At 70.7% G+C, this 114,514-nt stretch carries 99 protein-coding genes and 1 tRNA gene (1 of these 100 only partly in view); 49 read left to right on the forward strand and 51 right to left on the reverse strand.

Going from position 1 to position 114,514, the window contains the following annotated elements; genetic code table 11:
• Positions 1 to 86 precede the first annotated feature (86 nt).
• Complete coding sequence (locus ACFSVL_RS24530; protein WP_378307883.1) at positions 87 to 638, reverse strand: TetR/AcrR family transcriptional regulator; 552 nt, start codon at positions 636 to 638, stop codon at positions 87 to 89.
• 66 nt (positions 639 to 704) lie between these two features.
• Here ACFSVL_RS24530 and ACFSVL_RS24535 point away from each other — a divergent pair, with 66 nt between their 5' ends.
• The 3 genes from ACFSVL_RS24535 to ACFSVL_RS24545 are packed head-to-tail and all read left to right on the forward strand — an operon-like array spanning position 705 to position 3,200.
• Positions 705 to 1,466 (forward strand): ABC transporter ATP-binding protein, encoded by a 762-nt coding sequence (locus ACFSVL_RS24535; protein WP_378307884.1) that lies wholly within the window; start codon positions 705 to 707, stop codon positions 1,464 to 1,466.
• Between the two features lie 34 nt (positions 1,467 to 1,500).
• Positions 1,501 to 2,829, forward strand: a complete 1,329-nt coding sequence (locus ACFSVL_RS24540; RefSeq protein WP_378307885.1) for an FtsX-like permease family protein — start codon at positions 1,501 to 1,503, stop codon at positions 2,827 to 2,829.
• A 44-nt stretch (positions 2,830 to 2,873) separates the two neighbouring features.
• The gene (locus tag ACFSVL_RS24545; protein ID WP_378307886.1) at positions 2,874 to 3,200 is read left to right on the forward strand and encodes a putative quinol monooxygenase; all 327 of its coding nucleotides are present in this window, start codon (positions 2,874 to 2,876) and stop codon (positions 3,198 to 3,200) included.
• Between the two features lie 331 nt (positions 3,201 to 3,531).
• Here the strand turns inward: ACFSVL_RS24545 and ACFSVL_RS24550 are convergent, their stop codons facing one another.
• On the reverse strand, positions 3,532 to 4,554 hold the full coding sequence (locus ACFSVL_RS24550; protein WP_378307887.1) for a LacI family DNA-binding transcriptional regulator: 1,023 nt from the start codon (positions 4,552 to 4,554) through the stop codon (positions 3,532 to 3,534).
• A gap of 138 nt (positions 4,555 to 4,692) precedes the next feature.
• On the opposite strand from ACFSVL_RS24550, the gene ACFSVL_RS24555 reads away from it, so the two are divergent.
• From ACFSVL_RS24555 to ACFSVL_RS24570, 4 genes are all read left to right on the forward strand, one after another.
• Positions 4,693 to 6,027, forward strand: a complete 1,335-nt coding sequence (locus tag ACFSVL_RS24555) for an MFS transporter (RefSeq protein WP_378307888.1) — start codon at positions 4,693 to 4,695, stop codon at positions 6,025 to 6,027.
• Between the two features lie 26 nt (positions 6,028 to 6,053).
• Positions 6,054 to 8,111, forward strand: coding sequence for a hydantoinase/oxoprolinase family protein (locus tag ACFSVL_RS24560; protein ID WP_378307889.1), 2,058 nt, complete (start codon positions 6,054 to 6,056; stop codon positions 8,109 to 8,111).
• A complete protein-coding gene (locus ACFSVL_RS24565) occupies positions 8,108 to 9,697 on the forward strand; it encodes a hydantoinase B/oxoprolinase family protein (RefSeq protein WP_378307890.1) in 1,590 nt (529 codons plus the stop codon). The genes ACFSVL_RS24560 and ACFSVL_RS24565 overlap by 4 nt, the downstream gene beginning before the upstream one ends.
• Positions 9,698 to 9,791: 94 nt before the next feature.
• Positions 9,792 to 10,637 carry an alpha/beta fold hydrolase gene (locus ACFSVL_RS24570; RefSeq protein ID WP_378307891.1) on the forward strand — a complete coding sequence of 282 codons (846 nt, stop codon included), beginning with the start codon at positions 9,792 to 9,794 and terminating at the stop codon, positions 10,635 to 10,637.
• A 297-nt stretch (positions 10,638 to 10,934) separates the two neighbouring features.
• On the opposite strand, the gene ACFSVL_RS24575 is transcribed toward ACFSVL_RS24570, so the two are convergent.
• Positions 10,935 to 11,519 carry a TetR/AcrR family transcriptional regulator gene (locus ACFSVL_RS24575; protein ID WP_378307892.1) on the reverse strand — a complete coding sequence of 195 codons (585 nt, stop codon included), beginning with the start codon at positions 11,517 to 11,519 and terminating at the stop codon, positions 10,935 to 10,937.
• Positions 11,520 to 11,600: 81 nt separating this feature from the next.
• Between ACFSVL_RS24575 and ACFSVL_RS24580 the strand changes: the two genes are divergently transcribed.
• The 4 genes from ACFSVL_RS24580 (at position 11,601) to ACFSVL_RS24595 (ending at position 17,951) form a co-directional block, all read left to right on the forward strand.
• On the forward strand, positions 11,601 to 11,840 hold the full coding sequence (locus tag ACFSVL_RS24580; RefSeq protein ID WP_378307893.1) for a hypothetical protein: 240 nt from the start codon (positions 11,601 to 11,603) through the stop codon (positions 11,838 to 11,840).
• A 105-nt stretch (positions 11,841 to 11,945) separates the two neighbouring features.
• A complete protein-coding gene (locus ACFSVL_RS24585; protein ID WP_378307894.1) occupies positions 11,946 to 12,737 on the forward strand; it encodes a BPL-N domain-containing protein in 792 nt (263 codons plus the stop codon).
• A gap of 98 nt (positions 12,738 to 12,835) precedes the next feature.
• The gene (locus ACFSVL_RS24590) at positions 12,836 to 17,374 is read left to right on the forward strand and encodes a DUF7927 domain-containing protein (protein ID WP_378307895.1); all 4,539 of its coding nucleotides are present in this window, start codon (positions 12,836 to 12,838) and stop codon (positions 17,372 to 17,374) included.
• A 43-nt stretch (positions 17,375 to 17,417) separates the two neighbouring features.
• Entirely contained in the window at positions 17,418 to 17,951 is a 534-nt protein-coding gene (locus ACFSVL_RS24595) for an AAA family ATPase (protein WP_378307896.1), read from the forward strand.
• A gap of 7 nt (positions 17,952 to 17,958) precedes the next feature.
• On the opposite strand, the gene ACFSVL_RS24600 is transcribed toward ACFSVL_RS24595, so the two are convergent.
• From ACFSVL_RS24600 to ACFSVL_RS24615, 4 genes are all read right to left on the reverse strand, one after another.
• The gene (locus ACFSVL_RS24600; protein WP_378307897.1) at positions 17,959 to 18,546 is read right to left on the reverse strand and encodes a hypothetical protein; all 588 of its coding nucleotides are present in this window, start codon (positions 18,544 to 18,546) and stop codon (positions 17,959 to 17,961) included.
• Positions 18,547 to 18,640: 94 nt separating this feature from the next.
• Entirely contained in the window at positions 18,641 to 19,801 is a 1,161-nt protein-coding gene (locus ACFSVL_RS24605; RefSeq protein ID WP_378307898.1) for a sulfotransferase family protein, read from the reverse strand.
• Between the two features lie 10 nt (positions 19,802 to 19,811).
• Positions 19,812 to 20,609, reverse strand: a complete 798-nt coding sequence (locus ACFSVL_RS24610; protein WP_378307899.1) for an SDR family oxidoreductase — start codon at positions 20,607 to 20,609, stop codon at positions 19,812 to 19,814.
• A 4-nt stretch (positions 20,610 to 20,613) separates the two neighbouring features.
• On the reverse strand, positions 20,614 to 21,783 hold the full coding sequence (locus ACFSVL_RS24615; RefSeq protein WP_378307900.1) for a hypothetical protein: 1,170 nt from the start codon (positions 21,781 to 21,783) through the stop codon (positions 20,614 to 20,616).
• Between the two features lie 88 nt (positions 21,784 to 21,871).
• Between ACFSVL_RS24615 and ACFSVL_RS24620 the strand changes: the two genes are divergently transcribed.
• Complete coding sequence (locus ACFSVL_RS24620; RefSeq protein WP_378307901.1) at positions 21,872 to 22,759, forward strand: helix-turn-helix domain-containing protein; 888 nt, start codon at positions 21,872 to 21,874, stop codon at positions 22,757 to 22,759.
• A gap of 169 nt (positions 22,760 to 22,928) precedes the next feature.
• On the opposite strand, the gene ACFSVL_RS24625 is transcribed toward ACFSVL_RS24620, so the two are convergent.
• Positions 22,929 to 23,402, reverse strand: a complete 474-nt coding sequence (locus tag ACFSVL_RS24625; protein WP_378307902.1) for a nuclear transport factor 2 family protein — start codon at positions 23,400 to 23,402, stop codon at positions 22,929 to 22,931.
• A gap of 83 nt (positions 23,403 to 23,485) precedes the next feature.
• Here ACFSVL_RS24625 and cysD point away from each other — a divergent pair, with 83 nt between their 5' ends.
• Positions 23,486 to 24,403 carry a sulfate adenylyltransferase subunit CysD gene (gene cysD / locus ACFSVL_RS24630; RefSeq protein WP_378307903.1) on the forward strand — a complete coding sequence of 306 codons (918 nt, stop codon included), beginning with the start codon at positions 23,486 to 23,488 and terminating at the stop codon, positions 24,401 to 24,403.
• Complete coding sequence (gene cysC / locus ACFSVL_RS24635; RefSeq protein WP_378307904.1) at positions 24,403 to 26,241, forward strand: adenylyl-sulfate kinase; 1,839 nt, start codon at positions 24,403 to 24,405, stop codon at positions 26,239 to 26,241. The genes cysD and cysC overlap by 1 nt, the downstream gene beginning before the upstream one ends.
• Before the next feature lie 209 nt (positions 26,242 to 26,450).
• Here cysC and ACFSVL_RS24640 read toward each other — a convergent pair whose 3' ends face one another.
• The 3 genes from ACFSVL_RS24640 to ACFSVL_RS24650 all read right to left on the reverse strand — a co-directional run bounded on the left by ACFSVL_RS24640 (position 26,451) and on the right by ACFSVL_RS24650 (position 31,337).
• Positions 26,451 to 28,082, reverse strand: a complete 1,632-nt coding sequence (locus ACFSVL_RS24640; protein WP_378307905.1) for an ABC transporter substrate-binding protein — start codon at positions 28,080 to 28,082, stop codon at positions 26,451 to 26,453.
• Between the two features lie 25 nt (positions 28,083 to 28,107).
• A complete protein-coding gene (locus ACFSVL_RS24645) occupies positions 28,108 to 30,222 on the reverse strand; it encodes a hypothetical protein (RefSeq protein ID WP_378307906.1) in 2,115 nt (704 codons plus the stop codon).
• 116 nt (positions 30,223 to 30,338) lie between these two features.
• Entirely contained in the window at positions 30,339 to 31,337 is a 999-nt protein-coding gene (locus ACFSVL_RS24650; RefSeq protein WP_378307907.1) for an alpha/beta hydrolase family protein, read from the reverse strand.
• Between the two features lie 136 nt (positions 31,338 to 31,473).
• Here ACFSVL_RS24650 and ACFSVL_RS24655 point away from each other — a divergent pair, with 136 nt between their 5' ends.
• Together ACFSVL_RS24655 and ACFSVL_RS24660 are read left to right on the forward strand one after the other, a co-directional pair.
• Positions 31,474 to 32,100 (forward strand): GNAT family N-acetyltransferase, encoded by a 627-nt coding sequence (locus tag ACFSVL_RS24655; protein ID WP_378307908.1) that lies wholly within the window; start codon positions 31,474 to 31,476, stop codon positions 32,098 to 32,100.
• A complete protein-coding gene (locus ACFSVL_RS24660) occupies positions 32,097 to 32,972 on the forward strand; it encodes a PaaX family transcriptional regulator C-terminal domain-containing protein (protein ID WP_378307909.1) in 876 nt (291 codons plus the stop codon). The genes ACFSVL_RS24655 and ACFSVL_RS24660 overlap by 4 nt, the downstream gene beginning before the upstream one ends.
• Positions 32,973 to 32,983: 11 nt before the next feature.
• On the opposite strand, the gene ACFSVL_RS24665 is transcribed toward ACFSVL_RS24660, so the two are convergent.
• Positions 32,984 to 33,445 (reverse strand): YqeB family protein, encoded by a 462-nt coding sequence (locus ACFSVL_RS24665; protein WP_378307910.1) that lies wholly within the window; start codon positions 33,443 to 33,445, stop codon positions 32,984 to 32,986.
• Between the two features lie 277 nt (positions 33,446 to 33,722).
• Here ACFSVL_RS24665 and ACFSVL_RS24670 point away from each other — a divergent pair, with 277 nt between their 5' ends.
• Together ACFSVL_RS24670 and ACFSVL_RS24675 are read left to right on the forward strand one after the other, a co-directional pair.
• Entirely contained in the window at positions 33,723 to 39,419 is a 5,697-nt protein-coding gene (locus ACFSVL_RS24670; RefSeq protein ID WP_378307911.1) for an SDR family NAD(P)-dependent oxidoreductase, read from the forward strand.
• A complete protein-coding gene (locus ACFSVL_RS24675) occupies positions 39,416 to 40,624 on the forward strand; it encodes a cytochrome P450 (RefSeq protein ID WP_378307912.1) in 1,209 nt (402 codons plus the stop codon). The genes ACFSVL_RS24670 and ACFSVL_RS24675 overlap by 4 nt, the downstream gene beginning before the upstream one ends.
• Before the next feature lie 7 nt (positions 40,625 to 40,631).
• On the opposite strand, the gene ACFSVL_RS24680 is transcribed toward ACFSVL_RS24675, so the two are convergent.
• Entirely contained in the window at positions 40,632 to 40,928 is a 297-nt protein-coding gene (locus ACFSVL_RS24680) for a DUF6355 family natural product biosynthesis protein (RefSeq protein WP_378307913.1), read from the reverse strand.
• An 832-nt stretch (positions 40,929 to 41,760) separates the two neighbouring features.
• Here ACFSVL_RS24680 and ACFSVL_RS24685 point away from each other — a divergent pair.
• Entirely contained in the window at positions 41,761 to 45,567 is a 3,807-nt protein-coding gene (locus tag ACFSVL_RS24685) for an nSTAND1 domain-containing NTPase (RefSeq protein ID WP_378307914.1), read from the forward strand.
• On the opposite strand, the gene ACFSVL_RS24690 is transcribed toward ACFSVL_RS24685, so the two are convergent.
• The 4 genes from ACFSVL_RS24690 to ACFSVL_RS24705 form a co-directional block, all read right to left on the reverse strand.
• The gene (locus ACFSVL_RS24690) at positions 45,549 to 46,730 is read right to left on the reverse strand and encodes an alkyl sulfatase dimerization domain-containing protein (RefSeq protein WP_378307915.1); all 1,182 of its coding nucleotides are present in this window, start codon (positions 46,728 to 46,730) and stop codon (positions 45,549 to 45,551) included. The genes ACFSVL_RS24685 and ACFSVL_RS24690 overlap by 19 nt on opposite strands.
• Positions 46,730 to 48,064, reverse strand: coding sequence for an MFS transporter (locus ACFSVL_RS24695; RefSeq protein ID WP_378307916.1), 1,335 nt, complete (start codon positions 48,062 to 48,064; stop codon positions 46,730 to 46,732). Before ACFSVL_RS24695 ends, ACFSVL_RS24690 begins: the two co-directional genes overlap by 1 nt.
• 112 nt (positions 48,065 to 48,176) lie before the next feature.
• Positions 48,177 to 49,496: an alkyl sulfatase dimerization domain-containing protein gene (locus ACFSVL_RS24700; protein ID WP_378307917.1), complete on the reverse strand. Its 1,320-nt coding sequence runs from the start codon at positions 49,494 to 49,496 to the stop codon at positions 48,177 to 48,179.
• Positions 49,489 to 51,525 (reverse strand): acetate--CoA ligase family protein, encoded by a 2,037-nt coding sequence (locus tag ACFSVL_RS24705; protein WP_378307918.1) that lies wholly within the window; start codon positions 51,523 to 51,525, stop codon positions 49,489 to 49,491. Before ACFSVL_RS24705 ends, ACFSVL_RS24700 begins: the two co-directional genes overlap by 8 nt.
• Before the next feature lie 80 nt (positions 51,526 to 51,605).
• Between ACFSVL_RS24705 and ACFSVL_RS24710 the strand changes: the two genes are divergently transcribed.
• Positions 51,606 to 52,772, forward strand: coding sequence for a helix-turn-helix domain-containing protein (locus ACFSVL_RS24710; RefSeq protein WP_378307919.1), 1,167 nt, complete (start codon positions 51,606 to 51,608; stop codon positions 52,770 to 52,772).
• Here ACFSVL_RS24710 and ACFSVL_RS24715 read toward each other — a convergent pair whose 3' ends face one another.
• Genes ACFSVL_RS24715 through ACFSVL_RS24740 form a run of 6 tightly spaced genes read right to left on the reverse strand, consistent with a single transcriptional unit; the run spans position 52,773 to position 60,522 of the window.
• A complete protein-coding gene (locus ACFSVL_RS24715; protein WP_378307920.1) occupies positions 52,773 to 53,762 on the reverse strand; it encodes a hypothetical protein in 990 nt (329 codons plus the stop codon).
• 22 nt (positions 53,763 to 53,784) lie between these two features.
• On the reverse strand, positions 53,785 to 54,600 hold the full coding sequence (locus tag ACFSVL_RS24720) for a DUF3592 domain-containing protein (protein ID WP_378307921.1): 816 nt from the start codon (positions 54,598 to 54,600) through the stop codon (positions 53,785 to 53,787).
• Between the two features lie 9 nt (positions 54,601 to 54,609).
• Positions 54,610 to 55,137, reverse strand: coding sequence for a hypothetical protein (locus tag ACFSVL_RS24725; RefSeq protein ID WP_378307922.1), 528 nt, complete (start codon positions 55,135 to 55,137; stop codon positions 54,610 to 54,612).
• A 57-nt stretch (positions 55,138 to 55,194) separates the two neighbouring features.
• Positions 55,195 to 58,179, reverse strand: a complete 2,985-nt coding sequence (locus ACFSVL_RS24730) for a hypothetical protein (protein WP_378307923.1) — start codon at positions 58,177 to 58,179, stop codon at positions 55,195 to 55,197.
• Between the two features lies 1 nt (position 58,180).
• Entirely contained in the window at positions 58,181 to 59,218 is a 1,038-nt protein-coding gene (locus ACFSVL_RS24735) for a hypothetical protein (protein WP_378307924.1), read from the reverse strand.
• Positions 59,215 to 60,522, reverse strand: a complete 1,308-nt coding sequence (locus tag ACFSVL_RS24740) for a hypothetical protein (RefSeq protein ID WP_378307925.1) — start codon at positions 60,520 to 60,522, stop codon at positions 59,215 to 59,217. The genes ACFSVL_RS24735 and ACFSVL_RS24740 overlap by 4 nt, the downstream gene beginning before the upstream one ends.
• A gap of 140 nt (positions 60,523 to 60,662) precedes the next feature.
• Here ACFSVL_RS24740 and cynS point away from each other — a divergent pair, with 140 nt between their 5' ends.
• From cynS to ACFSVL_RS24755, 3 genes are all read left to right on the forward strand, one after another.
• Entirely contained in the window at positions 60,663 to 61,133 is a 471-nt protein-coding gene (cynS, locus tag ACFSVL_RS24745) for a cyanase (protein WP_378307926.1), read from the forward strand.
• Positions 61,134 to 61,212: 79 nt separating this feature from the next.
• Complete coding sequence (locus ACFSVL_RS24750; protein ID WP_378307927.1) at positions 61,213 to 62,436, forward strand: eCIS core domain-containing protein; 1,224 nt, start codon at positions 61,213 to 61,215, stop codon at positions 62,434 to 62,436.
• Positions 62,433 to 62,786 (forward strand): hypothetical protein, encoded by a 354-nt coding sequence (locus ACFSVL_RS24755; RefSeq protein WP_378307928.1) that lies wholly within the window; start codon positions 62,433 to 62,435, stop codon positions 62,784 to 62,786. The genes ACFSVL_RS24750 and ACFSVL_RS24755 overlap by 4 nt, the downstream gene beginning before the upstream one ends.
• Here ACFSVL_RS24755 and ACFSVL_RS24760 read toward each other — a convergent pair.
• On the reverse strand, positions 62,783 to 63,337 hold the full coding sequence (locus ACFSVL_RS24760; RefSeq protein WP_378307929.1) for a TetR/AcrR family transcriptional regulator: 555 nt from the start codon (positions 63,335 to 63,337) through the stop codon (positions 62,783 to 62,785). The genes ACFSVL_RS24755 and ACFSVL_RS24760 overlap by 4 nt on opposite strands.
• A gap of 101 nt (positions 63,338 to 63,438) precedes the next feature.
• Here ACFSVL_RS24760 and ACFSVL_RS24765 point away from each other — a divergent pair, with 101 nt between their 5' ends.
• Both ACFSVL_RS24765 and ACFSVL_RS24770 read left to right on the forward strand, forming a co-directional pair.
• A complete protein-coding gene (locus ACFSVL_RS24765) occupies positions 63,439 to 64,176 on the forward strand; it encodes an SDR family NAD(P)-dependent oxidoreductase (RefSeq protein WP_378307930.1) in 738 nt (245 codons plus the stop codon).
• A gap of 264 nt (positions 64,177 to 64,440) precedes the next feature.
• On the forward strand, positions 64,441 to 64,764 hold the full coding sequence (locus ACFSVL_RS24770; RefSeq protein WP_378307931.1) for a hypothetical protein: 324 nt from the start codon (positions 64,441 to 64,443) through the stop codon (positions 64,762 to 64,764).
• A gap of 8 nt (positions 64,765 to 64,772) precedes the next feature.
• Here ACFSVL_RS24770 and ACFSVL_RS24775 read toward each other — a convergent pair whose 3' ends face one another.
• The 5 genes from ACFSVL_RS24775 to ACFSVL_RS24795 all read right to left on the reverse strand — a co-directional run bounded on the left by ACFSVL_RS24775 (position 64,773) and on the right by ACFSVL_RS24795 (position 69,397).
• On the reverse strand, positions 64,773 to 65,873 hold the full coding sequence (locus ACFSVL_RS24775) for a flavin reductase family protein (protein ID WP_378307932.1): 1,101 nt from the start codon (positions 65,871 to 65,873) through the stop codon (positions 64,773 to 64,775).
• Between the two features lie 107 nt (positions 65,874 to 65,980).
• Positions 65,981 to 67,453, reverse strand: a complete 1,473-nt coding sequence (locus ACFSVL_RS24780) for an aldehyde dehydrogenase family protein (protein ID WP_378307933.1) — start codon at positions 67,451 to 67,453, stop codon at positions 65,981 to 65,983.
• Entirely contained in the window at positions 67,450 to 68,181 is a 732-nt protein-coding gene (locus tag ACFSVL_RS24785) for a gamma-glutamyl-gamma-aminobutyrate hydrolase family protein (RefSeq protein ID WP_378307934.1), read from the reverse strand. Before ACFSVL_RS24785 ends, ACFSVL_RS24780 begins: the two co-directional genes overlap by 4 nt.
• Positions 68,166 to 68,549, reverse strand: a complete 384-nt coding sequence (locus ACFSVL_RS24790) for a cupin domain-containing protein (protein ID WP_378307935.1) — start codon at positions 68,547 to 68,549, stop codon at positions 68,166 to 68,168. The genes ACFSVL_RS24785 and ACFSVL_RS24790 overlap by 16 nt, the downstream gene beginning before the upstream one ends.
• Complete coding sequence (locus tag ACFSVL_RS24795) at positions 68,549 to 69,397, reverse strand: fumarylacetoacetate hydrolase family protein (protein ID WP_378307936.1); 849 nt, start codon at positions 69,395 to 69,397, stop codon at positions 68,549 to 68,551. The genes ACFSVL_RS24790 and ACFSVL_RS24795 overlap by 1 nt, the downstream gene beginning before the upstream one ends.
• 108 nt (positions 69,398 to 69,505) lie before the next feature.
• Between ACFSVL_RS24795 and ACFSVL_RS24800 the strand changes: the two genes are divergently transcribed.
• Positions 69,506 to 70,075, forward strand: coding sequence for a helix-turn-helix domain-containing protein (locus tag ACFSVL_RS24800; protein WP_378307937.1), 570 nt, complete (start codon positions 69,506 to 69,508; stop codon positions 70,073 to 70,075).
• Positions 70,076 to 70,080: 5 nt separating this feature from the next.
• Here ACFSVL_RS24800 and ACFSVL_RS24805 read toward each other — a convergent pair whose 3' ends face one another.
• The 7 genes from ACFSVL_RS24805 to ACFSVL_RS24835 form a co-directional block, all read right to left on the reverse strand.
• On the reverse strand, positions 70,081 to 70,869 hold the full coding sequence (locus tag ACFSVL_RS24805; protein WP_378307938.1) for an LLM class flavin-dependent oxidoreductase: 789 nt from the start codon (positions 70,867 to 70,869) through the stop codon (positions 70,081 to 70,083).
• Between the two features lie 2 nt (positions 70,870 to 70,871).
• Positions 70,872 to 72,341: an APC family permease gene (locus tag ACFSVL_RS24810; protein ID WP_378307939.1), complete on the reverse strand. Its 1,470-nt coding sequence runs from the start codon at positions 72,339 to 72,341 to the stop codon at positions 70,872 to 70,874.
• A gap of 72 nt (positions 72,342 to 72,413) precedes the next feature.
• The gene (locus tag ACFSVL_RS24815; RefSeq protein WP_378307940.1) at positions 72,414 to 73,172 is read right to left on the reverse strand and encodes a VOC family protein; all 759 of its coding nucleotides are present in this window, start codon (positions 73,170 to 73,172) and stop codon (positions 72,414 to 72,416) included.
• A gap of 18 nt (positions 73,173 to 73,190) precedes the next feature.
• Positions 73,191 to 74,531, reverse strand: coding sequence for an acyl-CoA dehydrogenase family protein (locus tag ACFSVL_RS24820; RefSeq protein WP_378307941.1), 1,341 nt, complete (start codon positions 74,529 to 74,531; stop codon positions 73,191 to 73,193).
• Positions 74,532 to 74,644: 113 nt separating this feature from the next.
• On the reverse strand, positions 74,645 to 75,409 hold the full coding sequence (locus ACFSVL_RS24825; protein ID WP_378307942.1) for a VOC family protein: 765 nt from the start codon (positions 75,407 to 75,409) through the stop codon (positions 74,645 to 74,647).
• Complete coding sequence (locus tag ACFSVL_RS24830; protein WP_378307943.1) at positions 75,406 to 76,521, reverse strand: PucR family transcriptional regulator; 1,116 nt, start codon at positions 76,519 to 76,521, stop codon at positions 75,406 to 75,408. Before ACFSVL_RS24830 ends, ACFSVL_RS24825 begins: the two co-directional genes overlap by 4 nt.
• 19 nt (positions 76,522 to 76,540) lie before the next feature.
• A complete protein-coding gene (locus ACFSVL_RS24835) occupies positions 76,541 to 77,449 on the reverse strand; it encodes a VOC family protein (RefSeq protein WP_378307944.1) in 909 nt (302 codons plus the stop codon).
• Positions 77,450 to 77,536: 87 nt separating this feature from the next.
• Between ACFSVL_RS24835 and ACFSVL_RS24840 the strand changes: the two genes are divergently transcribed.
• Positions 77,537 to 78,832 carry a glutamine synthetase family protein gene (locus ACFSVL_RS24840; RefSeq protein ID WP_378307945.1) on the forward strand — a complete coding sequence of 432 codons (1,296 nt, stop codon included), beginning with the start codon at positions 77,537 to 77,539 and terminating at the stop codon, positions 78,830 to 78,832.
• 60 nt (positions 78,833 to 78,892) lie between these two features.
• Positions 78,893 to 79,747 carry an NAD(P)H-binding protein gene (locus tag ACFSVL_RS24845; RefSeq protein WP_378307946.1) on the forward strand — a complete coding sequence of 285 codons (855 nt, stop codon included), beginning with the start codon at positions 78,893 to 78,895 and terminating at the stop codon, positions 79,745 to 79,747.
• A 12-nt stretch (positions 79,748 to 79,759) separates the two neighbouring features.
• On the opposite strand, the gene ACFSVL_RS24850 is transcribed toward ACFSVL_RS24845, so the two are convergent.
• Entirely contained in the window at positions 79,760 to 80,575 is an 816-nt protein-coding gene (locus tag ACFSVL_RS24850; protein WP_378307947.1) for a hypothetical protein, read from the reverse strand.
• Positions 80,576 to 80,613: 38 nt separating this feature from the next.
• On the opposite strand from ACFSVL_RS24850, the gene ACFSVL_RS24855 reads away from it, so the two are divergent.
• Complete coding sequence (locus tag ACFSVL_RS24855; protein WP_378307948.1) at positions 80,614 to 81,480, forward strand: TIR domain-containing protein; 867 nt, start codon at positions 80,614 to 80,616, stop codon at positions 81,478 to 81,480.
• Between the two features lie 14 nt (positions 81,481 to 81,494).
• Here the strand turns inward: ACFSVL_RS24855 and ACFSVL_RS24860 are convergent, their stop codons facing one another.
• Together ACFSVL_RS24860 and ACFSVL_RS24865 are read right to left on the reverse strand one after the other, a co-directional pair.
• Positions 81,495 to 82,910, reverse strand: a complete 1,416-nt coding sequence (locus ACFSVL_RS24860) for a hypothetical protein (protein WP_378307949.1) — start codon at positions 82,908 to 82,910, stop codon at positions 81,495 to 81,497.
• 49 nt (positions 82,911 to 82,959) lie between these two features.
• Positions 82,960 to 83,424 carry a GbsR/MarR family transcriptional regulator gene (locus ACFSVL_RS24865; protein ID WP_378307950.1) on the reverse strand — a complete coding sequence of 155 codons (465 nt, stop codon included), beginning with the start codon at positions 83,422 to 83,424 and terminating at the stop codon, positions 82,960 to 82,962.
• 76 nt (positions 83,425 to 83,500) lie between these two features.
• Between ACFSVL_RS24865 and ACFSVL_RS24870 the strand changes: the two genes are divergently transcribed.
• The 8 genes from ACFSVL_RS24870 (at position 83,501) to murD (ending at position 91,362) form a co-directional block, all read left to right on the forward strand.
• Positions 83,501 to 83,920: a DUF6653 family protein gene (locus ACFSVL_RS24870; protein ID WP_378307951.1), complete on the forward strand. Its 420-nt coding sequence runs from the start codon at positions 83,501 to 83,503 to the stop codon at positions 83,918 to 83,920.
• Positions 83,917 to 85,176: a glycosyltransferase gene (locus tag ACFSVL_RS24875; RefSeq protein WP_378307952.1), complete on the forward strand. Its 1,260-nt coding sequence runs from the start codon at positions 83,917 to 83,919 to the stop codon at positions 85,174 to 85,176. The genes ACFSVL_RS24870 and ACFSVL_RS24875 overlap by 4 nt, the downstream gene beginning before the upstream one ends.
• 90 nt (positions 85,177 to 85,266) lie before the next feature.
• Positions 85,267 to 85,941: a response regulator gene (locus ACFSVL_RS24880; RefSeq protein WP_378307953.1), complete on the forward strand. Its 675-nt coding sequence runs from the start codon at positions 85,267 to 85,269 to the stop codon at positions 85,939 to 85,941.
• Positions 85,938 to 87,353: an ATP-binding protein gene (locus ACFSVL_RS24885; RefSeq protein ID WP_378307954.1), complete on the forward strand. Its 1,416-nt coding sequence runs from the start codon at positions 85,938 to 85,940 to the stop codon at positions 87,351 to 87,353. Before ACFSVL_RS24880 ends, ACFSVL_RS24885 begins: the two co-directional genes overlap by 4 nt.
• A complete protein-coding gene (locus tag ACFSVL_RS24890) occupies positions 87,350 to 87,829 on the forward strand; it encodes a hypothetical protein (protein ID WP_378307955.1) in 480 nt (159 codons plus the stop codon). The genes ACFSVL_RS24885 and ACFSVL_RS24890 overlap by 4 nt, the downstream gene beginning before the upstream one ends.
• A 148-nt stretch (positions 87,830 to 87,977) precedes the next feature.
• Positions 87,978 to 89,393, forward strand: coding sequence for a UDP-N-acetylmuramate--L-alanine ligase (murC, locus tag ACFSVL_RS24895; protein WP_378307956.1), 1,416 nt, complete (start codon positions 87,978 to 87,980; stop codon positions 89,391 to 89,393).
• Positions 89,390 to 89,974, forward strand: coding sequence for a hypothetical protein (locus ACFSVL_RS24900; RefSeq protein WP_378307957.1), 585 nt, complete (start codon positions 89,390 to 89,392; stop codon positions 89,972 to 89,974). Before murC ends, ACFSVL_RS24900 begins: the two co-directional genes overlap by 4 nt.
• The gene (murD, locus tag ACFSVL_RS24905) at positions 89,971 to 91,362 is read left to right on the forward strand and encodes a UDP-N-acetylmuramoyl-L-alanine--D-glutamate ligase (RefSeq protein ID WP_378307958.1); all 1,392 of its coding nucleotides are present in this window, start codon (positions 89,971 to 89,973) and stop codon (positions 91,360 to 91,362) included. Before ACFSVL_RS24900 ends, murD begins: the two co-directional genes overlap by 4 nt.
• Positions 91,363 to 91,588: 226 nt before the next feature.
• On the opposite strand, the gene ACFSVL_RS24910 is transcribed toward murD, so the two are convergent.
• On the reverse strand, positions 91,589 to 91,795 hold the full coding sequence (locus ACFSVL_RS24910) for a hypothetical protein (protein WP_378307959.1): 207 nt from the start codon (positions 91,793 to 91,795) through the stop codon (positions 91,589 to 91,591).
• Positions 91,796 to 92,155: 360 nt separating this feature from the next.
• On the opposite strand from ACFSVL_RS24910, the gene ACFSVL_RS24915 reads away from it, so the two are divergent.
• Positions 92,156 to 92,671, forward strand: coding sequence for a VanZ family protein (locus ACFSVL_RS24915; protein ID WP_378307960.1), 516 nt, complete (start codon positions 92,156 to 92,158; stop codon positions 92,669 to 92,671).
• Positions 92,672 to 93,002: 331 nt separating this feature from the next.
• Here the strand turns inward: ACFSVL_RS24915 and ACFSVL_RS24920 are convergent, their stop codons facing one another.
• The 3 genes from ACFSVL_RS24920 to ACFSVL_RS24930 all read right to left on the reverse strand — a co-directional run bounded on the left by ACFSVL_RS24920 (position 93,003) and on the right by ACFSVL_RS24930 (position 96,678).
• Entirely contained in the window at positions 93,003 to 94,397 is a 1,395-nt protein-coding gene (locus ACFSVL_RS24920; RefSeq protein ID WP_378307961.1) for a class-II fumarase/aspartase family protein, read from the reverse strand.
• On the reverse strand, positions 94,394 to 95,875 hold the full coding sequence (locus ACFSVL_RS24925) for an NAD-dependent succinate-semialdehyde dehydrogenase (RefSeq protein ID WP_378307962.1): 1,482 nt from the start codon (positions 95,873 to 95,875) through the stop codon (positions 94,394 to 94,396). Before ACFSVL_RS24925 ends, ACFSVL_RS24920 begins: the two co-directional genes overlap by 4 nt.
• Before the next feature lie 110 nt (positions 95,876 to 95,985).
• A complete protein-coding gene (locus ACFSVL_RS24930) occupies positions 95,986 to 96,678 on the reverse strand; it encodes a type 1 glutamine amidotransferase domain-containing protein (RefSeq protein ID WP_378307963.1) in 693 nt (230 codons plus the stop codon).
• Positions 96,679 to 96,865: 187 nt separating this feature from the next.
• Here ACFSVL_RS24930 and ACFSVL_RS24935 point away from each other — a divergent pair, with 187 nt between their 5' ends.
• Both ACFSVL_RS24935 and ACFSVL_RS24940 read left to right on the forward strand, forming a co-directional pair.
• The gene (locus tag ACFSVL_RS24935) at positions 96,866 to 97,753 is read left to right on the forward strand and encodes a helix-turn-helix domain-containing protein (protein WP_378307964.1); all 888 of its coding nucleotides are present in this window, start codon (positions 96,866 to 96,868) and stop codon (positions 97,751 to 97,753) included.
• A 309-nt stretch (positions 97,754 to 98,062) separates the two neighbouring features.
• The gene (locus ACFSVL_RS24940; RefSeq protein ID WP_378307965.1) at positions 98,063 to 98,902 is read left to right on the forward strand and encodes an SDR family oxidoreductase; all 840 of its coding nucleotides are present in this window, start codon (positions 98,063 to 98,065) and stop codon (positions 98,900 to 98,902) included.
• A gap of 388 nt (positions 98,903 to 99,290) precedes the next feature.
• On the opposite strand, the gene ACFSVL_RS24945 is transcribed toward ACFSVL_RS24940, so the two are convergent.
• A tRNA-Pro gene (locus ACFSVL_RS24945) sits at positions 99,291 to 99,364 on the reverse strand.
• Positions 99,365 to 99,551: 187 nt separating this feature from the next.
• Between ACFSVL_RS24945 and ACFSVL_RS24950 the strand changes: the two genes are divergently transcribed.
• On the forward strand, positions 99,552 to 100,121 hold the full coding sequence (locus tag ACFSVL_RS24950) for an RNA polymerase sigma factor (RefSeq protein WP_378307966.1): 570 nt from the start codon (positions 99,552 to 99,554) through the stop codon (positions 100,119 to 100,121).
• Positions 100,114 to 100,914 (forward strand): CU044_5270 family protein, encoded by an 801-nt coding sequence (locus ACFSVL_RS24955; protein WP_378307967.1) that lies wholly within the window; start codon positions 100,114 to 100,116, stop codon positions 100,912 to 100,914. Before ACFSVL_RS24950 ends, ACFSVL_RS24955 begins: the two co-directional genes overlap by 8 nt.
• Here the strand turns inward: ACFSVL_RS24955 and ACFSVL_RS24960 are convergent.
• Complete coding sequence (locus tag ACFSVL_RS24960) at positions 100,911 to 101,681, reverse strand: enoyl-CoA hydratase/isomerase family protein (RefSeq protein ID WP_378307968.1); 771 nt, start codon at positions 101,679 to 101,681, stop codon at positions 100,911 to 100,913. The genes ACFSVL_RS24955 and ACFSVL_RS24960 overlap by 4 nt on opposite strands.
• Complete coding sequence (locus ACFSVL_RS24965; protein ID WP_378307969.1) at positions 101,678 to 102,568, reverse strand: PaaX family transcriptional regulator; 891 nt, start codon at positions 102,566 to 102,568, stop codon at positions 101,678 to 101,680. Before ACFSVL_RS24965 ends, ACFSVL_RS24960 begins: the two co-directional genes overlap by 4 nt.
• A 121-nt stretch (positions 102,569 to 102,689) precedes the next feature.
• Here ACFSVL_RS24965 and ACFSVL_RS24970 point away from each other — a divergent pair, with 121 nt between their 5' ends.
• Together ACFSVL_RS24970 and ACFSVL_RS24975 are read left to right on the forward strand one after the other, a co-directional pair.
• Complete coding sequence (locus ACFSVL_RS24970; RefSeq protein ID WP_378307970.1) at positions 102,690 to 104,327, forward strand: ABC-F family ATP-binding cassette domain-containing protein; 1,638 nt, start codon at positions 102,690 to 102,692, stop codon at positions 104,325 to 104,327.
• Positions 104,328 to 104,367: 40 nt separating this feature from the next.
• Positions 104,368 to 105,099 (forward strand): class I SAM-dependent methyltransferase, encoded by a 732-nt coding sequence (locus tag ACFSVL_RS24975; protein ID WP_378307971.1) that lies wholly within the window; start codon positions 104,368 to 104,370, stop codon positions 105,097 to 105,099.
• Positions 105,100 to 105,128: 29 nt separating this feature from the next.
• On the opposite strand, the gene ACFSVL_RS24980 is transcribed toward ACFSVL_RS24975, so the two are convergent.
• Together ACFSVL_RS24980 and ACFSVL_RS24985 are read right to left on the reverse strand one after the other, a co-directional pair.
• The gene (locus ACFSVL_RS24980) at positions 105,129 to 105,518 is read right to left on the reverse strand and encodes a phosphotransferase-like protein (RefSeq protein WP_378307972.1); all 390 of its coding nucleotides are present in this window, start codon (positions 105,516 to 105,518) and stop codon (positions 105,129 to 105,131) included.
• Positions 105,519 to 105,600: 82 nt separating this feature from the next.
• Positions 105,601 to 106,548 carry a methionyl-tRNA formyltransferase gene (locus ACFSVL_RS24985; RefSeq protein WP_378307973.1) on the reverse strand — a complete coding sequence of 316 codons (948 nt, stop codon included), beginning with the start codon at positions 106,546 to 106,548 and terminating at the stop codon, positions 105,601 to 105,603.
• Positions 106,549 to 106,687: 139 nt separating this feature from the next.
• Between ACFSVL_RS24985 and ACFSVL_RS24990 the strand changes: the two genes are divergently transcribed.
• The gene (locus tag ACFSVL_RS24990; RefSeq protein ID WP_378307974.1) at positions 106,688 to 108,028 is read left to right on the forward strand and encodes a lysine N(6)-hydroxylase/L-ornithine N(5)-oxygenase family protein; all 1,341 of its coding nucleotides are present in this window, start codon (positions 106,688 to 106,690) and stop codon (positions 108,026 to 108,028) included.
• Positions 108,025 to 108,234, forward strand: a complete 210-nt coding sequence (locus tag ACFSVL_RS24995) for an MbtH family protein (protein ID WP_378307975.1) — start codon at positions 108,025 to 108,027, stop codon at positions 108,232 to 108,234. Before ACFSVL_RS24990 ends, ACFSVL_RS24995 begins: the two co-directional genes overlap by 4 nt.
• Before the next feature lie 64 nt (positions 108,235 to 108,298).
• Here the strand turns inward: ACFSVL_RS24995 and ACFSVL_RS25000 are convergent, their stop codons facing one another.
• The 3 genes from ACFSVL_RS25000 to ACFSVL_RS25010 form a co-directional block, all read right to left on the reverse strand.
• Complete coding sequence (locus ACFSVL_RS25000; RefSeq protein ID WP_378307976.1) at positions 108,299 to 110,053, reverse strand: ABC transporter ATP-binding protein; 1,755 nt, start codon at positions 110,051 to 110,053, stop codon at positions 108,299 to 108,301.
• Positions 110,050 to 111,738, reverse strand: coding sequence for an ABC transporter ATP-binding protein (locus ACFSVL_RS25005; RefSeq protein ID WP_378307977.1), 1,689 nt, complete (start codon positions 111,736 to 111,738; stop codon positions 110,050 to 110,052). The genes ACFSVL_RS25000 and ACFSVL_RS25005 overlap by 4 nt, the downstream gene beginning before the upstream one ends.
• A gap of 266 nt (positions 111,739 to 112,004) precedes the next feature.
• Positions 112,005 to 112,892 (reverse strand): hypothetical protein, encoded by an 888-nt coding sequence (locus ACFSVL_RS25010; RefSeq protein ID WP_378307978.1) that lies wholly within the window; start codon positions 112,890 to 112,892, stop codon positions 112,005 to 112,007.
• Positions 112,893 to 112,935: 43 nt separating this feature from the next.
• Between ACFSVL_RS25010 and ACFSVL_RS25015 the strand changes: the two genes are divergently transcribed.
• The 3 genes from ACFSVL_RS25015 to ACFSVL_RS25025 form a co-directional block, all read left to right on the forward strand.
• The gene (locus tag ACFSVL_RS25015; protein WP_378307979.1) at positions 112,936 to 113,436 is read left to right on the forward strand and encodes a DinB family protein; all 501 of its coding nucleotides are present in this window, start codon (positions 112,936 to 112,938) and stop codon (positions 113,434 to 113,436) included.
• A gap of 15 nt (positions 113,437 to 113,451) precedes the next feature.
• A complete protein-coding gene (locus ACFSVL_RS25020; RefSeq protein ID WP_378307980.1) occupies positions 113,452 to 114,162 on the forward strand; it encodes an MBL fold metallo-hydrolase in 711 nt (236 codons plus the stop codon).
• Between the two features lie 337 nt (positions 114,163 to 114,499).
• On the forward strand, positions 114,500 to 114,514 hold the start of the coding sequence (locus tag ACFSVL_RS25025) for an ABC transporter permease (RefSeq protein WP_378307981.1). 798 nt of this gene lie beyond the right edge of the window; only the first 15 of its 813 coding nucleotides appear in the window; its start codon is at positions 114,500 to 114,502; the stop codon falls past the right edge of the window.

Below are 114,514 nucleotides of genomic sequence, written 5' to 3' on the forward strand. Positions count from 1 at the left end.
CGGATGATGTCACCCGGATGGCGGACGTGTCAACGGATCGGCGGCGCGGGAAGGGGATCCGTGACGTCAGCGTGACTTGCGCTCGTTCAGCGAGTCTGACGGTCGGCGCGGATGACCTCCGCCGCCGACGGCGCGTGGTCCGGATCGGTCAGCCATTGCAGCGCGGTGCCGACCAGCAGCGAGTAGTAGTGCGCGCCGACTGCCTGGACGTCCTTCGGGTCGGCGTCCGGTCCGAGGCCGCCGAAGGCGTTCGCGAGCGCGACGCGCGCCTGCTGCTGGCCGTCCGCGTTGATCTTCCGGATCGTCTCGTCGTGCTGCAGGTAGCTGACGCTCTCGAAGTTCACGAACCACAGCTCGCGGTGCTCGCGGATCGACTCGATGATCCGTGCCCAGCGCTGTTCCGGCCCGGCCGTCTCGTCGTCCGGGTCGGACAGGACGGCGAACAGCATGTCGCCCCACTCCGCGTTGAGGTCGAACAGCGCCTGCGTGAGCAGCTGTTCCTTGGATCCGAAGTGGTAGTTGATCGACGCCTGGTTCGCCCCGGAGGCGGCGACGAGGTCGCGCACCGTGGTGCGCGCGTAGCCGGCTTTGAGGAGGCATTCCCGGGCGGCGGTGATCAGGTTCTCGCGATGTCCCACGCGTGCTAACGTATCATGTAAACGTTCGTTTTAAACGTTCGTTCATAACTCTGGGAGGGCTTGAAGATGACCGCACCCGCGATCCGCACCAGACGGCTGCGCTGCCGTTTTGAAGGCGAGGGCGGCCCCGTCGACGCACTGCGCGGCGTGGACCTGGACGTCCCGCGTGGCGCCTTCGCGGCGATCATGGGCCCGTCCGGCTCGGGGAAAACCACGCTGCTGCACTGCGCGGCCGGCCTGCGCACCCCGACCGCGGGCACCGTGGAACTGGACGGCGCCGATCTGTCCACTTTGGATGAACCGCGGCTCGCGGAACTGCGCCGCCGGCGGATCGGGTTCGTGTTCCAGCAGTTCAACCTGCTGCCCGCGCTGACCGCCGAGGAGAACATCGAGCTGCCGTTGCGCTTGGACGGCCGCAGCCCGGACCCGCGGCGCACGGCGGCGCTGCTGGCGCAGGTCGGCCTCGCGCAGCGCGGGGGACATCGGCCGGGCCAGCTGTCCGGCGGGCAGCAGCAGCGGGTAGCGGTGGCGCGGGCGCTGGTCACCGATCCGGAGGTGGTCTTCGCGGACGAACCGACTGGTGCGCTGGACATCCGCTGCGCCCGGGAGGTGCTGGGCTTGCTGCGGTCCTTGGCCGATCGGGGGCAGACGATCGTGATGGTGACGCACGATCCGGTGGCGGCGTCCTATGCCGACGCGGTGCTGTTTCTCGCCGACGGGCTGGTGGTCGATCAGCTGGCCCGGCCGACCGCCGCCGCGGTGGCGAACCGGATGGCTGTGCTCGTCGAGTCCGCCGAGCGCGCGGCGAACGCGGTGGGTGCCCGGTGAGCTGGCGGCGCTGCGGAATCGAAGGGGAATTGACATGGTGAGACTCGCTTTGCGGCTGTTCGGCCACCACCGCGCCGCCGCCGTGGCCACCGGGCTGGTCGCGCTCGTCGGGATGGCGTTGGTGGTCGCGATGGCCGCCCTGCTCGGCACCGGCCTGTCCGAAAGCTCGGCAGCGGCCGACCGTGGCTTCCTCACCCAGTTCCCGCTCATCCTGGGCGGCTGGGTGGTGGCGATCGTTGTGTTCGCGATGGTGTCGACGATCGGGGTCACGCTCGCCGCGCGGTCCGGGGAGATCGGCGGGCTGCGGCTGATCGGTGCGGCGCCACGGCAAATCCGGGTGCTCGTCTCGCTGGAGACGCTCGCGATCACCGCGGTAGCCGCGCTGCCGGGGCTGGGGCTCGGCTATCTGCTCGGACTCCTGCTGCTGAGCGGCGTGCGTTCGTCCGGGCTCACCGCGGCGAGCACCTCCTTCGCGCCTGGCATCGTCCTTCCGCTGATCGGCGTCGCCGTGGTGCTGCTGGCCGGAGTGCTCGCGGCGTGGATCGGCAGCCGCGGCCCGGCTCGCCGCAGTCCGGTGGAAGAAGCGTCGCCCGGTCCGCGCCGGGCGAGGTCCGCGCGTCCGCGGCGGATTGCCGCGATCGTGTTGCTGGCAGCGGGTTTCGGCTCGGCGAGCGCTGTGCTCGCCCTGCCCGCCGACAACATCGCTACGACCGGCATGACCGGACCCGCGGTGGTGCTGTGCTCGATCGGGTTCGCGATCCTGGCCCCGGAGCTAATCGCCGCGGCCAACCGGATCGTCCGCCGCCTTTCGCGCGGGGCGAAGAACGCGGAAGCCCACCTGGCGGGCGTGAACCTGCGCGCCGCTCCGGAGCGCGCCCGTCCGGTCGTCACGTTTCTGACGCTGCTGGTCGGCGTCTCGGCGGGAACGCTGGCCATGCAGGGCATCGAAAACCAGCACAGCGTCCCCGGCAGCACCGCCGACGTGCTCGCGTCGATCAACTACCTGGTGGTCGTCCTGATCTCGCTGTTCATGGCGATCGCGCTGACCAACAACCTGGTCGCCGCGATCGGCGACCGCCGCACGGAGTTCGCGACGCTGTCGCTGATCGGCTCGACGGTCCGGCAAGTCCGCGGCATGCTCCTGCGCGAGACAGCGGCCGCGACGCTGCTGGCGATTGTCGTCGCGGTGGCCGGTTCGGTGCTGTGTGTCCTGCCGTTTTCGATCGTCAAGACGGGCAGCCCGGCGGCCGCGTTCAGTGCGTGGCCGTTCGTAGGAAGCGCGGTTTTCGGGGGAGGGGTGGCGTTGCTGGTGACGTACGTGGCCGGGGCCCGGGTGATCCGCTCGGCAGCGGTGGCCGCGTAGTCCGGACTCTGCGGAACCGCGGCGGGTGCTGCGATACTCGGCGCATGATTTTGATCGTCCTCAAAGCACAGATCCGCCCCGAGAAGCGCGCCGAATGGCTGGAAGGCATCGAGCGCTACACCGCGAACGTGCGCAGCGAACCGGGCAACGTCTCGTTCGACTACTACCAGAACGGCGGCGACGAGAACGAGTTCGTGATGGTCGAGGTCTTCGCCGACAGCGCCGCCGGGGACGCGCACGTCGCCACCGCGCACGCACAGGAGTTCTTCCCGTTCATGTCGACGGTCGTCGCGAAGAAGCCCCAGATCAACTACCAGAACCTCGACGGCGCGGCCTGGTCGGAAATGGCCGAGGTCACGCCGGTCGACTAGCGGCGTGGCGTAACGAACTCTTGAGATCCAAGTCCGTGAGGGGAACCCTGAGGGAATCAGAGTCCGTCAGGGTTCCCCTCACGGACGACACCGCTCAGCTTCCGCCGCCGGCGCGGGCCCCGCAGCAAGCCAACTCGGTCCGCCAGCCGCTTCGGGCTGGGCGGACACGCCTCGGCCGCACTCATCACGCCGCCTTGAGTCCCTGGCTTGGGACTCTGATTCCCTCTGGGCTCCCATCACGGACCTTCGAAGATCGTCCAGCGGGCGCGGGGTCGCGTGGCTTGAGTCCCTGGCATTGGACTGAAAGCCGTGAGGGTTCCCCTCACGTCTTTCACCCTCGCCGGGTCGAGCCCCGCAAGCGCAGCGCCGGAGTCAGGAACACCGGCCGGTCCGGGGTTTCCGCGCCGGACAGCCGGGCCAGCATCAGGTCCACCGCGCGTTCGGCCAGCGCTTCGTGGGTCAGGTCCATCGCGGTGATCGGTGGGGTGCTCGTGCGGGCGTGCTCGCTGTCGGTCAGCGCGGCCAGCAGCAGATCGTCCGGGACACGCAAGCCCTGTGCGGCGGCGGCTTCGGCGATGAGCGGGGCGAAATCGCTTGTCGCGACCACGATCGCGTCCGGCCGGTCCGGGCCGGACAGCAGCGGCTGCACCAGTTCCGGCACGTCCCGCTGGGTCAGGCCTTCGCTGAGCAACGCGGTGCGCGGCGAAAGCCCGCGGCGCTCGCACCACGCCAGGTAGGTCTCGCGCGGACGCCGGTTCCAGGCGTTGTCCTCGGTGCCGGACAGCAGCAGCACGTCGCGCGCGCCCTGGTCGTGGAGGTGGTCCAGCAGCGCCTCGACCACCGGCGGATAGTCCAGCCGCACGGCCCACGGCAGGTCCGGCTGTTCCGGGTCCTCCTCGACGGTCACCACGGGCAGGCCGCGGCCGAGCAGTTCGGCCAGCGCGGTGTCGCCGCCGTAGGGGTGGGCCACGATGCAGCCGTCCATCGGCACGCTCGCCACGGCCGGGTCGTGCAGGTCGGGCACGTGGATGAGGCCGGTCTTGTGCCGCAGCATCTCCGTGGCGATCGAGCCGACGAGCCGGTTGAACGTCTCGGCCCGGTCGGGCGTGCCGGCCACCGCGTAGCGCGGGCGGAGGATGAGCCCGACGAGCCCGGACCGGCCGGTCCGCAGCGAGCGGGCGTTCGGGTTCGGGTCGTAGCCCAGTTCTGCGGCGGCTTCGCGCACCCGCGCCTTGGTCGCCGCCGAAATGGGCCTGCGCCCGGAAAGCGCGTGCGAGACCGTGCTGATCGAGACCCCGGCGCGCTCGGCGACCTCCCGGATCGTCACCGGCCGTTTGCCGCCCTGCGCGTCCACCGTCGTTCCCCTTCGCCCTGCCTCCGGACGGCCCAGTATCGCCCACCGGCCGGCGGACAAGGCCTTGACACCGCGCCGACGCGCGGGTTTGATGCCGCGAAAGCTCATCAAAACGTTTTGATGATGATAGGAGGCGCCATGGCCGCCCCGCACGAGCCCGCCCCGCCCGCCGCCGCCTCGCCGACCGTCGGCGACGTCTGCACCGGGATGCGGCTGACCCGACGGCATTGGCTCGCCGGTTCGGTGCTGTTCTTCGCCTTCGTCGTCGAGGCGTGGGAACAGGTCGGGCTGGTCTACGTCTCGAACGGGATCGCGGACGAATTCGGCGTGGACAACACGAAACTGGGCTGGGCGCTGTCCGCGGTCGCGTTCGGCATGGTGCCCGGCGCGCTGTTGTGGGGCGGGCTGATCGACCGGCTCGGCCGCCGTCGCGTGACGGTCGCGAGCCTCCTGATCTACGCGGTGCTCGCGCTGGCCGCGGGGCTTTCTCCGGCGTTCTGGCCGTTTGTGGTGCTGCGGTTCCTGTCCGGGGTCGCGTTCGGCGGGGTTTACGCGGTCACCTTCCCGTATTTTCTCGAACTGCTTCCCACCGCGCGTCGCGGCCAGGGCGCGGTCGCGCTCAGCATCGGCTTTCCCATCGGCACGCTCTTGTGCATCGGGGTGAGCCAGTCGCTCGGCACGATCAGCTGGCGTGCGGTCGCGGTGGTCGCCGCGCTGGCCGGGCTGTGGGCGTTCGCCGTGCGGCGCTGGGTTCCGGAATCGCCGTACTGGCTCGCCCGGCGCGGGCGGCACGCGGAAGCCGCCACGGTGCTGCGCGGCCTCGGTGCCGAAATTCCGGCGGGCACCACGTTTTCCGTCGAGGACGCGGATCGCAAGGCGGGCGCGGTGCGCAACCTGTTCCGTTCGCCGGTGCGGCGGCGGTTCCTGCCGCTGCTGCTCACGTCGTTCACCTTCAGCTGGGGTTATTGGGGGCTGCAGACATGGCTGCCGGTCCTGCTGCAGAACCGCGGGCTGAGCGTGTCCGGGGCGCTGTGGTTCGTCGCGGTGACGCAGGTCGTGTCCGTCCCCGGCTACCTGCTCGCCGCGTGGCTGACCCGCCGCCACGGCCGTAAGCGGATCTTCCTGCTTTTCGCGCTCGCCTCGGCGCTCGGCGGCGTGCTGTTCGGTCTCGCCACCGGTTCCGCGCAGCTGTACGCGGGCAACCTGATCCTCGCGTTCTTCTCGCTCGGTGCGTGGGGCATCTGGAACACCTGGTCGGCCGAGGTGCTGCCGACCGGGCTGCGCGGCGTCGGCTATTCCTGGTCCACCTCGGCGATCCTGCTGGCGAACACCGTCTCGGTGCCGGTGATCGGCGCGATGATGGACCACGGCGTGGCGTCGTCGCTGACTATCGCGTCGATCGTGGCCTTCCTCGTCGTCGCGCTGCTCGCCGTCCTTCCGCTGCCCGAGACCGAGGGTCGCGCGCTCACCTGATTTCCGTTATCCGACAAGGAGTTCTCATGACCTACCGGGTCGCCATGGACATCGGCGGCACCTTCACCGACGTGGTCGTCCACGACGGCGCGACGCAGCGGCTGCGCGCGGGCAAGGTGCTCACCACTCCCGACGACCTCGCGCGCGGCGTTTTCGGTGCGCTGGAAGGGTTCGACCTGCCGTTCGCGGACATCGAGTTTTTCGTGCACGGCACCACGCAGGGGCTGAACGCGCTGCTGGAACGGCGCGGCGCGAAGGTGCTGATCCTGACCACGCGGGGGATCGGCGACGTCTACCGGATCGCGCGCGGCAACCGGAACCGGCTGTTCGACCTGCATTACCGCAAGCCGGAGCCGCTCGTCGGGCCGGAAGCGGTCGCGGAGGTGGCCGGACGGCTCGACGCGACCGGCGCGGAACTCGAACCGCTCGACGAGGACGCCGCGCGGCTGGTCGCGAAACGCGTGCGCGAAGAGGGTTTCGAGGCGGTCGCGGTGTGTTTCCTGTTCTCCTACCTGGATTCCGGGCACGAACGCCGCGCCGGCGAGATCCTGCGCGCCGAACTCGGCGACGACGCACTGGTCGTGCTGTCCCACGAGGTCGCGCCGGAATGGCGGGAGTACGAGCGCACGTCGACCGCGGTGCTCGAGGCCTACACCGGACCGTCCGTGCACCGTTACCTCGACCGCATCGAGGGGCGGTTCACCGAGAAGGGCCTGCACGTCCCGGTGCACGTCATGCAGTCGTCCGGCGGCCTGGTCAACGCCGGGTTCGCGCGGCGGCATCCGTTGCAGACGCTGCTGTCCGGGCCGGTCGGCGGCACGATGGGCGGCGTCGCGGCGGCGAAGCTGCTCAACCGGCCAGACCTGATCTGCGTCGACATGGGCGGCACGTCGTTCGACGTCTCGCTGGTGATGGACTACGCGGCCGACGTTTCGCCGGACGGCGAGGCGGAGGGTTTCCCGTTGCTGATGCCGCTGGTCAATCTGCACACGGTCGGCGCGGGCGGCGGTTCGCTCGCCTACGCCGAGGGCGACGCGCTGCGCGTCGGGCCCGAGTCGGCGGGCGCGGTGCCCGGTCCGGCGTGCTACGGCCGCGGCGGCACGCAGGCGACGGTCACCGACGCGAACTGCGTGCTCGGCCGGGTCGATCCCGAGTCGTTCGCGGGCGGGGGCATGCCGCTCGACCTCGACGCCGCGCACACCGCGGTCGCGACGCTCGCCGGGCACCTCGGCCTGGGCACGGTCGAACTGGCGTCAGGGATCTGCGACGTCGGCAACGCCAAGATGGCACAGGCGATCCGCACCCTGACCGTCGAGCACGGCCGCGAGCCGGGCCAGTTCGCGCTGCTCGCGTTCGGCGGCGCGGGACCGATGCACGCGGCGTTCATCGCGCGGGAAATCGGCATCACCGAGGTGATCGTGCCGCGGTTCCCGGGCGCGTTCTCCGCGTGGGGCATGCTCGAAGCCGACGTCCGGCGGGACTTCACCATGCAGTTCTTCGCCAACGGAGCCGAACTCGACACCCGCGCCCTGCGCACGGCACTCGACTCGCTGCGCGACCAGGCACTGGAAGCGTTGCGGGAACAGGGAATTCCCGAGGACCGCCGGTCCGTGACGCACGGCGTCGACATGCGGTACGAAAGCCAGGACTACACCCTGACCGTGCCGATCCTGGACGACGATCCGGTCGACAGCCCGGACTTCCTGCCCGCCGTCGAGGCCCGCTTCGCCGAGATCCACCACCAGCGTTACGGCCACGCGACGCCCGGCGCCCCGGTGCAGTTCGTCGCGCTCCGCACCACCGGCCACGGCGTCGTCGACCGTGCCGCGGCGGCGGCCGAAGCGATCGCCGAACGCCCGGATCCGGTGGTCCGCGACGTCGTTTTCGACGGAAAACCGGTGCCGACCACGATCGTGGCGCGCTCGTCGCTCGCCCCCGGCGCCCGGCTGGCCGGGCCCGCGATCGTGCACGAGGAAACCGCCACCACGGTCGTCCCGCCGGACGCCGGACTCGCCGTCGACGACCACGGCTTCCTGATCGTCACCCTCGCGGCCGCCGAACACCTGCAGGAGGAACGCGCGTGAGCATCAGCCCCGTCACCACCGAAATCATCCGCTCGGCGCTGATCCAGGCGGCCGAGGACATGAACATGACCCTGATCCGGTCGTCGTACACGCCGACGATCTACGAGGGCAAGGACTGCGCGGTCGCGCTGCTGGACCGGCGCCACCGCGTCCTCGGCCAGTCGTCCGGGCTGCCGATCTTCCTGGGGAACCTGGAAATCTGCACCAGCTACACCGAAGAGCGGTTCGGCGCGGACGTCTGGCAGCCCGGCGACGTGTGGGTGCTCAACGACTCCTACATCGGCGGCACGCACCTCAACGACTGCACGGTGTACGCGCCGATCTTCGTCAGCGACGAGCTGGTCGGCTTCGCGGCTTCGCGCGCGCACTGGATCGACATGGGTTCCAAGGATCCCGGCGGTTCGATGGACTCCACGAACATCTACCAAGAAGGCCTCCGGATGGGGCCGACGCGGATCGTCGCGGGCGGGGTCGAATGCGCCGACGTCCTGCGGCTGATCGAGACGAACGTGCGGTTCCCGTACGTGACCCTCGGCGACATGCGCGCGCAGATCGCGTGCGCCCGGATGGGCGTGCGCCGGCTCGGCGAGCTGTTCGCCCGCTACGGCGCGGAAACCGTCGACGCCGCGCGTGAGCAGATCTTCGCCCAGACCGAACGGCTGGAACGCGAACGCATCGCGGCCATCCCGGACGGCGAGTACGAGGCGACCGGCTACCTCGACAACGACGCGATCGACCCGGACACGCCGCTGAAGGTGCGCGTGCGGGTGGTCGTGGCGGGGGAGTCGATGACGATCGACCTCACCGACTGCGCCGACCAGGCCACCGGTCCGGTGAATTGCGGCCGCTCCCAAGCGGTTTCCGCCGCGCGGGTCGGCTACAAGCTGCTGATCTCGCCGCAGGTGAGCCTCAACGGCGGTTCGTTCGCGCCGCTGGACGTGCAGGTGCGCGACGGGTCGATGCTCGGCGCGCGGGAGCCGGCCGCGTGCCAGTACTACTACTCCAGCCTCGGCATGCTGATCGACCTCGTCGTGGCCGCGCTCGCGCCCGCGATGCCGGACCGGGTCGCCGCGGCCAGCTACGGCGATTCGATGATCGTGCAGTTCGCCGGGGACCATCCGCGCACCGGGGAGCCGTTCGTGACTCTGGAGGCGACCGTCGGCGGCTGGGGCGCGTGGGACGGCGGCGACGGCGAAACGGCGCTGATCAACAACGTCAACGGCTCGCTGCGGGACCTGCCGGTGGAGGTCGTCGAAACGCTGTATCCGGTGCGGGTGAACGAATACCGCATCCGGGCCGGCTCGGGCGGCGCGGGCCGGTGGCGCGGCGGCGATGGCGTGGTCCGCGAGTACGTGATGGAAGCGGACCAGGATTTGTCGCTGTGGTGGGAACGCTCGGTGACTCCCGCGTGGGGTCTGTTCGGCGGCTCAGCAGGGGCACCGCCGCGAGTGGTGCTCAACCCCGGCAAGCCGGACGCGCGGGAGATGCTGAAGGTCAACAGCCTCCGCGTGCGTCGGGGCGACGTGCTGCGCTGCGAATCCGGCGGGGGAGGGGGATACGGGACGCCGGAAGCTGCTGGCGCGTAACGGAAGCGGTGCGGACGGGTGCTGCTGGACAGCGATATGACTCTCGGGTAACTTACTGAGGGTCAGTCGCTCCGCGAGTGAAGGAGGCCCGGCCGTGCCCACCGCCAGCCGCATCAGCTCGGTCGACCACGACGGGCTCGCCTTCGACGTGCGCGACACCGGTCCGCAGGACGGCGAGGTCGTCGTTCTCCTGCACGGGTTCCCGCAGACCGGTGCTTCGTGGGCGGAGGTCGCCTCGCTGCTCAACGAACGGGGCTACCGCACGATCGTGCCCGACCAGCGGGGCTACTCGCGCTGCGCCCGCCCGAAGGGACGTTTCGCGTACCGGTCGAGCCGGCTCGTCGCCGACACCGCCGCGGTGATCCGCGCGGCCGGGGGCGGGCCGGTGCATCTGGCCGGGCACGACTGGGGAGCCAACGCCGCGTGGGCGACCGCGGCGCGGCACCCCGAGCTGGTCCGGTCGCTGACGACGGTGTCGGTCCCGCACGCCGGGGCGTTCGCACGCGCGATGCTGACCAGCGACCAGCTCGTCCGGTCGTACTACATGTTCTTCTTCCATCTCCCGTGGCTGCCCGAGTTCGCGATCCGGCGCTGGCCCCGGCTGCTGGACCGCACGCTCGCCGGGACCGGGATGACCCCGGCCCAGATCGCCGCGGTGCACCGCGAAATCGTGCACGGCGGCGCGCTGACCGGCGGGCTGAACTGGTACCGCGCGATGTTCCTGGTGAGCCCGGCGAGCCTGCGGGCCCGGGTGCCGGCGCGGACGACGCACGTCTGGAGCGACGGGGACCAGGCGCTGTCCCGGCGGAGCGCCGAACTCGCCGGACAGTACGTCGACGGCGAGTACCGGCTGGAGATCCTGCCGGGCGTGAGCCATTGGATTCCGGAGGAGGCGCCCGAGAGACTGGCGGAGATCATCGACCGCACCGCCGGTCACTGATCCCGCCAACCGGGGTATCCCGAGCTGCGCGCAAGCCGCAATGCCCGGAACTTAAGGCGGCGCGATGGGTGCGGTTTGAGGTGCGTCCGCCCAGGCTGAACGGGATTGTCGTCCGTGAAGGACTCCTTGAGGGAATCAGATTCCCTCAAGGAGTCCTTCACGGACCTGAAGACGGTCAGCAGGCGTTGACGCCACGCGGCTTAAGTTCCTGGCATTGGCGCGCAAGCCGCGTCCCGATGGCTCGGACAGGAACCGGGCTGAGCATCCCGGCGGAGTTGCCTTGTCCGGCAACGGGTTTCAGGCCCAGAGATGCCTGGTCTGCCTGCGCAGCTCCGCGACGGCCGACTCCGGCGTGTGCCTGCCGAGCAGCACCTGCAGCGTCAGCCCGTCCGCGAGCGTCAGCACAGCGTCGACCTCCTGCCGGAGGTCGAGCCCGGTCCGCACCTCGCCGCTGTCCTGGGCCGCCTTCAGCAGGACGGTGAGCATCTCGGTGAGCCCGGCGTAGTGCTCCTCGTGCGCGGCCGCCAGTGCCGGGTCGACCACCGCCTGCGCGGTGAACGCGATCCACACCCGCGCGCTGACGAGCCCCGGATCGTCCACCGCGAGGAGCGCGGTCAGTGCCTGCTCCAGCATGACGGCCGCCGCCCCGTCGCCGATGCGCGCCCGCGCCCGGGCCGCGACCTCGCGGTTCACGTGCTCCTGCGCGAACAGCAGCATTTCGGCCTTGGTACGGAAGCATCGTTGCACCGCGCCCATCGAGACGCCGGCTTCGGTGGCCACCTCGCGCAACGTCACGCTCTCCAGCCCGCGCGTGCTGACCAGCGAGCACACCGCGTCGGCTAGGTGTGCTCGCCTGCTGTCGTGATCGACCTGTTTCGGCATGGCCCCATGCTAGGCGATGCGTCTGCATCGGATCGATGCTAGGGTTTCGATGCAAGCGCATCGAAACGGGGGTTTTTCCTGATGGCGGTACAGCGGGGCAGCAAGCAGGCGCAAGGCGCGCGGGTGCTGCTGGGCGTGATTCTGTTCGTGCAGGGCTTCGGCTCGGCGATCACCGAGGCGGGCTGGGGGACGAGCTTCGGAGTGGCGGGCCTGCTGCGGTGGGCGGGGGTGCCGCAGTGGGCGGACCTGGTGCTCGGCGCGGCGGGTGCGGTGCTGCTGATCTGGGCGCTGGTCGTGTGGCGAGGGCGGAAGGCGGGGTGAGTGTCCGATGTGGACCGCCAGGGGGTTGGCACTGCCGGTGCCAAAAGCGCTACCGTTGTTAAACGCTAGCGGTTAGTGCCATAGCGGTGAACCTGAGGAGGGTCCGTGCACCTGAGCGCCGCTCGACGTCCGGCCGTGCTGCTGGCTGGTCTTCTCTCGGTCGTCCTGGTGCTGGCCGTGGGTTGCAGCCAGCCGAAAGCCGGCGCCGAAGCTCCGCCGCGCAGTGCCGAGCCGCCGCTCGCGCTGGTGTACAACGGGCCGCAGGGGTGCGACGAATGCGGGCCCGCCGTGGCCGAGTTGCTGCGGCGGGCGCCGCAGCATTACCGGGTCGAGTACGTGGGTCCGGGCACCGGGAAGCCGCTCACCGCGGCCACGCTGGCCGAAGCGCAGTTGTACGTCCAGCCCGGCGGCGGCCAGGACCTCGACCGGACCTGGCAGGACCTGCGCGGTTCCGCGGACGCGCTCCGCGATTGGGTCCGCAAGGGCGGCAGCTACCTCGGCTTGTGCTTCGGCGGTTATCTGGCGGGCCGCGATCCCGGGTTCGGGCTGCTGCCCGGCGACACCCACGGGTACGCCGGTTCGCCCGGCTCCACGGTTCCGGACGATCGCGACACCGTCCTGGAAGTCAGCTGGCGCGGAAAGCCGCGGCACATGTACTTCCAGGACGGGCCCGCGTTCCGGCTGGACGACGGGGCCGACGCCGCGGTGCTGGCGACCTACTCCAACGGGGCGGCCGCGGTGGTCGTGGCCCCGTACGGGAAGGGCCGGGTCGGGGTCAGCGGGCCGCATCCGGAAGCCGACGCTTCCTGGTACGAGGAGAAAGGGCTCGCCAACCCCGACGGCGTCCGCCTGGACCTGGCTTACGAGTTGATTCAGGAGACGGTCGCGCGGAACTGAGGAAAAAGCGCCGCGAAACGTTTTTCGCGGGGGGACTCAAGCGGGTGAGATCGCGTTTTCGAGTTGTCGGCGGCGGGGCACGTTGATTCGATGCGATCATGGTGCGGTCGGCGGTTCGGCGCTTCGCGGTACAGGTCCTGGTGACGGCGCTCGCGGTGTCCGGCGTGGCGGTGGGCACGGCGGCCCCGGCGGCGGCGCAGACGTGGCCGGTCGAAGGCGAGCAGAGTCCGTCCGCATTCGACTGCGACCATCTTTATTACAGCAATTTCCGCTCGGGCATGCAGTTCCGCACCGATGCCGCCGGGGACGCCGAGATCCAGAACACGGTCATCAGCAAACGCGCGGGCGGCGGGCTGCCGGATTACTGGTCGACCAATATGGCGCTCGGCAAGGACCCCGACAGCGGCCGTCCGGCGGCGTTCTATTCCAGTTACACCAGCGCGAACCGCACGCTGTACAAGCACGTTTCCGGCACTGACCAGGTCACCGACCAGATCGCCGGCGGCGAGACCCGGCAGCTGCCCGCAGGGGTGAACTGGGGCGGTCTCGCCGCGGATCCGAACACGGGGATGCTGTTCGGCGCGCAGAACGGCGGCGCGCCGAAGCTGTTCGGGATGGACCTGTCCACCGGCGCGACGACGGTCTGGACCAGGGGCTCGAACCTGACGCCGGTGCCGTCGAACGATCCGGTTTTCCTCGGCGGATCACTGGTGCCCGACCTGTTCGTGGACGACGAGGGCGGCGCGTACTACGGCATTTCCTACGGCGGCTCGACGTATGTCTATCGGCTCGATCCGGCGACCGGGACCACGACGCGGGCCGTCCAGGTCACCGGGCGGGGGTCGGCCAACGGGTTCAACAACTACGGAATGGCGTACTTCCACGGTTCGATCTACCTCGGGTACTACGGCGGCGCACTGTACAAAGTGGACCCGCGCACCGGCGCGTCGACGCTGGTGCCCGGCGGCAACGCCCAGGACAACCAGGTCGGGCGGGTCAAGTCCGAGTCCGGCGGCTCGTGGCCGATCACCGACCTGGCCAGCTGTTCGATCGCGCCGAACCTGACGTCGAAGCTCGTCGTGCGCAAGACCGCGAGCGAGCAGACCGCGAAGCCGGGGGACACCGTCCGGTACACGGTCACGGTCACCAACGAGGGCGACGGACCCGCACCGGCCGCTCAGCTGTCCGACGACCTGTCCGCCGTCCTCGACGACGCCACCTACAACAACGACGCCGCCACCACGACCGGCGGCACGCCGACGCCGACGCAACCCGGCTACGACGGCCGCAAGCTCACCTGGACGGGCGCGATCGCGCCGGGCGACACCGTCACCATGACGTATTCGGTGACCGTCGGATCACCGCCGGGCGGGGACAAGAAGCTGGCCAACGTCGTGACGGTTCCGGAAAGCAACTGCGCTCAGGACTCGCCGGATCCGGCGTGTTCGACGGCAGTGCCGATCACGACGCTCAAGATCGCCAAACACGCCTCGCCCGCCGATCCGAGTCCGGGGAGCGTCGTGACCTATACGGTCACGGTGACCAATGACGGACAGGCCACGTGGGCTGGGGCGAACGTAACGGACGACCTGACCGACGTGCTCGACGATGCGGCCTACAACAACGACGCCCGGGCAACGGGATCCGGCACCGTCGAGTACGACCAAGCAGGACGCGCGCTGCGCTGGACCGGTGACGTCGCGGCGGGCGCCACGGTCACCATCACGTACACGGTGACGGTGGCCGACCCGCCGCAAGGAAACCGTCGCCTGACCAACTGGGTCGTGGGCCCGGACGGCTCGAACTGCGGCCCGGACCCGGCGTGTACGACGGACGAACCGATTTCCGGCGTGGTGATCCGGAAATCCGCCTCGCCCGCCACCGCGAAACCGGGCGACACCGTCACGTACACGATCACCGCCGAGAACATCGGCGGCGCGACGGCGACCGCGGTCCGTCTTTCCGACGACCTGACCGGCGTGCTCGACGACGCCGTCTACAACGGCGATGCCACGGCCGCCCCGGCGGCCACGCAGCCGGCATACGACCCGGACACGGCGAAACTGACGTGGACCGGCGACATTCCCGCCGCCCAGACCGTCACGATCCGCTACACCGTCACCGTCCACTCGCCGCCGCGCGGGGACCACAAGCTGCGCAACGCGGTGACCGGCCCGGCCGACTCGAACTGTGCTCCGAAGAGCGCCGACCCGGACTGCGTCACCGAAACCCCGATCGGCGCGCTCGAAATCAAGAAGACCGTGGACAAGACCGACGCCAAGCCCGGGGAGCGAGTCAGCTACACCGTGACCGTGCGCAATATCGGCGAGGCCGCCTATCCCGGGGCGACGTTCGCCGACGACCTCTCCGGCGTCCTCGACGACGCGACGTGGAACAACGACGCGACCGCCACCTCTGGTGCTGTGTCCTTCGCCGCCCCGCGGTTGCGCTGGGAAGGAGACGTCGCGGCAGGTGCCACCGTGACCGTCCGCTACTCCGTCACGGTCGGCAGCCCGCCCGCCGGTGACCACCGTCTGCGCAATGTTGTCACCGGGCCGGACGGTTCGACCTGCGATACCTGCACTACGGATACCGGCATCGGCGCGCTCGAACTGTCGAAGACCGCTTCACCCGCGACCGCGCAGCCCGGTGACAAGGTCACGTACACCGTGACCGCCCGAAACCCGGGCAGCGGAACCTATCGAGGCGCGAGCTTCACCGACGACCTGAGCCGAGTCCTGGACGACGCGGCCTACAACGACGACGCCACCGCCACCTTGGGCACGGTCAACTACGCCGAACCCACCCTGACCTGGACGGCCGACCTGCCCGCGGGCGCGACCGCGACGATCACCTACTCGGTCACCGTCAGCACAGCGCCTGACGGGGACAGCGAACTCCGCAACGGGATCACCGGGCCGCCCGATTCCGGTTGCCCGCCCGGAAACACCGACCCGGACTGCAATCCGGTCACCCCGGTCGCCCGCCTGCACGTCAAGAAGACCGCGGCCCCGTCCGACCCACGCCCCGGCGACACCGTCACCTACACCGTCCTGGTGGCCAACGACGGCAAGGCGGCCTACCGCGATGCGACCGTCACGGACGACCTCACCGGCGTCCTCGACGACGCGACCTACGGCAACGACGCACGAGCGACCACCGGCACAACCGCTTACACCGCACCAAAACTGACCTGGACCGGCGACGTCGAAGCAGGCGCGACGGTGACGATCACCTACACCGTCACCGTGCACGATCCGCCACGCGGCGACAAGAAGCTCGCCAACGCGGTCACCGGCGGCGGCAACTGCCCGCCCGGCGCGCACGATCCGGACTGCGGGACGGTCACGCCGCTGCCCGCGCTGAAGATCACGAAGAGCGCGACCCCGGCGGAGATCAAAACCGGCGACCGGGTCAGCTACACGATCACCGTCCAGAACGTCGGCGAGGCCGACTACCGGTCCGCGTCGTTCGCCGACAATCTCGCGGGCGTGCTCGACGACGCGACGTACAACGGCGATGCCAAGGCGGACACCGGCACCGTCGCGGTCGCGCCGCCGAACCTGACGTGGACCGGAAACCTGGCCAAGGGCGCCACCGCGACCATCACGTATTCCGTCACTGTCACCAACGCCGGCGACCACCGGCTCGTCAACACCGTGACCGGGACCGGGTCGAACTGCCCGGAGGGCTCGACCGATCCGGATTGCCGCGTCGTGCTGCCGAAACCGCACCTGCGGATCACCAAGACCGCGGATCCGGCGGTTGCCACACCTGGCGGGAAGGTCGCTTACACGGTGACCGTGCGCAACGTCGGCGAGGCGGCGCAGCCGGACGCGTCGTTCACCGATGACCTGTCCGGCGTGCTGGACGACGCCGCGTACAACGAGGATGCCACGGCGACCGGCGGGACTGTCCACTTTGTTCACCCGCGGCTGCAGTGGACCGGCTCGGTTGCGGCGGGCGCGGAGGTCACCATCAAGTATTCGGTGACCGTCGGGGATCCGCCGCGCGGGGACCGGATCCTGCGCAACGCCGTCACCAGCCCGGACGACACGAACTGCCAGCCCCGAGATCCGGCTTGCGGCACCGAAACCCCGGTGCGGTCCATGACCGTCACGAAGCGCGCGGGCGTGGCGACGGCGAAGCCGGGGGAGAAGGTCACCTACACCGTCGACCTCGTCAACACCGGCACCGCCGCATATCCGGACGCGGCGTTCGTCGATGACCTCGCCGACGTCCTGGACGATGCCAGCTACAACCAGGACGCCAAGGCCACCAGCGGAACCGTCGAGCAGACCGGCTCGCGGCTGACCTGGCACGGGACACTGGCGGTCGGCCAGACCGTCACGGTCACCTACTCGATCACCGTCAAACCCGAGACTGCTGCCGGGCGGCATCTGCGCAACGTCGTGGTCTCGCCGAATCCGGGCACGAGCTGTGTGACCGGTGCCGAACCTGGTTGTACGACGGACACTCCAGTGACTCCGGGGACCCCGCCTACGGGTCCGGCGGGCACACCGCCGCTGGCCACGACCGGCACGCCGGTCCGGGATCTCTTGTTCGGCGCGCTTTTCAGCCTGCTCAGCGGTTTCGTGCTGATGGTGTCGGCACGGCGGCGGAGGCAGCGGCGCTGAAAATCGCTGGCGGACCGGCCGTGAAGCAGGAAGGGTCGCCGGCGTGACGATCTTCCTGGTGACCGGCATCCAAGCGGCCGGAAAGTCGACGGTGGCGCAGGCGCTCGCCGAACGGCTGCCGAAGTCCGTGCACGTGCGCGGGGACGCGTTCCGGCGGATGGTGGTCAACGGCCGGGCCGAGATGGGCCCGGCCGATCCGCCCGCCGAGGCGATCCGCCAGCTACGGCTCCGCTACGCGCTCGCGGCCCAGGTCGCCGACGGGTACGCGGCCGCCGGGTTCGACGTGGTGCTGCAGGACATCGTGCTCGGCGAACACCTGACCGAGATGGTCGGCGCGCTCCGGACGAGGCCGTGTTACGTCGTGGTTCTCGCGCCGAGCATCGAGGTGGTGGCGCAGCGAGAGGCGGCGCGCGGGAAGGTGGCGTACCAGCCGGGCGACACCGGGATCGCCGGGCTGGACGCCTACCTCCGCGAGGAGACCCCGCACATCGGGCTCTGGCTGGACACCTCGGAGCTGACCGTCGAGGAGACTGTCACCGAGATTCTCGCCCGGGCCGAAGCCGAGGCGGCGGTCTGACCGGGCGTCAGTTCGGCGGCTGCTGCGGCCCTTCGCCCGGGTTGGGCTGCGGCGGCTGGGAGTAACCGGACTGCTGCCCGGGATCCGGCTGCGGATAACCCGGCTGCGGCTGACCGGGCTGGGGCTGGCCCGGCTGCGGCTGGGCGGGATAGCCAGGCTGCGCGTAGCCGGGCTGCGGATACCCGGGCTGGCCGTACCCGCCCTGCGGAGCGAACCCCGGCTGCCCGGCCATCGGATACCCGCCCGGCGCGAAACCGGGCTGCGCCGCCCGTTTGCCCTTCACGACGGCGAGCACGACCAGCAGCCACGACAGCACCTCGAGCAGGCTGAGCGGGATGCTGACGGCCATGATGATCGTCGACATCTCGTCGCTGCTCAGGTGATCCGAGGCCATCCAGGACGCCACGTCCGACAGCATGAGCTGCCAGGCGATGCCCAGCGCCGTGGTGACGAGCATGACCGAGAAGGCGGCCACCATCAGCCCGGAGCCGCCCCGCGAGCGCCGGCTGGCCGAGAGGATCAGGCCGATGAGCCCCACGATCAACAGCAATGCCCGCGGGATGATCTCGAGGATCGTGTAGGTGAAGGTCGTCATACCTGCTCTCCGCTCAAGGAACGTCAGGCAGATCCTAGGGCGCGGCCATGCCCCGCGAGGCCGGTTCGGCGAGAAGCCCGGTCTCGAAACGGCGTCAACCTTGGTGCGCGGCGCGGTATCCGGAGAACCGCTCGTCGACCTCCCCGGCGGTGAGGCCGAAGTCGGCGAGGTCGTAGCGGTGCCTCGGTTTCGCGTCTCCGGTGCGGCTCCGCGCGTGCAGGGTGGTCATCGCGTCGCGCGCCTGCGGGGCGAGTTCGAGGTCGAAGTGCCGGTAGACGCCTTCGACGGTGCCGATCGGGTCGGCGACGAAGTCCTCGTACCGGACGTCGCAGAACTGCGCCGGGTTGTGCCGGGCGCGGGCGGCCTCGAACTGTTCCGCGCCCCGGGCCCACAGGTCGAGCTGGCTGCGCCCGACGACCTCGCCGCGGAAGGTGTCCGACCAGCCGTCGGAAGCCTGCTCGGTGAGGCTGCACACCGAGGCGATGATGGTGCTGGGCGCGCGGTGGGTCTGCACGACCAGCGCGTCCGGGTAGACCTCAAGGAGCGCGTCGAGGGCGAAGAGGTGGCTCGGGTTCTTGAGCACCCACCGGCGGCCCGCGTCGGGGAGGCCGATCAGCTGCAGGTTGCGCCGGTGGCGGCGGTAGGCGTCGGTCCAGTCCTGCCCGTCGAGCCAGCGCGAGTAGCCGGGCACGTGCGCGAGGCATTCGTAGGATACGGATTTCAGCGACTGCCTTAGCAGTTGCCAGCATTCCTCGACCTGGTCGGCCGACATGTGGTGCAGGCCCATGAACTCGGGATGCTCGACGTGGTGCTGCTCGTATCCGGCCTGGATCGCTTGGAAGACCGGGTTTTTCGCCCATGTCTCGCGCGGCGGGCGCGGCTGCGGCATTTCGGTCAGCCACACTTCGAGGCCCTGGTGGGCGGGGTCTTCGGTGAGCAGCCGGTGCAGTGCGGTGGTTCCGGTGCGCGGCAGGCCGGTGACGAAGATGGGCCGCTCGACGGGCACGTCGGCGTACTGCGGATTCTGCTTCCACGAAGCTTCGCTCAGCAGCCGTGCGACCAGTGCGCCGCGCAGGAAAGCACGGTGGACTTTGTTGCCGTACGGCGTCAATCCGGCTTCGCTGGCGTAGGAATCGAGCAGTACGCGCAGGCCTTCGAGGTGGTCGTCTCCGCCGAAGTCGTCGAGGCCGGTGAGTTTCGTGGCGGACGCGTGCAGGTCTTCGACCGTGCCGACGCTGTCCCGTCCTGGCAGCATGCTGTTCCCCTCAGTGGTGGTATTCGCCGGCGTTCACGTCGAGGCATTGCCCGGTGACGCAGCGGGCGAGCGCGGACGCGAGGAACACCACGGTGTCGGCGATTTCGTCGGGTTCCGGAAGCCGGCGCAGGTCGATCGTCTTCGCGGTTTCGGCGTACACCTGCTCGGCGGACACACCGCGTTCCTTGGCGAGATGGGAGAAGTACCACTTGAGGGAGTCCGCCCAGATGTAGCCCGGGGCAACGGTATTCACCCGGATGCCGCGCGGGCCGAGTTCCGACGCGAGGCTTTGCGCGAGCGAGAGCAGGCTCGTCTTGGCCATCTTGTACGCGCCGAACGTCCGCCGGGAATGCCGCAGCACGGCCGAGTTGATCATCACGACCGAACCGGCGGTTTCGGCGAGCGCGGGGGTGCAGAGGCGGGTCAGCCGGAGCGCGGAGATCACGTTGGTCTCGAACCCGGCGCGGACCGCGTCGAGGTCGACGTCGGCGAGATCGGTGATCGGCGGGACCGCGAAAGCGTTGTTCACCAACGTGTCCAGCCGGCCGAACTCGCTCAGCGCCGTCTCGACGAGCTTGGTCACCGCGGCTTCGTCGGTGATGTCGGTGGGCACCGAGACGGCGCGCCTGCCGAGCGCCTCGACCTCGGCGGCAACCTCGGTGAGCCGGGATTCGGTGCGGGCGGCGAGGACGACGTCGGCTCCGGCCGCGGCGGAACGCAGGGCGATCGAACGGCCCAGCCCGGGGCCGATGCCGGAGACGAGAACGACCTTGTCCTTCAAGAGACGGGTGTCGGCAAGGAGATCCATGAGTTCAGCCCAGCATCCTGGCCGCCACCGCGGCCTGTCGTGCGGCGATCCGCTGTGCCCATTCCTCCGGGGTCACGCGGGCCTCTGCGTGGTAGGGCAGCCGGTCGGCGAGGTCGCCGAACTTCACGACCTCCACCTCCGGGCCGTCCTTTTCGGTCAGGTCACGGGAAAGCCGCTGCCAGCGGATCTGGACGTAGCCGCGGTCGTGCCCGGTGCGTTCGAGCCAGTTCGCGACGCCGGGGTCGCGTTCGCTGATCACGAACCGCATCTTGCCGTCCGGGTCGACGCGGGCCTGGTCGGCGGTGAGGCTGGTCTGGTGGTTGAGGTAGTCCAGCGAGATGTACCAGGGGGTGCCGAGCTGGATGCCCTGGTACGGCGCGTCCGAGCGCGGCACGGTGACGATCATGACCTCGTCGTCGGCGAGTTCGTAGTGCCCGGCCGAGGAGTACTGGGTGGGCAGGCCGCCGGGCGTGCTGCGCGGTTCGGTCATCGTGTTCACCGGCAGGTTCAGGTAGAACCACTTCGGGAAGGCGAGGAACGTCCGGAGCCGGCTGAGCAGGATCTTGCCGGTGACGCCGTAGCGCTTCTCCATCGCGGAGCGCGAGAGCGCGGGCGGTGCCTGGCCGGTGGTGTCGGCGCAGCGGAGCTGGATCGTGCCGCGCCGTTCGGTCGCCCAGTCGCTGTAGACCTCGCGGACGACGAGCATCGACGAACCGGGGCCGAGCACGAAATAACCCGGCTCGGGGTCGGGTTTCGCCGGGCCGAAGCGGATTTCGAACGTGCCGTCGGCGGCGACCGGGATGTCGCGGTCGTCGAACGCGGTCATGCTGTCGGGCACCTCGACCGGCGTGTAGTCGCCGTTGAGGACCTGGAAGCTGAGGTCGGCGGTGGTGCCGCGGGTGCCGGTGACGACGTACTCGCGGTCCTCGCGGATGTTCGCGTTGAAGTACAGGGTGTCCGGGTTGTCCAGGCCCATTTTCGTGTACGGGCCGGTGGAGAGGGTGAAGTACGGGAAGTCCCGGTCGTAGGCCCACGCGGTCTGGACCGAGGCCCGGATGCTGCCCGCGAGGTAGTCGTAGCCCTCGACCAGGTCCTGTTCGGTCCGGATGTGCGGCGCCTCGGCGATGATCTTTTCGGCTTCGGCGATCGCGCCGGCGAGCGGTTCGGTCAGCACCGGGAGACTCCTCACACTGGTCCAACTCTGTACCGGGGTGGTACGTTCGGTGTCGGTTGAGACTAGAACGCGTTCTAAGGATGGGTCAATGGCGGTCTCCCGGCGCTCGCCGCCGACCGAACGGGTCGTGCGGTTGCTGGACTACTTCACGGCGCGGCCGGGCCGGCGCTTCGGGCTTTCCGCGCTGGCTCGCGAACTGGACCTGAGCAAGCCGACCTGCCTCGGCATCCTGACCGAGCTGACCGCGAGCGGCTACGTCGTCCGCGATCCCCGGTCGACGACCTACCGCCTCGGCCCGGCGATGATCGCGGCCGGGCGCGCGGCGGGGGAAGGGTTCGGGGCCAGCGAGATCGCCCGTACCCGGCTGGAAGAGCTGAGCGCGCGGTACCAGGCGACCTGCACCGCGTCGGCGGTGGTCGACGGGCGGATCCTGATGCTGCAGAGCGCCGGTCCGGGCAAGGTCCGGCTCGGCGAAACGTATCCGTTCGCGCCGCCGGTCGGGCTGATGTACGTGCTGTGGGACGCGGAATCCGCCTTCGACGCCTGGCTGGCCACGCCGCCCGCGGTGCCGGTGCGGCTGGACGAGGCGTACCTGCGGCGGGTGGTCGCCGAATGCCGGGAACACGGGTATCTGGTCGAAAGCCTGACGTCGGCGGGGCGGCGGCTCTACACGCTGATGGCGGGCGTCGCGGCCGGCGATCTGCCGCCCGAGGTGCGCGGTCTGGTCGGCGAGCTGGTGTCGAGCCTGGGGGAGCGGGTGTACCTCGGCGCGGACCTCGAACCGCGGAAGAAACACGCGGTGAGCCTGCTGGCGGCCCCGACTTTCGACGCGTCGGGGCGGCAGGAGCTGGTGCTGACGCTGTCGGTCGGCGAACCGATCACCGGCGCGGAGATCGCGCGCCGGGGCGCGGCCTTGGCGGCGGTCGCGGACGCGGTGACCGCTGAGACGGGCGGGGTCCGGCCTGGCTGGGCTTGAAGGCTCAGCGGGTGGGAGACACCGGCTTGTCGTCCGTGAGGGGAACCCTGAGGGACTCTGATTCCCCCGGGGTTCCCCTCACGGACCTGCGGATACGGCCATGCGGGGGTCGATTGGGCATTTCGCGGGAGCGAGCGTCCTTTCTGGAGTCCTTCACGGACCGCCGCGGTCAGGCGGGCTGGTCCCACATGTTCGCGGTCATCTTCCAGCCCGGCTGGTCCTTCATCGACACCATCGTCTCGTACAGCCGCTCGTACTCGAGGCTGCTGATCCGCCACGCCCCGTTCTCGCGCCGGTAGGTGTCCTCGTAGTACGCCGCGCCCTCGATCACCACCCGGTGCTCGGCGACGATCACTTTGTCCTGGAACATCCACCGGCCGGTCGCGGTGTCGCCGTCGATCTCGATCTCCGGGTGCCCGGCGAAGTGCATCGTGGTGATCCCGGGGCCGACGGCGGTGCGCAGGAATTCCATCAGCGCGTCGCGGCCGTCGAAGTTCAGCGGTTCGCCGTAGGAGGGCGTGCCGTAGTGCACGCGGGCGTCCTCGGTGAGCGTCTCGGCCATCTCGTCCCACCGCTTCAGGTCGAGGCAGCGGAGGTAGCGGAATTTCACGCGGCGGATCTCTTCGAGTGCGACCAGGTCCATGCGCCCAGCCTCCTCCGCCGCTTGACCCAGCGCAAGAACCTGTTCTACTTTTCTGTCCTCGAACCCCGGAAGGGCGGATCCCGATGGCGACCCCGGCACCCCCGGCCTACGAACTGGGCCACCTCGGCGCGCTCGAAGCCGAAGCCGTGCACGTCTTCCGCGAGGTGGCGGCGACCTTCGAGCGGCCGGTGCTGCTGTTCTCCGGCGGGAAAGACTCGATGGTGATGCTGCACGTCGCGGCGAAAGCGTTCTGGCCCGCGCCGCTGCCGTTCCCGGTCATGCACGTCGACACCGGGCACAATTTCGACGAGGTCATCCGGTTCCGGGACGAAACCGTGGCGCGCTACGGACTGCGGCTGGTGGTGGCGAGCGTCCAGGACGACATCGACGCGGGCCGGAGCGTCGAAGACCTCAAGGCGGGACGGAACCGGCTCCAGACGGCCACGTTGCTGCGCGGCATCCGCGAGAACGGCTTCGACGCCGTGTTCGGCGGTGCGCGCCGCGACGAGGAGAAAGCCCGCGCCAAGGAACGCGTGTTCAGCTTCCGCGACGAATTCGGGCAATGGGATCCGCGCCGGCAGCGTCCGGAATTGTGGAATCTCTACAACGGCAGGCATCGCAAGGGCGAGCACATCCGCGTTTTCCCGTTGTCGAACTGGACCGAGCTGGACATCTGGCAGTACGTCGAAGCGGAGGACGTGACGCTGCCGTCGCTGTACTACGCGCACCAGCGGCCGGTCGTCCAGCGCGACGGGATGCTGCTCGCGGAGACCCGGTTCCTCACCGTGGGCGAGGGCGAAGTGCCTTATCCGGCAACGGTTCGCTTCCGCACCATCGGGGACGCGACCTGCACCGGGTGTGTCGAATCGGCCGCCTCGTCGCCGGCGGAGGTGGTGGCCGAGGTCGCCGCCACGCGGGTCACCGAACGCGGCGCGACGCGCGCGGACGACCGGATTTCCGAGGCCGGAATGGAAGACCGCAAGAAGGAAGGCTACTTCTGATGAGCGCCGGGGACCGGGTCACGACGGTGCGGCTCGCCACCGCGGGCAGCGTGGACGACGGCAAATCGACCCTGATCGGCCGGTTGCTGTTCGATTCGAAGACGGTGTTCACCGATCAGCTCGAAGCGATCGAACGCACGAGCCAGGCGCGCGGCGACGCGTACCCGGACCTCGCCCTGCTCACCGACGGCCTGCGCGCGGAACGCGAACAGGGCATCACGATCGACGTCGCGCACCGGTATTTCGCCACGCCCAAACGGAAGTTCATCATCGCCGACACCCCGGGACACGTGCAGTACACCCGGAACATGGTCACCGGTGCGTCCACTTCGGACGTCGCGCTGATCCTGGTCGACGCGCGCAAGGGCGTGCTCGAACAGTCGCGCCGGCACGCGTTCCTCGCCAGCCTGCTCGGCATCCGGCACCTCGTGGTGTGCGTGAACAAAATGGACCTCGTCGACTGGTCGCAGGAGCGGTTCGAGGAAATCCGCGAGGACTTCAGCCGGTTCGCGATGAAATTGCGGACGCCCGACCTGACCTTCGTGCCGATGTCCGCGCTGCACGGCGACAACGTGGTGCACCGCGGCGCGAGCATGCCGTGGTACGAGGGCACTTCGCTGTTGCACCACCTGGAACAGGTGCACGTCGCTTCGGATCGCAACCTGGTCGACGCGCGTTTTCCGGTGCAGTACGTGATCCGCGAGCACAGCCGGGACTTCCGGGGTTACGCCGGAACGGTGGCCGGTGGCGTCTTCAAGCCCGGTGACGAGGTGACCGTGCTGCCGTCCGGATTCACCACGACCGTGCGGGCGATCTGGGGCCCCGGCGGGACCGCGGTGACCGAGGCGTTCGCCTCGCTGGCCGTCACGATCGAGCTGTCCGACGAACTGGACCTCAGCCGCGGCGACCTGATCTGCCGTCCGGGCAACCGGCCGCATGTGGGCCAGGACGTCGACGCGATGGTGTGCTGGTTCTCCGAACAGGCCTCGCTCGCTCCGGGCGCGAGCTACCTCGTGCGGCACACCACCCGCGAGACCAAGGCGGAGGTCAGCGCGCTCGACTACCGGCTGGACGTCACCACGCTGCACCGCGACGAGACCGCGGAAGCGCTGTCGCTCAACGAGATCGGCCGGATCCGGCTGCGCACGCGGCAGCCGCTGCTGTTCGACCCGTACCTGCGCAACCGGCCGACCGGCGGGTTCCTGCTGGTCGACGAGCACTCCGGCGACACCGTCGGCGCGGGCATGATCACCGGCCCGAGCACGACCGCCCCGAACGTGGTCTGGCATCCGGCGGCGGTGTCGCGGGACGAACGCGCGACCCGCGGCCGCACCGTCTGGCTCACCGGGCTGTCCGCGTCGGGCAAGTCGAGCGTGGCGGTGGAGCTGGAACGCAGGCTGGTCGCCTCGGGCCGCCCCGCCTACCTGCTGGACGGCGACAATCTCCGGCACGGCCTCAACGGCGACCTCGGGTTCGCCCCGGCCGACCGGGCGGAGAACATCCGCCGGGTCGCGGAGGTCGCGAAGCTGTTCGCCGACGCCGGGGTGGTGGCGGTGGTGTCGCTGATCAGCCCGTACCAGGCCGATCGCGAACTCGCCCGGCAAGTGCACGAAACCGCGGGCCTGCCGTTTACGGAGGTTTTCGTCGACACCCCGCTGGAGGTGTGCGAGGACCGCGATCCGAAGGGCATGTACGCCAAGGCCCGGTCGGGCGAGATCACCGGTTTCACCGGGGTGGACGCGCCGTACGAACGGCCGGAGTCGCCGGATCTGGTGCTGCGGCCGGAAAACGGCGACCCAGGATCGATGGCCGCATTGGTTCTTGCCGCCCTGGAGTGACGGCTCGCGCCCAGGCGGCGCTATGGGTGCGGTTGAGGCTCGTCTGCCCAGGCCGAAAGGGCTGGCCAGGCGAGTGCGGCGCTCGGCGGGCCAGCGGGCGCCGGGGTTGGGGTGTCCGTGAGGGTGTCCTTCACGGACTCTGATTCCCTCAGGGTTCCCCTCACGGACCTCTGCGGGAGCGCAGCCACGCTGGGGTGCCACGCCCGATCTCAGCAGGACGGTTTCGGCGCGGCAGTACTGACTGCCTTGTTCCACACCGTCGCGGTCGACCCGTCGGCCCGGATCTCCACTACCGGGAACGGTTTCTCCACCGGATTGCCGTACTGGGCCTGGTCCGGGCTGAACTGGATGGTCCCGCTCGCACCCGGGATGGAGTTCTGGCACCGCATTTCCTGGATGAGGCCGATCTGCGACAGCGGCGCGCGCACGACCGTGTCGGCGTTGCCGTTGGCGGCGCGGCGGGCGGCGGTGACGGCGACCATCACGGCGTCGTGGGTGAGGATGCCTTCGCCGCTGCCGAGGTCGGCGACCGAGAACGACAGCGGCGCGGCGCCGTCGTCCGCGCGGACGGGCTGGCCGGTGCACGCGCCGGGCTTTCCGGTGAAGACCGCCTGGAAAGTGTTGTAGGCGGCCTGTTCCGCGGTGCCGTTGCACGGTCCCCATTCGTCGGGGCTGGCCAGCGAGGTGAACAAGACCCGGACGTGGCCGCCGCGGACAGCGTCGCGGAGGCTGGCCTCGTTGATCGCGGCCCCGCCGTCGTCGCCGGTCACGACGGTCAGTTTTCCGTTGGCGCACGGGGTGTTTCCCTGGGTCCACGATTGCACGAACGGGCCGAGATCGGTGCCGCGGCCGGTGAAGTAGACGACTGTCGGCGCGACGGAGCAGACATTCTGGTTCAGGTAGGCGAATTGGGTGAGCAGCGGGTCCTTGCGGGAGAGGTCGGAGGGCAGCGCGCCGGGCGAGGTGAACGGGAACCGGTGCGCGGCGGGCATCGCCTTGACGGCCATCGCGCCGAGCGTCTGGGTGTAGTCGTCGCCGGGGATGTTGTCCTGCACGATCGCGACCCGCGACGGGTCCGGCTCGATGCTCGCGATGTACCGCGCGGCGGTCAGCACGGAGTGGCTGTTGGTGGGCGAGGTGCGGAAGAAACCGGTGTTGAGCTTGCCGTCGGGGGTGAGGTTCATGGTGTCGCCGGTGACTGTCGCGCCGATCACCGGCAGGTGGGCCTGGCTGGTCAGCTTCGCCGCCGCCGCGCGGGTGTTGTCCATGCTCTGGCCGAGCCCGAGGACCGAGACGACGTGGTGGGCAGCCGCGTGCTCGGCGATCCGGTCCACGGCCTCGGACCAGCCCGCGTACTGGCTGCCCATGTTGGCCAGGAACAGCTTCACCTTCGGCAGGCTGCCCTGGAACGCGGCGGTGTGGTTGGCCCGCCACACCCCGGCGAGCGCGCCCTCGATGTCCGGGTAGAGGTCGGTGTAGTTCCGGGTGTCGATGCCCTCGTTCGGCGACATGTTCTGGAACAGCACCACCGACACGTAATTGTCGGTCACCGCGTCGTTGTTCGCCCGGACCGCGGCTTCCAGCTCCCGCATGCGGTCCGGTTCGTTCGCCCGGAACGGCGCGCTGTCGAGGTTGATGCCGACGCACGCGCCGCCGGCGTCGCCGGTCATGCCCGCCCCGCACCGGGCGAACAGCATCGGAACGAAAACGCCCGTGGCGACGAGGGCGACCACCAGCAGCGTGGCGAGGCCGCTGGCCGCCACCGGATGCCGCAGCACCCAGTTGACCAGGCGCGGGAACCGGTGGGTGAACCAGTGCAGGATCCGGCGGAGGAAGGTCATCGCGCTCCTGTCGGGAAAAGGGGTGTCACTGGTCGCCGAACCGCGCGGCGGCGTCGGTAAGGGCATCGGTGTCCACATGGGACGAATCATTGTGGGCCAGCCGCGTGAAGTTCTTGCGGATCCGCTGGTCCCGCAACGGGTTCGGCACGGTGTGCGCGTCGTGGCAGAGCCAGAGCAGGGCCACGATGCTGGCGATCGCGGCGGCGGCCGATTCGCGCCCGGGCTGCGCGTCCGGGGCGAGCCGCGCGGCGATCGCGTCGGTCGGCTCCACCGCGGGCCACCGGCACGGCGCCGCCGTCACCTGGTCCACCAGCCGGACCCAGTCCGGATGCTCGGCGGCGGCGAACTCCCGTACCAGTTCGGCGACCACCTGCTCGAACTTGTCGCAGGCGAGGTCGTAGTAGAGCCGGCGGGCGAGGTCCGCCTCGCCGCTCGGCTTGGCGCAGGTGTCGGTCATCCGGCTGAACACCTCGGACCAGGTGAGCGTCACCGGATTCCGGTCGGCGGCGGCGCTTTGCGCGTGCAGGCCCGCCATCAGCGCGGCGAGCAGCCACGGGTGCAGGACCGCGGGATGCTCCTCCTCGGGGGACACGACCGGCCACAACGGCGACGGACAGGCGGCGAAAGTGCTGATCCACAGGTTTTCGCGCAGCGCGCTCAGGATGACCTTGGCGTCGGGAAAGGCGACGGGATTCAGATCGGCCGCCGCGTGTCCCGGCTGGCGGAGCCGGACTGCCACCGCGACCGCCTGCGGGACGACGGTTCGCAGCGAATCGGCGCGCAGCGACTTCGGCAGGAAGTGCGCCAGCGCGCGTTCCCAGAGCGCGATTCCGTTCTGCGGCTGAAACAAGAGCAGCGACCGGGGGTGCAGTTGCGCGTCCGACGGCAGTTCGCCGACCCGCCGGGCGATCTCCTGCGCGGCCGCGGGCAGCCCGCCGGACAGCCTGCGGACGAACGCGTCGAAGTCCGCGGGCTCCCAGCCCTCCGGGGTGGTGGGGGCGAGTTCGCGCAGCACGGCGGGGTCCGGCGGATCGAGCCAGACCGGATACCAGGCCCGGGTCGGGGTGGGGCCCGCGTCGCCGGTCGCGGCGAGATGCTGGGTCCACTGCTTGAAATCGGCCTGGGACAGCAGCGGGACGGGCCGTCGTTTCGGGCTGTCCGCCTTCGTCCGCCACGGTTCCCGCCACCAGGTGCCCCAGGCGGACGACCACCGGTCCATCGCCGCGACTACCAGCAGCGGATCCCGCTTGGGCAACCGTTTCTGCCGCGCGCGGACCAGCGCGGAGAGGAATTCGCGGCCGGCGGGGGTCGCGTCCACGTTGTCGATCAGCAGCGCCCAGGCGTGCTCGTGCGGGCTTTCCCGCCGGTTCGGCGGCAGGCACTGACAGCGCCGCACCGGTGTCGTCCATTGGTCGGCGCTCAGGGAAAGATCGGTGAGGAACGCGTCCATCAGGTGGGGGAGCGGATCGGCGGTGCGCTGGCTCAGTTCGATCAGCGAGTCGATCGTGCCGCCTCCGGCCAGCAGGCCGCTGAACCACTTGAGCGCTTGCCGCACGCTTCGCCGCCGCCGGTTGGCGAGCCGCAGCAGCGCGCTGATCCCGCTGCTGACCACGACCTGCACGGCGGGCCCGGGCACCTGGGCCCCGATGCCGGACAGCGCCAGCGCGAACTGCACCGCCGCACCGGCCACGTCCGAGACCCGCTCGTCGTCGTGGTGCAGGTAGTTTTCGATCAGCTTGAGCACGTGCGCGCGGGCCGCTTCCCGGTCCTGCGGCAGCGTTTCGTTCAGTGCCAGCAAGGAAAGCCCGACGCGGTGGAACGCCGGATCGCGCGGCAGGTTGTCCCAGTGCCGGGTCAGCATGAACGTCACGCAGGCGACGGCGGCGATCGGGTCGGCGACCTTCGCGTCCCGGAAATCCAGCCGGGCGTGGACCAGCGTGCCGCCGCAGGCGCCGGCGATCGCGGTGAGCGCGGCGCTTTTGCCGGACCCCTTCGGGCCGAGCAGCGCGACCACCGGCTCCGGTACCGCCGTTCCTTCCACCGGACGCCAGAATGCCTGCCGGACAAACAGTTCTGCGGCGGTGATCACGGGTATTTCCCCCAGGTCCAGCTCTTCGGCTCGCGGCACGGTGCGTGGCACGGCAGAAGGTGTATCGGTTCAGATGTGCGCCGCGTCACAGGTATGGCGGTGGTTCACTCCAAAGTGTGAGCGCTGGGGCTGGCGGCACAAGCGGCCGTCCGGGCGGCGTTGCGGCTTCAGCGCCGGCCGAACGAGGTCAGGAACTTTCGCTGGTCGTCGAGGTAGCCCGGGGCGAACAGCGAACGCGGCGCGGCGATCGCGAGGAAGGTGCTCTTGAGTTCCGAGTCCTCGACGTCCTGGGGGACGACGTCGTGGGTGGCGTCCGGGTAGCGCTTGACGTCGAGCCGGCCCGGCTCGGTGACGAGTTTCCGGTATCCCGCTTCGGTGTCGTCGCTGTCGACGTGGATGTCGCGCCCGCCGAGGATCAGCAGCACCGGCACCCGCACGGCGGCGAGGTCCTCGGACGCGTCGGAGAGGTAGTTGCGGCGGTTGAAAGCCCAGCGGTCCGGGGACAGATCGGCGACGTCGCCGCCCGCGGCCCGGTACTGCTCGAAGGTCTCGCTTTCCCGCAGGGCACGCAGATTCGCGTCGCTCTTGGCGACCGCGGCGGCGATCTCCTCGGGCGGCGCGTTTCGGGCCCGCAGTCCGGCGAGCAGGTCGTAGCGTCCCTGCCGGAGCCAGTTGATCGCGGGCCCGACGGCGATGACGAAGCGGACGTCCGCGGACTTCCGGGCGGCCTTGGGCATGACCCAGCCCGCCTGGCTGGCGCCCCACAGGCCGATCCGCCCGGGGTCGATGCCCGGCTGGGTCTTGGCCCAGGCGATCGCGGCGAGGGTTTCGTCGGCGCGGTCCTGCATGCTCTGGTCCAGCCAGTTTCCGGGCTTGTCCCAGGAGAGGGCCGCGTAGCCGGCCTTGGCCATCGCCTCCCAGATCGGCCGGTAGAAGGTGTCGTGGGTGGCGTTCTGCGGCCCGTCCCCGTGGACGAACACGACCAGGCCGTACGGGCCGTTCCCTTCGGTCGGGCGCGCGAGGACCCCGTGCAGCGGCTGCGCGCCGCCGGTGATCGTCACTCGCTCCTCGGCGAGGTCGTAATCGTTCTGCCAGAGGATCCAGCCGCCGGCGCCGGCCAGCAGCAGCATCACCGACAGCACCGAGATCCAGAGCCGCTTGCGCACTCGTGCACCAATCTATCGAAAGTAGAACGACCAACGTGTCTGTGATAGTTACTGCACGATACCAGCTATCTATCGGCGTGTGCACGGCCGTAGGCTTGGTGATAGATTTGCTGAGGGACGAGAAAGGGGCCATGGCGTGGCGGAGGAGACGGACGGCGGGCCGGTGACGCTGCGGCGGAGCATTCCCGCCGGAGCCGAGCGGCGCGCGGCCGAGCTGTGCTGGGGCGCCTTCGGCCGCAAGCTCGGCCCGGCGCTGAACCCGCCGGAGAAGGCGGTGCCCTTTCTCGCCGGCCAGCTCCGCGCCGATCGTGCGGTGTGCGCGTTCGCCGGAGGGGAGCTGGTCGCGCTCGCCGAGTACCGGCTCGGCGGCCAGGCACCCGCCAAGGGGTCGGCTGCCGCCGTGCTGCGCACGTACGGGCCGTTGCGCGGGCTGTACCGGCTCGCGTTGCTGGCACTGTTCGAAAACCGCCCGAAACGAGGGCGGCTCGTGCTGGCCAGCATCGCCGTGGATCCGGGCTTTCGCGGCCACGGCATCGGCAGCCTGCTGGTCGAGGAAGTGTCTGCGATCGCGGCCGAACGGGGCTGCCGGGAGATCAGGCTGGACGTGATCGACGCCAACCCGCGTGCCAAGGCCCTGTACGAACGGCTCGGTTTCGCCACGGTGAAGACCACGCGCACGCCCTATCTGCGCAGGCTGATGGGGTTCGGCGCGGTGACGACCATGGGCCGAAGCGTTGCGCCGAAAGGAATCCCGGCACGGTGATCGATCACGTCGAAGTTCCCACTCGCATGCTCGTGCACGCGCTCGTCCGCGAGGACGGCACGGTCGACGCGGACGAGCTGTACTCCGTCGCCGCGCTCCTCGGCATGAGCGACCAGCAGGTCCGGCTGTGCATCAAACGTCTCGTGGCCGAGGGCGCTTTCACTCATCAGGGCCGTGGTCGCAAGGCGCTGCTGCACGCCACGGTGGACACCGAAGACGCGTTCGGCCCCACGGCGGACTTCCTGCGCCACGCGTTCCGCCAGGACGCCGGGCTCGAACCCTGGGACGGGGTCTGGCATCTGGCGGCCTTCGCGGTGCCCGAATCCGCGCGCAAGGCCCGGGACACCTTGCGCGACACGCTGGTGCACCTCGGCGGCGCTCCGCTTCAGAACGGTTTGTATGTCAGCGCCAATGCCTGGGAGCCGTACGTCGAAGAAGCGGCGGGCAAACTCGGTGTCCTGGACGCGCTTTCCCTTCTGAGCACAACGGATCTGCGCAAGGGCGGCACCGAGGACCCGGTCGAACTCGCCCGTCGTCTCTGGCCGCAGGGAGAAATCGCGGATCGCTATCATCGCCTCGTCCGCGTGGCCGAGCCCCGTCTCGAACGGCTTGCCGGCGCCGCCGAACTCACTTCGGCCGACCTCGTCACGACGGCGGTCGAACTGGCGGCCGAACTCACCCGCGCCATGGAGCCCGACCCGTTGCTGCCGCCGGAACTCCTGCCCCGGCCGTGGCCCGGAACTCACGCCCGCGAACTCGTCGCCCGATGCTGGGCGGCGCTGTACCGGCGAGACCACGGCGAAGGGACGCCCATCATTTTCCAGCGCTACGCCGACATCGCGCGCGAAGCGGCGAAGGCGCACCGCGGCTGAGGACGGTTCGCTCAGGCGCCTTCCCAGGGGTAGCCGTGCTTGCGGAATGCCGAGGCGATCGTCGCCTTCTTTCCTTCGACGTCGTCGTCGAACAGGACGCGCCCTTGCGGTGATTCGATCCGCACCTTGCCGCCGTGGCGGAAGGCGCCGCCGACCTGTTCGCGGGTGATGACGCGGGAATCGTCGCCTTCGATGATGGTGATGCTCTCGTCCGAGATGCGCAGCGTGGCGCTGTGGTACGTGATGAAGAAGGCGATGACCAGCCCGACGACGGCAAGCGCGGCGGGGCGGCCGATCACCATCAGCGGGGAATCGAAGGAGCCGAGGAACTTCAGCGTGTCCGCGTAGGGGAGCGGATGCTTGGCCGCGAACTGGAGCAGCCACGGGATGGCGAAGCCGAGCCCGGCGCCGGCCGCGCCGCAGAAAACCCAGATGACCGCCTTGGTGTCGAAAGGCATCCGGATTTCGGTCACCGCGGGCTCGGGACGGTTATCGCTCTTCATGCGAACGATCGTAGCAAAGACGATAGGTTCTGTTCGGTTCGAGCGAGGCGGATCACGCCGGGGTCGATGCCGGGAACTGGCCGTGTCGTCCGTGAGGGGAACCCTGAGGGAATCAGATTCCCTCAGGGTTCCCCTCGCGGACTTGAAGAAACGGGCATTGCGCAACGGGGGTCGCTAGGGGTGGCAGTGATCCGGTTGGTGCGTAATGTCGGACTGGTCACGCCGCACTTCTAGCCCTGGGGGGCCGTTGAGCGAGTCCGAACGCAACCTGGTCGCCGCATTGCGTACGTCGCTGAAGGAGAATCATCGGCTCAAGGACGAAAACCGGCGGTTGCTGAATGCCGCCGCGCAGGCGGAACCGGTCGCGGTCGTCGGGGCGGGATGCCGGCTGCCGGGCGGGATCGAGACTCCGGAGCAGCTCTGGCGGCTGCTCGCGGACGAGGGCGACGCGATCGGCGGCTTCCCGGCCGACCGGGGCTGGGACGTCGAGCGGCTTTACGATCCCGAAGGCCTCCGGCCGGGCTCGATTTCCGTGCGGGAGGGCGGGTTTCTGGCCGGTGCGGCGGAGTTCGACGCGGGGCTCTTCGGGATCAGCCCGCGCGACGCCCTGCTGATGGACCCGCAGCTGCGGCTGCTCCTGGAAACCGGCTGGGAATCCCTGGAACGGGCCGGAATTCCGCCGCGTTCGCTGGGCGGCAGCCGCACCGGGGTGTTCACCGGCGTGATGTACCACGACTATCCGGGCAGCTACGCCGCGTCCGGGATGGTGTCCGGCCGGGTGGCCTACACGTTCGGGCTGCAAGGTCCGGCGATCACGGTGGACACCGCGTGTTCGTCGTCGCTGGTCACCGTGCATCTCGCGGCGCAGGCGCTGCGCGCGGGGGAGTGCGAACTCGCGCTCGCGGGCGGGGCGACGGTGATGTCCACGCCGCGCACGTTCGTCGAGTTCAGCAAGGACGGCACGTTGTCTCGCGGCGCGCGGTGCCGGAGCTTCGCCGAGTCCGCGGACGGCACGGCCTGGTCCGAAGGCTGTGTAATGCTGGTGCTGCAACGGCTTTCCGACGCACGCCGGTCCGGCCGGCCGATTCTGGCGGTGCTTCGCGGAAGCGCGGTCAACTCGGATGGCGCGTCGAACGGCATCACCGCGCCGAACGGTCCCGCGCAGCGTCGGGTGATCCGGCAGGCGCTCGCGGCGGCGCGGTTGTCCGCCGCGCAGATCGACGTCGTCGAGGCACACGGTACGGCCACGCCGCTCGGGGATCCCATTGAGGCACAGGCACTTCTGGCCACTTACGGGGCGGATCGCGGTGGCGGGGCTCCGCTGCGGCTGGGTTCGCTGAAGTCCAATCTCGGGCACACTCAGGCGGCGTCCGGCGTGGCCGGGCTGTTGAAGCTGGGGCTCGCGCTGCGGCACGAACTGCTGCCGAAGACCTTGCACGTCGACGCGCCCAGCAGTCGGATCGAATGGGCGGCCGGCGAGGTCGAATTGCTGACCGAGGCGACGGCGTGGCCGCGCGGGGAGCGGACGCGCCGGGGCGCGGTCTCCAGCTTCGGGCTGAGCGGGACGAACGCCCACGTCGTGGTCGAGGAAGCCCCGCTCGCCGCGGAAAGCGGCGCGGACGATCGCGTGGCGGTGCCGGTGGTGCTGAGCGGGAATGATCCGGCGGCGCTGCGGGCGCAGGCGGAACGACTGGCGGAGCGGTTGCGCGAGGCACCGGATCTCCGTGTCGCTGATGTCGCCCGGACGCTCGCCACCGGGCGTACGCATCTGGAGCATCGCACGGTGGTCGTCGGCCGGGATCGGGACGAGCTGCTGGCTGGGCTGGCCGAGGTGTCCGGTACAGCCGCGCGCGGTGAGGGGCCGGTCGCGTTCCTGTTCTCCGGCGGGGGTTCGCAGCGGACCGGCATGGGCGAGGAGCTGGCGGCCGCGTATCCGGTGTTCGCCACCGCGTTCGCCGCTGCTTGCGCGGAACTCGACCGGCATCTGGACCGTCCGCTGCGGGCGGCGATCGGCGGGTCGCTCGACGAGTTCCGGTACAGCCAGGCGGCGTTGTTCGCGATCGAGGTGGCGTTGTTCCGGCTGGCCGAATCGTGGCAGCTGATCCCGGACGTCCTTTGCGGACACTCGGGCGGCGAGCTGGCGGCCGCGCACTGTGCCGGGGTGCTGTCCCTGGCGGATGCGGCGGAGCTGGTGGTCGCGCGGGCGACGTTGATGCAGGCCCAGCCGCGCGGCGCGATGGCGGCGATCGAGGCGGGGCCGGAGGAATTCGCCGGGGAAGCGGTCGACGTCGCCGTGGTGAACGGTCCGCGAGCGGTCGTCGTGGCCGGGGCGGAAGCGGCGGTGCTGGACGTCGTCGCCCGGTTCTCCGAGCAGGGGCGGCGCACGAAGCAGCTGGCGCTTTCGGTGGGGTCCCATTCGCGGCTGATGGATCCGGTGCTGGAGCCGTTCCGGGCGATCGCGGCGCGGGTCTCGTACGCGCCGCCCGAGCTGCCGATCGTGTCCACGGTGACCGGCGAGCCGATCGCGTCGTTCGACGCGGGCTACTGGGTGCGCAACATCCGCCGTCCGGTCCAGTTCGGTGCGGCGATCCAGACGCTGGAAAGCCAAGGCGTCACCCGGTTTCTCGAACTCGGCGCGGACGGGCCGCTGACCGCGCTGCTGCCGGACGCGCCGCTGGGGGTCTCCGCGCTGCGCCGGGACGTGCCCGAGGACGTCGCGGTCGCGGAGGCGGTCGGGGCGCTGCACTGCGATGGCGTAGCCCTGGACTGGGCGGCGGTTTTCGCGCCCCGCGCGGCCCAACTGGTCGACCTCCCTACCTATCCGTTTCAGCGGGAGCGGTACTGGCTGTCCCCTTCGGACGAGCCGGGCGACCTGTCCGCGACCGGCCTGGAACCGGCTGGGCATCCGTTGCTCGGGGCCGCGGTCCCGCTGGCCGACGGCGACGGATTCCTGTTGCACGGCCGGATTTCGACTGCCGCGCAGCCGTGGCTGGCCGGACACGCGGTCGGCGGCTCGGTGCTGTTTCCCGGCACCGGTTTCCTGGAACTCGCTCTGCGCGCCGGGGAAGAGGCGGGGGAGACGCGAGTCCGTGAGCTGACCGTGCACGCGCCGCTGCTCCTCGACGCCGAGGGGGTGCGCGTCCAGGTTCGGGTCGGCGGTGCCGACGAGGCCGGGGTGCGGCCGGTGAGCATCCATGCGCAGGCTGGCGACGCGCCCTGGGTGCGGCACGCGGACTGTGCGCTGGCTCCGGCTGGTCCGCTTCCCGCGGCTGCTCCTGCTTGGCCGTCGGGCGAGGAAATCGATCTCGACGGGATGTACGAGCTTCTCGCGGAGCGCGGTGTCGAGTACGGGCCGTTGTTCCAGGGGCTGAAGAAGGCTTGGCGGTCTGGGGACGAGGTGTTCGCCGAGGTGTCGCTGCCGGAATCCGCGGTGCTAGATGCCGGTGCGTTCAGCCTGCACCCGGGGCTCGCCGATTCGGCACTGCACGCCATCGGTCTCGGCCCGGCGACCGGTGCGGACACGCTGCTGCCGTACTCGTGGTCCGAAGTGGACTTGTGGTCGACCGGCAGTTCGGAGCTGCGCGTACTGGTGAAACCGTTGGGGGAGAACACGGTTTCACTGTCCTTTTTCGACTACTCGGGCAACCCGGTGGCGACGATCGGCTCGCTGGTGTTGCGGCCGGTCACCGGGGTCCGGCGGACCGCTCGCCGCTCCGGGGCGCTGCTGCGTCCGGAGTGGACTGAGTGCACCCTCCCCGACAGCGGCGTCCACGATGTTCAGGCTCTTTTCGTTGCTCCTGGCGCAGACGCGCGGAGCGAGATCCACCGTGTCCTCGCCGAGTTGCGCGCGGCGCTCGCGGACGACCGGCGGATCGTCGTGGTCACCCGCCACGCGGCCGGGCGGCCCGGCGAACCGGTCGACCTGGCCGGTGCCGCGGTCGCGGGGCTGGTCCGTTCCGCGCAGACCGAACACCCGGGCCGGATCGTGCACCTCGACACCGACGCGCCGCCGGCCGACGACGTGCTCGCCAGCGCGGCGGTGTCCGACGAGCCCGCGATTGTCTTGCGCGGCACCAGAACGCTCGCCCCGCGCCTGGTCGCAGCCGAAGCCGCCGGAACGGCGGAGTGGGGGCCCGGCCCGGTGCTGATCACCGGCGGGACCGGGCAGCTCGGCCGGTTGGTGGCCGAGCACCTGGTCCGCCACCACGGCGTGCGCGAGCTGGTGCTGGCGAGCCGGACCGGCCGGGGCGGGGACGACCTCGCCGCCGAACTGGCCGCACTCGGCGCCGAGGTGGAGGTGGCGGTCTGCGACCTCGCCGACCGCTCCGCCGTCGCCGCGCTGCTGACCGCGCATCCGGTCAACGCGATCGTGCACACGGCAGGCGTCCTGGCCGACGGGATGCTCACTTCGCTGACTCCGGACCAGGTCGACGCGGCATTCGCGGCCAAGGCCACCGCCGCGTGGAACCTGCACGAACTCGCGGGTGACGTGCACAAGTTCGTCCTGTTCTCCTCTGCCGCGGGCATCCTCGGCGCACCCGGCCAGGCGAACTACGCGGCGGCGAACGCCTTCCTCGACGCCCTTGCCCAGCTCCGGCACGGCCAAGGACTGCCCGCCCAATCGCTGGCCTGGGGATTGTGGAACTCCGCCGAACGCACCGGCGGCCTCACCGCCGAAGCAGGCTTGGCCCTCTTCGACGCGGCCATCGCCGATCCGGCACCGGTCCTGGTCCCGCTCCGGCTCGACGCGTGGCGCGGCGACCTCCCGTTCTTGCTCCGCGGCCACGTGCGGACGCCCCGGCGCGCCGGTTCCGCAGCCGACCGTCTGCGCCGTACCCCACCGGCCGAGCGCCGCGAACGGCTGGCGGAACTGGTCGGCGCGCAGGTGGCGGCGGTGCTCGGACACGACGAGACCGTCGAACCCGGCCGCGCGCTGCCGGGCATGGGGTTCGACTCGCTCACCGCGGTCCAGCTGCGCAACCGGCTCGCCGAGCTGACCGGCCTGACCCTCGGCGCGACCCTGGTGTTCGACCATCCCACCGTCGCGGACCTCGCCGAGTTCCTGAACGAGTCCTTTTCGGACACTCAAGAAACGCCGGCCGCCGGCGATCCGGTCGCCCGGCTGTTCGCCGAGGCCGTGGCGGCGGGCCGGGTGCCGGAAGGCGTCGCCCTGCTCGGCGCGGCGGCTAACCTGCGCCCGTCCTTCCGGGAATCCCCGGGAGCGCGGCCAGTGCAGCTCGCCGACGGACCCGAGCGGCCCGCGTTGCTGTGCGTGCCCTCGCCCGCCGCGATGACCGGCGCGGTCCAATATGGACGGCTGGCCGCGCCCTTCCGCGGCGAACGCCAGTTTTCTGTCCTGTCCTTGCCCGGCTTCACGGCGGACGAGCCGCTTCCGGCCGACCTCGCCGCGCTCGTCGCGTCGCTCGCCGATCAGGCGCGGGAGGCGGCTGGCGACGAACCGTTCGCCTTGCTCGGGTACTCCTCCGGCGGGCTGCTGGCCGAAGCGGTGGCCGCGGAACTGGCCCGCACCGGCCGTGCGCCGGCTGGCGTGTGTCTGCTGGACACCTACGAAATCGGCGGCCCGGCCGAGAACGCCGTGCACGCGATGGCCGGGGAAGTGCTGACCCGCCAGGACGACGGCGGATTCGACCGGGCGCAGCTGACCGCCATGGGCCGCTACCTCGGCCTCCTCGCCACCGCGGGACCGCCGGAGCGCCAGGTCCCCGCCGTGCTGCTGCGCTCGGCCCGCAGCTTCGGGGAAGCGGCTGGCCCGGCCTGGCAAACGACGTGGTCGCGCGCCGGCCGCGTGGAAACCGTGCCCGGAGACCATTTCAGCATCGTCGCCGAAGACGCGGGCAGCACCGCTTCGGCCGTCGCGGCGTGGCTGGGATCCGTGGCCGGACCGATCGTGGAAACCGTTACCGGACTTGGGAGTTCGTCGTGAGCAGTGGAGTGTGCCCGTACCCGTTCCAGCCGTCGGCGCTGACGGTCGACGCGCGATACGCGGAGATGCGCGAGCAGCAGGGGATGAGCCGGGTGCGGCTGCCGTACGGCGGCGAGGCCTGGCTCGCGACCCGGTACGAGGACGTGCGGGCCGTGCTGGTCGACCGGAGGCTGATGCGCAGCCTGACCGTCGGCAAGGACGCGCCGCGCGGGACCGAGGCGATCGAGAGCGAAAGCTCGATCATCACCATGGACCCGCCGATGCACTCCCGGCTGCGCCGGCTCGTCGCGGCCGCGTTCACGCCGAAGCGGGTGGAGACGCTGCGCCCGCGCGTTCAGGAGATCGCCGACGGCCTGATCGACGCCATGATCGAGCAGGGCCCGCCGGTCGACCTGGTGCAGGCGTTCTCGATCCCGCTGCCGATCACCGCGCTGTGCGAGCTGCTCGGCGTCCCGCAGGAGTACCGCGAGCAGGTGCACGCCTGGACCGACACGATGCTGATGCTCAGCGGCGACGGTTCGGACCACACCGCGATCATGAACGCCCAGCGGAGCCTGTGGGGCTACATCGCCGGCCTGGTCGCGGAACGCCGCGAGACTCCGACCGACGACTTGATCGGCGCGCTGGTGCGGGCCCGCGACGACGAGGGCAGGCTCACCGAGGGCGAGCTGATCGACCTGTCCGGCGGCATCCTGGCCGTCGGCCACGAGACGACCGCCAACCACATCTCCAACCTGCTCTACACCCTGCTGACCAACCCGGACCAGCTGGCCGCCCTGCGCGCCGACCCCGGCCTGCTGCCCTCGGCGGTCGAGGAACTGCTCCGGTTCGTCCCGCTCGGCGCGAGCGCCGGGTTCGCGCACATCGCCAGCGAGGACGTGGAAATCGGCGGCCAGCTGATCCGCGCGGGCGAGGCAGTGTTCGCGGACCTCGAAGGAGCCAACCGCGACGCGGCCGTCTTCGACTGCCCGGAGGACCTGAACCTGGCCCGCCCGCGCAACCACCACGTCGGCTTCGGCCACGGCCCGCACCACTGCCTCGGCGCCCAGATGGCCCGGCTGGAACTGCAGGTCGCGCTCGGCACGCTGCTGGCCCGGTTCCCGGACCTGAGCCTGGCGGCCGAGGTGCCCTGGCTGAGCGGCCGCCGGCAGCGCGGGCCGGAACGGCTGGAGCTGACCTGGACCACCGCGCTGCCGGCGAAGTGACGGGCGGCTATCCGGCGTCGCAGATGTTGCCGCTGTAGAAGGCGCCGTCGATCAGGCCAGCGGCGCCGAGGACCGTGACGCCGGGCTTCACGCACATGTGCCAGTCGTCCGATGGGAAGGCCATGTCGACGGTGATGGTGACGTCGGTGCGCGGCGGCTCGTCGCAATGCCCGTAGTACGCGAGCCCGCCGCTCTCGTAGAAGCCGCACGGGAACTGCTGGGTGCTCGCGGTCGCGACGGGGCCGCTCACCATCATGGCGGCGGCGGTCAGGACGCCCGCGGACAGCGCTGAGAACATTCGCATGAGTACCCCTCGTGTCGGTGATCTGGTTTCCGGGGCCGGAACCGATGGCCGGGCCCCGGAAGCCAGGTCTATCCGACGGGGGTTGTGCGGTGCAGGGTTTTCCGCACCGCACAACCAATTCCGCACAATCGCCAGAAGTCGCGGATGAGCATCCGCTCGGTGTGCCTCCCGTTGAGGGCCTCCCGCTCGCTCGGCTCGAGGCGCCGGTCGACGATGTCCGGCGGATTCGTGCGTCCGGCTGATGCCAGCGCTGCAGCGGGACCGCCCATCGCCTCCCCCGACGAGAGCCGAAGGCCCAATGCCAGGGACTTAAGACGGCGTTATGGGCGCGGCTGAGGCGCGTTCGCCCAGGCCGAAGCCACTGGCGGACCGCTGGCTTGCACCGGGGCGACGCGGGCGGCGGGAGTTGGGCGTGTCGTCTGTGAGGGACTCCTTGGGGGAATCAGATTCCCTCAAGGAGTCCCTCACAGACTGAAAGAAACGGTCGCACTGGTGTTAATCGGGCATTTCGCTGACGTCGGCAGGCTGAGGGCACCCGAGCTTAAGTCCCTGGCATTGGAGCCGAGGGCCCGGTGGGCCCGCGCTGCTTGGGGCGATCCCGCTGAGGTCCTGTTCTAGCCGCTCCGGCGCCCGAACGGCAGGTCAGCGGTTGTGCGGCGGACAATTCCGCACAACCGCACAACGCGCCGGCGGCGGATCCGGCCACGTCAGGGCGCTTCCGGTGCGGATTCGGCGGCCGGAACGTCCGTCCGGGGGTTGCCGTGCTCCGGTCGGTTCTGGGCACAATCGACGGGCACGGGCCCGGGGAGGGGTCCGCGGGGGAGGGACTGAAGTGGCACGGCCGGAAACACCGGTGGATCCGCTGGCGGGCGCGCTGCAGCGGTTCGCCTTCGATCTGCGGACGCTGCGGGAGCGGGCCGGGAAGCCGAGCTACCGGCGGCTCGCGGTCCGGGCGCATTTCTCCGCCACGACGCTGGCGCAGGCCGCCCGGGGGCAGGTCCTGCCCAGCCTGCCGGTGACGCTCGCGTTCGTCTCCGCGTGCGGCGGGGACCGGGAACAGTGGCAGGAGCGCTGGCACGAGCTGGCGGCCGAGATGGCGGCGGGCGAACGCGCCGCCGCGCCGGACGGGGCGTGCGCGCCCTATCCGGGGCTCGGGGTGTTCGAACCGGAGGACGCCGCCCGCTTCCACGGCCGGGACGGACTGGTGGAGCAGCTGGCCGGACTGGTGGAACAGCACCGGTTCACCGCCGTGGTGGGCGCGTCCGGGGCGGGCAAGTCGTCGCTGCTGCGCGCGGGGCTGATCGCCCGGGCCCGGGCGGGCGAGCTGGCCGTTCCGGTGGCGGACGTCCGGATCGTCGTGCCCGGTCCGGACCCCGTGGCGGAGTGTGCGGCGCAGTTCGGCGGGGAGTGCGGCGGCTCGTTCCGGCTGCACGACGCGGTGCGCGGGCTGCTCGCCGGGCGCGACGGTGACCTGTTGCTCGTGGTCGACCAGTTCGAAGAGATCTACACGGTGACCGGGCCGGCGGAGCGGGCCCGGTTCGTCGAGATGCTCGCCGGTGCCGCGCATCGGCCGGACAGCCGCGTCCGGGTCGTGCTCGGTGTCCGCGCGGACTTCTACGCTCGCTGCTGCGCCGACCCGGCCGTCGCGAAGGTGCTGCAGGACGCCCAGCTGGTGGTCGGCCCGATGAGCACGGAAGGGCTCCGGCTGGCGATCACCCGGCCGGCGATCGACGCGGGCTGCACGGTCGAAGGCGCGTTGCTGACCGAGCTGGTCGCCGATGTCGGGGACGAGCCGGGTGCGCTGCCCTTGCTGTCGCACGCGCTGCTGGAAACCTGGCGCCGCCGGCGGGGCACGACGCTGACCCTGGCCGGCTACCACGCCGCGGGCGGCACTTCGCAGGCGCTCACGCGGACGGCCGAGACGGTCTACCAGCGGCTGGACGGGCAGCAGCGGAAGACGGCGAAGGCGTTGCTGACCCGGCTCGTGGCGCTGGCCGACGGGGTCGAGCACACCAAACGCCGCGTCCGGCGCGACGAGTTGCCCGCCGAGGACGCGGACCTCGGCCGGGTCGTCGAACTGCTGGCCACGCAGCGGCTGCTGGTGCTCGACCACGACACGATCGAGATCAGCCACGAGGCGCTGATCCGGGAATGGCCGCGGCTGCGCGAATGGCTCGCCGAGGACCTGGAAGGGCTCCGGCTGCACCGCCAGCTCACCGAGGCCGCACGGACCTGGAACGACCTCGGCCGCGACGAGGGCGTGCTCTTCCGCGGCACGAGGCTGGCGCTCATCCGGGACTGGTGCGACGCCGGATCGCCGGTGCTCTCGGCGGACGAGGCGGAGTTTCTGCGGGCGAGCGTCGCGGCGCACGATCGGGAGCGGGAAACCGAAGTCCGGCGGACCCGGCGGTTGCGCAGGATGGTCGCGATGCTCGCCGCCCTGCTCCTGGTCGCCGCGGTCGCCACCGGTTTCGCGGTCCAGTCCGGCCGCACCGCCACCGAACAACGGGACGTGGCGGTGGCGCAGAAGGTGTTCAGCCAGTCGCAGCAGCTGCGCGAGACGAATCCGGGGCTCGCGTTGCAGCTCGACCTGGCGGCATACCGGCTTTCGCCGCAACCCGAGCTGCGCGACGCCATTCTCAGCGGAGCCGCCGAACCGGTGCCGACGAGGCTGACCGGGAACACCGGCCAGATCACGGCGACGGCGGCCAGCCGAACCCGGCATCTGCTTGCCGCCGCTGATCTGGATTCGAGTGTGCTGCTGTGGGACGTCACGAACCCGCGGCATCCGGCGACGCTCGCGAAGCTGGCTGTTCCCGGAGGCGCGGTCACCGCGACGGCGTTCAGCCGGGACGGGCGCACGTTGGCGACCGGAGCGTTGTCCGGCGAGGTCCGGCTATGGGACCTCACAGACCCCCGGCGGCCGCGGCAGGTGTCGGCGATTCAGGCGTCCGACGGCGTCGCGGCGCTGACGTTCGGCGCGGACGACCGGACGTTGAGTGTCGGCACGACGACGAAGTACAGCGCGGATCCGTCCCACCCCTCCCAGACCGGCCTGGGGTTGTGGGACGTGCGGGACCGGACGCGTCCGGTGCTGGCGGCGACGCCCTTGCCCGGACAGAACGTGCTGGCGGCCGTTTTCGCCGCGGACGGCCGGATTCTGGCCACCGGCGGCGACGACGGCGTCCTGCGCCTGTGGGACACGACCGACGCGCGACGGCCAGCCCTGCTGGCGCAGCAACCGGCGCGGGCCGGGGCGATCTCGTCGATCGCGGTCAGCGGGCATCTCCTGGCCACCGGCGATGGCACGTCCGCGCACCTGTGGGAGATCGGCGACCCGCGACGTCCGGCCGATGTCGCCGCACTGCCGCCGATCCCGCGCGGGGTCGCCAGCCTGGACTTCAGCCCGGACGGCCGCACGCTGGCCACCTCGGGCGACGACAAGACCACCCGGCTGTGGAGCGTCGCCGAACCCGCCCGGCCGCGGCAGGTCCTTACCCTGGCCGGGCACGCCAGCACCGTGAGCACCGTTCTGTTCACTGTGGACGGACAGACTCTCGCGACCGCCGGGGAGGACAAGGCCGTTCAGCTCTATCCGGTGCCAGAACTGGTCTTCGCCGGTTCGGCAAGCCTGGCCGCGTCAGTCGCGACCAGCGAGTCGGTGATCGCGATCGGCGGCGGGGACGGGCGCACGCGGTTGTGGGCGACCGGCGATCCCAGCGCGCCGAAGCCGGTGGCTGAGCTTCCCGGGCCCGCGCACCCCGTCCTGTCCGTCGACCTCACCGACGACGGACGGCTGCTGGCCACCGCGAGCAGTGAAGGCACGCTGAGCCTGTGGGAGATCGAAGATCCGCGAAACCCGGTGAAGACGGCGACCGTCCGCACCGGCGGCGCTTTGTCGTGGGCGACTTTCAGCAGCGACGCGCACACCCTCGCGACGTCGGACACGGTTCGCACCCATCTCTGGGACATCGCCGACCCCGCGCATCCCCGTTCCCTGGCTTCCCTTCCGGCATATAGCGGAGGCGGCAGTGCGGCGGCCTTCTCGCCCGACGGGAAGACGCTGGCGACCGACAGCAACGACAACACGGTGAAGCTCTGGGATCTCTCCGACCGGAGCCACCCGGTCCTCCGCGCGAGCCTGGCCGGGCACCAGAAGTACGTGGCCGCGCTCGCCTTCAGCCCCGACGGGCGGACGCTGGCCAGCGCGGGCAGCGACACCACCGTCCGGCTCTGGGACGTCGCCGACCCGCAGCACGCGGCGAAGACCCTGACCGGGCACACCGACAACGTCGCCCGGATCGCCTTCAGCCCGGACGGCCGGACGCTCGTGACCGGCAGCAAGGACAACACCGTCCGGCTGTGGTCCGTGCCCCGCGCCGAACCGCTGGCCACGCTTCAGGGGCACACCAGCGAGATCGACGGCCTCGGCTTCACCCCGGACGGACGGCACGTCGTCACCGGCGCTGCCGACGGTGCTGCGCGGTACTGGGCGACTGAGCTGGATCAGGCGGTCGAGCGGGTCTGCGGGGTGGCCGCGCCGCTGGAGCGGGAGGAGTGGGAGCGCTACTTCCCGGGGCTTGATTATCAGCCGCCGTGTGGGGAGGAGGAGTCGGTGGATCACCAGCCGCTGCGGTAGAAACTGCGCGACACGTAGCTGCTGGCTTCCGCTGCGCGGGCCGTGCACAGCTCGTCTTTGACTGCTCGTGCTTGCTTGACCAGTGGGTCGTCTCCGGGCGCGAGGGCCAGCAGATCGATGACGTGCAAGGCTTCCTGCACCCGTCCGTCCGACCGCAGCCGTTCGGCGTGGTCGAGCACCGCCTGCTTGTCCGTGATCGCCTCGGCGCGCGCAGCGGCGGCCACGTCCGGCCGGGACGGGTGCAGGGTCGTCGGATTCCCGTCCCACCACCCGGTTTCCGACCGGACGATGTCGCGCACGATGTACTCGCGGTGGCCGTAGTGCTCGCGCATCCACGGCACGTCGAACAGTTCGGCGGGGTAGCGGAGGTCGTGCACGATGTCGTCCACGCGCTTGCCCTCGTTGAGCTGGTCCACGACCGCGCCGCGCAGCCAGCGGAGGGCGGCCGCGGTCATCGTGAGCTGCCGGACCGGGTCTTCCCGGACGACCGGGCCGAATTCCGGCACCAGCACGGCCGGGTTCAGCGCGGCGAGCCGGTCGAGAGTGTCGGCCCATCGGACGGTGTCGCGCATGGTGCGCATGGGCGTGCCGATGTTGGGGATGCCGTTGATCACCGCGGCGCTGCCGTACAGCACGCGCTTCGACGGCAGCCACACCGCGGTCACGTCGTCCGTTTCGGATGGTGCCCACAGCAGCCGGACGTCCGGGGCCAGGGTCATCGCTTCCCGGTACGTCTGGTCGGGGAAGGTGACCGGCGGCGGGGCCGTCAGGTCCGGCATCGGGCGGCGGAACTGCCGGGTGTTGATGTGGTTCTGCAGCCCGGCCGTTTCCAGATAACGCTGGTAGCGCCGGACGACGTTCTCGTGCGCCACGACGGTCGGGCGCCGTTCGCCGTGCGCCGCGGCGTAGTCGAAGAATCCGGGGACGCCGTAGTTGTAGCCGAGATGTCCGTGGCTGTAGACGATCCAGCGCACCGGTTCGCGCAGCTGGTCCAGCACCGGCGCGACGAGGTCTGGGGACGGTCCGGTGTCGACCACGACGAGACCCGAAGGCGTGTCGACGGCGAGACTGTTGCCCTGCAGGCCGATCGAACGGACGCCGGGCGCGACCTCGGTGATTTCGCCGGAGCCGTAGAGCGGGTTTTTGGTGTCCTGGAAGGGCATCAGCGGACTACCTCGATCCGGTCGGTGCGGAGTCCGAGCCGCCGGGCGGTGCGGTCCGGGTTGACGAAGACGACGGCGAGCAGACCGCCTGCAATGGACAGCAGGCCGCTGATCGTGAAGGCGAGCGTGAAGCCGCTGCCCGGCGACGAGGCGGCCTGGATGAGCCGTCCGGTGAGGTACGGGGCGAGCAGCCCGGCGGTGGTGACCAGCCCGACGGTGATCGACAGGACTGCGCCGCGCTGCCGCGTCGGGCTGATCTCGGCGTTCATCGTGACGCCGAGCGCGAACACCACCCCGCCGAGGCTGAACGCGACGGTCAGCAGCGCGATCTGGAACCAGCCCCGCCCGACGTGCGGGAACACCAGCATCGCGAGACCCGACAGCAGCACCGCGACGCCGCCGAGCACGCCCCGGGCCACCCGGCTCGACACGCCGCGCCGCATCAGCCAGTCGCTGAGGGTGCCCTGGGCGAGGTTGAACACCACCGACGCGATCCACGGCAGCGCGACCAGCGTCCCGGTGGTCACCGTGCTGTAGTGCAACGCCGTTTCCAGGTAGTGCGGCACCCACGCGACCAGCACGGCCAGCGCCCAGTACGCGGCGAACCCGGCCAGGAACCCGCCGAGCCACGTGCCGTTCAGCAGGATTCGCCGGTAGGGCACGCGCGGTTCGTCGGCGGCGGACTTGGCCTCGGCCGCGTGCACGGACGCGGTTCCGGCGACCTTGCCCTCCCGGCCGAAGATCGCCCACAGCAGCGACCACAGCAGCCCGACGACGAGCAGCGCGAAGAACGCCCACCGCCAGCCGTAGCCGACGATCAGCGCGGTGAGCAGCGGAGACGCCAGCGCGACGCCGATGCCGGAACCGGCGTTCAGCAACGCGCTGGGCAGCCCGCGTTTCTCGTTGGGGAACCACTTGTACGCCGCGTGCATGGCCAGCGGATTCGCCGGGCCCTCGGCCGCGCCGAGCACGATCCGGCTGACCAAGAGCGCGCCGAAGCCGACGGTGCCGAGCATCGGCGCCTGCGTCAGCGCCCAGATCAGGCCGAGCGCCAGCAGGATCCACTTCGTCGGCACCCGGTTCGACAGGAAGCCGACCGCGATCGCGGAGATGCTGAACAGGAAGTAGAACCCGCTGCTGATCAGGCCGTACGCCTCGGGCGTGAGGCCGAGATCGTGCATCAGCGGTTTCGCGGCGAGCCCGAGCACGGCCTTGTCCGCGAAGTTGATCAGCATGAACACCAGCAGCAGCCCGGTGACGACCCAGCCGCGGGCGCTGGTGCCGCGGGTGCGCTTGCCGGCGGCGGTTTCGGCGGGGAGGGCGGGAGCGTTCATCGTGGGGTCCCCATTTCAACGTCGTTGTCGATGGGTGCTCTGGGTCGTCCGTGAGGGGAACCCTGAGGGACTCTGATTCCCTCAGGGTTCCCCTCACGGACCTGAAAGCGGGTCAGAAGGCCCAGCGGGTGCGGCCCTCGGTGCGGGCACGGAGCTGTTCGGCACGGTCGGTCCCGTCCAGCACGGCCTGAGACTCGGCAGCGGCCCAGGCGTAAACGCCCTTCGCCATCGTCGATGTCGCGGCTTTCTCCAACGCGGTGAACACTTCCGCGCGGGCGGTGTGCGCGGTCTCGTCGTCCGGGGCCGCGTCTACGGCGAGCTGGGCGAAGTGCCCGGCCAGCCGGTGTTCGCCCGCCGCGAGGAGTTCCTTCGCTCGCGCCGCCAGCCGGTCGGCACCGCCGGAGAGGTCGGCGAGTTCGCGGGACAGGTCGGCGCGGCGGGCGGGCTTGAGGTTCGCCGGGTTGCCGTCGTACCAGCCGCCGTAGAGCCGCCAGACGTTGCGGACGACGAATTCCGGCTCGTCGTAGGACGGTTTCAGATACGGCTTGGCCAGCAGTTCGGCCGGAGCGGTGACCCCGTGCACGACCTCGTCGAGCGTGGCGCCGGCGTTCATCGCGTCCACGGTCTGGTCGTGCAGGGTTTCGAGGAACTCGGCGGTGTCGGACAGCGCGGTCCGGATCCGGTCCGCCCCGGCGATCGGCACGCCGTGGCCGGGCAGCAGCAGTTCCGCGCCGAGCCCGGCCATCCAGCGCAGCGCCCGCGCCCACTCCGCGGCGTAGCGCTGGACCTTCTGCGGATTGCCCGGATTAGGGGAGGACCAGATGAAAAAGTCGCCGCAGCACAGGATTTTCCGGTCGGGCAGCCAGGCGATCGTCGCGTCGTCGGTCTCGCCGCGGCCGTGCTTGAGCCGCACGTCGAGGTCGCCGATCCGCAGCGTCGTGGTGTCCCGGTAGGTGACGTCTGGGTGCCGGTACCGGTCCGGCCAGCGGAAGCCGGGCGACTGGAACTGCCGCTGGTTGATCACCGTGTTGTAGCCGCGCGTGCGCTCGTATCGCTCGAACCGCGGCGGCGTGTTTTCGTGGGCCAGCACGGACGGGCGACGCCAGCCGCGCTCCTCGGCTTCGAGGTCGAACGGGCCGACGCCGAAGACGTGGTCGATGTGGCCGTGCGAGTAGACGGCGGTGTGCAGCGGGGCGTCGGTGCGGGCACGGGTGGCGCCGAAGAGGTCTTTCGCGGTGCGGCGCTCGCCGGTGTCGAAGCAGAACAGGCCATCGTCGGTGGGGAAGAGGAAGACGTTGCCGAACGCCGGCCACATCCACACGCCCTCGGCCAGCTCGTGCAGACCGTCCTTGCGCAGTACGCCGGTGTGGTAGACGCGGGTGTCGGCCTCGCCTCGCCAGACTTTGTCGGCGTAGTCGAGCAGGTCAGTCACGGGATGCCTCCTGAGCGGTGAAGAGTGCGTCGACAGCGACCAGGTCGTCGCCGGTGACGCAGAGCGGGTTGAGGTCGGCTTCGGCGAACTCCGGATGGTCGCCGAGGATCTGGATGAGCCCGTCGATCGCGGCGGCGACAGCGGGGACCGGGGCGGCGAGGACGTCACCAGCCCAGGCGGCCAGTTCGGCCCGCTGCGCCGGGGTCGCCGGGAGCAGCAGCGCGCGGCGTGGTGCGGTCGGGTCTTCTGCACGGTCGCCGCCCGCGCCGAGGACGATTGCGGTGCCGTACAACGGATCCCGTGTCGCGCCCAGGGCGAGTTCCTCGGTGTGCGGCAGCAGCGGCTGCACGACGAGGGTGCGGTCCGGGTCGGTGGAAACCTCGTCCAGGCGGGCCCGGAGCGTGTCCAGCACCGCGGGCAGCTCCGCCGAGTTGACGCCGACGCGGACCAGCCCAGCGCGGGCCCGGTGCGGCACGTCGGCGGCGTCGCCCTTGACCACATACGGTTCCGGCCAGCCCCGTGCTGCCTCGGCGAGATCGATCCCGGCGACGGTGTCGACGTGCCGGATCCCAGCGCTCTCCAGCAGCGGGATGGCCCGCAGCTCTGTCCACACTGGACGGTTATCGGCCCCAAGCCGCTGCACCGCTTCCGGGACGCGGTCCGGGACAAGCACCCGAAGCCGCCGCACGAGCGCGCCGATGCTGGGCAGCACGGTGTCCGGCCGCCCGACCTTCGCCAGCTCGCCGGGCGGTGCGCAGGCCCAGACGAACCACGTCGGGGTCCGCATCTCGGCGGCGGCCGCGGCCAGCCGGTGGTACGCCTCCGGGAAGCGGTCGCCGAACGTCAGGTAGAGCACGACGCCGTCGAGTTCCGGGTCTTCGTCGAGCGCACCGAGGAGATCGCCGACCCGGCCCATCCAGCGGTCGATGTTGCCGCCGAGATCGACCGGGTTCTCGTCCGCTGCCTCGACACCGCCGACCTCGGCGAGCTTCGCGCGCGTCGCGTCGGACAGCGGCGGGATCCGGACACCCAGCGCGGTCAGGTTGTCGGCAAGGATGCCGCCCGCGCCGCCGGACATCGTGAGCACGGCCAGCCGGGGCGCAGGCGGCAGCGTCGTGCCTTTTCGGGCGCAGAGCACGGCGTCCACGAGCTGGTCGTCGTCGGTGACCAGGTGGATGCCTTCCTGCCGACACAGCGTGGCGAGCAGGAAGTGATCACCAGCGACGGCAGCAGTGTGCGACAAGGCAGCCTGCCGACCGGCGGCGCTGCTGCCGACCGCGAGCGCCACCACCGTCTTGCCCGCCTCCCGGGCCTGCCGCCCGAGCGCGCGGAGACCGTCCGCGTCGCGCACGCCTTCGAGGTAGAGCACGAGCACCTCGACGTCCGGCTGATCGAGCAGGTACCTGCCGATTTCGTTGCTGGAGAGGCAGGCTTCGTTCCCGACGCTCGCGTAGTAGGAGTAGCCGATTCCGGCCTGTTCGAGCAGGTCCGCGAGCACGAAACCCATCGCGCCGCTCTGCGTGACGATCGCGATCGGACCGGGTGGCACACGTTCGCGGTCGAGAAAGATGGTGGTGGACAGCTGCACGCCGGCCGGATGGCTCACCACGCCCAGGCAGTTCGGGCCGAGCACCGGCAGGTCGCCCGCCGCCTCGCGCAACTCGTCCTCCAGCGCGGTGTTGCCGCCTTCGGCGAAGCCCGCCGCGAAGACGACGACCGCGCCGGAACCGAGTTCGCGGGCCTGCCGGACGAGCGCCGGAACCGTTTCCGCCGGGGTCACGAGGACCACGAGGTCGGGCCCGTACCCGATCTCCGCGAGCGAGCCGACCGTGCGCACGCCAGGCAGTTCGAGCGGACCGCGCGAGACCGCGAAGACCTCGCCGCGGTAGCCGCCGCGCAGCAGCCGCTCCAGCGCGATCCGTCCCCACGAGAGCGCGGTGGTCGCGGAGACGCCGACCACGGCGACCGATTTCGGGCGGAACAGCGGCTCGCAGCGCATGGGGTCCGGGCCTCCTGTGATCGCGGTCATGGACACAACCCCAACTGTCGCCGCTGGTCAGCCCAGGTGGTAGCGCACATTGCCCAGGTTTTCGGCTACTGTGCTGTGACATGTCACAGCTGTCGTGGCGCAGCTTCGAGCACCGGCTGCCGAAGGTGGGCGAGCGGACGATCCGCCGGTACGTCGAAACCTCCACGCACTACCGGGGCCAGGTGCCGGCACATCTGCACCTGCACATGGCGCACACGCTCCGCGAGTTCGGCCGGATGTTCGCGCGCGCGATGCGGGAGGGCAGCGAACCGCGCGAGGACGAACTCGAGCTGTTCCGCCAGCGAGGCCGGGAACGGGGTGCGGAGGGACTGCCGGTCAGCGATTTCGTGCACGCGTACCTGCTGGCGGCCGAGGAAATCTGGGCGGAGATCCAGGACCTTTCCGGCGGTGCGCCGCCCGGCGAGACGACCGCGGTGCTGCTGAACTGCCTGCACCGGGTGCTGAACGCGGCCGTGCAGGCGCACCAGAAGGAGTTTCAGACTGCCGACCAGGAGCAACGCGAGGCGGCGCGGGCGCTGGTCCGGCGGCTGGCGGCGGGGGAGCCGGTCCCGGAACCGGCCGACGTCCGGCTCGCCCCGGCTTACGGCGTGCTGGCCCTGCGGTTCGCCGCGGACCCGGCGGATTCGATCGGCGACGCGGTCGGCCGCCATCTGGCCGGGCAGCGGAAGGCGCGGCTGCTGCTGCAGCATCTGCACCGGGAGCTGTCCGGGGATGTGCTGGCCGCGTTGGACCCGGACGGCGGGCTCCTGCTGATACCGTCCACTTCGGACAGTACGGAGGCGCTGACCGGGGCGCGCCAGGCCGTTCCGCGCGCGAGCCAGACGACCGGCGTGGAGATCACCGGCGCGTTCGCGCACGCGGACGGGCTGGCCGAAATTCCCGCCGCAGTGGCGGAAGCGGAACGGCTGCTGCGGCTGAACTCGGTGCCCGGCACCGTCGCGGTGCTCTCCGATCACCTCTTCGAATACCAGCTGAACCACGACAGCGCGGCGACCCCGCAACTGCGTGCGCTCGCGGCGCGGCTGAGCGGCGAGCCGGACCTGACGACGACGCTCCGGACGTACTTCGACACCGACTTCAACCGCCGCGAAACCGCGCGGAAACTGCATGTGCACCCAAATACGGTGGACAACCGCCTGTCGCGCGTCGCAACCCTGACCGGCGCGGATCCGCGGACGGCTAAAGGGCTTTTGCTGCTGGGCGCCTCGCTGGGCTTGGCCGGGTGATCATCCCGCGAGCGAAGCACTGCCCTTGGGACCGGTCACCGTGACGCGGACGGTCTGCCCGGACGGCAGCTGGACCGCCGTGACCTGCCAGGTCTGCGGGGTGCCGACATCGAGCGTCCGCAAGGCTTTCCGCACCAAACCGGGGATGGTGTCGACCGGCAGGGCGCGCAGGTCGAACCGCGGGACGTGGACGTCGGTCGGCGCGAAGACCACCGACAGCCGGTGTTCCTGGACGACCGCGGTGAGCGTGTGCGAGACGTCCGTGTTCTGGGCTAGCGTGTCGATGACTCGGCGCAGTTCTCCGTTGTCCAGCAACGATTGGTCGACGTCGACGGTAGCGGAGCCGGAGGAGGTCACGGTGGACGAGACCGGCGGTTCGGGCGCGCTGGGCTCCGGCGTGAACAGTTCGACGCGGAAGAGCCCGAGGACGGCGCCCGCGCCCAGCAGCAGCCCGATCAGCGTGAGGACACCGGTCACACAGCCCTCCGGCGGCGGATGGACCAAAGTGGACTCGTGCGCGGGCTCGATGACCGCCTCGGCCGCCCGGCGCTGCCATTCCGGCGTCGGGTCGGACAGGATTTCGACCTTCCAGGGCCGGTCCGGCGGGTAGGAGACCACCAGGACGTCGCCCTTGCGGTAGCTCGGGAGATCGACCAGGTTGACGGTGTGGGACGCCGTCACGCGATGCGGCGGAGCCCCGTCCGGCGCCACCGTGAGGACGAGGTCGAGCGGGAGATCGCCCGTTTCGGTGCCGCCGGCGCGCAGGCTTTCGATCCGCGCGACCGCCACCGTCGGCACCACCGCCGCTTCCCGGAAGCGGCGCGGGATCCGGCTGAGGTGCAAGAGAAGGCCGTACCCGAGCGGAATCCCCAGCCCGGCGACGAACAACGGAACACTCTCGACGATGATCCCGACGACCAGCGAGCACAGGGTCGCCCCGATGACGATGCCGGCCAGGAACCCGGACACCATCGTTCGCGCGGCTGACATGGAAGCACTCCCTTTTCGGCAGTCAACGGGAAATCGGTTCCACCAGAACGGCTTTCGGGTCCTGCGGGTCGTAGCGGACGCGCACCTCGGACCCCTCGGACGGAGCCTGGAACATCGACGTGATCATCGTGGCGACGACCTCGCGCTCGCCGGTCGCGGTGGGAAACCGCACCTGGACGGTGAACCGCGGATTCCCCATCACCCAGACGTTCGTGAACTCCACCCGGGTGACGAGCCCGGTCGCCTGGAGACCGCAATGGAGCAGCCCCTGCTCACGGTCGTCATCCTCGGCCGCGCGCAGGAAAGACCGCAGCAGCACCACAATCAGGGTCATCGTGATCAGCCCGGCCACCGCGGGCACCAGATACGGCTCGTAGTAGACCACCCAGTCCACGTCGGACCACGGCTCGGCCTTGCCACCACCAGGGGACGGAAGCCGTTCGCCTACCGATTCCGGCGGCGTCCACGACGGGGCCGCGACACCGCTGCCCAGCAGTACTCCGAGAGCCGCCGCCAGCGAACTAGCCTGGAAGCCGATCCCCATGCGGCGCAACGACATTCCGCCACTCCACGCCATCGCGAAGCCCAGCGACGACGCCACCGTCACCGAAAAGCTGAAGAACAGCACGAGCGAAGCCGTCGGCCCCTCGTCGGCCCCCCACGCGCCGACGCGGTTCAGCGACATCAGCCGGAAGTTGTCCAGCAGCCCGAGCGCGCCGGACCAGCCGGCCACCGCCCAGGCGAGCGTCGTGGGGATCCCGAACAGCCACAGCCGCCGGTTCGCCCCGCGCACCTGCCGAGGCTCGTCCGGCAGCCCGAACGCGAAGGAGTTGAACACCGCGGCCGCCTAGTCGATCGGGCCGAACACGGCGACCTTGGCCGGGTCGGCGGGATCGAGCCGGGCCTCGTGCCGGGTGCCGGGCGCGTACTGCTGGATCGTCGCCTGCGGGGCGATCAGCGGCCGGACGGTCTGGTACATCATGCCGTCGGCGCGGGTGACGTCGAGGGTCGCGGTGTACTGCGCCTGCCCGGCGACCGTCCGTCCGGTCGGCTCCAGCGCGCTGATCACGAGGGTGGCTTTCTCGCCGGTGTCGTACAGCTGGCGCAGTTCGGTGCCGTAGGCCTGGAGTTCCTGCTGCTGGCGCAGCTGCTCCGGCATCGGCAGCGCCAGGAAGGCCGCCATGTCCGGGTCGGCCGCGACGTTGCGGAACGCCTGCGCGGCGAGCTGCGGAGTCGGCAGCTGCGGCGTGATGTCGTGCCCCTGCGCGGCGGCGGCCTGCCGGAACTGCTCGGCGTGCTGCTGGAAGTCCTGCGCGCCGCGCGCCATGCCCTGCTGGGTCGCTTCGTTGATCTTGTCGCGGATCTTCTTGAACATCGGGTGCCGCCTTTCGCTGTGCTGGTGTGCTGCACACAGCGTCGGCGGCGCGGGCTGCTACCGAACCCAGGTTTCGCCGTCGTCGGTGGCATCGAGGCAGGTCAGCGCCGCCCAGAAGACCGGCGACCCCGCTGGCTCAGGCCGTTCGCGCCAGCGCGCGAGCCGCTCCCGCTGCCACCCGCACAGCTCCCTGACCGGGTCCGGCCCGGCGAGTGCGGTGTCGACCGCGATGATCAGCTCGGCCATCGGGTCCGCGCCCGGCGTCGCGGCCGAGGTCGGCAGCGCCCACACCGTCGCGGCGACCAGTCCCGCCCCGGCCGCCACGGCGGCGAGCAGCACGCCGAACGGTTCGGGCAGGCCGAAGTCGCTCGCGCTGGCGCAGCCGATCAGCGCGACTCGCGCCGGCATGGCGTCCACTTCGGACAATGCCAGGTCGGCCGCGGTGAACGGCCGGTGCGCTCCGATCGGCGCGGCGGTGCCGGGCAGGTCCGCCGCACACGACAGGTGCAGCGCGGTCTGCGCGCCGTGCTCGTCCTGGATGCGGCTGACGTGGCCCGCGAACACCAGCCGCGAGCACGGTTCGGCCAGCAGTTCGGCGAGGAGCCGCCGGTCGGTGTCGGTGCGGCGGACCAGGTCCAGCCCCTGGGACGCGGCGGGCCGGACGGGGCCGGCGGCGATGCGCGCGTCGAGGTGTCGGATCAGCGGGGAGGTCGCGTTTTGCTTGCCCAGCACGGAACCCAGCTCGCCGAACGCGCTCTGGCCGGGGATGCGCGGGTCGAGCAGGTAGACCGGCGGTCCGGGCGGGGACGGCGCGCGGCGCGGGATGCCGACGGGGGCGAGGAGGGAGACGTCGGCGATGTCGAGGATCCGCGTGTCGCTGTCGAAGCAGGTGTCCGGCCCGTGCGCGTGGTCCGGGCGTCGGTCGGGCAGGGCGAGCAGGCCCCACGGGACCGCGGCGAGCGCGGGGGACGGCTGGATGCGCAGCAGCGGACGCTGTCCGTTGGCCGCCGCGCGCCGGAGGTGGGCGACGAGATCGGCGGGCAGGAGGTTGAGCGCGAGGACGCGGGCGAGGTGTTGCTCCGCGGCGAAGCTGCCGAAGGCGTCGAGCGAACGACGGACGGCGTCGGCGACCCGCTCGCCTTCGCGCGGCGTCGGGGAAGCCTCGGCGAGGAGCCCGCGAGCTGTTGCGACGAGGTCGGCGTGGACCGGGTGGGCGTGGACGGTGTCGAGGTCGCTGGTGCTGCGCCAGCTGAGGTAGGTGTGCCCGGCGTCGGCGTAGCGCAGGACAACGGTCTCGCGGCCGGGTTCGGCGGCGGGCCAGGTCTCGACGACGCCCGTCTCGGGCAAGGGCATCCGGTACCGTTCGGCGGCCAGCCGGGACCAGCCGTCCAGCTCCATCGGCGAGGACGGCGACCAGCGCAGCCCGGGCGGCGGGGCGAGCCGCAGCGGCAGCGACGAGGTGACCGAACCCAGTGCTGCCAACGGAAGCCGACCGTCCTGGACCGGCGGTGCCAACGCGGGAAGCGCGCCGGTCAGGTTCAGCGAACGGTCCTCCGGGTACGCCCCGACCGCGCACGCCCGCTCGATCAGCTCCGCCAGCAGCCGCGTTTCCCCGTGCTGGGCCAGCAGGACCATCAGCAGTTCCGTCGCCGGGCCCGCGACGCTGTTCGCCCACGCGACGCGCGCCGAGGCCGACGCGAACGCGAACCGGTACTCCTGCGCGGCGAGGGCTACCGGCAGCAACAAGTCGAGCGGATTCTCGCCGCAGGCGTGGCGGATCGTCGCCGAGAGGTAGTCGGCTCGCAGACATTCCAGCCATTCGCCCGACTCGCGGGCCGCCTCCCGGAGCCGGGCCGCGTGTTCTTCCGCCGCCGGCCAGTCTTCCTCGCCCGCCGCGCACTGGACGAGCGCCGCTGCGAGCCGACGCGCGCCCGGAGCGTCGCCGTTGGCCGCCCACAGCTTCCCAGCGTGCTCGAACTGGTCCCGGGCCTGCCGGACGTCGCCCGCGAACAGCAACAACGTGCCCAGCGCGTAGCTCGCCTCCGCGACATCGCCGGTCACCCCTGCGGCGGCGAGGTCGTCCCGTGCCGTGACGATCGCGCCGGGCAGATCCCCGTCGAACGCCCGGGTTTCCGCGAGCGCGATGGCGAATTTCGCCGCCGCCGGGCCATCGCCGCCGACGGTGAGCCGCAGCAGATCGGCCGTCGCGTCTGCTTCTTCGCCGCCCGCCTGGCGGATCCGGACGCGCTCGGCCCGCGCCATCGCCTGCAGCGACGCCACCTGGCCGCGAACCTCGTCGACGTCCGCGATCTCGGCCAGGTCGGTCAGGATTCCGTCGATCGCGTCGCGCGCACCGGCCGGGTCCCCGGCGGCCACCTGCACGCGTACTTCGAGGATGCGCAGCTCCAGTTCGTCAGCACCGTGCGGGTCGAGCTGTTCGCGCGGGAACTGGCCGGGCTCGGCGGTCTTCCGGAACGCCGCGCGACGCCGCTGATCGGCGAGTAGCTCGCGCGCCCGGTCGAGGTCACCCTCCTCAGTGGACAGTGAGATGAGGACGCGTTCCGCCACCTCGCGCGAACCCTCGATCATCCGCAGCTCGGCGTACTGTCCGAAGTGGACGATGGCGGCGGTGCTCACGGTGAAGACCTGGAGCACGGCTTCCGCGCATTGCCGGGCATTGCGGAGATCGCCCGCCGAATAACAGACAGTGGCCAGGTCGCTGACGGCGGCGAGTTCGAGGCTCGTCCGGTCGAGTTGCTGCGCGAGCTGCCGCATCCGCGCGTAAGCCCGCTGCGCACCGGCGACGTCCCGCGCGGCAGCGAGCCGTTTCGCCTCGGTCTGGACCGCGACGGCTTCGGCGAGCAGAGCGTGGTACTCGGCTTCGGTCAGCGCGCACGTGGGCAACTCCCGGTAAGCTGCCGGGTCGAGGCCGAAATGCCTTGCGACGCAACGACAGTTGTAGCCGTGCGAAACCGAGTCGGGCAGCTCCGGAGGCAGCGGCCGGTCCGGCGGCTCGATGGGCGGCGGCAAGCCGACGAGCACGTCAGAACTCCTCGTCGACGGCTCTGCCCGCGGCTCGTTCCGCCAGAGTCCGCGCCTCGCGGGCGCGCACCAGGGAAACCACCTCGGCCCGGTCCTCCGGTGTGGTCCCTTCGACGTCCGGCCCGGCCACTCCGACGACGAGACCGAGGCTCGCAGAAGGCATCGCCGCCAACCTGGCCCCGGCCTCGTCCAGGTCAACCGCCCCGGCGAAGCCTTCGCTGCCGAGCTGCAGGGAGACCTCGGCGAACGGCTCGCCGTCGTGGGTCGCGGCGGCGGTGAGGGCCGCGTCGTTGAGCGCCCCGGCGACCTCGACCTCCAGCCGGGCGGCGGTCCGGGTCGCGACGATCCGCCAGGTCACCGTGTCCTCGGCGGCGTCCAGAACGCCCGGCGGCACCCGAGCCCAGTCGACACTCGCGCGCCCCTCGGCCAGCACACCCTCGCCGGACCCGGTGGGACCGGTGCCCGCGGCCAAGGCGTACGCGCGCTGATCAGGCGTGACGGACTCCAAGCGCGCCGCCAGCTCCGCCGCGGCTTCGGCGTGGACGAGGTCGTCTTGGCCGTCGAACCAGGCCGAAAGCTGCGTGCACAGCCGACGGGTTTCCTCGGCTACCGGCCGAGCGGCCGCGAACAGCCCGGTCGCCTGGTCGAACAGCTCCGCCGCGCTGGCCTCGAATCCGTCCAGCAGGCCTTCGGCGACGTCCTCGACCGCCGCCGTCGCGATGGCCGCTTCGAAGTCCAGCAGCGCCGGGTCGAGTGCCGGGATGCCGAGCGTCGGGCTGGCAGGCCACCAGCGCCGGGCCCACAGCAGGAACGCGAGGCGGGCCAGCTCCGGCCGGGCGGGGACGTCAACGTGCCCGCCCCGGAGCGCGGTCAAGCTGGCTTCGGTGCCGACCAGCCTGGTCAGCCACGGTTCGGCCGCGCCGGCGTCGGTGAGTTCGATCCGCATCGACGGCACCGCGCCGATGAGCAGATCGGCCAGGGCGAAGCGGATCAGGCCGCCGTCCGCGGCGAGGACCGGGGTGTGCACCGGATGCGTCACGAGGCGGCCTCCAGCCGGGGCAGGCTGGCGACGAGCGCGCGCCGCACCTTCGTCCGCAGGTCCAGCGAGGTCGACCGGACGACCCCGGTGAGGAGGTCCCGGATGTCGGCCGCGGCGGCGGGGACCTCGCCGCTGACGTCGAAGCCGTGCAGCCGCACCCACAGCCGGGCGAGGAACCGCTTCGCGAACTCGCGCAGCTCGCGCAGGATCTCCGGGTCCGGATGCGCGGTGAGCGGCGTCGACCCGGCCAGTGCCCGGCGCGCGTACAGCACATAGCCCTCCCGCGAGATCTGGGCGTTGAGCCGCCGCGCGAACTCGGGAAGGTCGCCGGAGTCCGTGCCGTCGAGCGGGCGAAGCGCGGGGGAGAGGACGACGCCGAGCACGAAACACGTTGCCAGCACAGGCGATCCGAGCCCGAATCCGGCGGCCGTCCGGCTGAGTTCTTCGTCGACGAGGTCTGCGATGGCACCCGGTCCGGCGCGGCGCAGCGTCGCTCGTACGCGTCGTTCGATGCTGCGTTCGAGAAGCTCGCCGCCGGTTTCGTCGCGCTGGTTCAGCGGCGGCACGGCGGTGCGTTCGCCGCGCTGAAGGCCGAGATCCGGGGCGGGCAGCCCGGAAACCTCGCCGACGGCGCGGGCGAGCAAGGCGGTACCGCCCGGTTGGCGCAGCGCGAGGCCGAACGCGTGCCCGGCGGGGGTGTCGGCGAGCGCTTGCCAGGCGTCGTCGGGGAAACCGTTGACGACGGCGTCGAGCAGGGCGACGAAGTCGGCCGCCACGGGGCTGTGCGGCGTCGAGTGCCAGCGGCGGCGCAATTCGGCGGTGAGGTCGGCGGCGGTGCGGGGATCGGCTAAGTAGCCGCTCAACTGGTCTACCCCGGCCGTGCCGTCCTCGCCGTGCCATTCGCGCAGCGTCGCCGCGGCCCGCTCCGGCGCGGCGGCGTCCGGCATGCCGAAGCCCGTCGCGAGTTCGTAGGCGAGGGGAAAGCAGACGTCCTGGACGTTTCCCGCGGTGATGCGCAGGGCCCGCCGCTGTCGCTTCAAGTGCGTGAACCACGCGGCGGTGGCGCGCAGCCGGGCCGAGTCGGCCAGGAGCAGCTCAGTCACCTCCGCGGCGGCGGCCGGGTCCAGCAGCGGACGGCCCAGCCTCGGCCGCGCGGCGGTGCGGACCACCAGCGGATCGATGATCTTCTTGACGGTGCGGGTCAGCGGCCCGCCGTCGCCCGCGGAGAGGACCTCGACCCCCGGAATCCGCTGCCAGGCCCGGGCGAGGACAGCGGATCGCATCTGCTGCTGGCCTGCCGTCATCGCCCTCCCTCGTTCCGGCTGCACTTTATCCTGCCGCCGTCCTCGCGGGCGGACCTTGGACCGCGCGCCGCGTTCGGGCATGGTGGATCTCGCGGGATCCATTTACCGCCAAGGCCTTTCGAGGAAAGGACTCACCGAGCATGGTGCACGCCCAGTTCGACCCGGCCGCCCGCGCGGCGCTGGCGGCGAGAGCCGTGGAAGCCAAAATCCGCAAGAACCTCACCTGGGAGGAGATCGCCGCCGCGTCCGGCCTGTCGGCGGTGTTCACGACCGCCGCCGTCCTCGGCCAGCATCCGCTGCCCGAGGAATCCGCCAAGGCGGTGGCCGCCCTGCTGGACCTCGGCGACGACGCGGCGCTGCTGCTGCAGACCGTCCCGGTGCGCGGTTCGCTCCCGGACCGGGTGCCGACCGATCCGACGATCTACCGCTTCTACGAGATCCTCCAGGTCTACGGAACGACCCTGAAAGCCCTGATCCACGAACAGTTCGGCGACGGCATCATCTCGGCGATCAACTTCAAGCTCGACGTCAAGAAGGTGCCCGACCCCGAGGGCGGCGAGCGCGCCGTCATCACCCTGGACGGCAAATACCTGCCGACCAAACCGTTCTGACCGCGCGGCGGGCCGGGTGCTCCGGCCCGCCGGCCGCGGGGTGACGCCCCGGTGACGGCCGCCGCGCACGCTCGCGGCCGTGACCCGTGCCTTCATTCGCCAGAGCGCCGCGATCCAGGCGCTGCCTCCGTCGGGGGAGCAGCGCGGCCCGGCCGAGACCGCGCGAAACGGATGGGACCTCAGCCAGGTCCGGGTGCACTCGCGCCCGCCGGCCGGGATCGCTCCCGCTGACCACCCAGCGGAAACCCGCGCCGAAGCCGTCGCAGGCAAGACGCCCGTCCCGGCCGCGGATCTCCCTCTCGTCGCGGACTCCGGCCCCCGGTCACCGCTGGCCGAGGGACCCGGCCACCGGGTGCCGGACGAGGTGCTGAGACCCGCCGCGCACCTCCTCGGCCCCGGCATCGCCGCCGCCCGCGTCCACGACCGTCCCGAGGACGGCGTGTTCGCGCAACGACTCGGCGCCCGCGCCGCGACCCACGGCGCGGACATCTTCCTCGCCCCCGGCGAATCCCGGTTCGACCGGCGGCTGATGACGCACGAACTCGCCCACGTCGCGCAACCGCCGGACGGCCTGGTCTATCTGCGCCGCGCGACGTGGCTCGAACGGCGGGCCTGGCTCGCCTCGTTCGACCATCCGCTGCCGCGCCGGTTCCTCAACCACTACATGGACGACGTCGGCACGCCGATCACCCTCACCCCGGCGGAAATGGCGGACTGCAACCCGATCGTCGACATCCGGCGCAGCGCCGCGTTCATGACGATCGTGCACGGGCTGGTCACGGCGGGCGGCGGCACCAGCGACGTCCACGTGACCGGATGGGGCGGCGCGCAGACCAACGGCACCCTCGGCAACTTCACGATCTACTACGACGGGCAGGTGACGGTGCAGCGGACCGGCGCGTGGACGTTCACCGGGACGATGCACTTCTACGACTTCTGGGACTTCGACCCCAAACCGTTCGGCAGGTCCGGCCGCCCGATCCCGGCGGAACTCAAGGTGCGGCTCGCCGCTGCGGGACTGCCCGGCCGCCCGTTCGCGATCAACAGCGCCACCGTCCCGGTCACGCAGGCCAACACCGATCCGCGCGCGATGTGGGGATCCCGCGCCGCCCCCGTGCCGGTCAGGGACCATCTCGCGCGCACCGGAGCCGACATCGTCGCCGGTGATGTCGCCGGCGGGGCAGCGGGCGGCTACGTCGGCGGCCGGTTCGGCGGCCATCTCGGCGCGGACGTCGGTGCCGGCGGCGGTGAAGTGGTGGGCGCCGAAGCCGGGGCGAACGCCTCGGAGGACTTGAACAAGTGAAGCGACGGCAAGCCGAGTCCGCGCTGGGCACGCCGCTGCCCGCCGAAACCGCGGACGTCGAATTCCACCGCTGGCGGCCGGCCCCCGGCATCGACTACGCGATCGCCTACGCGCGGCTGCAGCTCAGCCGGGCCGCCGCGCTGGCCTTCCAGGACCGCCTCGGCCTCGGCGCGGACGCGGTCTATCTCGCCACGGGCTGGCAAGTGCCCGCAGAGAGCGCCCCCGAGTGGTGGCCCGCCGAACCCGCCATGACGCTCACCGACCAAGCCGCCCGCGCCACGGACGGTGGTGGCTGGCTGATCGCGGGCTACGCGGAGCCGTACCTGTACCTGCTGGCCTACGAAACCTAGGCGGCCCGCAGCCCGGCCAGTGCGAACTGGAACACCCGCTCCCGCTGCGCCTCGTCGACATACTCGACAGCTGTGATCCCGGAGATCATCCGCAGAACGTCGTCGATGGACGATTCCGGACGTGCGGCACCGGCCTCCTGTGCCCGCACCAGCAGCGGCCCGCCCGCCTGCCGCATCGCCCGGCGGCAGGCCTGGAACCCGTCGGTGGTGCGGTTGAGCGATTCGGCGAACGCCAGCTTCGTGCCGATGTACTCGACAAACCGCCGGAGCCACGTCGCGAGCGCGTCCCACGGTTCGAGGTCCGCGACGTCGTCCGCGGCCCGGCACAGTGCCTCGACCGCCTCGCGGTTGACCTCCTCCACCAGGTCCTCGCGGGTCGGGAAGTTGCGGTAGAGCGTGGCGATGCTCACCCCGGCGCGGCGGGCGACGTCCTCCAGCGACGTCTGCGCCCGCTGCTCCTCGAAGGCTTCCCTGGCGGCACCGACCAGCGCGTCGAAATTGCGCCGCGCGTCGGCGCGCTTGGGCCGCTTGCTCGGCAGGTCCGGTTCCATCCCGCCTCCCTCGATTGACAACCGTAGGAACCCTACGGTTAAAGTGTAGGGGTACTTTCACTTCTCATCGTACGTGCCCAGGGCACGAGAGGACGGAGAGCATGTCCACGGAAACCATCGCGCTGGTCACCGGCGCGAACAAGGGCGTCGGCCTCGCCACCGCCCGCCAGCTGGCCGAACGCGGCCGGACGGTGCTGCTCGGCGCCCGCGACCTCGAAAAGGGGACGAGCGCGGCGAAGGAACTGGCCTCAGCCGGGCTAAACGTGCGCCCACTCCGCATCGACATCGCCGACGACGCGTCGGTGAACGAGGCCGCCGCGCTGGTGGAGCGCGAGTACGGCCGCCTCGACGTCCTGGTCAACAACGCCGGAATGCTGATCCGCAAACCAGCGGTCGAAGTGACCGCCGACGACATGCACCCGGAGTTCGAGACCAACGTTTTCGGGCTCGTGCGGGTGATCCACGCGATGCTGCCGCTGCTGCGCCGCTCCCGCTCGGCCCGGATCGTGAACGTCGCGAGCGATTCGGCGATGTTCGCCAAGACCACCGAGCCGGGCTCGATGTTCGCGCGGTCGCACGAGTCCTTTGTGTACTCGGCCGCGAAAGCCGCGGTGAACATGCTGACCGTCAAGTACGCCAACGCTTTCCTCGACGACCCCGAACTCGCGCACATCAAGGTCAACGCGGTGACGCCGGGCTATGTGGCGACGGATCTGAACAACTTCAAAGGCGTCCGGACCACCGAGGAGGGCGCGCGGGCGTCGGTGCACTGGGCGACTGTGGGCGACGACGCCGAAACGGGCGGCTTCTTCGACGACGAGGGCCGCGTGGCGTGGTGATCCCGGGACCCCTCCCGCCACGGCATGGCACCGTCTCCGCCGATGAGCTTTGAGCCAACCCGGGAGCGGAACATGTCGTCGCACGTCGTCGGAATGCGTTGCCTCATGGTCGCCGGTGCCGCGGTTGCGTTGTGCGCACTGGCGGCCTGCGGCTCTCCGCCCGCGCCGCCCCCGATCGCCAGCGGCCCGGCGAGCGCTCCGTCATCGTCATCGCCGTCGCCTTCGACCTCGTCCTCCGCGCCCGCGTCGGAGGAGTCCGGCCCGATGCCGCCTCGGATCAAAGCGGACCCGAAGTACCTGCCGAGCTGGATGCGGGGGTTCGCGGAGAACCCGGACAGCACTGACGGAAAGGCGTCCGCCACGCTCGGAATGGCCGGTGTGCAGAGCGATCTGGTCCAGCACGGGCTGAAGTCGTTGCAGGAACTGCCTTTCTTCCCGCAACGGGTGGTCCGGCAATGCACCGCGCTCAACGCGCACCTTCCGGACCCCGACGGCGAGGCGGTCCGGAGCTTCAGCACTCCGCAGCATCCGGTGAGCCGGTCCGAGGGGGCGCGGATCAACTCCGTCATCCGCAAGTCCTGCGCCTGACACCCGGCTCAGGCGGGCACCGCGACGAGCGTCGCCGCCGTCCGTTTGGCGGCGGTGACGAGACGTTCCAGGTCCGTCGAGGCGAAACCCTCGACCACGAGCTCCATGATCGCGCGGCCGGCGTCGTCGAGCACCGGCAGCTGGAGCGAGGTCGCGGTGCGGTGGTCGTCCTCGCGCTGGAGGGCGTGCACCGTTTCCCGATGCGTCTCCGTCCACAGGCGAGACAGTTCGGCGCGGGTGGTCGACGGATCAGTGACGACGCGGTCGAACTCGGCGCCCATCAACGCTCCGTGGGACAAGGCGTAACCGCGCTCGCGCACCCGGCGCACGATCCGTTCCAGCCCGGGGCGGTCGACCGCGCCGACGAGGTGGCGGGCGTTCTCCAGCCAACCCCGGTACTGCTCGTCGGAGCCCCACGCGGCGAGCGTGATGGCCACCGGCGCGGCGAACGGGAACGTCATCCGGGCGCCGGCGTGCGGTCCGGAACCGGCGAGCACGCACACCGAATCCCCGGCGACGGTGGCGAGCAGCGCGGTCACGCCGTGGTCCCGGGCGAACTGCTCGACGGGACCGGACCAGTCGTCGGCGACGCGGACCCGGTCCACGAATTGCTGCGCGTCGAAGTGCTCCGGGGACGCGCTGAACGAACCGTAACCGCCTTTGAGGAAAAGCAACGGCATTCCCGCCGCGCGGTCGCCGACGCCGAATTCCGTCACTTCCGCGACGACGATGTCGTGGTCGCCCGCCGCGTGCACGTCGCGGATCGTGCAGTCGAACCAGGCGAGCGCGTCGGCCAGCCGGGGACCGGACGGCGTCGGCCGCCAATCGCCCGCGGCGAACCGGTCCGTTTTCGCGAAGAACGAGCGGCACAGGGTTTCGTGCCCGTGCCCGAGCACATTGGCGACGAACCGGCCGTGGCCGCGCACGACGCTCCAGGTGAACGACGACCGCGCGGCCATGAAACCGACGAGCGGCGGATCCTCCGACACCGCGGTGAAAGTGCCGACGACCATTCCCGCGGGCGCGCCCTCGGCGTCGAGCGACGCGATGATCGCCACTCCGGTCGGGTATTCGCCGAGAACCGTCCGCCACCAGTTCCGCTCCGCCATTGCCAGCTCCTCCTCGAGCAGTGCCGAATCGGTCCTATTCTGCGTCCCGGCGGCAGCCGAAGTCGTTGTGCGCGAGCACAATGCGGCCGCGGGATCGTGTCCGCGGATCACAGCCGCACGTAGGTCGTTTTCAGCTCGGTGTACTTGTCGATCGCGTGGCGGGATTTGTCCCGGCCGTTGCCGGACTGCTTGTACCCGCCGAACGGGACGGTGAGATCGCCCTCCTCGTAACAGTTCACCCAGACCGTCCCCGCGCGCAGCCGCCGCGAGAGCCGGTGCACCTTGGCCGCGTCGCGCGTCCACAGCCCGGCGGCGAGTCCGTAGTCGCTGTCGTTCGCCACCTGCACCGCCTCCTCCTCGGAACGCACCCGTTGCACCGCCAGAACCGGGCCGAACACCTCTTCGCGGGCCAGCGCCGACGAAGGAGCGACATCGGTGAACACCACCGGCCCGTAATACGCACCGGCGCGGTCGCCTCGGGCGTCGAGGACTGCGGTGGCCCCGTCCGCGTAGGCCCGCGTGACGTGCGCGTCGACCTCCGCGACCCGGTGCGCGGCAGCGAGCGGCCCCATGACGGTCTCCGGGTCGAGCGGATCCCCGGGCCGGTAGCCGGCGCACGCGCGCACCACGCCGTCGAGGACCTCGTCGGCGATCGCCTCGTGCACCACCAGCCGCGACGGCGCGGTGCACATCTGCCCGGCGTTGAAGGTGATGCCCCACGCGGCGGTCGCGGCCGCCTGGCCGAGGTCGGCGTCGGGAAGGACGATGTTCGGCGATTTGCCGCCGAGTTCGAGCCAGGTGCGCTTGAGGTTCGATCCGGCCGCGTACCGCAGGTACTCGCGGCCGACCGCGGTCGACCCGGTGAAGGCCAGCGCGTCGACCGCTGGATGTTCGCCCAGCCGCCGTCCCGCCGAGGACCCGGGGCCCGGCACCACGTTGAGCACCCCGGGCGGTAGGCCCGCTTCGAGCGCGAGTTCCCCGATCCGCACGGCCGACAGCGGGGTGAGATCGGCCGGTTTGTGCACCACCGTGCATCCGGCGGCGAGCGCGGGCGCGATCTTCCACGCCGACAGCGTGAGCGGGAAGTTCCACGGCGTCACCACCCCGACGACGCCGACCGGCTCGCGGGTGACCAGCGCCAGCGCGTCCTCGCCGGTGGGCGCGATCTCGTCCGGTTCCTTGTCCGCGAGTTCCGCGTAGTAGGCGTAGGTGGCGAGCACCGCGCGCAGTTCGATCGTCCAGGACTGGGTGATCGGCTTGCCCATCTCCAGCGACACCATCAGCGCAAGTTCGTCGCGGTGGGCTTCGACCAGGCGGACGAACCGCAGCAGCACGGCTTTGCGCTCGCTCGGCGGCAGCCGGGGCCACGGTCCCTCGTCGAACGCGCGCCGGGCGGCGGCGACCGCGGCGTCGATGTCGGCGGGCCCGCCCCACGGAATCCGCGCCAGTTCGGCGCCGGTACGCGGGGTGATCAGGCCGCGAGTCTGGTTCGCCGGGCGTTGCTCGCCCTCGATCACGAGATGCGCGGGCCACCGCATCCGGTCGGCGGCAGCGGCCCATTCGGCGGCGGTGCGGGTCATGCGAGGCTCCTCGCGAACGAGCGGGCGGCGTCCACGAACGAACGGACCAGCGCGAGCCCGCCTGGATCGAGCAGTTCCTCGGGATGCCATTGCACGCCAACGCAGAACGTCCCGTCGGCGGTCTCGGCGGCTTCGATCGTTCCGTCGTCCGCGTGCGCGACCGCCACCAGACCGGCGCCCAGTTCCCGCACCGACTGATGATGGTGCGACGCGATCGCGAACTCCGCGCCCGGCGTCATCGCCGCGAGCCGCGAACCGGGGGAGACCCGGACGCGGTGCGAGGTGAAGACACCGACGACGTCCCGGTGCGGCGTCAGATCGAGCCGGTCGCCCAGATGCTGTTCGAGAGTCCCGCCGAGCGCGACGTTAAGCACCTGCAAACCGCGGCACGCGCCGAAAATCGGCATGCCGCGAGACCGGGCTCCGCGGACCAGCGCGATTTCGAGGTCGTCGCGCACGCGCAGCGGCGGATCGTTCTCGACGTGCGCCTGGCTGCTGTACAGCGACGCGTCGAGATCGCGGCCGCCCGGCAGGAACAGGCCGTCGATCGTGTCGAGCAACTGTCCGGCGTCGTGCGTGCGGAGAGCGGGAAAGAGGATCGGCGCGCCACCCGCCTGTTCGACGGCCCGCGCGTAGGTATGCGGCAGCGTGTCCGATTCGATGTCGGCCCAGGCTCCGCTCGTCGTCTTCTTCCGGTCGGCGACCAGGCCGATCAACGGGGCGGGCATCCGGTCTCCAGCGGGTTGTCCTCGGTCCAGTCGGTGACCCCGAAGGTGAACGCGAGCCAGACCGCGGCGGAACCGGAATCCGCGCCGTGCCAATGCGGTTCGTCCTTCTCGGCGACGATCGTGGTGCCCGGCCGGAGTCCGGTGCGGACTCCGGAGCGGTCCCCGGCCCGGCCGATCCCGCTCTGCAGCACGAGAATCTGCCCGCCGGGATGGGAATGCCAGCAGGTCACCGCGCCGCGCTCGCTGTGCACGCGCGCGACGTCGGGCTCGGTCGGCTCCCGCGCCTCGACAATCATCTCCAGCCGCACCGGGCCGGTGAACCGTCCGTTGTAGACATAGCCCTTGTCGCCCTCGGCGATGATCCGCATCAGGACTCCGTTCCGGCCTCGAACCGAACCGGGTTCGCGATCCGGCCGACGCCGTCGATCTCCACCTCGACGAGGTCGCCGTCGCGCAAATAGCGCGGCGGCGTGCGCTCGTCGCCGACGCCGCCCGGGGTGCCGGTGGCGATCACGTCGCCGGGCAGCAGCGTCACCCCGCGAGTGAAGTACTCGATCAGCTCCGGGACGGAGAAGATGAGCTGACGCGTGTTCCCGTCCTGCATCAGCTCGCCGCTGAGCGTGGTGCGGACGCGGACTTCCCGTTTGTCCGGCAGCGAATCCGGGTGCACGATGCCGTCGCCCATCGGGGTGAACGTGTCGAAGCTCTTGCCGAGCGAGAACTGCTTCATCGGCGTTTCGAGCTGCGCGCGGCGGCCGCTCACGTCGTTGACGACGGTGTAGCCGCCCACGTAGTTCCACGCGTCTTCGACGGCGACCCGGTACGCCTTCCGGGAGATGACGACCGCGAGCTCCCCCTCGTAGTCGGGGCGGGTTTCCTCGCGCGGGATCACGATGTCGTCGTGCGGTCCGACGACCGAGGACGGCAGTTTCGGGAACATGAACGGCACGTCCGGCCGCTTGAGGCTGGTTTCCTCGACGTGCGACTGGTAGTTGAGCCCGACCGCGAGGATCTTCGACGGCGAAACCGGCGCGAGCAGCGCGACGTCGGCGACGCGGTGCCGCGGGCCGGCGGCGGTCTCGATCGCGGCCCAGTTCTCCGGCGCCGGAACGAAACCGGCGGCGGGGGCCGGACCGGCGGTAACGATCGTGTCGCCCTCCGCGCGGCCGAGGAACCGGCTGCCGTCTGCGGTCTGGAAGTGGACGGCCTTGGTCACAGATGCCTCCCGGCGGCGTAGTGAGTGGTTCTTTCAAGACTATAGCTGTGCTTGTAAAAGAGAACAACCGATCTCGGCCGCCGCGGCGCGCGTGCGATGATGTCGACCATGAGCGCACAAACCGACGCCCTTGCCGAGAACCTCCGTCGCCTCCGCGAGGCACACGGACTGTCCCTTTCGGACCTCAGCGCGCGGTGCGGCGTCGCGAAAGCGACCCTGTTCAAGATTGAGCGCTCGCGGACGAACCCGACGCTGGACACGCTCGTCGCGATCGCGGAGACCTTCGCGGTCACCGTGGCCTCCCTGATCACGGTTCCCGAGCACCGCACCGTGGAGGTGCTGCGCGCCGGCGAGGGCGAGGACATCAGCGACGAGGCGTCGACCGGACACGTGCTGCGCAGCCAGGTGATCGGCGCGGGCACGCTCGAAATCCACGCGCAGCGGTTCCACGAAGGCAAAGTGGAGACTTCGCCGTCGCACGGGGCGGGCAGCCGCGAGCACGTCGTCGTGAAGAGCGGGTCGATCGAGGTCGGTCCGGTGGGCCACGAGGTCACCCTGCACGAGGGCGACTACGCCACCTACGCCGTCGACTGCACGCACCGCTGGCAGGCGGTGGATGGCGACGCGACGGTCTGGATTTTCCACACCTTCCCGCGCGCCGCGGCTTTTTCCGAGTAGCCCGGTCATACTGCGGGAAGAAACCGGCGCGCGTCTTTGACGGCGTCGAGGTCCGGCGGGAGGAACAGCACGAGCCGTTCCGCGCCGATCGCGGCCAGCCGGTCGTAGGCGGCGGCACCGGCGCGCCACGGCAGATCGTCGTAGTTGTCGTGCGGTCCGGTGTGCGCGATCACCCGCACCGGCCCGCCGCGTTCCTCCCACGCGATCGCGACGAGGTCTTCGATCCGGCGGCCGTGCGCGCCGAATCCGTCCACCGGACAGGCGATGCCGTCCGCGTGCCCGCCGGCCAGCTTCGCCGACAGCGGGCCGAACGAGCCGAAGAAGACCGGCGGCACCGGGGCCGGGCGGAGGAAGTCGTCGTGCGCCCAGATGCGCCGGAGTTCCGCGAGGTAGGCCCGCGAAGCCGCGCGACGCTCCTTCGGCGGGGCCGGCGGACGGCCGAATTCGGTCTGGTCGCGGGAAAACACCTCGCCGTCGTTCGTGCCCGCGCCGAGGCCCAGCCAGAACCGGCCCCCGGCGAGCTGCTGCATCGTGGCCGCGGCCACCGCGGTGGTCCCGGCGTCGCGGTTGGCGATGTTGAGCACCATGGACCCGACGGAAATCCGTTCGGTCGCCTGCACCACGGCGGCCATCAGGGTCCACGGATCGTGGCTGTGCCCGCCGCGCCGTTCGAGGTCCATCAGCTCGTCGGAGAACGAGACTCCGCCGAAACCCAGGTCCTCCACGGCTTTCGCGACGTCGACGACCGTTCGCGCGTCGGCGTTTTCCACCCGGATGCTGAAGCAGATTTCCATGGTCACTCCTTCGCGGCCAGCTGGCGGGCTTCGATGGCGTCGTCCTCGGTGAGCGCGCTGTAGCGGCCCGGCGCTCTCCGCTTCACCACCAGCGCGACGGCGACGCCGGCCGCGAAGACGACCAGCGGCAGCAGCTGGAGGACGAGCCGCATCGCCGGGGCCGCGCCGGAAAGCGTCGAGAAGTTCAGCATCGCGACCACCGCCAGCGAACCGAAAAGGACCAGTGCGAGCGCCGGAGCGACGAGCGATTTCCACCGGCCGACCGGAAGGTGCCGGTTGCGCCGGAAGAAGACCACGACCGCGACGCAGGTGAGCATGAAGAGGATGAGCGGCGACAGCGTGCCGACCGCGATGCACCAGCCGAAAACGGCGAGCGGGTTCAGGCCGCTGACCAGGATCAGGACGAACATCAGCACGCCGATCCCGGCCGCGGCGAGCGAGGAGAAGAACGGCGAGCCGTGCCGCGGGTGCACCCAGGTCAGCCGGCGCGGCAGGATCGAATGCCCCATCGAGTGCAGGTAGCGGGTGACCATGTTGTGATACGCCAGCACGGCGGCGAACATGCTGGTCACCGCGAGCGCGTTCATGACCTGCTTGAACACCGGGCCGACGAACTGCAGCGCGGTGGCGTAGGCGATGTTGTCCGGATCGGCCGCCACCGCGTCCATCACCCCGTGCGCGCCGAAGGCCTGCATCCACGCCCACACCGCGAAGCCGTAGAAGACGAGCGCCGCGATGATGACGGTGTAGATCGCCCGGGGGATCGTCCGGTTCGGATCGCGCGCCTCGTCGCGGAACAGCGCGGTCGCCTCGAACCCCATCCCGACGCTGACCCCGAACAGGATCCCGAGCGGCAGCGACCCGTGCAGGACGGCTTCGCCGGACACGAACGGCGCGATCCGGATGCCCTCGGGACCGCCGCCGCGGGCCAGGATCGCGACGTCCAGCACGAGGATGGTGAGCACCTCCAGCACGAGCGAAACCGTCAGCACCTTCGCGCCGAGTTCCACGTGGAAGTGGCCGAGCACCGCGACCAGGACCATCGCCGCGACCGTCCAGCCCCACCACGGCAGGAAATCGGTCCCGGCGAACGACGTGACGAGCCCGTGCATCGAGAACCCGAGCAGCAGGTACACCCCGGCCTGGACCACGAAGTACCCGAACATGGCGAGGAACCCCGCGCCGACGCCGACCGGCCGCCCGATCGCCGCGGTGATGTAGGCGTAGAACGCGCCGGACTTCTTGACGTGCAGCGACATCGCCGCGAAACCCACGCCGAACAGCAGCAGGATCAGCGGGCCGGCGACGTAGCTGACCGCGATGCCGGGCCCGTTGCCGTTCAGCATGTTGAGCGGGGTGGTCACGAAGATCGTGAGCGGGGCCGCCGCGGCGACGACCATGAAGACGATCGAGGCGACCCCGAGCCGTCCGGTGAGCTGGGTGGATCTCGCGCGTGGTGCGGTCGAGGTCATGCGGTCCTCCGAAGGTTCAGGCGCCCTGCGGCGCCGGCGACGCTGCCGAATCTGACGGGAGGGAGGGCGGGTTCAGATAGCGTTCTTCGTCATCTGCAGCACCTTGAACTCCGCGCCTTGCGGGTCGGCGACGACGCCCCAGACCGCGAACGTGAGCACGTTGTCCACCGTGTTGGCGCGGCCGCCGTGCGCGACCGCGATCTCGGTCGCTTCGCGCTGGTCCGCCACGGAGATCCAGGGCAGCCAATGCGGCGGGAGGAACGCGCGGGCTTCCTCGTGGATCTCGTACGATCCGCGCAGTGCGAGCCCGTTCTCGTCGCGGAAGATCGTGATCACGCCTTCGCGGTCGTCCGCGTGCTGGCCGGGGAACAGCGCGTCCTGGAAAGCGACCTCGCTCGCCAGGTCGAAATTGGACGGATCGACGAACGCCCAGCGCCCGATCTCCGGCGAGGGGAGCACCGCCGCCCCCGGCTCGGTTTCGGCGAGGCCGAACCACGCGCCGAACGGATCGGTGAGTTCGGCGGCTTTCCCGGGCACGCCGATCGGCTTGTCCGCCGTCCGCACGGCCGACCCGGCGGCGACGGCGCGCTTGACGGCCGCGTCGAGGTTTTCCGCGCCGAGATAGGAACGCCAGCCGGTTCGCGCCGCCGGAAGCCCCGGCCGCACCACGAGTCCCGCGACGAGTTCGCCGTCGAGCAGGAACCGGCCGCGGTCGCCGTCGAGCGCCAGTTCCCAGCCGAGCACTGCCCGGTAGAAGGCGCCGAGCCCGTCGGTGCCGGGCACCTCGAGTTCCTGCCACACCGTGGTGCCGATGGGGTAGTCCTTCGTCATGGTTTTCCTTCCGGGGATTCAGGAACGGGGGTAGTTCGCTTCGGACTCCCACCGGGACCGGGTGGACGGGGCCCCGAAGAAGTCGATCTGGTCGGCGCGCGTCATCGCGGTCCACATGTCGCGGAAGTAGCGCTGGATCTTCTGCCCGTCGGCCTGCGGCCCGGTGCCCGCCGCCCGCACGATCGACTGGAGCGCCTCCCACACGAGTTCCTCGGCGGCGAAGTACTGCTGGTTGAGCCGCATCGACCGGCCCGCGTCGAAGACCTCGCCGTGCTCGACCAGCCGCCGCCCGTACTCCTCGTAGCGACGGCCGCCGTCGAACACCGCCGCGGCCGCCGCGTCGACCTTCGCGAGCGCGACCGACAGCACCCGCTGCCAGTCCTCGCGTTCGGCGCGGAGGGCGCCGGAATCGTCGAACGGAGCCTTGGAGACGCGCACGATCCGGTCGAGTTCGTCGATCGCCGCGTAGCCGAGGCCGATCGTCGAGGCGGCCACCTCGCCCTCGGCGAAGGCGAAGAACGCCCCGGAATAGCACGGGTTCCCGTGCAGTGCGGCGCCCGGAGCGGGCTCGCTGACCTCGTTCGTCCAGGTCTCCGCGACCACGCGGTGGTCCGGCACGAAGACCGGTTCGGCGATCTCGATGCTGTTCGACCCGGACCCGCGCATGCCGATCACCCGGCCCCAGTCGTCCTTGACCTCGAAGTCCGCCCGGTCTACGACCGCCCACGCGCGATACCCCGGCCGGCGGTCGTCCCCGGGCACGTGGATCGTCGGGAAGAAATGCGTCGAATACGGCGCACCCGAGCAATAGCGCCAGAAACCGGAGATCAGGAAGCCGCCGTCGACCCGGAGCACCTTCGCCGAGGTCGGGTTTCCCGAGGCGGGCGCGATCATGTGGCCGTGCTGGCCGAAAACCTCGTCCTGCGCGGCGAGCGGCCAGTACGACGAGAGCGTGAGCGTGTGCGCCTGCGAAAGGGAAAGACACCACGCCGTGGACGGGCAGCCGCGTCCGACCTCCGCGATCACCATGAAGAATCCGCACGGCCCGAGTTCGAGCCCGCCGTAGCGGCGGGGGAGCAGCAGCCGGTAAAAACCGTGCTGCCGGAAGAATTCGTGCACTTCTGGCGAGTAATGCCCGCGCGCCTCGGTGTCGGCCTGCTGCTCCCGCAAGGCCGGACGCAGCATCCGCGCGGCTTCGAGCAGCCGTTCCACCTCGGTGCGCACCCGCGGATCCACGCCGGTGACGGGCATGGTCGCCAGCGGTCCGGCCAGTCCTGGTTCGGTTTCCAGCGGCGGCACGGCGAAGGCGGTCCCGCTGCCCGGCAGATACGGTTTCGTTTCGATCTTCGCTCGGGACACTGTCGCCCTTTCTCTTCGTCGAGAACGGGCCTGAGTATCGGCGCGCGCCGCGTCCGGCGACTATGGCGGCGAGACCAATTCGCCGTCCGCGAGTTGTACCGCGTGCACTGCCCTCAGAAGAGCGGCTGCGGCAATTCGAGCGTTTCGGCCAGCGGCCGCCGGGTTCCGTCGGCGGTCACGACGAGCACTCCGTCCAGTGTGGAGCGCGGCAAGAGGCGGCTGAGGCCGAACAGATGCCCCCACGGGTCGGTGAGCACGGCGTATTCGTTGAACGGCGAACGGCTCGGCGCCATCACCACCCGCGAACCGGACTCGACCGCGCGCGCGACGGCCGTCCCGATGTCGCGCACCTCGAAGTACCCGATCCAGAACGACCGGGGCCGGCCCGGCATCGCTCCGCGCACCCGGAACACGCCGAAGAGGATTCTCCGCGCGGCGCAGACGAATTCCATGTCGTACGGGTCGTCGACCATCGCGACCCGCTCGGCCCGCAGCGTCGCGGCGAGATGCGCGGTCACTCCGGAAACGTCCTCTGTGGACAGATCGACGTTCGTGTACCGCAACGCGTTCTCCGCGCGCCGGACCGCGGTGAGCGCGACGCGGACGCCGTCCGGCCCGCGCAGGAACCCGAGGTCGATCCCCTCGGCCGGTTCCGGTTCCCGCAGCTCGGCCGGAATCCGCCGCACGACATCGGCGTCGACGCGCAGCACCGGCGCCCATCCGGCGTCCCCAGGGGTGCGGACGGCGTGGAACTGCACGCCGAGCGCGGCGAGGGTGTCCGGCTCCCGGCGGCCGAGGATCCACGCGTAGTACCGCGCCGCTTCTTCCGGCGACTCGGCGAAGAGGTCGAGCCCGCCGTACTCCGGTGGCCGCGTCACTGCACGTTCCCCTTGTCGAATGCGCCTTCGCCGTCCAGCGCCCGCAGCGCCAGCCAGAGCGTGGCGATCGTGGCGACCGAATCGAGGTCGACGTCGAGCAGACCGGTGATCTGCCGCAACCGGTACCGCAGGGTGTTGCGGTGGATGAACAACCGCTCGGTCGCCCGGACGATATCACGGTCGGTTTCCAGGTAGACCCGGAACGTTTCCAGCAGCGCGGTGCCGTGCGCGGCGTCGTAGTCCAGCAGCGGGCGGAGCTGCTCCCGGGCCAGTTCGCCGAGCGGGACGGCGGCGTTCGTCATGACCAGCAGCCGCACGAGATCGAGCCGGCGCGGATGGTGCACGCCCTCGCCCTCCTCGAGCGCCGAGGACGCCTCGAAGAAGCCGACCCGCACCCCGGCGGCCCCGCGGTGGGGCAGGCTGACGCCGACCCGCGCGCCGGCGCCGAGCCGCGACAGCTGCCGCAGCAGGGTTTCCGCGATCCGGTCGGGCAGGTCGTCGTCGGGCACGAGCATCAGCACCCGGCCGTCGCGCACCACCCGGAGGAACGGTTCGCGCTGGCCGTTCATCAGCGCGTAGATCCCACCCCACGGCAGGCTCCGGCGCGCGCCCGCGGGCAGGTCCGCCCAGCCGACGAGCATCCGGAAGGGCCGCGAAACGTCGAGCCCGGCCGCGCGCAGCCGGGCGACCGCGTCGTCCTCGCTCACCCGGCCGGCGAGAATGTCGTCGAGCAGCCCGGAAACGAGCTCGCGCCAGCCGACCTGGGCCGCCCGCAGCCGCATCAGCTCGATCGCCACCAGGTCGACGGCGACCGGGAGAACCGCGCCGTCGTCGCTTTCCGTCCGCACCGCGAGGCACGCCACCCGCTCGCCGTCGACCTCGACCGCCCGCACCGCGCACCCCTCGACGACGTCCCCGTCGCGCGCGCCGAGCAGCGCGTCGGCGGCCCAGATCGACCTCGACGGGGAGGCGGCCAGCGTGCTGCCGGAGAGGTCGAAAAGGCCGACGTCCGCGTCCAGCACCTCGCGGATCGCGTGGACGAGGTGGGACAGGCCGCCGCTGCGGGTGGCGAACACCAGCCTGCTGAGCGCGTCGCTGTCCTTTGCCCGCACCTCGGTCCTTCCCCGTGCGTCAGTCCCAGATGGAGCGGAGGCTTTCGCGTTCGGCCGCCACGGAGTCGGCGTCGAACCGGAAATACGACCGCGGCGGCAGCATGCCCCACACGTTCGACGAATGCCGGTCGTCCGGGAACTCGCGCGGCTGGTGCAGGTCGTCGAGCTGCTCCATGTCGCAGTACAGCTCCACGAAACAGTCGAATTCCGGCGTGCGGACGTACCCGGCGAGGTTGCCGCCGACGCCGTGCCGCACCGGACCCCACGGGAATACCCGGCCGTGCTGGGCGAGGTGGTCGAACGACGACCGGATCGCGCCCCAGTCGCCGAGATCGAAGGCGACGTGGTGGAAATGCGACTGGCCGGTTCCCACGAACGCGTTGACGTGGTGGTCCGCGCCGACGCGCAGGAACGCGCCCGCGTCCGGGCCGAGCCGGTCGGCCAGCTGCTGGCCGACGACCTCGGTGTAGAACTCGACCATCGCGTTGACGTCCTTGACGAGGTAGTTGACGTGACCGAGCTTGCGGTAGCGGCCCGCCGGCAGCAAGTCGGTGTGCCGCGACGCGATGGGGTAGACGTCCTGCCCCGTGCGCGCCCGGTACGGCACGTACGCGACCCCGTTGTTCTCCGGATCGGTGAACCGCACCTCCTGCTCGGTGCGGACGTAGGCGATCCCCAGCTCCTTGAGGTGCTTTTCGGCGTCGTCCAGCGAGAAATCCGGGTGCAGCAGGTACGCCGCGTGCTGGATCCCGGGGGCTTCCGACTGTTCCAGCAGCACCGAGCAGTCCTCGTAATTCACCGCGAGCCGCGCGGTTTTCCGGTCCCGCGCCCGTTCGGTGAGGCCGAATTCGACCTGCCAGCTGTGGCTCGCCGCGTCGAGGTCGGCGACCCCGAACTTCACGTGGTCGATGTCGTAGAGCCGGATCATCGAGGTCTCCTGTTTCGTTTAGGGATACGGTCATAGTAGTGTAAGAAACAGCAGGGGCAAGACTCACGCCCACCGAAAGGCGGCCGCATGACCACTCAGACCTCCCCGTCCACCACGGCTTTGGACCGGCTGCTGACGCGGGCGAGCGTCGTGCGCGTGGTGCACGCCGACCTGTTCGGCCGCCAGCGCGCGAAGCAGTTCCCGGTCTCGGCCGTGCCCGCCCTGCTGGACAGCGGCATCGCGTACTCGAAGATCGCGCACGCCGAAGACCTGCTCGGCGTCCCCGTCGACGAGGACGATTTCCCGCAGATGAAAGGACATCCGGACCTGCACGCGCGGATCGAGCCGGAAACCGCCGTCGTCCCGCCGTGGGAACCGGACGCGGTGTGGGTGCTGGCTTCGCTGTGGGAAGGCGAAACCCGGTCGAAACTCTGCGCGCGCGGCCAGCTCGCCGCCGCCCGCGACGCCCTGGAAACCGAGTTCGGCTACACCGCACAGGCGGCGGGCGAGCCGGAGTTCTACCTGTTCCGCCGCTCGCCGGACGGCGGCCGCCCGGTGCCGTACTCCCGCGACGGAGTTTCGTACACAATGGACCGCATCACCGACCCGGACGGCGCCGTCGGGCGGATTCACCGCGGAGTCATCGGCCTTGGCATCGGAGTCACCGCGCTGAACCGCGAGTTCTCCCCGGGCCAGTTCGAGATCAACCTGCACCACGACGAGGTCGTCGCGGCCGGGGACCAAGCATTCCTGCTCAAGACCGCGGTGAAGGAACTCGCCGTCATCGAAGGCCTGGAAGCGGTCTTCATGGCGAAACCGCTGGCCGGGGAGGAGGGGTGCAGCCTGCACGTCCACCTGTCGCTGTGGGATGCCCTGGGCGGCAACGTTTTCTCGGCCACGCCCTCAGTGCTGGAACACGCCATGGCCGGCGTGCAGGCGCACGCCGCCGCGCTGCTCGCGTTCGCTTCCCCGACGGTGAACTCGTATAAACGGCTGCGCGGCAACGGCTTGTCCCCGCGCACGAGCAACGTCGCCGAGGACAACCGGTTCACTTTCATCCGGGTTCCGCCGGAACGCGGCCCGGCGACGCGGTTCGAAGTGCGGCAGGGAGACGCGAGCGCGAGCCCGCACCTGCTGATGGCCGCCATCGTGCACGCCGCCCGGGACGGGATCCGCCGGGAACTCCGCCCGTCCGCCGAGGGTGCTCCGCTGCCGGCGTCGCTGACCGCCGCGATCGAGTCGCTGGAGGCGGACGGGTTCTTCCGGGAGGCGTTCGGGGACGAGCTGGTGTCGGCTTACGCGGCGGTGAAGCGGCGGGAGGTGGCGGCGTTCGAGGCAGCGGTCACGGATTGGGAGTGGGAGCTGTACCACTCGCACTGCTGAGGGAGACTCGTACAGAAATTAGGCTAGCCTAACCTATCTCTCTTCGCTAAGTTGTCGGCCATGAGCAACGTTCTGGTGATGGGCGCGACGGGAAAGGCCGGCCGCCACGTGGTCGCCCAGCTGCGGGAGCTGGGTCATCCGGTCCGGCCGGTTTCCCGTTCGAGCCCGATCCGCTTCGACTGGGCGGACCGCTCCACCTGGCAGCCCGCGCTGACCGGCGTGGACACCGTGTACCTCAACGTGTGGGGCGTCGTCGGGACAGCGGATCCCGCGGAGTTCACCGGATTGGCGGCGAAGTCGGGCGTCCGGAGGATCGTGGCCCTGTCCGGCCGAAGCGACGACGGTGAGGACTACCTGCTCCAAACGCCTTACGGCCCATGGGCACAAGCGGTGCTCGACGGCGAGCGCGCGGCCCGCGAGAGCGGCGCGGAATGGACGATCGTCCGGCCTTGCTGGTTCGCGCAGACCTTCGAGGAGGACCCGAAACTGTCCGAGGTCCGCTCTGGCGAGGTCGCTACTCCTGCTGGTGATGGCACAGTGCCGTTCGTAGACGCGCTGGACATCGCCGCGGTAGCGGTCGCCGCGCTGGTCGAGGACGGCCATCAGGGGGAGACCTACGAAGTGTCCGGCCCACGGGCGATGACTTTCGCCGACGCGGTGGCCGAGATCGCGAAGGCGACCGGCCGGGAGATCAAGCACGTGCCGGTGGCGGCGTCCGAGTACGTGCAGCGCCTGATCGACCGCGGCTACGACCGTGCGTCGGCGGAAATGCAGGCCGGTCCGTTCGCATGGCTGCACCGCGGCCGGACGGGCTTCCTCAGCGACGGGGTGCAACGCGCCACTGGCCGGGAGCCCACGGATTTCGCCGACTATGCGCAACGGGCCGCCGCAGCTGGTGCGTGGTCGGGACAGTGATCCGCGGCTCGTTCATGAGCCGGAAGTCCGCACGGCTGCGCCGAAATCACGGGCGGCGGCACCTTCCGCCTTCGTGCGGCGCACCTTGGCCAGCAGGTGCGCCGCGAGTTCGGCAGGAGTGTGGTCTTCGGTGCGGAGAAAGCCGGTGGCGGGGTTGAGCAGTTCCGCCGGAACCTCCGGCTGGTCCACGAGAACAGGCAGCACGTAGTCGTCGCGTCGCTGGGCGACGGCGGTGATCGCGGTGGCGAAAGCGTCGAGGGCGTGCGGCGCGGCCAGGTACGCCGGGGACAAGAACGGCACGAAGTGCCACGCCCGCTGCCCGTAAACCTTGCGGCCCTCCAGGAGGAAGTTCCGCCCCCACCATTCGACGGTCATGTCCGGCTCGAAGAAGACGACCAGGCCCAGCGCCCGCGCGGTCTCCACCACGGAGCGGACGTACTCGCGCACCTCGTCGGTGAACGAGACCGCGACGTCGTAGCTGCGCGTGTGCTTCGCCGCCGTATCGCGGGCCAGCGCCTCGCCGAGCGCTGCGGCGACGCGGTCGTCGCTGCCCTGCTCGTGCAGCGCTCCGGCCAGCACCCCGGTCTCCGCGAGCTGACCGGGACCAGCGGTCTCCGTCCAGATCCGGTACGTGTCGGTGGCCTTGAGCCGCTGAAGCATCTCGTCGGCCTTGTTGGCGAACCAGTTCTTCGCAAACCTCCCCAGCCGGGCCCGGTCCATCGGCGAGACGCCCAGCGCCTCGCCGAGCAGCGCGGCACCGAGTGCCGCGTACAACGCCTCGTCGGATGAATTCTCGTACTGCGGAACAAGATCCGCCCAGGCGGTCATCCTGCACCGCCCGCCGTGGACCGCTCTAGGATGGCCGGATGACGGACAGCTCCGGCACGTACGACATCGCGGTTTCGTTCTCCGGCAGGCAGCGCGACTACGTCGAGCGGGTCGTCCGTGCCTGCGAAGCGCAGGGCGTAACGGTCTTTTACGACCGCGACGACACCGTGCGGCTGTGGGGGAAGAACGTCATCACCGAACTGCGCCGGGTCTACGGCGGGGTGGCCGTCCGCCACGTGCTCCCCTTCCTGTCCGAGGACTACATCGCCGGCGCGTACCCGATGGACGAGTTCTACGCCGCCCTGACGGCCAGCGTGCACCGCGGCGGCGACTACCTCCTGCCCGTCGTGATGGACGACGTCGAGATCCCTGCGGAACTGCTCAACCCCGCGATCATCTACCTGTGCGCCGCCGAGCACTCCCCGGCGGAACTGGCTGGGCTCATCGCCAAGAAGGTAGCCCTTTCGCGGGCCGAAGGACAGGAGCCTCGGGAAGTCGTGGACGTCGTGGCGGAAGGCCCGAGGATGCCGCGCGTCTCGCCGCCGCGCGCGGTGCTGGCGGCCGCGATGGCCCGGGTCGGGGAGATTCTCGACCGGAACTCCCGGCTGCTGTCGGAGTACGGATTCGCTTGCAGCGTGCGGACTTCGGAACGGTCGGTGCAGCTTGTCCTCGCGGAGGACGGGTGCGCGATCTGGGACCTTGCGCTCACGTGGAGCCAGACCGGGGATGCCCTGGAAGTCCGGCTCGGCCCTGACCGTTCCGCCCTCGACGGAACGGTCACCGCGCACCGGGACGCCAGTCTCCGGTACAACGCCTCCGGACCGTCGACGCTTTCCACCGCCGACGATCTCGCGGAGTTGTTGTGGCACAAGGTCATCGACTTCATCGAGCAACGCTGCCAGTGACCGGCCGGCCGGGGTCACGCGAGCTGCTCCGCGAGCACCGCGGTGCACACGATGGAGCCCGGCAAGGCCAGTCCGTCGTCCAGGTCCTGCCCGTCGAACGCCTGCTTGACCGCTGTCAGGGCAGTGTGGAAGGAAAGCGGCTGGCGCCGGTCGAGGATGAATTCCCGCCAGTCGTCCGCGACACCCCAGATCGACAGTGCGCCGGGCACGTCTCCGCCGAGGGCGGCAGTCGCGCCCCGGGCGAGAATCCCGGAGGAGTCGGTGTTCTTGCGGGCGAGTCCTTCGACCAGCTGGGCCCGGGGCGCCGTCTGCAGGCGGTCGAACAGCGCGATCTGGTCGAGGTACTTCTGCGGGTGCGGGGTGTCCACTCGCGGGTCCGCGTAGAACGCCGGCCAGTCGAACGGTTCCTCCGCGGCGCCGAAGTCCGACGAGGCGGCGGTCGAGGAGAGCATCTTGCCGAGAAACAGTTGGGAGAACTGCTGAACTTCGCGCCCCATCTCGCCGAGCAGCCGCGCGGCGCGATCGGCGGCGGGCGGATGGGTGTTGCCTCGCCGGATGAAGAGCGCGCTTTCGGTGGAGTGCACGGCCAGAATTGCTACTAGCGCACCGAGGGTCGCATTGATCGCGGCAGACCCGTGCGCAGGTCCGTGGCTGCTGAGCTGTGCTTCGAAGACACGGACGACAGCGCGGTGGGCGAAGAGGTCCGCGTCGAGTTCCCGCTGCGCGTCGGCCGAACAGGCGGGCACGTGCTCGCCGGGGGAGAACGCGCTGGGCGCGGACGTGTGCCCGAGCGCGTGGTGCGCGATCTCGTGCCCGAGGACGAAGAGCGTGGCACCAGTGTTGATCAGGTCGACGATGTCGTTCTCGGCCCGCTCCTCGGTCCGGCCGAGTTTCGCCGAGAGGCCGTAGACCCGCTGGTGCACGTTGTAGTACCGGAGCAGCCCGGTGAGGAAGAAGGGATCCTCGCCGAGCCCGCCGCCGGTCACCATCCGGAAGGAGCGCCACAGCTTCCGCGCGGATCCGCCGTCGGTGAGCTGTCCCAGCGCGGTTCCGGCGTGGAGACCGTAGACGTTGGCCAGCGCGATGATCGCGTCGGACACGAGAACCAGCCCGGACCCGTCGTCGAACGGCTGCATCTGGGCGGAAACGTCTTCGTCCAGCGCCGATCCGACGCACACGGCCGCCAGCCGGCCGGCCGGCACCCCCAGGTCCGCCATCGCGGCCTTGACCAGGCTGGACATCTCACCGAGGACGGCGTCGACCGGATGCTCGTAGGTCGCGGCTTCCGGCTGCTCGCCCCACGCGGCGAACATCGCGTCGAGCCGGTGCCGCAACCCGTGCGCGTCGCGGCGCTCCATGTCCGCCCTGATGTCGTCCAGCTGCCGGACCCGGTTCGGCCGGACGACGTCCTGGTACTTGCGCTCCGCCATCGTCCTGGAGTGATTCACTCGGCATGAGTCGGCGGAGGCAGAGGCTTCGTTACGGGCCGGCTTGGCCCGCGCGGCCGGCGCGCCAGCGGTCGATGACGGCGGGCAGTTCACGCATGAGGTGGGCGTAGAAGTCGCGCATGTCGGCCAGGCGACGTCCGGCGACGCTGTCCTCGCCGGCGAACTCGATGCCTGCCGCCGCGGCGTCCTGCATTTCCTGGACGACTGTGTTCTGGGCGGACATCAGGGTCGCCCAGCCTTCGTCGGGGAAGCGGAAGTGCTCGCGCCGGCTGCCGGGCGCGGGCACTCGCTCGACGAGCCCGGCGGCGGTGAGGGCCTTGAGGGCGGTGGAGACGGAGCTGGGGCTGGCGGCCAGGCGGTCGGCGAGGTCTCCGGCGGTGACGGTGTCCTGGTCGCTGAACAGCAGCATGGCCAGGACTCGCGCGGTCATCCGCTGCAGGCCGTGGCGGGTCAGGGTGAGGGCCAGCCGCTCGGCGGCTTCGGTGTGCTCGGTCATCGTCCTCCCGGGTCTTGTCGGAATCCTAATATATCTGAGTCTTCGGAAATTTCAGAAAACTCGGTAGGCTGGCGGCATGGAGTCTTCGGTCAAGCGGTGGGTGTTCGCCCGGCACTGCCATCCGCTCAGCGCGTGGTCCCGGTGGGCGAGCACGCCGCTGGTTTTGGTTCCGGTGTGGACGCGGAAGTGGTCGCACGCCGCGCTGGTCGGCGCGTGGATGGCGGTGAACCCGGTGGTGTTCGGCAAGCCGGCGCACACGGGCGCGTGGGCGTCGCGGGCGATGCTGGGGGAGGAGCGGTGGATCGGGGAACGGCCCCGCGACGCGGCGATGGCGGTCAACGTCGCCGCGACCGCGGCGGGGCTGGCGGCGATGACGGCGGCGTGGCGGCGCCGGCCCGGGCTCGCTGCCGGGGCGACGGCGGTGCAGATGGGATTGTTGCTGGCGTACTGGGAAATGATGGCCCGGTACCTGGACCGGCACGGCGGTGCCGAGTGAAAGCGCTGCTGCTGACCCTCGGCACGCGCGGCGACGTCCAGCCGTTCGTGGCGCTGGCTCGGGCCTTGCGCCAGGCAGGCCACGACGCGGTGCTCGTCGCGCCGCGGAGGTTCGGCGAGTTCGCGCGGGCGCACGAGGTGCCGTTCGCGGGGATCGCCGACGGGCCGATGGCGTTGCTGGACAACGGATCTCCGGTCGGCGACGTCGCCGACGGCGGGCTGCGGGCCAAACTCGCCCTCGCCCGCCGGATGCCGGGACTGTTCACCGAGGTGCTGCGCGACTGCTGGACGGTGGCCTCGGCGGAGCCGGGCGTCGACGTGATCGTCCACAATGGACAGGTCGGGGCCGGGCCGCACGTGGCGGAGAAGCTCGGCGTGCCCGCGGTACTGGCCCTGCCGTTGCCGTTGTACGTGCCGACCGGCGCGTTCCCGTGGCCCGGCCTGGACCTGCCGCACGGGCTGCCCGGCCCGGTGAACCGGGCGAGCTACCTCGGGATGCGCGCCGCCGGAACGATGTTCGGCCGGGTCGTCGACCGGTTCCGGGCCGATCTCGGGCTCCCGCGCCGCCGGGGCAGGCACGACCCGCTGCGGCGGCCGGACGGCGGCGCGGCCACCGTGCTGCACGCCGTCAGCCCGCAGGTCCTGCCCCGGCCCGGCGACTGGCCCGCCACCGCGAGCGTCACCGGCTACTGGTTCCTCCACGACGCCGAGCCCGGGTCCAGCCGGCTGCCGCCCGGCCTGGCGGAGTTCCTCGACCGCGGCGATCCGCCGGTGTTCGTCGGTTTCGGCAGTATGTCCGGTACCGACCCGGCGGCGACCACCCGCGTCGTGCTCGAGGCGGTGCGGCGGTCGGGGCGTCGCGCGGTGCTGGGGACCGGTTGGGGCGGACTGGACTCCGCGCAGCAGTCCAAGGACGTCTTCGTCGCCCGGGAGGTGCCGTATCCCGTGTTGTTTCCGCGTGTGTCGGCTGTGGTGCACCACGGTGGTGCCGGGACGACTGCCGCCGCGGCGGCAGCCGGTCGTCCGCAGGTGGTTTGTCCGTTCGTTGCTGATCAGCCGTTTTGGGGCAGGAGAATGGCCCGGCTCGGCGTCGCGCCGCCCCCGGTGCACCAGCGCCGCCTTACCGCAGCCGGTCTCGCCGAGGCGATCGAGCGGACGACGGCGCTGGTGCCCGCTGCGGAGGATCTCGGTCGGCGGGTCCGCGCCGAGCAGGGTTTGGCGGTGGCGGTGCGGTCGCTGGCGGAGATCAGCCGGTGAACTCGGCCTGCCGAAACCGGTTGTGTCGCAATCGTGTCGCAAAGATCCGTTCGGTTCGCCACGCGCCGACAGCGTGTCCATGATGGACAGGTGGTGTCGATTTTGCTCGTCGAGGACGATCCGCTGGTCAGCCGGGGCCTTCAGCTCGCACTGACCAGACGCGGGCACGACGTGCGCGTCGCGGAGACCGGTGAGGAGGGGCTGGCGGCGTTTCGTGCGTCCGCGCCCGATCTGGTGGTGCTGGACGTGATGCTGCCGGGGGTCGACGGATTCGAGGTGTGCCGCCAGGTCCGGGCGGCCGGGCAGGTCCCGGTCATCATGCTGACTGCCCGCGGCGACGACTTCGACATCGTCACCGGCCTCGCGGTGGGAGCGGACGACTATGTCGTCAAGCCGGCGCAGCCGATGGTGCTCGACGCGCGGATCCGTGCGGTGTTGCGACGGACCACCAGCGCCGACGAAGACGTGCGGGTGCACGATGGCCTGCGGATCGACACTGCGGCGCTGACGGTGACGGTGCGCGGGGAGCTGGTGCAGCTGACCCCGACCGAACTGCGGCTGCTGCTGACCCTGTCGCGCGCGCCCGGCCGGGTCTTCACTCGCGCGCAGCTGCTGGAGGAGGTCTGGGAGCACGACTACCTCGGCGATTCGCGGCTCGTCGACAACTGCGTGCAGAGGCTGCGAGCGAAGATCGAAACGGATCCGGCCACCCCGGTCTACATCCAGACGGCGCGCGGGTTCGGTTACCGGTTCGGGCCGCTGTGACCGCGTGGCGGCCGTGGCCGCGCGGGCTGCGCGGGCGGCTGCTCCTCGCCTTCGTGCTGACCACCGTCGCGGGGGCCGCGGCGACCGGGGCGGCCAGCGCCGCGTCCGCGAACACTTCGCTGGTCGAAGCGACCCAGCAGCGGCTCACCAAGACCCTCACCGACCAGCTCGGCGCGCTGACCGCACAGCTGGACTATCCGCCGGGCCAGGAAGCACTGGACCGGCTGCGCTCGGCCCTCGGCCCGAACGCACTCGTGACCTATAAAACCCTGCGGTCCGCGGACGGGGCGGCCCCCGGCCTGGCCACCGAAGCGCTGCGCACCGAGGTCAGCCTGCGACGGCAGCTCGTCACCCAGCGGCTGACCGTGAACGGGGTGCCGTGGCTGGTGATCGGCACCCCCGTCATGATCACCGCGCCGGACGGCAGCCGCACCCCGTCGGGGATCGAGGTCTACTCGGCCCACGATCTCACCAGCGTGCAGCAGCAGACCGCCGCGCTGACCCAGTCCGCCGCGCTCGCCGCCGCGGCGACGATCCCGCTGTCGGTCCTGCTGGCCATCCTGGCCGCGGGCGGGGTGCTGCGCCCGGTCCGGAAGCTGCGCGACACCGCGCGCAGACTGGCCCGCGGCGACCTCGGCGCGCGCACCACGCCCAAGGGCGCCGACGAACTGGCCGAACTCACCGTGACCGTCAACGAGATGGCCGAGTCCGTGCAGACGTCGATGACCGCCATGGAGCACATGGAGAACAACGCCAAGAGGTTCGCCGCGGACGTCTCGCATGAGCTGCGCACTCCGTTGAGCACGCTCACCGCGGTCGTCGAGGTGCTCGGGACCACGGCGGACGGCATGGAACCCGACGCCAGGGAGTCCGCGCAGCTGGCCATCGCCGAAACCCACCGGCTCGTGCAGCTCGTGGAAGATCTCATGGAGATCTCCCGCTTCGACGCGGGCACCGCCCAGCTGCGGCTCGAGGAAGTCGATGTCGCCGACGCCGTGCGCCGCAGCTTGCGCGCCCGGTCCTGGCTCGGCGAGGTCGAACTCGAAGTGCCGGACGGCATCCGCCTGCGCGCCGACCGCCGCCGCTTCGACGTCGTCGTCGCCAACCTCGTCGGCAACGCCCTGCGCCACGGCGAGAAACCCGTACAGGTGCACGGCTTCGCTTCCCCCACCACGGTGCGCATCGAGGTGACCGACCACGGCACCGGACTCTCCGAAGAGGTACTGCCGCACGTGTTCGACCGGTTCTACAAGGCCGACACCGCCCGCGTCCGGACTCCGGGCAGCGGGCTCGGCTTGGCGATCGCCAGGGAGAACGCCCGCGCGCACGGCGGCGACCTCCACGCGAGCAACACCCCGGGCCGTGGCGCCCGCTTTGTGCTCGAACTGCCCCGGAACCTGGAGGACGCGTGAAGCTCCTGCGCGCATTGGCGGCGTGCCTGCTGCTCGCGGGCTGCGGCGTGAGCCCAGATGGACCGACCCTCGCCGGCGACGCTCCGACCGGCGTCTCTCCCGGAGTCACGCTGTACTTCGTGGACGAGCACGAGCGGCTCCAGCCTGACCAGCGGAAGACCGGCAGGCTGGGCTCGATCGCCGACGCGCTCGCACTGCTGTTCAGCGGGGTCGCTCCCGGACGGGGTCTGCACAGCGAGATCGGAGGAGGAATCGACACCCCTCGCGTCACCGTGACCACCCAGCCCCGTCTCATCCAGCTCTGGCTCCCGCTGGCGCGCCGGGAAGTCCAGCCGCTCGGAGTCGACCAGATCGTCTGCACCGCGCTCGGCGTCCACATTCAAGGCGGTGGCGCGCGTACCGCCCGAGTGCGGCTCGACTTCACCTTCGGGACCACCGAAGCCGACGCGTCCCGGGCCTGCCCTCTCCTCCGGTAACCGGGCTCCGGAAAAGCTGTTGCTGACACATGACTGCGACATTGTTCCGACGTAATCACGACAGACGTGCGGGACTGTTGGCATTGTGCGGCAACGCAGTTCGCCTGTGGCCGCCTTTCACTCGCTGGCGGTCGAAGGAGAAACAGGCATGAACGCAGGCAGGATGACGGCGGCGGATCTCGGGCGCGTCCATGTCGTCGGATGCGGCGGGGTGGGGATGAGCGGCCTCGCGGAGATCCTGCTGCGCCGGGGTTTCCCGGTCTCCGGCAGTGAACGGGACGACCGGCCGTCGTTGGCGCGCCTGCGCAAGCTGGGCTGCGCGGTCAGTTCGGGTCACGACGAGTCCGCGTTGGACGACGTGGATACCGTGGTGTACTCCACCGCGATTCCGGACGACCATCCGGAACTCGCCGCGGCCCGGCGGCGCGGTTTGCGCGTGCTGCACCGGTCCGAAGCCCTCGCGGCCGTCATGGCCGGCTACCGGAGTGTCGCCGTCACCGGGACGCACGGCAAGACCAGCACCACGGGCATGGTGGTCAGCGCGCTCTGGCAGAGCGGGATCGATCTGTCCTTTGTGGTCGGTGGCGACCTGGCCGGGCACGGGTCGGCCGCACACGGGAGCAGCGATGTGTTCGTGGCCGAGGCCGACGAGAGCGATCGATCGTTTCTCCATTACGCCCCGCACGCCGCGGTAGTGACCAATATCGACTCCGACCATCTCGACACTTACGGCGACCTGGCCGGATTGAGCGCCGCGTTTCTCCAATTCTGCGGTCAAGTTCAACCGGGCGGTTTCGTCGTGACCAGCGCCGACGATTCGCATTGCCGCGCCCTGGCCGAGCGCGCACGGACGCAGGGCTTGACCGTCTACACCTATGGACGCCACGAGGACGCGGATTTGCGGGTGTCGGGCCTGTCGTCCTCGGCGACCAGAACCCGTTACCACGCACATCTCGACGGTACGCCGCTGGGCGAGGTCATCGTGCCGGTTCCTGGCGCGCACCTCGGCCTCAACTCGGCTGCCGCGTTGCTGACCACCGTTCGGCTGGGCGTCTCCGCGGAGAAAGCGATCGAGGGATTGCGCGCCTACCCGGGCGTCGGCAGGAGATTCGAACTCAAGGGTTTCGCCGGCGGCGTGCGGGTTTACGACGACTACGCCGGTCACCACACGGCGCTGGCCGCTTCCCTGCGGGCACTGCGGCACGTGGCGGGAAGGGGGCAGCTGATCGCCGTGTGCCAGCCCTGCGGCACCTTCCGGACCCAGCATTTCCAGGCTGAACTGGCCGCCGCGCTCGGCCTGGCCGACCAGGCGATCGTCATGGAGGTCTTCGAACGCACCGCGGCGGACGAGCGCGGCCACGACGGCGCTGAACTGGCACAAGCGGTCCCGCTGGCGACCGGGTCGAAGGCGTTCGCCGGCAGCTGGTCCGAAACCATCGGGGAAGTGACCCGGCGGGCACGGCCCGGCGACCTGGTCGTCACCCTCGGGGCGGCCCCGATGTCCCTGATGGCCGACCAGATACTCGGTGCCTTGCGTGTTCGCAAACCGGGCGGTGTCCGATGACGCGCTCGTGTCACGGGGCCGCCCGGCTCGCGGCACCCGTCCGCGACCTTCTCAACGCATGCCGCGCGACCTTTGCCCCCGTGGTGTGCGAAGTACGGCAGCCGGATCAGGCGGTACGTGCTGTCGCCCGGGGCTGTCCCGCCGTCAGCGTGGTGACTGGAAAGCGTTGGCAGACAGGCGGTCGAGAGGAATTCACCGCAGTCCGCGCCAGCGTCGAGGTACCAGTCTTGCTGCGGGAACCAGTGTTCCGCGAGGACCAGCTGTGGGAAGCGAGGGCCTGCGGTGCGGACGCGATCTCGTTGGTGCAGCCCGCCTTGACCCCCGAACGACTGGCCGAATTGTACGGGCGCACCCTGCGGCTGAACATGACGCCGCTAGTGGAAGTGCGCGATGTACCGGGCGCGCAGCTCGCCGCTGAACTGGGTGCCGAGGCGGTCTGTCTCGACTTCGCCGACCCGGCGGCCCAGGCCAGGGCAGCGGCGTTGCTGCCTCCCACGACGGTCACTCTGGCCGAAGCGGGCGCCGAGGTGATCTTGCTGGGCGGAAGCTTGATCGGCGATTTCGTCAGGAGCGCGTCATGACACAGACCCCCTCGGCACCGCGTCCGGCCATGGACGAGCGGAGCGTACTGGTCGCCGGTGCGGGCATCACCGGCTGCGCGGTCGCCCGTGCCTTGAGCGCGGCCGGCGCCCGCGTCACGGTGACCGACGATGTCGCCGACCAGCTCAGCACCCTCACGGACGTCCCCGGTATCACGCTAGCCGTCGGGCTGACCGAGCCGCCGGAGGATACGGACTTGGTCGTCACCAGCACGGGTTGGCGGCTCGACAGCCCACTGTTCGTCGCCGCGGCCAAGCGCGGGATCGAGACGATCGGCGAAATCGAACTGGCCTGGCGCATGACCGCCGAGTCGGCCGACCCGCCGACCTGGCTGGTGGTCACCGGCACCAACGGCAAGACGACCACCGTCGGCATGCTGGAATCGATCCTGCGGGCCGCCGGGATCGACGCGATCGCGTGCGGCAACATCGGACTGCCGGTAGTGGAGGCGCTCGGGGCCGGACATCGAGTGCTGGCGGTCGAATTGTCCAGCCACCAACTGCATTGGTCCCCGTCGGTCCGGCCCGCGGCCGGGGCGCTGCTGAACGTGGCCGAGGATCACCTGGACTGGCATGGCGACATGGCTGCTTACACTGCGGCCAAAGCACGCGCGCTGACCGGCGCGGTCGCGGTCGGCAACATCGACGACGAGACAGTCGCCGGTCTGCTGGCACAGGCACCCGCCAGCCGGAAGGTTGGGTTCACGCTCGCCGAGCCCGCTCCGGGGCAACTCGGTATCCGCGACGGTGTTCTGGTGGATCGCGCCTTCGGCACGGATGTGCAGCTCACCGACGTCCTCCCCTGTGGTCGGGCCGGGCGGGCCGACGCTCTCGCCGCCGCGGCACTCGCCCGCGCCTACGGCGTGCCTGCCCAAGCCGTACGGGACGGGCTGGCGACATTCCGACCCGCCGCGCACCGAGGGGAGACCGTCGCCGAGGTGGATGGCGTGCGGTACATCGATAATTCCAAAGCCACCAATCCACACGCGGCCTTGGTCGCCCTGGAAGCTCACGAGCGGGTGGTCTGGGTTGCCGGAGGTCAGGTGAAAGGCGCGTCGGTGGACGCGCTGGTCGCGCAGACCGCTGATCGCCTGTGTGGTGCGGTGCTGATCGGAGCGGATCGGGACAGATTCGCGGCAGCCTTGGCACGACACGCGCCCGGCACGCCTGTGCGGGTATTCGGCGGTGGAACTGAAGGCGATATGACTGCCGCGGTGCGGGCGGCGTGCAAAATGGCCCAATCCGGTGACGTGGTGCTGTTAGCTCCGGCGGCAGCGTCGCGGGATATGTTCGCGGATTATGCCCATCGTGGCGAGGTCTTCCGCGCCGCCGTTGCTGCGTTAGCCAGCGATAGCTGCGAAAAGAGGTGACGTGTCTGAGGCGTTCTGAACGCTGCATCGCCCGGTGCAGCCGCCCGGCAGCCACGAGGTCCTCTTCGCCAACCCCCGGCTGCTCGCCGAAAGACTCGTCCACGCCGGAAGAGACTGACCCGAACACGCTGCACGATCACCGGTGCCCGGCCGGACGGCGTCGGAACGGCTTGAACGGTTTCCGTTGCTTGCGAATACGCGTCCGGGCCAGCTCTGCGTTACGCCGTCAGCTCCACGGCTGGCTGATGAACAAGTAGCCGCGCTGGGAGCCGGCTCGCTGCCCCGGGCGGCGAGCGTCCCGCCTGGCCTGGCTGAAACCGCGACCGGTGGCGTCCGGCTGCCCCTTGCGGCCGACGTCCCGGGAAGCCACGACCAGTCCCACCGCGAGCAGAACGATGACGACCCCGCCCAGAATGACAAATGCCTCCACCATGATTCCCCCTGACGGTCAGCTGTCTTCCTCGTGTCCGTCTCGTCACACTAGGACAACGCGGAGCGGCCGGCGGGAAACTTAAGGATTACTTAGGCGCAGTTGAGCGGCATTTAGGGTTTTCGGGAGACTGGCGGGAATATTCCTTGGCGGACGCGGCGACCGTGTTCGTGCTGTCTTGCCAGGCCTTGCGCCGGCCCGGTCCCTGGCGTCGGAACGGGCCCGCTTGCGGACAGCGGAGTTCCCGGGAGACCGCGGTCTCGGCCGGGAATCCCGGCTGGTCGCGACTGCCTGATCCGGCGCGGGACGAGCTTGGATCCCGGACTCGGCCCCGGTGTCGCCGGCCGTACGATCGGCTCCCTGATGATCACCAACTTCCTGCTGGACAACTCGGCGCTGGTGCCGATGGTGTCGCTCCTGATCGCCGTCGTCTGTGTCGGCGTCGGCTATTCGCTGCTGCGCATCCGGAGCGTCAAGCGGAGGCACCTGATCCTCTGGACGCTCGTGATGCTGTCCGTGGTGCCGGTCGTTGCTCTGACCCTTGTTCCGACCCCGAACCGGCTGGACTACGTCGCCTGCGCGGTGCAGTTCTCCGTGCCCACGTTGACCAGCGTGGAGCCGTTGGCCAACCTGGCGTTGTTTTTCCCGCCGGTCTTTTTCGCCGCGCTGGCCACGCGACGGCCTGTGCTGATGCTCGCGGCCGGTGCGGGCCTCTCCGCCGGGATCGAGGCTGTTCAGGCCCTGGTCCCTGCCATCGGACGCGCCTGCGACACCAACGATTGGGAGATGAACACCGTCGGTGCGATCCTCGCCGTGCTCCTGGCCAGCGGCACCATCGTGCTCGCGAACCGCACCGGCCGTCAGGACGGCGGCCGATAGTCACGTGGCGGGCCAGCCGTCGGCGGGTTCGGCGGCCTGCGAGCCGCATCTGGCGGATGTGCCCGGGCTGATCCGGCGGGAGTGCCCGACGTTCCGCAACACCGATCACGGGCCCGCGTCTGGGCGGGCTGTCAATGCCAGGGACTCAAGGCGGCGTTATGGGTGCGGCTGAGGCGCATCCGCCCAGGCCGAAGCCGCTGGCGGACCGTTGGCTTGCGTCGGGGCCGACGCGGGCGGCGGGAACTGGGCGTCTCGTCCGTGAAGGACTCCTTGAGGGAATCTGATTCCCTCAAGGAGTCCTTCACGGACTTAAAGAAAAAGGCAACCCGGCTTAGGTCCCTGGCATTGGGACGGGCTGTCCCGCGGGCCGGTCTTGCTCAGGTCGACGTTGCGCGACAGCTCGCGTCATGGCTTGCGCGCTTCCCAGATAGCCCGCGGGATCACAGAGCCGACGTAGCTGACCCGCGCCGAGACTCGCCGTGACTTCGGGGTGCCTGCTCAGTTCGGTGGCGAGGTCGCCGCCGGAGTTGATGACTTGAGCGCACGCGGCGTAGACGAGTTCATGGGCGCGGTGGCGGCCGAGGACCGGGGCGAGGGCCATCATGACCGCCTCCGCGGAAATGAGTCCGCTAGTGAGTCCGAGATTGGCGCGCATCCGCTCCGCGTCGACGTGGAGGCCGCCGATCGCGTGTACGGCCTGGGCGAGCGAGGAGGACAGCAGGAGGAACGTTTCGGGGATCACGGCCCATTCGACTTGCCACGGCCCGGTGGCGCGTTCGAAGTCCTGCACCATCGCGTCCAGCATGGCCGAGGCCTTGTCCCGCAGCAGTTTGGCCGCGGCGATCATGAGTTCGCTGGAGACGGGGTTGCGTTTCTGGGGCATGGTCGAGCTGGCTCCGCGCCCGGTCACGAAGGGCTCGGCCAGCTCTCCGAACTCGGTGGAGCACAGGATGGCGACATCGGCGCCGATCTTGCCGATCGACGCGCCGATCGCGGCGAGCAGGCCGACGATCTCGGCGAAACCGTCGCGGGCGACGTGCCAGGTGATCTCGGGATCCCGCAGGCCGAGTTGTTCGGCGAGGGCCGCTCTCGCCCGGAGGCCCTCCGGGCCGGGCCCGAGGGAGGCGAGGGTTCCCGCGGCGCCTCCGAACTGGACCATCAGGTCCCGCTGCCGGGCCGCGGCCAGCCGGTCGGCGTGGCGGTCCAGCGCCGACAGCCAGACGGCCGCCCGGTAGCCGAAGGTGACGGGCAGGGCGTGCTGGAGGTGGGTTCGCCCGGCGGTGACCGTGCCGACGTGGGTCCGCGCCAGCTGCCGCAGGTGCTCCCGCAGCTGGTCGAGTGCCTCGGAAATCAGCGCCAGACCCTCAGCGCACTGGAGCACCGTCGCGGTGTCCATGATGTCCTGGGTCGTGGCGCCCCAGTGGAGGTAGCCGCCCGCGTCGCCGCACTGCCCGGCGAGCTGCGTGACGATCGGCAGTATCGGGTAGCCGACGTTGCCGGTGCCGCGGCGGAGCCGCTCGCGGTCGAGGCGGGCGGGATCGCAGGACGCGGCGATGGCATCAGCGGCCCAGGCGGGGATGACGCCGACCCGTGCCTGTGCCTTGGCCAATTCGACTTCGACGCGGACGACGGTGTTCAGGTAGGCGTCGTCGTTGAAGATCGCGCGCATCTCGGGTGTTCCGAACAGGTCGCGGAACAGGAAGGAGTCGAAGACGGTGCTGCTCAACGGGATTCCCCCGCACCGCTTGGCGCCGCGTCGATGGCGACGTACTTCTGCTCGAGGTATTCGTCGATGCCGGTGTTGCCGCCTTCGCGGCCGATACCTGATTGCTTCATGCCGCCGAAGGGGGCGCTGGCGTCGGAGACGTAGCCGCGGTTGAGGCCGACCATGCCGGTCTCCAGCTGTTCGCTCATGCGCAGTGCCTGGCTCAGGTCGCGGGTGTAGAGGTAGCTCACGAGGCCGAACTCGGTGTCGTTGGCGGCGCGGAGGACCTCGGCCTCGGTGGTGAACGTCTGGATCGCTGCCACGGGGCCGAAGATCTCTTCGCGGGTGATGCGGGAGCCGGCGGGCACGTCGGTGAGCACGGTCGGCGGGTAGAAGTACCCCGCTCCCGCCGGGACGACCCCGCCGGTGCGCACCCGGGCCCCGGCGGCGACGGCGTCGTCGACCAGCTCGGCGACTTTCCGCCGTTGGCCTTCGTCGATGAGCGGGCCGAGGTCAGTGCCCGGGTCGGTCCCGCGCCCGAGGGTGAGCGTGGTCATCCGCGCGGCGAGTTTCCCGCTGAACTCCTCGGCGACGGCGGCGTGGACGTGAAAGCGATTGGCGGCGATGCATGCCTCGCCGATGTTGCGGAGCTTGGCGGTCATCGCACCGTCCACGGCGGCGTCGAGGTCGGCGTCCCGGCAGACGATGAAGGGGGCGTTCCCGCCGAGTTCCATCGAAACGCGCAGGACGGTGCCAGCCGCTTGGCCCAGCAGGAGACGCCCGACGGGCGTGGACCCGGTGAAGGAGAGCTTGCGCAGTCGTCCGTCGCACAGCAGCGGCTCGGTGACCGCGGCCGCGTTCGTGGTGGGGATGACGTTGAGGACTCCGTCGGGCAGGCCTGCTTCGGCCAGCACTCCGGCCAGTGCGGCTGTCGTCAGCGGTGCCTGGGGCGCCGGTTTGACGATCATGGTGCAGCCGGCCGCGACGGCGGGTCCGATCTTGCGGGCCGGCATGGCCAGCGGCGCGTTCCACGGTGTGATCAACAGGCACGGCCCGACCGGCTGCCGCATGACCAGCACGCGGGCCGAGCCGTCCTCGCTGACCTTCCAGCTGCCCTCGATCCGGACGGCTTCCTCGCCGAACCACCGCAGGTAGTTCGCGCCGTAGCTGACCTCCGCCCTGGACTCGCTGAGCGACTTGCCCATCTCCAGGGTGATCAGCAGCGCGAACTCGTCTTGCCGTGCGATCAGCAGGTCGTGGGCACGGCGCAGGATCTCGGCCCGCCGGCGCGGGGGCACCGCGGCCCACGTCGCTTGTGCGCGGACGGCGGCGTCGAGGGCGGCCGTGGCGTCGGCGGGCGTCGCGTCGGAAACCTCGCACAGCGTCCGGCCGGTGGCCGGATCCTCGACCGGGAAGGTTCCCCCGTCCGCTGCCTGCCGCCACTGCCCGCCGATGAGCAGGCGTTTTTCGACCCGGTTGACGACATCGGGTTCGGACACGGGAGCGACCACCGGGTTTCACCGTTCTTTCTGAGCTGATCGTGGATCGTGGTTGGGCGGCCAGCCCCCGGACGCGCAGGGGCTGGCCGGTTGCCGTCGCGGGGGAGCCGCTAGCGGAGGGCGGCGATCATGGCTTCGGCCATCGGGGCGCTCGACGCCGGGTTCTGGCCGGTGAACAGATTCCGATCACGAGTGGTGAACGCCTGGTAAGCAGGTCCGCCGACGTGCTTCGCTCCCTGCTCGCGCAACCGGCTGGCGAGCAGCCACGGCGCTCCGTCGGCGGTGCCGAACAGCTGCTCCTCCTCGTCGGTGAACGCCGTCATTTCCCGCCCGGCGAACAGCCACTTGCCTTCTTCGTCCACAGCGGACAGCAGCGCGGCGGGGCCGTGGCAGACGGCGCCGATCAGCTTCCGGGCAGCGTCCGCCCGGGCGAGCAGGCGGCCGAGGTCGGAGTCCTGGTACAGGTCCACCACCGGGCCGTGTCCGCCGGGCAGCACGACCGCGACGTAGTCGTCGATGTCGACCTCGCTGAGGGTGAGCAGCGGGCCGAACTCCCGCAGCGCCTTCTCCGCGTGCGCCACGTATTCGGCGCAATTCGCGCCGGCGACCTCCGGATCGGCGCTGTGCCGGTCGAGCGGCTGCAGCACCCCGCCGGGGGAGGCGAAGTCGACCGAGTAGCCGGCCTCGACGAACTTCTCGTGCGGCGCCGCGAGTTCCTCGGCCCAGTAGCCGGTCGGATAGGACGAGCCGTCGGTGCGCACCCAGGTGCTCGCGGCGGACATGACGATCAGGATCTTGCTCACGAAGGGAATCCTTTGCTGAGGGTTCTCGGGACCTGCCGTCCCGCGGCGCCGTTTCCGGCACGGCTCAAGCGTGCCGGACAGAAACCCTGGTCAGCGGCTCATCTCGCGCCCTGTGCGACCTCGGACCCGGCAACCTAGGACGCACAGGTCCAGGCACCGGCCAGGAACGTCGGGGACACTGGACCGCATGGCCGACACCAACCGCGAACTCGCCGATTTCCTGCGGCGCGCCCGTGCCCAGGCCGACCCCGCGCGGGCCGGGCTGCCGCCGGACGGACGCGTCCGTCGCGTGCCGGGCCTGCGCCGCGAGGAAGTCGCCCGGTTGGCAGGCGTGTCGACCGACTACTACGCCCGTCTCGAGCAGGGACGACGCATCACCCCGTCCGCGGCAGTCGTGGCGGCGATCGGCCGCGCGCTCGAACTTGACGCTGCCGGACGTGCCCACCTCGAGGACCTCATCGGACACGCCACGGCGCCGGCTCGCCGACAAGCTCGGAGCGCGCAACGCATCCGTCCCGGTCTCTACCAGCTTCTTGACGCCCTCGACGGCGAGCCCGCGCTCGTACTCGGCCGTCGCACGGACATCCTGGCCGCCAACCGGATGGCCAAGGCACTGTTCGCCGACTTCGACCAGTTTCCGGCCGCCCAGCGCAACTACGCCCGCTGGATGTTCCTCGACAAGGACGCCCGATCGCTGTTCGTGGACTGGCCGGACCAAGCCAGGGCCGCCGTCGAGAACTTGCGGTTCGAAGTCGGGCGAGACCCCGACGACCGGGCGACCGCCGATCTGGTCGCCGAACTCCGCGCGCACAGCCGTGAATTCAGCGAGTGGTGGGAGCAGCATCGAGTGCACCAGCGCACGCACGGATCGAAACGGCTGCGCCACCCGCTCGTCGGGGACCTGACCGTCGAATACGAGACCCTCACCCCGCCCGGCGACCCGGACACGACCCTGTTCGTCTACACGACCCAAGAAGGATCATCGTCCCGGCGAGCCATGAACCTGCTCGCCAGCTGGACGGCGTCGACGACGGACACTGCCGCACCGCACCCGGACCGCGCTATTGAGCGATGAGGTCCGGTACCGAGGCAGTGCGCGGGAAGACGACAGTCTCGAAAGGGCGGCTAGCGAAGGCATTCTTCTCGTGGCTGCAGCAATCAACACAGGTTAGGTCCGAAGTGCTTGCCTGGGAGTCCGGGGCCGGTGGTCGCCGAATGCTTGGTCGTCGTCCTCGCGGCGGGCCCACTCGAACAGCAGGCCCGGGCTCTCGGTCTCGATTGCGGGTGGTGTTGCTAATGCCGCACATCGAGCGCCGCCGAGGCTTCGCCCCCGTCGCGCTCACGCTGTCGTCAATGCAGTTCACCTTGTGAGGAGAGAAGTTCCTTGTCTGATCGGAAAGTCGCGGTCGTCACCGGCACGTCGAGCGGGATCGGCCTGCACACGGCCGTCGGCCTGGCGCGGCGGGACATCCGCGTAGTGGCCACCATGCGGGACACCGGGAGAGCGGGGCAACTGCTCGACACCGCTGGGAAGGACGGCGTCGAACTGGCAGTGCGCGAACTGGACGTGACCGATCGCGATGCCCGGCTGCGGTGCCTCGACGAGGTCGTCGCGGAGTTCGGGACGATCGACATTCTCGTCAACAACGCCGGGATCAGCGTCGCGGGCAGCCTGGAGCAACTCGACGACGCGGCGTTGCAGAAGCAGTTCGAGGTGAACTTCCTCGGCGTGGCAGCGCTCACCCGGCAGGCGCTCGGGCCCATGCGGCGAGCCGGTTCCGGCCGGATCGTCACCGTCACCAGCAACGGCGGCGTCATCGGTGAACCTTTCCTGGACGCCTACTGCGCCTCGAAGTTCGCCGTCGAGGGCTTGATGCAGTCCTTGGCGCCCGTCGCCGCGCAATTCGGGATCGCGGTGAGCGTGGTCGAGCCCGCCGCGGTCGAGACCAATATCGTGCAGAACACCGACCTGCGCTGCCTCGGCACGGATCCGGACGGACAATACGGTCCGCTGACCGAGAAGTTCCTCCGCTTCGTCGCCGAAGGTTTCGGGACACCGCAGTCGCCTGAGGACGCCGCGGCCGTCGTCGTCGAAGCCGCCACCAGCGACACGCCCCGGTTCCGGTGGCAGACCTCCGAGGCCGCGGTCGAGTCGGTCGGCCTTTCCCTGCGCGACATGGACGGCAGCACCGTCGTATCGGCGACGAGCGACATCCTGCGTTAGCCAGGAACTGGTGGCGAGTGCTGGCTCCCGACTTCCGGTGAGCGGGGGCTAGCGCCCGCCACGACTTGCGGCATACCGGGTTGACGTGGACGGCGGATGCCGGTGCACCACCTGAGGAAGATCGCGGGCCACGGTTCGCTTACTACGACACAGCGGTACTTGCATCCGGATCGGCAGTCGGGGATGGATGCGGGGGAGTTGCTGACGAAGCATCTGCGATCACCGCGACCGGCCCGGCTCCATGCGGTCTGACGGAGCGAATGTTGGATGTGGTCCCCAAATGGTCCCCAAGCCTCAACACCGGCACCCAGGCGCAAGATCAAACCCCGGAAGCAAAAAAGCCGCCCGACCTGGGCTCTCACCCAAGCCAAGCGGCTCGTTCGTCCGGTCGGGCTGACAGGATTTGAACCTGCGACCCCTTGACCCCCAGTCAAGTGCGCTACCAAACTGCGCCACAGCCCGGAATCCGCATTCCCCGGAGGAACCCCCGCGAAGTGCGATGCGACTACTCTAGCGGGTCCCCCAACCGGCCCCGCAACGAGGTCTCCTTTGCCGTCTGACCTGCGCAAACCCTGCACCGTGAACTCAAACCCGGCAGAGTGCGGACAACAGGGTGGACAGGGCAGGACAACCGGGGAGGGGCTACGGGGTGACCGAAGACGACGACGCCGGCGTGATCAGGCGGTCGGTCGGCGAGCCGGAGGCGTTTGCGGGGATTTTCGACCGCCATGCGCCCTTCATCCACCGGTATCTCGCTCGCCGGCTCGGGCGGGACGTTGCCGATGACGCGCTCGCTGAGACGTTTCTGGCGGCATTCCGCAAGAGGAGCCGCTACGACCTGGCCAGGTCGGATGCGCGGCCCTGGCTTTACGGCATCGCCACCAACGTCGTGAAGCAGCACCGGCGGGACGAGGTCCGTGAATACCGTCTCCTCCGGGCGGTGGGGCCGCAGCAGCCCGCGCAGGCGCACGACGAGGACGTAACCAAACGGGTGGTCGCGGTGGCGCGTGGGCCGGAGTTGGGGGCGGCACTGGCGGCGCTCGCGGAGGGGGACCGGGACGTCGTGGTGCTGACGGCTACCGAAGGGCTGTCCTACGAGGAAGTCGCTGAGGCGCTGGGCATTCCGGTCGGCACTGTCCGTTCCCGGCTGAATCGCGCCCGCCGGAAGTTGCGGGACGCGCTTGGCACTGACTCTGAGGAGGTTTCCGTCCATGGATGAGATGAAGCTGCTCCGCGAGCGGACGGCGGACGTTCCCTTGCCCGCGCTGGACGATCTGGCGCCGGTGAGGGAGAAGCTGCTTGCGGAGGCGCGGGCGGAGGGCAAGCCGAACAAGGCGAAGTGGGCCATCGGCATTGCGGCGGCAGCAGCGGCGGCGGCGGCGATCGTGCCCTTGAGCAGCGGCGGGCAGCCGGCCGCGGCAGACCCGGTCAAGGTGTTGCATGACGCGGCGCAGGCGGCGTTGCGGAAGCCGGACATGCCGCCGGGGCCGGGGCAGTTCCTTTACGTCAAAAAGCAGACGTCCCAAGGCACCCGCGAGGAGTGGCTGTCGGGGGACGGCGAGCGGGACGGGTATGTCCGGCAAGAAGGCAAGGGGATGCCGGTGCCGGTTTGTGTGGACGGGAAGTGCCACCCTGTCGGCGAGAAGGTGCCAGAAAAACAGCCGTGTCAGAAGGAGCCTGCGTACAAGAAGGGGGCGCCGGAGACGGCTGGTGCGATGTATCAGTATCTCGGCGGCGGGTCGGCGGCGATGGGGGAGAACTTCAGCCAGATCGCGAGTGAGACGTACCTCGAACCCAAGGCCCGCGCGGCGATGTATGACGCGGTGGCGCAGGTAAGCGGGCTCAGCGCGGTGGAGAACGCGCGGGACGCGGCGGGGCGGCAAGGGGTCGGGGTGAGCTGGGACGGCACGACGCTGGTGTTCGACCCGGCGACGCACGCGTATTTGGGCACCACGAAGGAAGCCCTGGTCTCGTACGGGATTGTCGACCGGGCTGGGCAGCTGCCGGGTTAGCGGCCGGTGAACCGGGCCTTGCCGGGGCCGTCGGTGAGGAAGGACTTCACGGCGTTGCGCAGGTCTTCGGTGCGGTAGAGGTCCGCGGCGATGGTCGTGACGTGCTCGTTCGCCTCCGGGACGCCGCCGTGTTCGAAGTGCGCCAGGATGCGCTTCGTCGCGGCGTGTGCCCGGGTGGGGCCTTCGGCGAGCTGGCGGGTGAATTCCCGGGCGGCGGCGTCGAAACCTTCGTCGGGCAGGACGCGGTTGACGACGTTCCAGCGCTCCAGCGTGGCTGCGTCAAAGGGCTCGCCGGTGAAGACGAACTCCTTCGCGCGGGCCACGCCGGCGCGGGCGGCCAGGCGCTGGGTGCCGCCCATGGTGGGGGTGAGGCCGACGACCTTCTCGACCAGGCCGAATTTCGCCCGGGAAGAAGCCAGCAGCAGATCACAGGCCATGGCGACCTCGAACGCCCAGGTGAGGCACAGGCCGTGCGCGGCGAAAACCGTCGGGAACGGCAGTGCGGCAAGGCGATCGGGCACGGTCAGCAGCTCGTCGAAGAGCACCTTGGCTTCCTCGGGCGAAGACTGCGCGTCGAAGAGCGCCACGTCGACGCCGCCGCTCACGACCCGGCCTTCGGCGCGGATCAGCAGGGCGCGGGCGGGGGTTTCCTCCAGCGACCCGATCGCGTCGAGCAGGGCGTCCTGCAGCGGCCTGGTGTAGAGGTTGAGCGGCGGCTCGTCGATGGTGAGCACGGCAAGCCCGCCGTCGCGGTCCAACCGGGTCATGCTTGCTCCTCGTTCGCGGTGAGTTGATCCCAGTACGCCTGCGCGGCGGGACGCCATTCCACGTGCTTGCGGTGGAACAGCTCGGCCGCCTTGGCTCCGCTCCAGCCCGCGGGCAGCAGTTCGGCGGGCAGTTGCGGGTCGAGGAACGGGAATCGCCGCCACTCGTGCACCAGTTCGGTCTGCGCGCGCAGCACCGCCTGCTCGCCGGACGGCGTCACGCCGGTGAAACGGTCGATGAAGTCCTCGTACCGGTCGGTCAGTTCGGACAGGTCCCACGACCGCTCGACCATGCTCTCCTGGCCGCCGATCGCGCCGTACTCCGCGGTGAACGACATCGCCTGCGCTTCGAGGCCGAGGTCGGCGACGATCTTCTGCGCCTCGGGCTCGCGGCTCGGGTCGGGGCTCACCCAGACGCCCGCGACCGGGGAGCCGAACCCGGCCCAGGTGAGGCGGGTGCGCAGCCGGTGCCGCAGGTCGCGTTTCGCCTCCGGCACCGAGACGATCAGCATCAGCCAGGTGTTCTCCCAGGCGTGCGCGTCGCGGCCGAAGGCGTATATGCGCTCGGCGCCCTCGGTGAGCAGCCGTCGTCCGGGCGGGGTCAGCGACCAGCGGACGCGGCGGCCGATGCGCTCGGACACCAGCCAGCCCTCGGCCGCGGACCGGGCCAGCGCCTGCCGCGCCGACTTCTCCTCGATGTCGAGCATGCCGAGCGATTCGACCAGCATGGACGTCCACACCGGACGGTCGCGGGGCAGCACGTACTCGCCCAGCACGGTCATCAGCAGCGACCGCGCGCTGGCGTGGCTCACCTCGCGACGCCTGCTGACGGTTGGCCGGGGAGCCCGCTGTTTCCCCCGGCCGAACGGGACCGGGGCGGGTTCCGCCATCGCGTTTCACCGACCTCACTGCTCTCGTTGGACCCGGCAACCCGCCCAGAGTACCCACTCCCAGTGACGAAGCCGACACGCGGCACGCGGCGCGGGCGGTCCCCGTAAACTCGGCTCCGATATGAGCGCCACACTCGTCGCGAAGGACCTGGCCGCGGGCCACGGTGACCGCGTTCTCTTCTCCGGTCTTGATCTCGTCGTCGTCCCGGGCGAGGTGATCGGGCTGGTCGGCGTCAACGGCGCCGGCAAGTCCACCTTGCTGCGCACGCTGGCCGGGCTGGCCCGCCCGGAATCCGGCGAGATCCGGCTCAACCCGCCGACCGCCACCGTCGGGCATCTCCCGCAGGAGCCCGAGAGGCGGCCGGGGGAGTCGGTGCGCGCCTTCCTCTCCCGGCGCACCGGCGTCGCGACCGCGCAGACCGCGCTCGACGCGGCGACGGACGCGCTGACCGCGGGCCTGGACGGCGCCGACGACGCCTACGGCACCGCGCTCGACCGCTGGCTCGCGCTGGGCGGAGCCGACCTCGACGACCGGGCCGGCGAGGTCGCCGCGGACCTCGGGCTGGCGGTCGACCTCGACCAGCCGATGGTGTCGCTGTCGGGCGGGCAGGCCGCGCGCGCCGGGCTGGCGTCGCTGCTGCTGAGCCGCTACGACATCTTCCTGCTCGACGAGCCGACGAACGACCTCGACCTCGACGGCCTCGCCCGGCTGGAGCGGTTCGTCACCGGGCTGCGCGGCGGAACCGTGCTGGTGAGCCACGATCGCGAGTTCCTCGCCCGCACGGTCGACCGCGTGGTGGAGCTGGACCTGGCGCAGCAGCAGGTGAAGGCGTACGGCGGCGGGTACGAGTCCTATTTGGAGGAACGGGCGGTCGCGCGGCGGCACGCGCGTGAGGACTACGAGGAATATGCCAGCACCCGTGCGTCGCTGGAGGCCCGGGCGGGCATGCAGCGCGCGTGGATGGAGAAGGGCGTCAAGAACGCCCGGCGCAAGGCGACCGACAACGACAAGATCGGCCGCAAGTTCCGCAGCGAGGCCACGGAGAAACAGGCCTCGAAGGCGCGCCAGACCGACCGGATGATCGAGCGGCTCGAGGTGGTCGAGGAACCGCGCAAGGAGTGGGAGCTGCGGATGGAGATCGCGGCCGCTCCGCGCGCGGGCGCGGTGGTCGCGACGCTGCGGGGCGCGGTGGTGCGGCGCGGCGGGTTCACGCTCGGGCCGGTGGATCTGCAGATCGACTGGGCGGACAAGGTCGCCATCACCGGCGCGAACGGCGCGGGCAAGTCCACCTTGCTCGCCGCGCTGCTCGGCCGGCTGCCGCTGGACGAGGGCAATGCCGCGCTGGGGCCGGGCGTCGTGGTCGGCGAGGTCGACCAGGCGCGGCGGCTGTTCCTCGGCGACGTCCCGCTCGCGGAGGCGTTCGCGCACGAGGTGCCGTCGCTCGCGGACGCGGAAGTCCGTACGCTGCTGGCGAAATTCGGGCTCAAGGCCGCGCACGTGCTGCGGTCGGCAGCGACGCTTTCGCCCGGCGAGCGCACCCGCGCGGCGCTGGCGCTGCTGCAGGCGCGCGGCGTGAACCTGCTGGTGCTGGACGAGCCGACCAACCACCTCGACCTGCCCGCGATCGAACAGCTCGAGTCCGCTTTGGACAGTTACCCTGGCACGCTGCTGCTGGTGACGCACGACCGCCGGATGCTCGACGCGGTTGCGGTGACCCGCCGCCTGGAAGTGGACGGCGGCAAGGTTTCCGAGCGTTAGTCGGTGCCGCTGGCGCTTGCGGCTGAGTACGGTCGGCTGAGTGGATTTCACCGAGGACGACGCTGCGGCCGTGTACGACGTGACCAACCCCTGGCGGGCCGAGCCAGGCACCAGCGACGGGTTCTACACCGGGCACGCGACGGCGGCGCAGTCGGTGCTGGACGTCGGCTGCGGCACCGGGCAGATGCTGCGTTCGCTGCGCGAGCAAGGACATCACGGACGCCTGACCGGCATCGACCCGGACGCCGCGGCGCTGCGGCGGGCGCGGCGCCGGGCGGACGTCGAATGGGTCGAGGGCCCGGCGGCGGACATCCCGTGGCGCGCGGAATTCGCATTGGCGACCATGGCGAACAACGCTTTCCAGTGTTTGGTGACCGACGCGGACATCGCCGCTTCGCTCACCGCGATCCGCGCCGCGCTGGTCGACGGCGGCCAGTTCGTCTTCGAGACGCGGCATCCGCAGGCTCGCGCGTGGGAGGTCTGGGCCACTGCCGAGCCGGTGCCGTTCGAGTACGCCGGACGTCAGCTGGTGTCGTGGTGGCAGGTCGAATCCGCTGACGACGGCGTCGTGACCTTCACCGAAACCGTCGGCGAACCCGATCGGACCCCGCTGCGCACCGACCGCGCGACGCTGCGGTTCCTCGACGTCGACCCGCTCAACGCCGCGCTGCGCCGAGCCGGGTTCGCTGTCGAGAACCAGTACGGCGACTTCGGCGGCGGCCCGCTCACCGCGGACAGCCGGTCGATCGTCACCGTTGCGAGGGCTGCCTAGTGCGCTGGAAAGGCCCACCGGGTCGCCGATCAGCTGACCTGTGCGGCGATGGTCCGTGCGCACTCCAACGACTCGGTGCGAGTGGTGTCCACCTCCACGTCGTAGACCATGCCCCGGTGGACGACCTCCGCCTGGGACGCCGCCATGCCGATGGCCCGGGCACCCGCACGGGCCATCGCGGCGACCCCCTCGATCCATGCCGCTTCCAGCGTCCGGAACTCCGGCCCGACGATCACCTGTCCGTCCGGAGCGAACTCGATCCCGGCGTTCGACGCCCGCATGGACGCGGGCATCGCCGCAACCAGTGTGTCCGTCCCGAGGGCCAGCCACGGATCCGGCAGGACTGCCTGCAGGCATCGAACGATCCCGGACTTCCCCGAGCTGGAACCACCGTTGAGAAGGATCACCTCAGTCGACACCACGTCACGGTAGAGGCGCCGCAACAACGCTCGAAACGGATTTCCGTGAACGCCGCACCGCCTGCCGCAGCCCGGTGAAGCACTAGGGACGATCGGTGAGGTAGCCGCCCATGGTCGTGAAGTACTCCGTCGCGGGAAGTTCGCGGTCGTCGGCCGTGCGGACGCGTTCGATGCGCAACCCGGGCGATTTGCCGCGGCGCGCCTCGGGACCCGCGACGATCACCACGCCCTCGCCTTCGCGGATGAAGATCCGGCCGGGCGTTCCGCCGTAGTGGCCGTCCGAAACCGAAGCGCGCACGATGCGCAGCTGTTCGCCGCGGTGGTAGGTGAACGCGTTCGGGTACGGGTCGGATTGGGCGCGCACGAGGCGGTCCAGCTCTTCGGCGGACCAGGTCCAGTCGATGCGGCTGTCGCGCGGGGCACGCTTGTGGAAGAAGCTCGCCTTCGACCGGTCCTGCGCGATCGGGACCATTGTGCCGGATCCGATCAGGCCCAAGGCCTCCGTCACGAGCGGTTCGATGAGGTCCACGGTGCGGTGGAACAGATCCGTGGCGGTGTCGCGCGGGCCGACCGCGACGGCGCGCTGGGCCACGATGTCGCCCGCGTCGAGTTCGCCGTTCATCATGTGCGCGGTGACGCCGACCTCCGGCTCCCCGTTGATCAGCGCCCAGATGATGGGGGAGAAGCCGGCGTAGGCGGGCAGCAGCGAATCGTGGACGTTGAGCGTGCCGTGGCGCGGCAGGTCGAAGATCTCCGGCGGCAGCCAGGTGCGCCAGTTGTTCGCGACGATCAGGTCCAGGTCGGCGGCCTTCAGCTCGGCGAGCAGTTCGGCGTCGTCCGGGCGGGTGCGCAGCAGTGTGCGGATCCCGTTCGACTCGGCCAGGTCCGCCACCGAGTCGCTCCAGATCCGCTCGTAGGCGTGGTCGCTCGGCGGGTGGGTGACCACCAGCCGCACGTCGTGGCCCGCGTCGAGGAGGGCTTTCAGGGTGCGGTGTCCCCAGGTCTGGTAGCCGAACATGGCCACGCGCATCGGCGGTGCACCTTTCGTGGTCGGGACGAACATCACCCAGACAGTACTAGTTGAGGCTTACCTAAGTTAGGTTAGGGTTTCTTGAACCAGTGGTCAGTCGAGAAACGGCGATGCGGCAGTGCCGCGCTAGGGGACTTTCATGTCACGAGCAGGGGCCGGGAGCAGCCAGGTGCCGGTGTACGACGTGGTCGGAGTCGGGTTCGGGCCGTCCAATCTGGCGCTCGCGATCGCCCTCGCCGAGCACAACGCGGGCTCGGGCGAGACGGTCACGGCGCATTTCCTGGAGCGCCAGCCCCGGTTCGGCTGGCATCGCGGGATGCTGATCGACACCGCGACCATGCAGGTGTCGTTCCTCAAGGACCTCGCGACGATGCGGAACCCGGCGAGCGCGTTCACCTTCCTGAACTACCTGCACGAGAAGGGGCGGCTGGTCGATTTCATCAACCACAAGACCCTGTTCCCGCTGCGCGTGGAGTTCCACGACTACTTCGAGTGGGCCGCGGCGAAGGTCGACGACCTGGTGTCCTACGGCAGCGAGGTCGTTTCGGTCGAGCCGGTGCACGACGGCGGCGAGGTCGCGTACTTCGACGTCCGTGCCGAGGTGGACGGCGAGATCACCGAGCTGCGCGCCCGGAATCTGGTGCTGGGCACCGGATTGCGCGCGAAGCTGCCGGACGGGGTCGTCGCCGGGGAGCGGATCTGGCACAACAGCGAACTGCTGCACCGCGTGGAGTCGTTGCGCGGAACGGACGCGCGCCGGTTCGTCGTGATCGGCGCCGGCCAAAGCGCCGCCGAGGTCGCTGCCTTGCTGCACGACGAATTCCCGCGCGCCGAGGTGTGCGCGGTGTTCGCCCGCTACGGCTACAGCCCCGCCGACGACAGCGCGTTCGCCAACCGGATCTTCGATCCCGAAGCGGTCGATTCCTTCTACGCGGCAAGCGAACCGGTTAAGGAACGCCTGATGCGCTACCACGGCGCGACGAACTACTCGGCGGTCGACCTGGACCTCATCGACGAGCTGTACCGGCGGCGGTACCAGGAAAAGGTGCTTGGGGTGGAACGGTTGCGCTTCTTCAATGTGTCGCGGCCCGTCGAAGTTGCTGACCAGGGCACGCACGTGCGCGCGACCGTCGAATCGCTGGCGACCGGCGAGCGTTCGGTGCTGGACGCCGACGCCGTCATCTACGCGACCGGCTATCACCCCGCAGACCCGACCCCGTTGCTCGGTGCCCTTGCCGCGCAATGCCGCCGAGACGGCGAAGGCCGGTTGAAGGTCGAACGGGACTACCGGATCACTACCGATCCCAGCGTGCGCGGCGGGCTCTACCTGCAGGGCGGCACCGAGCACACGCACGGCATCACGTCGTCGCTGCTCTCGAACACTGCGGTGCGCGTCGGGGAGATTCTGCAGTCCATTGTGGACCGTCGGCCTGCGGGCGCGGATCCCGTCGAGTACGCGGTGAGCGGGCAGGCGCTGTGACGAACCCCTTCGAGAACCCCGACGGCGTGTACCGGGTCCTGGTGAACGACGAGGGCCAGCACAGCCTGTGGCCGGACTTCGTCGCCGTCCCGGAAGGCTGGCGAACCACCTTCGGCCCGGCCGAGAGGCAAGCCTGTCTGGACCACATCGAGCGAACGTGGACCGACCTTCGTCCCCGCTCGCTGATCAACCCCGCCGAGTCCTGACGTTCCGTGAAGGACTCCTTCCGGGACTTAGATTCCCTCAAGGAGTCCTTCACGGACCACTCGGTCAGCCGCGCAATCCGGACCAGGCCGCCCACAGCGCGGCGTACTGGCCCCCGGAGGCGACTAGTTCCTCGTGCGTCCCCGATTCGACGACAACCCCGGCGTCCAGGACGACGATGCGGTCCGACGCGGCTGCCTGCGTGAGGCGGTGCGCCACGATCAGCCCGGTGCGGCCTTCCAGCGCCGCCCCCGCCGCGGCCTCCAGCGCCTTGGCCCCCGCGCTGCCTGCCTCCGCCGTAGCCTCGTCGAGAATCGCCACCGGCGGATCGGCCAGCACCAGCCGGACCAGGGCGAGTTGCTGCGCCTGCGTAACCGTCAGCCGATGCCCGCCCTCGCCGACGACGGTGGACAGCCCCTCCGGCAGCCCCTCGGCCCATTCGAGCGCACCCACCTTCGCCAGCGCGTCCCGCAGCTCATCCTCACTGGCGTCAGGAGCAGCCAGCCGGAGATCCTCCGCCAAGGTCCCGCTGAAGACATGCACTTCCTGGCTGATCAACCCCACCGCCCGTCGAGCGCCGAGCGGGCCGAGCTGTTCAAGCGGAACACCACCGATCGACACCGCTCCGCTGCTCGCCTGATGAATCCCGGCGATCAGCTTCGCCAGCGTCGTCTTCCCGGCCCCGCTCGCCCCGACCAGCGCGACCCGTTCGCCGGGAGCCACTTCGAGATCGACGTCCCGCAGCACCGGATGACCGTCCACATAGGAATGACCGACCCCGGCAGCCTTCACTGACGCGTCGACCGGCCGTCCTGCCCGGCTCGGTTCGGCGGGCACCGGGAGATCCGCCACCCCGACCAAACGGGCCAAGCTCGCCGCTGCGGCCTGCGCGTCGTCCACCAGCGCGAGCGCGGTATTGATCGGTCCGAAGAGACTGTGAAAGTACAACGCGGCCGCGGTCGCCACCCCGACCGTCGCGAGATTCGCCCCCACCAGCAGAAAACCGGCCGCCAGCACCGCCGACAGCCCGACGAACTCGGCGAGGTTCAACCGTCCGTAGAACCGCGTGGCGAGCCGGACCCCGCGCAAAGCCAGCTCCACCGCGCCATTCGAGCGAGACCGGACCCGGTCGACGTGCGCGTCCGCGAGCCGGAACGCGCGGACGGTCTTAGCGCCGCCGATGGTGTCGAGAAGTTGCTGCTGCTGCGCGCCGACCGCAGCCCGCTGGGCGGCATACAACGGCGTCGCGCGCCGGACGTACCAGCGGACGGTATGCAGCTGGATCGGGACGGCCAGCAAAGCCGCAGCGAGGAATCGCCAGTCGAGGACCGCCATCGCGACGAGCGTGAGCACAATCGTCAGCACCGACCGGGCCAGCGCGGGCAGTGCTTGCCGGACCGCGTCGGCGACCACCGAGACGTCATTGGTGACCCGCGCGGTCAGATCCCCGGAACCCGCCTTCTCGACCTGCTCCAGCGGCAGCCCGAGCGCCCGGTCGATGAACCGTTCCCGCAGGTCGGCGAGCATCGTCTCGCCGAGGCGGGCCAGCATCGAGACGCCGACGGCCGTGGCGATCGCCGACGTGACCGCGACCAGCACCAGGCCGACGACCGGATATACCAGCGCGGACGCCGGCTCGTGGCTCGCGACGAGATCGACGACCCTGCCGAGCAGGGGAGCGGTGAGCAGCCCGATCGCGGTCGCCCCGACCACGAAGCCGAACGACCCGGCCGCGCGGCCTTTCGCCTGGCGCACCAGGTCGAGCAGGACGGCGCGGATCCGCGGCCCGTCCGCGACCGGCAGAAGTTCGCGTTCGGTCATGAGAGCACCGCCGCTCGGTAGGCTGCTTCATCGCGGACAAGGTCGGCGTGACTGCCTTCCGCGACGACCCGGCCGTCTTCGATCAAGACGACTCGGTCCGTCGCTGCCAGCAGGGCCGGGCTGGTGGTGACCACGATCGTCGTCCGGTCCCGCCGGAGCTGTGCGACTCCGGTAGCGATGCGGGCTTCGGTGACAGTGTCGACGGCCGTGGTCGGATCGTGCAGCACCAAAACCGGCGCCTCGGTGGCGAGGGCGCGCGCGAGGGCGACCCGTTGCCGCTGCCCGCCGGACAGGGAACGCCCGCGTTCGGTGACGGTGGTGGCCGTGCCGGAGGGGAGGGTCGCGGCGACCTCGTCGGCGGCCGAGGCGGTGAGGACCCCCTCGGGGACGGCGGGCATTCCGCCGCGGACGTTGTCTTCCACGGTGCCCTCGAAGAGATCCGTGTCGTGCGCGGCGACGAGGACGACCTCGCGGACCCGGTCTGGATCCACTGTGGACAGATGCACGGTGTCGACCTGGACGGTGCCGTCGCGAGGATCGGCGAAGCGGCCGAGGCAGTCGAGGAGGTCGGTGGCCGTGGCTGGGTCGCTGGTGACGACGCCGAGCAGTTCGCCGGGCGGGACGGTGAGGTCGAGGCCGCGGAGTTTGCCGTGGGAGACAGCGGAAAGCGTCACGTTGCCGCTCGGCGGGGAGGGCAGCTCGCCGGTGCCGTCCGGGACTGCGGGCGGCGCGCTGAGCACGGCGGCGACCCGGCTGGCGGAGGCGCGGCCCTGGGCGAGCTGGCCGTTGACCCAGGCGAAGATGGTGAACGGCGTCTGCAGGAACTGCGCCAGCCCGACCGCCGCGACGAGGTCGCCGACGGAGATCTCGCCGTTCGCCGCGAGCGAGCCGCCGACGAGGGCGACGATCGCGATGAAGATCCCGGTGAGCGCGAGCAGCGCGCCGTTGTGCCACGCCTGCGCCCGGGCGGCGCGGATGGTCGCCCGCAGGGAATCGCGGCTGGTGCGCCGGTACCGCGCGGTCGCCGCCGGTTCCGCGCCGATGCCCTTCAGCACCCGAAGCCCGCTGACGAGATCGGCCGCGACGCCCGAGGCGTGCGCGGCGCGTTCCTGTTCCAGCTCGCTGCGCTTCTCCAGCGGTTTGCCGATGAGGTGGGCGAGGAACAGCAGCGGCGGGGTGCCGAGGAGAACGAGCAGCCCGAGCGGCACCGACATCCGGATGAGCACGACCGCGCTCACGACGAGCCCGGCGAACGCCGCGATCCCGAACGGCAGCACCGCGTTGATGATCCCGACCCGGCGGGCGTCCGAGGTGCCGACGCTCACCAGTTCCCCGGCCAGCGCCCCGGTTTCCGCGCCGCCGCGCGGATGCAGGACCCGCCGGCTGACGGCGAGCCGGATCTCGTGCGCGGCCCGCTCGGACGCGCGCTCGGCGGCCCGCGCGCCGAAGCGGTAGCTGTAGGAGAGCACGAGGAAGACGAGCGCGAGCACGCCCAGCCAGCCGAGCAGGGTGAGCACCGAACTGTCGGCGACGGCCCGGTCCAGGACGACGCCGATCACCACCGGGACGAGGGCTTCGCCGCCTTGGTGACCGGCGGCGAGGACGGAGGCGGCCAGGACGGATTTTCGCTGGCCGGTGATGGCGCCGCGGAGGACGGCCCGGCCGGTGGCGGGGGTGGTGGTCACGGGCGGCTCCGGGGTGGGCGGGCGGTTTTCTGGCGCCGGGTGGTCGTGCCGCGCGGGACGTCCTGGCTGGTCGCGGGTGCGGTGGTCACGGGCGGCTCCGTGCCGGGCGGACCGGCTTCTGGCGCCCGGTGGCCGCGTCATCTCCAGTCCTGGGTGCGGTGCTGGTCACCGGCGCCTCCGTTCGTGCAGGCGAGGCCGGTCCGTTCGCCGGTTCTTCGCTTTCGTCCCGCCTAGGAAGGGTAGCCTAACCTCGCGCCGGAGAAGCTTTACCGGCGGGCGTCCCGGCCAGCGGGCTCGGTCTCCGAGGGCTCCTCGGCCGAGGCAGCAGCCGGTTCGGGTTCGCCGAAGCGGGCCAGCGCCAGTGCGGCCGCCACCGCGAGCACGAATCCGAGCAGCGCGACCACCGCGAAGCCGGGCCGGGTCCGGTCGCCGAGCAGCAGGACGCCGATCAGCGACGGCATGACCGTTTCGCCGAGCACCATCATCGCGGTGGCTGTTGTGACGCTGCCGCGTTGCAGGGCGGTTGCGAAGAACAGCATGGCCAGCGCGCCCGCGACAGCGACGACGTACAGCGCGGGGTCGCGCAGCAGGTCCAGCGGCGCGAGGCTCGGGATGACCCGGCCGGCCACCGCGACCAGGCCGAAGCACAGACCGGCGACCAGTCCGAGTCCGGCGGTGCGGACGCGGTCTCCGGCGCGGCCGACCAGCAGCCCGGCGATCCCGAGGACGACCGCGGCACCGGCCAGGGTCAGCCGGAAGCCCAGGGCGACCTCGCTGGAGCCCTCGCTTTCCGCGGAAGAACCGAGCAGCGCGAGCCCAGCGCACACCACGCCCACGGCGGTCCATTCCCGCGCGCCGAGCCGGACACCGAACACCCGCACCGCGACGGCCGTCACCGCGAGGCTCGCGGCTTGCGTGGCCTGCACGAGAAACAGCGGCAGCACGTGCAGAGCAGCGATCTGTGCGACGAAACCGACGCCGTCGAGCAGCAGGCCGACGACGAACTTCCACTGCCGCAGCACCCGCAGCAGCAACCGCGGGTCGACTCCGGTGCCGCCGTCGTCCGGAGTGGCCTTCGCGGCCACCGCCTGCATGACCGAAGCGACGCCATAGGCCACTGCGGACAGCAGCGCGCACAGAAATCCCCACACCATGACGCCGAGACTATTCCTCTCTCGCACCAGTAGGGTCGTGGCCATGGCGGAGGTAGAACGCGTCTGGCCGGATCCGCTCGACGGCGACGAACTGACGGTGCAGACGCGGTTCCTCGGCTTCCTCCGGGCGACCGCCGTGCAGAAGGTCACCGGCCTGACTCGCGCGCAGGCCGCCGCGACGCCGTTGCCGAGTTCGCCGCGGACCAGCGCGCTGGGCGTGCTCAAGCACCTGACCGCGGTCGAGCGGTGGTGGCTGGTGATCGAGGCGGGCGGCTCCGCCGAGCCGTCGCTGTGGCCGGGCTCGCCGGACCCGAGCTGGGACCTGACGCCCGAAGACGACGTAACCGGCGTGGTCGAGGCTTACCGCGCCGAGTGGGCCCGGTCGGCGGCGGCGCTGGCCGGGCTGGTGCCGGAGGACCGGACGCGGCGGTCCGGGGAGTTCACCGTCCGCTGGGTGCTGGCGCACGTCGTGCAGGAGACCGCGCGACACGTCGGGCACCTCGACGCGCTGCGGGAACTGGCCGACGGCTCTGTCGGGGAGTGACGTTACGCTGCGGGCATGGCAGACCAGCTCTACTTCCGCCAGTTGCTCGCCGGCCGCGACTTCGCCGTCGGGGACCCCGTCGCGACCCAGATGGTGAATTTCGCTTACCTGATCGGGGACCGCGAATCGGGCGAGGCGGTGCTGGTCGACCCGGCGTACGCGGTCGGCGACCTGGTCGAGACGCTCGAAGCCGACGGGATGCGGCTCACCGGCGTGCTCGCGACGCACCATCACCCCGACCACGTCGGCGGCGACATGATGGGCTTCTCGCTGCCGGGCATCGCGGAACTGCTCGCGCTGCGGCCAGTCCCGATCCACGTCAACGCGCAGGAAACCGAGTGGGTCCGCCGGGTGACCGGGGTGTCCGACACCGACCTGCGCGCGCACGACCACGACGACGTGGTGACCGTCGGCTCGATCGACATCCGGCTGCTCCACACGCCGGGGCACACCCCGGGCAGCCAGTGCTTCCTGGTCGGCGACCGGCTGGTGTCGGGGGACACGCTGTTCCTGGAAGGCTGCGGCCGGACCGACTTCCCGGGCGGCGACGCGGACGCGATTTTCCGCAGCCTGCAATGGCTGGCGACGCTGCCGGGCGACCCGGTGGTGTATCCGGGGCACCAGTACTCGCCGGAATCGTCGGCGGCGCTTTCGCGGGTGAAGGGCACGAATTTCGTGTTCCGGCCGCGGTCGCTGGAGGAATGGCGGCTGATGTTCGGCGGCTGATCGCCGTTTCCGTCCGGCGAAGCCCTCCCGGCGTTCGCCCGCCGCGCGGTGCCCGGTGTTCGGCGACGGGGCGGGAAACCCGTCCCGCATCCCGGGCATCCGCGGCCCCGCCCGGTGAACAAAACCCGTACACCGCCGCACCGGTTCCAGTGCGTGAGAGCGCTCCGGCGCGACATTGACTTCACCCGTCCGGGGATCGAAGCTCGGGGGCATGAAGCGCGGCGTCCTCCTCGTGTGCCGCCTGCACGTCGACCTCCGGCAGCAGGCGAGCGCGGTCTGTCTGTCCCGCCGCTGAATCCCTTTCCCTGAACCGAAAACCCCCACCCGGGAGAAATCCGTGTCGATTTCCACC

This window comes from Amycolatopsis silviterrae (assembly GCF_042684085.1).
Lineage (GTDB): Bacteria > Actinomycetota > Actinomycetes > Mycobacteriales > Pseudonocardiaceae > Amycolatopsis > Amycolatopsis silviterrae.

Bases quoted from the DNA above. Each gene is read 5' to 3' on its own strand.
- ACFSVL_RS24775 (WP_378307932.1), bottom strand. From the start codon at position 65,873: ATGGCGGAGCGGAACTGGTGGCGGACGGTTCTCGGCGAATACCCGACC.
- ACFSVL_RS25000 (WP_378307976.1), bottom strand. From the start codon at position 110,053: ATGACCGAACGCGAACTTCTGCCGGTCGCGGACGGGCCGCGGATCCGC.
- ACFSVL_RS24840 (WP_378307945.1), top strand. From the start codon at position 77,537: ATGACCACTCAGACCTCCCCGTCCACCACGGCTTTGGACCGGCTGCTG.
- ACFSVL_RS24580 (WP_378307893.1), top strand. From the start codon at position 11,601: ATGGCGGTACAGCGGGGCAGCAAGCAGGCGCAAGGCGCGCGGGTGCTG.
- ACFSVL_RS24760 (WP_378307929.1), bottom strand. From the start codon at position 63,337: ATGGAACCGGACCTGCCGAGCAAGCGGCCCAAGCGCGCCGACGCGCGG.
- cysC (WP_378307904.1), top strand. From the start codon at position 24,403: ATGAGCGCCGGGGACCGGGTCACGACGGTGCGGCTCGCCACCGCGGGC.
- ACFSVL_RS24575 (WP_378307892.1), bottom strand. From the start codon at position 11,519: ATGCCGAAACAGGTCGATCACGACAGCAGGCGAGCACACCTAGCCGAC.
- ACFSVL_RS24955 (WP_378307967.1), top strand. From the start codon at position 100,114: ATGGATGAGATGAAGCTGCTCCGCGAGCGGACGGCGGACGTTCCCTTG.
- ACFSVL_RS25015 (WP_378307979.1), top strand. From the start codon at position 112,936: ATGGCGGAGGTAGAACGCGTCTGGCCGGATCCGCTCGACGGCGACGAA.
- ACFSVL_RS24560 (WP_378307889.1), top strand. From the start codon at position 6,054: ATGACCTACCGGGTCGCCATGGACATCGGCGGCACCTTCACCGACGTG.
- ACFSVL_RS24545 (WP_378307886.1), top strand. From the start codon at position 2,874: ATGATTTTGATCGTCCTCAAAGCACAGATCCGCCCCGAGAAGCGCGCC.
- cysD (WP_378307903.1), top strand. From the start codon at position 23,486: ATGGCGACCCCGGCACCCCCGGCCTACGAACTGGGCCACCTCGGCGCG.
- ACFSVL_RS24540 (WP_378307885.1), top strand. From the start codon at position 1,501: ATGGTGAGACTCGCTTTGCGGCTGTTCGGCCACCACCGCGCCGCCGCC.
- ACFSVL_RS24770 (WP_378307931.1), top strand. From the start codon at position 64,441: ATGCCGCCTCGGATCAAAGCGGACCCGAAGTACCTGCCGAGCTGGATG.
- ACFSVL_RS24625 (WP_378307902.1), bottom strand. From the start codon at position 23,402: ATGGACCTGGTCGCACTCGAAGAGATCCGCCGCGTGAAATTCCGCTAC.
- ACFSVL_RS24970 (WP_378307970.1), top strand. From the start codon at position 102,690: ATGAGCGCCACACTCGTCGCGAAGGACCTGGCCGCGGGCCACGGTGAC.
- murD (WP_378307958.1), top strand. From the start codon at position 89,971: ATGACACAGACCCCCTCGGCACCGCGTCCGGCCATGGACGAGCGGAGC.
- ACFSVL_RS25010 (WP_378307978.1), bottom strand. From the start codon at position 112,892: ATGGTGTGGGGATTTCTGTGCGCGCTGCTGTCCGCAGTGGCCTATGGC.
- ACFSVL_RS24590 (WP_378307895.1), top strand. From the start codon at position 12,836: ATGGTGCGGTCGGCGGTTCGGCGCTTCGCGGTACAGGTCCTGGTGACG.
- ACFSVL_RS24815 (WP_378307940.1), bottom strand. From the start codon at position 73,172: ATGACGAAGGACTACCCCATCGGCACCACGGTGTGGCAGGAACTCGAG.
- ACFSVL_RS24740 (WP_378307925.1), bottom strand. From the start codon at position 60,522: ATGACGGCAGGCCAGCAGCAGATGCGATCCGCTGTCCTCGCCCGGGCC.
- ACFSVL_RS24705 (WP_378307918.1), bottom strand. From the start codon at position 51,525: ATGACCGCGATCACAGGAGGCCCGGACCCCATGCGCTGCGAGCCGCTG.
- ACFSVL_RS24535 (WP_378307884.1), top strand. From the start codon at position 705: ATGACCGCACCCGCGATCCGCACCAGACGGCTGCGCTGCCGTTTTGAA.
- ACFSVL_RS24910 (WP_378307959.1), bottom strand. From the start codon at position 91,795: ATGGTGGAGGCATTTGTCATTCTGGGCGGGGTCGTCATCGTTCTGCTC.
- ACFSVL_RS24960 (WP_378307968.1), bottom strand. From the start codon at position 101,681: ATGACCCGGTTGGACCGCGACGGCGGGCTTGCCGTGCTCACCATCGAC.
- ACFSVL_RS24780 (WP_378307933.1), bottom strand. From the start codon at position 67,453: ATGACCCGCACCGCCGCCGAATGGGCCGCTGCCGCCGACCGGATGCGG.
- ACFSVL_RS24870 (WP_378307951.1), top strand. From the start codon at position 83,501: ATGGAGTCTTCGGTCAAGCGGTGGGTGTTCGCCCGGCACTGCCATCCG.
- cynS (WP_378307926.1), top strand. From the start codon at position 60,663: ATGGTGCACGCCCAGTTCGACCCGGCCGCCCGCGCGGCGCTGGCGGCG.
- ACFSVL_RS24915 (WP_378307960.1), top strand. From the start codon at position 92,156: ATGATCACCAACTTCCTGCTGGACAACTCGGCGCTGGTGCCGATGGTG.
- ACFSVL_RS24855 (WP_378307948.1), top strand. From the start codon at position 80,614: ATGACGGACAGCTCCGGCACGTACGACATCGCGGTTTCGTTCTCCGGC.
- ACFSVL_RS24965 (WP_378307969.1), bottom strand. From the start codon at position 102,568: ATGGCGGAACCCGCCCCGGTCCCGTTCGGCCGGGGGAAACAGCGGGCT.
- ACFSVL_RS24850 (WP_378307947.1), bottom strand. From the start codon at position 80,575: ATGACCGCCTGGGCGGATCTTGTTCCGCAGTACGAGAATTCATCCGAC.
- ACFSVL_RS24555 (WP_378307888.1), top strand. From the start codon at position 4,693: ATGGCCGCCCCGCACGAGCCCGCCCCGCCCGCCGCCGCCTCGCCGACC.
- ACFSVL_RS24690 (WP_378307915.1), bottom strand. From the start codon at position 46,730: ATGCCCTTCCAGGACACCAAAAACCCGCTCTACGGCTCCGGCGAAATC.
- ACFSVL_RS24600 (WP_378307897.1), bottom strand. From the start codon at position 18,546: ATGACGACCTTCACCTACACGATCCTCGAGATCATCCCGCGGGCATTG.
- ACFSVL_RS24835 (WP_378307944.1), bottom strand. From the start codon at position 77,449: ATGATCCGGCTCTACGACATCGACCACGTGAAGTTCGGGGTCGCCGAC.
- ACFSVL_RS24725 (WP_378307922.1), bottom strand. From the start codon at position 55,137: ATGTTCAAGAAGATCCGCGACAAGATCAACGAAGCGACCCAGCAGGGC.
- ACFSVL_RS24990 (WP_378307974.1), top strand. From the start codon at position 106,688: ATGTCACGAGCAGGGGCCGGGAGCAGCCAGGTGCCGGTGTACGACGTG.
- murC (WP_378307956.1), top strand. From the start codon at position 87,978: ATGAACGCAGGCAGGATGACGGCGGCGGATCTCGGGCGCGTCCATGTC.
- ACFSVL_RS24845 (WP_378307946.1), top strand. From the start codon at position 78,893: ATGAGCAACGTTCTGGTGATGGGCGCGACGGGAAAGGCCGGCCGCCAC.
- ACFSVL_RS24785 (WP_378307934.1), bottom strand. From the start codon at position 68,181: ATGCCCGCCCCGTTGATCGGCCTGGTCGCCGACCGGAAGAAGACGACG.
- ACFSVL_RS25020 (WP_378307980.1), top strand. From the start codon at position 113,452: ATGGCAGACCAGCTCTACTTCCGCCAGTTGCTCGCCGGCCGCGACTTC.
- ACFSVL_RS24805 (WP_378307938.1), bottom strand. From the start codon at position 70,869: ATGGAAATCTGCTTCAGCATCCGGGTGGAAAACGCCGACGCGCGAACG.
- ACFSVL_RS24935 (WP_378307964.1), top strand. From the start codon at position 96,866: ATGGCCGACACCAACCGCGAACTCGCCGATTTCCTGCGGCGCGCCCGT.
- ACFSVL_RS24790 (WP_378307935.1), bottom strand. From the start codon at position 68,549: ATGCGGATCATCGCCGAGGGCGACAAGGGCTATGTCTACAACGGACGG.
- ACFSVL_RS24765 (WP_378307930.1), top strand. From the start codon at position 63,439: ATGTCCACGGAAACCATCGCGCTGGTCACCGGCGCGAACAAGGGCGTC.
- ACFSVL_RS24860 (WP_378307949.1), bottom strand. From the start codon at position 82,910: ATGGCGGAGCGCAAGTACCAGGACGTCGTCCGGCCGAACCGGGTCCGG.
- ACFSVL_RS24800 (WP_378307937.1), top strand. From the start codon at position 69,506: ATGAGCGCACAAACCGACGCCCTTGCCGAGAACCTCCGTCGCCTCCGC.
- ACFSVL_RS24695 (WP_378307916.1), bottom strand. From the start codon at position 48,064: ATGAACGCTCCCGCCCTCCCCGCCGAAACCGCCGCCGGCAAGCGCACC.
- ACFSVL_RS24680 (WP_378307913.1), bottom strand. From the start codon at position 40,928: ATGCGAATGTTCTCAGCGCTGTCCGCGGGCGTCCTGACCGCCGCCGCC.
- ACFSVL_RS24605 (WP_378307898.1), bottom strand. From the start codon at position 19,801: ATGCTGCCAGGACGGGACAGCGTCGGCACGGTCGAAGACCTGCACGCG.
- ACFSVL_RS24640 (WP_378307905.1), bottom strand. From the start codon at position 28,082: ATGACCTTCCTCCGCCGGATCCTGCACTGGTTCACCCACCGGTTCCCG.
- ACFSVL_RS24710 (WP_378307919.1), top strand. From the start codon at position 51,606: ATGTCACAGCTGTCGTGGCGCAGCTTCGAGCACCGGCTGCCGAAGGTG.
- ACFSVL_RS24610 (WP_378307899.1), bottom strand. From the start codon at position 20,609: ATGGATCTCCTTGCCGACACCCGTCTCTTGAAGGACAAGGTCGTTCTC.
- ACFSVL_RS24715 (WP_378307920.1), bottom strand. From the start codon at position 53,762: ATGTCAGCCGCGCGAACGATGGTGTCCGGGTTCCTGGCCGGCATCGTC.
- ACFSVL_RS24900 (WP_378307957.1), top strand. From the start codon at position 89,390: ATGACGCGCTCGTGTCACGGGGCCGCCCGGCTCGCGGCACCCGTCCGC.
- ACFSVL_RS24865 (WP_378307950.1), bottom strand. From the start codon at position 83,424: ATGACCGAGCACACCGAAGCCGCCGAGCGGCTGGCCCTCACCCTGACC.
- ACFSVL_RS24810 (WP_378307939.1), bottom strand. From the start codon at position 72,341: ATGACCTCGACCGCACCACGCGCGAGATCCACCCAGCTCACCGGACGG.
- ACFSVL_RS24620 (WP_378307901.1), top strand. From the start codon at position 21,872: ATGGCGGTCTCCCGGCGCTCGCCGCCGACCGAACGGGTCGTGCGGTTG.
- ACFSVL_RS24985 (WP_378307973.1), bottom strand. From the start codon at position 106,548: ATGCGCGTGGCCATGTTCGGCTACCAGACCTGGGGACACCGCACCCTG.